General features: G+C 63.5%; 95 protein-coding genes, 2 pseudogenes and 1 riboswitch (1 of these 98 cut by a window edge). Of the genes and pseudogenes, 41 read left to right on the top strand and 56 right to left on the bottom strand.

Annotation, left to right across the window (positions count from 1 at the left end; genetic code table 11):
* The 3 genes from AC5PZ0_RS12950 to AC5PZ0_RS12940 form a co-directional block, all read left to right on the top strand.
* Positions 1–121: the 3' end of a citrate-proton symporter gene (locus AC5PZ0_RS12950; protein ID WP_027593447.1), read on the top strand. Its footprint begins 1,190 nt before the window's first position; 121 of the gene's 1,311 nt are visible here — the last part of the coding sequence; the start codon falls outside the window, past its left edge; it ends in the stop codon at positions 119–121.
* Entirely contained in the window at positions 118–1,575 is a 1,458-nt protein-coding gene (locus AC5PZ0_RS12945) for an amidase (RefSeq protein ID WP_493855132.1), read from the top strand. Before AC5PZ0_RS12950 ends, AC5PZ0_RS12945 begins: the two co-directional genes overlap by 4 nt.
* Positions 1,576–1,645: 70 nt before the next feature.
* Positions 1,646–2,419: an IclR family transcriptional regulator gene (locus AC5PZ0_RS12940; protein ID WP_493855131.1), complete on the top strand. Its 774-nt coding sequence runs from the start codon at positions 1,646–1,648 to the stop codon at positions 2,417–2,419.
* Between the two features lie 61 nt (positions 2,420–2,480).
* Here the strand turns inward: AC5PZ0_RS12940 and AC5PZ0_RS12935 are convergent, their stop codons facing one another.
* Complete coding sequence (locus AC5PZ0_RS12935; protein WP_493855130.1) at positions 2,481–3,395, bottom strand: helix-turn-helix domain-containing protein; 915 nt, start codon at positions 3,393–3,395, stop codon at positions 2,481–2,483.
* A gap of 177 nt (positions 3,396–3,572) precedes the next feature.
* Between AC5PZ0_RS12935 and AC5PZ0_RS12930 the strand changes: the two genes are divergently transcribed.
* The 4 genes from AC5PZ0_RS12930 to AC5PZ0_RS12915 all read left to right on the top strand — a co-directional run bounded on the left by AC5PZ0_RS12930 (position 3,573) and on the right by AC5PZ0_RS12915 (position 7,856).
* Complete coding sequence (locus AC5PZ0_RS12930) at positions 3,573–4,400, top strand: SDR family NAD(P)-dependent oxidoreductase (protein WP_238213644.1); 828 nt, start codon at positions 3,573–3,575, stop codon at positions 4,398–4,400.
* Positions 4,397–6,115 carry an FAD-dependent oxidoreductase gene (locus AC5PZ0_RS12925; RefSeq protein ID WP_493855129.1) on the top strand — a complete coding sequence of 573 codons (1,719 nt, stop codon included), beginning with the start codon at positions 4,397–4,399 and terminating at the stop codon, positions 6,113–6,115. Before AC5PZ0_RS12930 ends, AC5PZ0_RS12925 begins: the two co-directional genes overlap by 4 nt.
* Entirely contained in the window at positions 6,115–6,444 is a 330-nt protein-coding gene (locus tag AC5PZ0_RS12920; protein WP_493855128.1) for an NIPSNAP family protein, read from the top strand. Before AC5PZ0_RS12925 ends, AC5PZ0_RS12920 begins: the two co-directional genes overlap by 1 nt.
* 68 nt (positions 6,445–6,512) lie before the next feature.
* A complete protein-coding gene (locus AC5PZ0_RS12915) occupies positions 6,513–7,856 on the top strand; it encodes an MFS transporter (protein ID WP_493855127.1) in 1,344 nt (447 codons plus the stop codon).
* A 35-nt stretch (positions 7,857–7,891) separates the two neighbouring features.
* Here AC5PZ0_RS12915 and AC5PZ0_RS12910 read toward each other — a convergent pair whose 3' ends face one another.
* Together AC5PZ0_RS12910 and AC5PZ0_RS12905 are read right to left on the bottom strand one after the other, a co-directional pair.
* Entirely contained in the window at positions 7,892–8,803 is a 912-nt protein-coding gene (locus AC5PZ0_RS12910; RefSeq protein ID WP_027593440.1) for a LysR family transcriptional regulator, read from the bottom strand.
* 278 nt (positions 8,804–9,081) lie between these two features.
* On the bottom strand, positions 9,082–9,738 hold the full coding sequence (locus tag AC5PZ0_RS12905) for an HAD family hydrolase (RefSeq protein ID WP_274888230.1): 657 nt from the start codon (positions 9,736–9,738) through the stop codon (positions 9,082–9,084).
* A gap of 93 nt (positions 9,739–9,831) precedes the next feature.
* On the opposite strand from AC5PZ0_RS12905, the gene lexA reads away from it, so the two are divergent.
* From lexA to AC5PZ0_RS12885, 4 genes are read left to right on the top strand one after another with little or no spacing between them, the layout of a single operon-like run.
* Complete coding sequence (lexA, locus tag AC5PZ0_RS12900) at positions 9,832–10,449, top strand: transcriptional repressor LexA (RefSeq protein ID WP_085272942.1); 618 nt, start codon at positions 9,832–9,834, stop codon at positions 10,447–10,449.
* Positions 10,449–11,063, top strand: coding sequence for a translesion DNA synthesis-associated protein ImuA (gene imuA / locus AC5PZ0_RS12895; RefSeq protein ID WP_493855126.1), 615 nt, complete (start codon positions 10,449–10,451; stop codon positions 11,061–11,063). The genes lexA and imuA overlap by 1 nt, the downstream gene beginning before the upstream one ends.
* Positions 11,064–11,075: 12 nt before the next feature.
* A complete protein-coding gene (locus AC5PZ0_RS12890; RefSeq protein ID WP_085272941.1) occupies positions 11,076–12,494 on the top strand; it encodes a Y-family DNA polymerase in 1,419 nt (472 codons plus the stop codon).
* Entirely contained in the window at positions 12,491–15,571 is a 3,081-nt protein-coding gene (locus AC5PZ0_RS12885) for an error-prone DNA polymerase (RefSeq protein ID WP_493855125.1), read from the top strand. Before AC5PZ0_RS12890 ends, AC5PZ0_RS12885 begins: the two co-directional genes overlap by 4 nt.
* A gap of 143 nt (positions 15,572–15,714) precedes the next feature.
* On the opposite strand, the gene AC5PZ0_RS12880 is transcribed toward AC5PZ0_RS12885, so the two are convergent.
* Positions 15,715–16,536 carry an aldo/keto reductase gene (locus AC5PZ0_RS12880; RefSeq protein ID WP_493855124.1) on the bottom strand — a complete coding sequence of 274 codons (822 nt, stop codon included), beginning with the start codon at positions 16,534–16,536 and terminating at the stop codon, positions 15,715–15,717.
* Complete coding sequence (locus tag AC5PZ0_RS12875) at positions 16,524–17,429, bottom strand: LysR family transcriptional regulator (protein ID WP_027593433.1); 906 nt, start codon at positions 17,427–17,429, stop codon at positions 16,524–16,526. Before AC5PZ0_RS12875 ends, AC5PZ0_RS12880 begins: the two co-directional genes overlap by 13 nt.
* Positions 17,430–17,568: 139 nt before the next feature.
* Here AC5PZ0_RS12875 and AC5PZ0_RS12870 point away from each other — a divergent pair, with 139 nt between their 5' ends.
* The 5 genes from AC5PZ0_RS12870 to AC5PZ0_RS12850 all read left to right on the top strand — a co-directional run bounded on the left by AC5PZ0_RS12870 (position 17,569) and on the right by AC5PZ0_RS12850 (position 21,977).
* Complete coding sequence (locus tag AC5PZ0_RS12870; RefSeq protein ID WP_027593432.1) at positions 17,569–18,267, top strand: CoA transferase subunit A; 699 nt, start codon at positions 17,569–17,571, stop codon at positions 18,265–18,267.
* 35 nt (positions 18,268–18,302) lie between these two features.
* A complete protein-coding gene (locus tag AC5PZ0_RS12865) occupies positions 18,303–18,959 on the top strand; it encodes a CoA transferase subunit B (RefSeq protein WP_027593431.1) in 657 nt (218 codons plus the stop codon).
* A gap of 140 nt (positions 18,960–19,099) precedes the next feature.
* Positions 19,100–20,551, top strand: coding sequence for a short-chain fatty acid transporter (locus tag AC5PZ0_RS12860; protein ID WP_493855123.1), 1,452 nt, complete (start codon positions 19,100–19,102; stop codon positions 20,549–20,551).
* A 96-nt stretch (positions 20,552–20,647) separates the two neighbouring features.
* Complete coding sequence (locus AC5PZ0_RS12855; protein ID WP_027593429.1) at positions 20,648–21,190, top strand: helix-turn-helix domain-containing protein; 543 nt, start codon at positions 20,648–20,650, stop codon at positions 21,188–21,190.
* A gap of 10 nt (positions 21,191–21,200) precedes the next feature.
* Positions 21,201–21,977, top strand: a complete 777-nt coding sequence (locus AC5PZ0_RS12850) for an AraC family ligand binding domain-containing protein (RefSeq protein WP_493855122.1) — start codon at positions 21,201–21,203, stop codon at positions 21,975–21,977.
* A gap of 151 nt (positions 21,978–22,128) precedes the next feature.
* Here AC5PZ0_RS12850 and AC5PZ0_RS12845 read toward each other — a convergent pair whose 3' ends face one another.
* Positions 22,129–22,710, bottom strand: coding sequence for a LysE family translocator (locus AC5PZ0_RS12845; RefSeq protein WP_493855121.1), 582 nt, complete (start codon positions 22,708–22,710; stop codon positions 22,129–22,131).
* 250 nt (positions 22,711–22,960) lie between these two features.
* On the opposite strand from AC5PZ0_RS12845, the gene AC5PZ0_RS12840 reads away from it, so the two are divergent.
* The gene (locus AC5PZ0_RS12840; RefSeq protein WP_027593426.1) at positions 22,961–24,532 is read left to right on the top strand and encodes a TerC family protein; all 1,572 of its coding nucleotides are present in this window, start codon (positions 22,961–22,963) and stop codon (positions 24,530–24,532) included.
* Here AC5PZ0_RS12840 and rarD read toward each other — a convergent pair.
* Both rarD and AC5PZ0_RS12830 read right to left on the bottom strand, forming a co-directional pair.
* A complete protein-coding gene (rarD, locus tag AC5PZ0_RS12835) occupies positions 24,495–25,382 on the bottom strand; it encodes an EamA family transporter RarD (RefSeq protein WP_027593425.1) in 888 nt (295 codons plus the stop codon). The two genes, AC5PZ0_RS12840 and rarD, sit on opposite strands and share 38 nt — an antisense overlap.
* A 33-nt stretch (positions 25,383–25,415) precedes the next feature.
* Positions 25,416–27,002: an EAL domain-containing protein gene (locus AC5PZ0_RS12830; protein WP_265969432.1), complete on the bottom strand. Its 1,587-nt coding sequence runs from the start codon at positions 27,000–27,002 to the stop codon at positions 25,416–25,418.
* A 301-nt stretch (positions 27,003–27,303) separates the two neighbouring features.
* On the opposite strand from AC5PZ0_RS12830, the gene hppD reads away from it, so the two are divergent.
* Complete coding sequence (hppD, locus tag AC5PZ0_RS12825) at positions 27,304–28,380, top strand: 4-hydroxyphenylpyruvate dioxygenase (protein WP_027593423.1); 1,077 nt, start codon at positions 27,304–27,306, stop codon at positions 28,378–28,380.
* Positions 28,381–28,398: 18 nt separating this feature from the next.
* On the opposite strand, the gene AC5PZ0_RS12820 is transcribed toward hppD, so the two are convergent.
* Positions 28,399–29,205, bottom strand: a complete 807-nt coding sequence (locus tag AC5PZ0_RS12820; RefSeq protein WP_265969431.1) for a CSS-motif domain-containing protein — start codon at positions 29,203–29,205, stop codon at positions 28,399–28,401.
* A gap of 132 nt (positions 29,206–29,337) precedes the next feature.
* On the bottom strand, positions 29,338–30,027 hold the full coding sequence (locus AC5PZ0_RS12815; protein WP_454243842.1) for a type 1 glutamine amidotransferase domain-containing protein: 690 nt from the start codon (positions 30,025–30,027) through the stop codon (positions 29,338–29,340).
* A 151-nt stretch (positions 30,028–30,178) separates the two neighbouring features.
* On the opposite strand from AC5PZ0_RS12815, the gene AC5PZ0_RS12810 reads away from it, so the two are divergent.
* The gene (locus tag AC5PZ0_RS12810; RefSeq protein ID WP_454243841.1) at positions 30,179–32,251 is read left to right on the top strand and encodes a hybrid sensor histidine kinase/response regulator; all 2,073 of its coding nucleotides are present in this window, start codon (positions 30,179–30,181) and stop codon (positions 32,249–32,251) included.
* A gap of 6 nt (positions 32,252–32,257) precedes the next feature.
* Here AC5PZ0_RS12810 and AC5PZ0_RS12805 read toward each other — a convergent pair whose 3' ends face one another.
* The 5 genes from AC5PZ0_RS12805 to mexE all read right to left on the bottom strand — a co-directional run bounded on the left by AC5PZ0_RS12805 (position 32,258) and on the right by mexE (position 41,233).
* Entirely contained in the window at positions 32,258–33,862 is a 1,605-nt protein-coding gene (locus AC5PZ0_RS12805) for a response regulator (protein WP_493855120.1), read from the bottom strand.
* Positions 33,863–33,973: 111 nt separating this feature from the next.
* Positions 33,974–35,029 carry a tetratricopeptide repeat protein gene (locus tag AC5PZ0_RS12800; RefSeq protein WP_099429211.1) on the bottom strand — a complete coding sequence of 352 codons (1,056 nt, stop codon included), beginning with the start codon at positions 35,027–35,029 and terminating at the stop codon, positions 33,974–33,976.
* Between the two features lie 358 nt (positions 35,030–35,387).
* The gene (locus AC5PZ0_RS12795; RefSeq protein ID WP_027593417.1) at positions 35,388–36,803 is read right to left on the bottom strand and encodes an efflux transporter outer membrane subunit; all 1,416 of its coding nucleotides are present in this window, start codon (positions 36,801–36,803) and stop codon (positions 35,388–35,390) included.
* Positions 36,800–39,979: an efflux RND transporter permease subunit gene (locus AC5PZ0_RS12790; RefSeq protein WP_493855119.1), complete on the bottom strand. Its 3,180-nt coding sequence runs from the start codon at positions 39,977–39,979 to the stop codon at positions 36,800–36,802. The genes AC5PZ0_RS12795 and AC5PZ0_RS12790 overlap by 4 nt, the downstream gene beginning before the upstream one ends.
* A 12-nt stretch (positions 39,980–39,991) precedes the next feature.
* The gene (mexE, locus tag AC5PZ0_RS12785; protein ID WP_099454285.1) at positions 39,992–41,233 is read right to left on the bottom strand and encodes a multidrug efflux RND transporter periplasmic adaptor subunit MexE; all 1,242 of its coding nucleotides are present in this window, start codon (positions 41,231–41,233) and stop codon (positions 39,992–39,994) included.
* Between the two features lie 330 nt (positions 41,234–41,563).
* Between mexE and AC5PZ0_RS12780 the strand changes: the two genes are divergently transcribed.
* Positions 41,564–42,685, top strand: a complete 1,122-nt coding sequence (locus tag AC5PZ0_RS12780) for an MFS transporter (protein WP_493855203.1) — start codon at positions 41,564–41,566, stop codon at positions 42,683–42,685.
* Positions 42,686–42,727: 42 nt separating this feature from the next.
* Here AC5PZ0_RS12780 and AC5PZ0_RS12775 read toward each other — a convergent pair whose 3' ends face one another.
* The gene (locus AC5PZ0_RS12775) at positions 42,728–43,972 is read right to left on the bottom strand and encodes a DUF1835 domain-containing protein (protein WP_493855118.1); all 1,245 of its coding nucleotides are present in this window, start codon (positions 43,970–43,972) and stop codon (positions 42,728–42,730) included.
* A 242-nt stretch (positions 43,973–44,214) separates the two neighbouring features.
* On the opposite strand from AC5PZ0_RS12775, the gene AC5PZ0_RS12770 reads away from it, so the two are divergent.
* A complete protein-coding gene (locus AC5PZ0_RS12770; RefSeq protein WP_493855117.1) occupies positions 44,215–44,898 on the top strand; it encodes a tetratricopeptide repeat protein in 684 nt (227 codons plus the stop codon).
* Between the two features lie 15 nt (positions 44,899–44,913).
* On the opposite strand, the gene AC5PZ0_RS12765 is transcribed toward AC5PZ0_RS12770, so the two are convergent.
* Both AC5PZ0_RS12765 and AC5PZ0_RS12760 read right to left on the bottom strand, forming a co-directional pair.
* Entirely contained in the window at positions 44,914–46,500 is a 1,587-nt protein-coding gene (locus tag AC5PZ0_RS12765; protein ID WP_493855116.1) for a rhodanese-related sulfurtransferase, read from the bottom strand.
* Positions 46,497–47,105, bottom strand: coding sequence for a cysteine dioxygenase family protein (locus AC5PZ0_RS12760; RefSeq protein WP_493855115.1), 609 nt, complete (start codon positions 47,103–47,105; stop codon positions 46,497–46,499). The genes AC5PZ0_RS12765 and AC5PZ0_RS12760 overlap by 4 nt, the downstream gene beginning before the upstream one ends.
* 306 nt (positions 47,106–47,411) lie before the next feature.
* On the opposite strand from AC5PZ0_RS12760, the gene AC5PZ0_RS12755 reads away from it, so the two are divergent.
* Together AC5PZ0_RS12755 and AC5PZ0_RS12750 are read left to right on the top strand one after the other, a co-directional pair.
* Positions 47,412–48,353, top strand: coding sequence for an ABC transporter substrate-binding protein (locus AC5PZ0_RS12755; RefSeq protein ID WP_493855114.1), 942 nt, complete (start codon positions 47,412–47,414; stop codon positions 48,351–48,353).
* Positions 48,354–48,481: 128 nt separating this feature from the next.
* Complete coding sequence (locus AC5PZ0_RS12750) at positions 48,482–49,789, top strand: LLM class flavin-dependent oxidoreductase (RefSeq protein ID WP_493855113.1); 1,308 nt, start codon at positions 48,482–48,484, stop codon at positions 49,787–49,789.
* Here AC5PZ0_RS12750 and AC5PZ0_RS12745 read toward each other — a convergent pair.
* Positions 49,783–50,973, bottom strand: coding sequence for a type II secretion system F family protein (locus AC5PZ0_RS12745; protein ID WP_493855112.1), 1,191 nt, complete (start codon positions 50,971–50,973; stop codon positions 49,783–49,785). The genes AC5PZ0_RS12750 and AC5PZ0_RS12745 overlap by 7 nt on opposite strands.
* A gap of 11 nt (positions 50,974–50,984) precedes the next feature.
* The gene (gene gspG / locus AC5PZ0_RS12740) at positions 50,985–51,410 is read right to left on the bottom strand and encodes a type II secretion system major pseudopilin GspG (RefSeq protein WP_027593406.1); all 426 of its coding nucleotides are present in this window, start codon (positions 51,408–51,410) and stop codon (positions 50,985–50,987) included.
* Positions 51,411–51,595: 185 nt separating this feature from the next.
* Here gspG and AC5PZ0_RS12735 point away from each other — a divergent pair, with 185 nt between their 5' ends.
* The 4 genes from AC5PZ0_RS12735 (at position 51,596) to AC5PZ0_RS12720 (ending at position 56,942) form a co-directional block, all read left to right on the top strand.
* On the top strand, positions 51,596–52,189 hold the full coding sequence (locus AC5PZ0_RS12735; RefSeq protein WP_027593405.1) for a transglycosylase SLT domain-containing protein: 594 nt from the start codon (positions 51,596–51,598) through the stop codon (positions 52,187–52,189).
* A 119-nt stretch (positions 52,190–52,308) separates the two neighbouring features.
* On the top strand, positions 52,309–53,769 hold the full coding sequence (locus AC5PZ0_RS12730) for a sensor histidine kinase (RefSeq protein ID WP_493855111.1): 1,461 nt from the start codon (positions 52,309–52,311) through the stop codon (positions 53,767–53,769).
* Between the two features lie 283 nt (positions 53,770–54,052).
* Entirely contained in the window at positions 54,053–55,546 is a 1,494-nt protein-coding gene (locus tag AC5PZ0_RS12725) for a sensor histidine kinase (protein WP_238213730.1), read from the top strand.
* Positions 55,515–56,942: a sigma-54-dependent transcriptional regulator gene (locus AC5PZ0_RS12720; RefSeq protein WP_493855110.1), complete on the top strand. Its 1,428-nt coding sequence runs from the start codon at positions 55,515–55,517 to the stop codon at positions 56,940–56,942. Before AC5PZ0_RS12725 ends, AC5PZ0_RS12720 begins: the two co-directional genes overlap by 32 nt.
* A gap of 140 nt (positions 56,943–57,082) precedes the next feature.
* On the opposite strand, the pseudogene AC5PZ0_RS12715 reads toward AC5PZ0_RS12720, so the two are convergent.
* The 4 genes and pseudogenes from AC5PZ0_RS12715 to AC5PZ0_RS12700 all read right to left on the bottom strand — a co-directional run.
* Positions 57,083–57,277 (bottom strand): annotated as a pseudogene (locus tag AC5PZ0_RS12715) (hypothetical protein); the annotation flags it as partial.
* Between the two features lie 160 nt (positions 57,278–57,437).
* Positions 57,438–57,728 carry a hypothetical protein gene (locus tag AC5PZ0_RS12710; protein WP_099429221.1) on the bottom strand — a complete coding sequence of 97 codons (291 nt, stop codon included), beginning with the start codon at positions 57,726–57,728 and terminating at the stop codon, positions 57,438–57,440.
* Between the two features lie 91 nt (positions 57,729–57,819).
* Positions 57,820–59,172: a GntP family permease gene (locus tag AC5PZ0_RS12705; RefSeq protein WP_493855109.1), complete on the bottom strand. Its 1,353-nt coding sequence runs from the start codon at positions 59,170–59,172 to the stop codon at positions 57,820–57,822.
* Positions 59,173–59,284: 112 nt separating this feature from the next.
* Positions 59,285–59,824: a gluconokinase gene (locus AC5PZ0_RS12700; RefSeq protein WP_265969333.1), complete on the bottom strand. Its 540-nt coding sequence runs from the start codon at positions 59,822–59,824 to the stop codon at positions 59,285–59,287.
* Between the two features lie 207 nt (positions 59,825–60,031).
* On the opposite strand from AC5PZ0_RS12700, the gene gnuR reads away from it, so the two are divergent.
* From gnuR to AC5PZ0_RS12685, 3 genes and pseudogenes are all read left to right on the top strand, one after another.
* The gene (gnuR, locus tag AC5PZ0_RS12695; RefSeq protein ID WP_027593398.1) at positions 60,032–61,051 is read left to right on the top strand and encodes a transcriptional regulator GnuR; all 1,020 of its coding nucleotides are present in this window, start codon (positions 60,032–60,034) and stop codon (positions 61,049–61,051) included.
* 116 nt (positions 61,052–61,167) lie between these two features.
* Positions 61,168–61,950, top strand: a pseudogene (locus AC5PZ0_RS12690) (PAS domain-containing protein); the annotation flags it as partial.
* 42 nt (positions 61,951–61,992) lie between these two features.
* On the top strand, positions 61,993–62,487 hold the full coding sequence (locus AC5PZ0_RS12685) for a methyl-accepting chemotaxis protein (protein WP_371097432.1): 495 nt from the start codon (positions 61,993–61,995) through the stop codon (positions 62,485–62,487).
* Here the strand turns inward: AC5PZ0_RS12685 and AC5PZ0_RS12680 are convergent.
* From AC5PZ0_RS12680 to AC5PZ0_RS12595, 18 genes are all read right to left on the bottom strand, one after another.
* A complete protein-coding gene (locus tag AC5PZ0_RS12680) occupies positions 62,462–65,734 on the bottom strand; it encodes a transporter substrate-binding domain-containing protein (RefSeq protein WP_493855108.1) in 3,273 nt (1,090 codons plus the stop codon). The two genes, AC5PZ0_RS12685 and AC5PZ0_RS12680, sit on opposite strands and share 26 nt — an antisense overlap.
* An 11-nt stretch (positions 65,735–65,745) precedes the next feature.
* Positions 65,746–66,360: a response regulator transcription factor gene (locus AC5PZ0_RS12675; protein WP_099454269.1), complete on the bottom strand. Its 615-nt coding sequence runs from the start codon at positions 66,358–66,360 to the stop codon at positions 65,746–65,748.
* A 221-nt stretch (positions 66,361–66,581) separates the two neighbouring features.
* Entirely contained in the window at positions 66,582–66,824 is a 243-nt protein-coding gene (locus AC5PZ0_RS12670; protein WP_027593394.1) for a DUF1272 domain-containing protein, read from the bottom strand.
* Positions 66,825–66,889: 65 nt separating this feature from the next.
* The gene (gene cobM / locus AC5PZ0_RS12665; RefSeq protein ID WP_493855107.1) at positions 66,890–67,642 is read right to left on the bottom strand and encodes a precorrin-4 C(11)-methyltransferase; all 753 of its coding nucleotides are present in this window, start codon (positions 67,640–67,642) and stop codon (positions 66,890–66,892) included.
* A 32-nt stretch (positions 67,643–67,674) separates the two neighbouring features.
* Positions 67,675–68,067 carry a cobalamin biosynthesis protein gene (locus tag AC5PZ0_RS12660; RefSeq protein ID WP_027593392.1) on the bottom strand — a complete coding sequence of 131 codons (393 nt, stop codon included), beginning with the start codon at positions 68,065–68,067 and terminating at the stop codon, positions 67,675–67,677.
* Between the two features lie 17 nt (positions 68,068–68,084).
* Positions 68,085–68,777, bottom strand: a complete 693-nt coding sequence (locus tag AC5PZ0_RS12655; RefSeq protein WP_027593391.1) for a CbtA family protein — start codon at positions 68,775–68,777, stop codon at positions 68,085–68,087.
* A gap of 9 nt (positions 68,778–68,786) precedes the next feature.
* Positions 68,787–68,972, bottom strand: coding sequence for a CbtB domain-containing protein (locus AC5PZ0_RS12650; RefSeq protein WP_027593390.1), 186 nt, complete (start codon positions 68,970–68,972; stop codon positions 68,787–68,789).
* A 94-nt stretch (positions 68,973–69,066) separates the two neighbouring features.
* A riboswitch (cobalamin riboswitch) is annotated at positions 69,067–69,288 on the bottom strand.
* 278 nt (positions 69,289–69,566) lie between these two features.
* On the bottom strand, positions 69,567–70,667 hold the full coding sequence (locus AC5PZ0_RS12645) for an LLM class flavin-dependent oxidoreductase (protein ID WP_274885244.1): 1,101 nt from the start codon (positions 70,665–70,667) through the stop codon (positions 69,567–69,569).
* 27 nt (positions 70,668–70,694) lie between these two features.
* Positions 70,695–72,029, bottom strand: a complete 1,335-nt coding sequence (locus AC5PZ0_RS12640) for an LLM class flavin-dependent oxidoreductase (RefSeq protein ID WP_085272925.1) — start codon at positions 72,027–72,029, stop codon at positions 70,695–70,697.
* A 281-nt stretch (positions 72,030–72,310) separates the two neighbouring features.
* Positions 72,311–73,927, bottom strand: coding sequence for a dipeptide ABC transporter ATP-binding protein (locus AC5PZ0_RS12635; RefSeq protein ID WP_493855106.1), 1,617 nt, complete (start codon positions 73,925–73,927; stop codon positions 72,311–72,313).
* Positions 73,924–74,814 carry an ABC transporter permease gene (locus AC5PZ0_RS12630; protein ID WP_493855105.1) on the bottom strand — a complete coding sequence of 297 codons (891 nt, stop codon included), beginning with the start codon at positions 74,812–74,814 and terminating at the stop codon, positions 73,924–73,926. The genes AC5PZ0_RS12635 and AC5PZ0_RS12630 overlap by 4 nt, the downstream gene beginning before the upstream one ends.
* A gap of 2 nt (positions 74,815–74,816) precedes the next feature.
* Positions 74,817–75,767 (bottom strand): ABC transporter permease, encoded by a 951-nt coding sequence (locus AC5PZ0_RS12625; RefSeq protein ID WP_027593382.1) that lies wholly within the window; start codon positions 75,765–75,767, stop codon positions 74,817–74,819.
* The gene (locus tag AC5PZ0_RS12620) at positions 75,764–77,389 is read right to left on the bottom strand and encodes an ABC transporter substrate-binding protein (protein WP_493855104.1); all 1,626 of its coding nucleotides are present in this window, start codon (positions 77,387–77,389) and stop codon (positions 75,764–75,766) included. Before AC5PZ0_RS12620 ends, AC5PZ0_RS12625 begins: the two co-directional genes overlap by 4 nt.
* A gap of 145 nt (positions 77,390–77,534) precedes the next feature.
* The gene (locus tag AC5PZ0_RS12615; protein WP_027593380.1) at positions 77,535–78,329 is read right to left on the bottom strand and encodes a class II aldolase/adducin family protein; all 795 of its coding nucleotides are present in this window, start codon (positions 78,327–78,329) and stop codon (positions 77,535–77,537) included.
* A gap of 21 nt (positions 78,330–78,350) precedes the next feature.
* Positions 78,351–79,295 (bottom strand): D-isomer specific 2-hydroxyacid dehydrogenase family protein, encoded by a 945-nt coding sequence (locus AC5PZ0_RS12610; protein WP_099429232.1) that lies wholly within the window; start codon positions 79,293–79,295, stop codon positions 78,351–78,353.
* Positions 79,292–80,428, bottom strand: a complete 1,137-nt coding sequence (locus AC5PZ0_RS12605; protein WP_493855103.1) for an acyl-CoA dehydrogenase family protein — start codon at positions 80,426–80,428, stop codon at positions 79,292–79,294. The genes AC5PZ0_RS12610 and AC5PZ0_RS12605 overlap by 4 nt, the downstream gene beginning before the upstream one ends.
* A gap of 134 nt (positions 80,429–80,562) precedes the next feature.
* Positions 80,563–81,477 carry a LysR family transcriptional regulator gene (locus AC5PZ0_RS12600; RefSeq protein WP_493855102.1) on the bottom strand — a complete coding sequence of 305 codons (915 nt, stop codon included), beginning with the start codon at positions 81,475–81,477 and terminating at the stop codon, positions 80,563–80,565.
* A 97-nt stretch (positions 81,478–81,574) separates the two neighbouring features.
* Complete coding sequence (locus AC5PZ0_RS12595; protein ID WP_265969352.1) at positions 81,575–82,621, bottom strand: LacI family DNA-binding transcriptional regulator; 1,047 nt, start codon at positions 82,619–82,621, stop codon at positions 81,575–81,577.
* Positions 82,622–82,881: 260 nt separating this feature from the next.
* On the opposite strand from AC5PZ0_RS12595, the gene AC5PZ0_RS12590 reads away from it, so the two are divergent.
* The 4 genes from AC5PZ0_RS12590 to AC5PZ0_RS12575 all read left to right on the top strand — a co-directional run bounded on the left by AC5PZ0_RS12590 (position 82,882) and on the right by AC5PZ0_RS12575 (position 88,551).
* Positions 82,882–85,089, top strand: coding sequence for a TonB-dependent receptor (locus AC5PZ0_RS12590; RefSeq protein ID WP_493855101.1), 2,208 nt, complete (start codon positions 82,882–82,884; stop codon positions 85,087–85,089).
* 154 nt (positions 85,090–85,243) lie between these two features.
* Positions 85,244–86,578, top strand: a complete 1,335-nt coding sequence (locus AC5PZ0_RS12585) for an LLM class flavin-dependent oxidoreductase (RefSeq protein WP_493855100.1) — start codon at positions 85,244–85,246, stop codon at positions 86,576–86,578.
* On the top strand, positions 86,575–87,618 hold the full coding sequence (gene mgrA / locus AC5PZ0_RS12580; protein ID WP_493855099.1) for an L-glyceraldehyde 3-phosphate reductase: 1,044 nt from the start codon (positions 86,575–86,577) through the stop codon (positions 87,616–87,618). Before AC5PZ0_RS12585 ends, mgrA begins: the two co-directional genes overlap by 4 nt.
* A 3-nt stretch (positions 87,619–87,621) precedes the next feature.
* Entirely contained in the window at positions 87,622–88,551 is a 930-nt protein-coding gene (locus tag AC5PZ0_RS12575; RefSeq protein ID WP_493855098.1) for an aliphatic sulfonate ABC transporter substrate-binding protein, read from the top strand.
* Positions 88,552–88,701: 150 nt separating this feature from the next.
* Here AC5PZ0_RS12575 and AC5PZ0_RS12570 read toward each other — a convergent pair whose 3' ends face one another.
* Positions 88,702–89,181, bottom strand: coding sequence for a GNAT family N-acetyltransferase (locus tag AC5PZ0_RS12570; RefSeq protein WP_099429240.1), 480 nt, complete (start codon positions 89,179–89,181; stop codon positions 88,702–88,704).
* A gap of 125 nt (positions 89,182–89,306) precedes the next feature.
* On the opposite strand from AC5PZ0_RS12570, the gene AC5PZ0_RS12565 reads away from it, so the two are divergent.
* The 4 genes from AC5PZ0_RS12565 to AC5PZ0_RS12550 all read left to right on the top strand — a co-directional run bounded on the left by AC5PZ0_RS12565 (position 89,307) and on the right by AC5PZ0_RS12550 (position 92,270).
* Entirely contained in the window at positions 89,307–89,936 is a 630-nt protein-coding gene (locus tag AC5PZ0_RS12565; protein WP_493855097.1) for a LysE family translocator, read from the top strand.
* A gap of 21 nt (positions 89,937–89,957) precedes the next feature.
* Positions 89,958–90,830 carry an alpha/beta fold hydrolase gene (locus tag AC5PZ0_RS12560; RefSeq protein ID WP_099429241.1) on the top strand — a complete coding sequence of 291 codons (873 nt, stop codon included), beginning with the start codon at positions 89,958–89,960 and terminating at the stop codon, positions 90,828–90,830.
* 101 nt (positions 90,831–90,931) lie between these two features.
* Positions 90,932–91,807: a pirin family protein gene (locus AC5PZ0_RS12555; RefSeq protein ID WP_099429242.1), complete on the top strand. Its 876-nt coding sequence runs from the start codon at positions 90,932–90,934 to the stop codon at positions 91,805–91,807.
* Between the two features lie 202 nt (positions 91,808–92,009).
* Positions 92,010–92,270, top strand: coding sequence for a DUF1652 domain-containing protein (locus AC5PZ0_RS12550; protein ID WP_493855096.1), 261 nt, complete (start codon positions 92,010–92,012; stop codon positions 92,268–92,270).
* 20 nt (positions 92,271–92,290) lie between these two features.
* Here the strand turns inward: AC5PZ0_RS12550 and AC5PZ0_RS12545 are convergent, their stop codons facing one another.
* From AC5PZ0_RS12545 to pmrG, 13 genes are all read right to left on the bottom strand, one after another.
* A complete protein-coding gene (locus AC5PZ0_RS12545; protein WP_027593366.1) occupies positions 92,291–92,905 on the bottom strand; it encodes a Yip1 family protein in 615 nt (204 codons plus the stop codon).
* Positions 92,906–92,990: 85 nt separating this feature from the next.
* Positions 92,991–93,278, bottom strand: a complete 288-nt coding sequence (locus AC5PZ0_RS12540; protein WP_027593365.1) for a hypothetical protein — start codon at positions 93,276–93,278, stop codon at positions 92,991–92,993.
* 79 nt (positions 93,279–93,357) lie between these two features.
* The gene (alkB, locus tag AC5PZ0_RS12535; protein WP_493855095.1) at positions 93,358–94,002 is read right to left on the bottom strand and encodes a DNA oxidative demethylase AlkB; all 645 of its coding nucleotides are present in this window, start codon (positions 94,000–94,002) and stop codon (positions 93,358–93,360) included.
* Between the two features lie 236 nt (positions 94,003–94,238).
* The gene (locus AC5PZ0_RS12530; protein ID WP_238213878.1) at positions 94,239–95,684 is read right to left on the bottom strand and encodes a curlin; all 1,446 of its coding nucleotides are present in this window, start codon (positions 95,682–95,684) and stop codon (positions 94,239–94,241) included.
* 16 nt (positions 95,685–95,700) lie between these two features.
* Positions 95,701–96,174, bottom strand: coding sequence for a curlin (locus tag AC5PZ0_RS12525; protein ID WP_027593362.1), 474 nt, complete (start codon positions 96,172–96,174; stop codon positions 95,701–95,703).
* Positions 96,175–96,190: 16 nt separating this feature from the next.
* Positions 96,191–98,422: an Ig-like domain-containing protein gene (locus tag AC5PZ0_RS12520; protein ID WP_493855094.1), complete on the bottom strand. Its 2,232-nt coding sequence runs from the start codon at positions 98,420–98,422 to the stop codon at positions 96,191–96,193.
* A gap of 32 nt (positions 98,423–98,454) precedes the next feature.
* Positions 98,455–99,783: a hypothetical protein gene (locus AC5PZ0_RS12515; protein WP_493855093.1), complete on the bottom strand. Its 1,329-nt coding sequence runs from the start codon at positions 99,781–99,783 to the stop codon at positions 98,455–98,457.
* 224 nt (positions 99,784–100,007) lie between these two features.
* A complete protein-coding gene (locus tag AC5PZ0_RS12510; protein WP_493855092.1) occupies positions 100,008–101,144 on the bottom strand; it encodes a DUF6708 domain-containing protein in 1,137 nt (378 codons plus the stop codon).
* A complete protein-coding gene (locus AC5PZ0_RS12505) occupies positions 101,145–103,796 on the bottom strand; it encodes a T6SS effector BTH_I2691 family protein (RefSeq protein ID WP_493855091.1) in 2,652 nt (883 codons plus the stop codon).
* Positions 103,797–103,807: 11 nt separating this feature from the next.
* A complete protein-coding gene (locus AC5PZ0_RS12500; protein ID WP_493855090.1) occupies positions 103,808–104,686 on the bottom strand; it encodes a DUF4123 domain-containing protein in 879 nt (292 codons plus the stop codon).
* The gene (locus AC5PZ0_RS12495; RefSeq protein WP_493855089.1) at positions 104,686–106,845 is read right to left on the bottom strand and encodes a type VI secretion system Vgr family protein; all 2,160 of its coding nucleotides are present in this window, start codon (positions 106,843–106,845) and stop codon (positions 104,686–104,688) included. The genes AC5PZ0_RS12500 and AC5PZ0_RS12495 overlap by 1 nt, the downstream gene beginning before the upstream one ends.
* A 470-nt stretch (positions 106,846–107,315) precedes the next feature.
* The gene (locus AC5PZ0_RS12490; protein ID WP_493855088.1) at positions 107,316–108,194 is read right to left on the bottom strand and encodes a phosphatase PAP2 family protein; all 879 of its coding nucleotides are present in this window, start codon (positions 108,192–108,194) and stop codon (positions 107,316–107,318) included.
* A gap of 2 nt (positions 108,195–108,196) precedes the next feature.
* Positions 108,197–108,886: a lipopolysaccharide core heptose(II)-phosphate phosphatase PmrG gene (gene pmrG, locus AC5PZ0_RS12485; protein WP_493855087.1), complete on the bottom strand. Its 690-nt coding sequence runs from the start codon at positions 108,884–108,886 to the stop codon at positions 108,197–108,199.
* A gap of 314 nt (positions 108,887–109,200) precedes the next feature.
* Between pmrG and AC5PZ0_RS12480 the strand changes: the two genes are divergently transcribed.
* The 3 genes from AC5PZ0_RS12480 to AC5PZ0_RS12470 are packed head-to-tail and all read left to right on the top strand — an operon-like array spanning position 109,201 to position 113,034.
* Positions 109,201–109,941, top strand: a complete 741-nt coding sequence (locus AC5PZ0_RS12480) for a gluconate 2-dehydrogenase subunit 3 family protein (RefSeq protein ID WP_493855086.1) — start codon at positions 109,201–109,203, stop codon at positions 109,939–109,941.
* 3 nt (positions 109,942–109,944) lie between these two features.
* Entirely contained in the window at positions 109,945–111,729 is a 1,785-nt protein-coding gene (locus AC5PZ0_RS12475; protein ID WP_099429256.1) for a GMC family oxidoreductase, read from the top strand.
* 12 nt (positions 111,730–111,741) lie between these two features.
* A complete protein-coding gene (locus tag AC5PZ0_RS12470) occupies positions 111,742–113,034 on the top strand; it encodes a c-type cytochrome (protein ID WP_493855085.1) in 1,293 nt (430 codons plus the stop codon).
* The last annotated feature ends 244 nt before the right edge of the window (positions 113,035–113,278 follow it).

The following is a 113,278-nucleotide window of genomic DNA, read 5'->3' as shown; positions in this document are numbered from 1 at the left end:
GGTGGCGCCGTCGTTCTATGTACTGTTCGCTTGCCTGCTGACGCTGTTGGGCACCTACTGCCTGAAAGAAGCGCCGCGTGCGGGTAAAGCTGTCGCGTTCAACCTTGGAGTGAAACCGTGAAGCCGCTAGCCATCGACCCAATCGTAGCGCTGGATGCCGAGGCGTTGTCCCGCGCAATTCATGCCCGCCAAGTATCGTGCCGTGAGGTGATGCTGGCGTACCTCGCCCATATCGAGCGTTTCAATCCGCAGGTCAATGCGCTGGTGTCGCTGCGTTCGGTCGAGGCGCTGCTGGCCGAAGCCGATGAGCGCGACGGTGAGCTGGCGCGGGGGCAGTCAAGGGGCTGGATGCATGGCATGCCACAGGCAATCAAGGACTTGGCTGCCACGGCCGGGCTGCGCACCACCCTGGGCTCGCCGCTGTTCGCCGAGCAGGTGCCCGAGCACGATGCGGTCAGCGTGGCGCGGGTCAGGGCCAGTGGGGCGATCATCGTCGGCAAGAGCAACGTGCCGGAGTTCGGCCTGGGCTCGCAGAGCTACAACACCTTGTTCGGCACCACCCTCAATGCCTACGACCCAAGCCGGGTGGCCGGTGGCAGCAGTGGCGGGGCCGCCGCGGCCTTGGCCCTGCGATTGCTACCGGTGGCCGATGGCAGCGACATGATGGGCTCGCTGCGCAACCCGGCGGCGTTCAACAATGTGTTCGGCCTGCGCCCGTCCCAGGGCCGGGTGCCGCATGGGCCGGCGCCGGAGGTGTTCCTGCAGCAACTGGCCACTGAAGGGCCGATGGGGCGCAGCGTGGTCGATGTCGCGCGGTTGTTGACGACCCAGGCAGGCTTCGATGCACGGGTGCCGTTGTCGCTGAGTGGCGGCAAGGTTGATTTCGCTGAAGGGTTGCAGCGCGACTTCAAGGGCGCGCGGCTGGGCTGGCTGGGCGATTATGACGGCTACCTGCCGATGGAGGACGGGGTGCTGAGCTTGTGCGAGTCGGCCCTGGCGGATTTTGCCGAGCTGGGCTGCCAGGTCGAGGCCTGCCAGCCGGCCTTTGACTTGGCGCGCCTCTGGCAATGCTGGCTGACCCACCGTCACTTCCTGGTGCACGGCACCCTCGGCGCGGCCTATGCCGACCCCGGCAAACGTGCCCTGCTCAAGCCTGAAGCACAGTGGGAAGTCGAGGGCGGTTTGCACCTGAGCGCGGCGCAGGTGTACCAGGCTTCGATAGACCGCAGTGCGTGGTACCAGGCCCTCGGCAGGTTGTTCGAGCGTTACGATTTCCTGCTGTTGCCTTCGGCCCAAGTGTTCCCTTTCGATGCACAGCAGGCGTGGCCGAAGGCAGTCGCAGGGCGAACGATGGACACGTATCACCGCTGGATGGAGGTGGTAATCGGGCCGACCTTGGCAGGGCTGCCGAGCATCAGTGTACCGGTGGGCTTCAGTGCCATGGGGTTGCCGATGGGCCTGCAAATCATTGGCCCAGCCCAGGCGGACCACGCGGTGTTGCAACTGGCCCATGCCCATGAGCAACTGACCCGCTGGGTCGAACGACGGCCGCCGCCGTGCTTGCAACTTCCGTAAAGGCTCTGGGCAGGCGCGGTTCTTGCTGTGCATGATGACCAACCCGCCAAGTGACAGGGAGGTCAGACACATGGGCAACATGACAGACAGTGGCGGCGTACGCTCGGTGGAGCGGGCGCTGGCCATCGTCGACTTGCTGGGCGAACACCAGGCATTGGGGCTTGAAGAACTGCACTACCTGACATCGCTGCCCAAGGCCACGGTCTCGCGTATGCTCGCCACCTTGCAGGAGCAGGGGTGGGTCTACCGGGGCTTGAGCGACCGGCGCTATCGACTGTGTGCTCGGCGCCTGTTCGGCGACCGCCAACTGCGCTTCAAGCGGCGCCTGGTGGAGCAGGCGGCGCCTTGGCTGCTTGAGCTGAGTGAACGCACCGGGCTGGTGGCAGACCTGTCGTGCTTCGATGGCGAGCGGCTGGAGGTGATGGAAAGCGCCATCCCTCAGGTGTTGCGCAAGCGCTACCCGAACAACTGCCAGATCGTCGGCCACCATGCCAGCCTGTTCCATTCGGCGATGGGGCGCGCGTGCCTGGGGGAGCTGGACGGCGACGAAGTGCAGCGCTTGGCCAGCCATCAACGGTTGGGTGATGACAGCCTGTTGCGCGATATCGAGGAGGATGCGCACAAGGGCTTTGGCCAGCGTACCGAGGGGCATTGGGAATACCCGGTGCGGTTGCCATTTCTGATCCGGGCGATCGCCTTGCCGGTGCGGGTCGAGGGGCAACTGGCGGGCAGCATCGCCTTGCATTGGCCGGTGGACCAGGCGCCGGTGGAGCGAGTGTTGAGCCTGCACCTGGACCGATTGGCGGCGACAGTGGGCCAGGTGCAGCATGCGCTAGAGGCTTGAAGAAACCTGTACTGGCCTCTTCGCGGGCAAGCCCGCTCCCACAGGGTGGAGACTCGCTGAATTAGCAGGGAGCCTGTGGGAGCGGGCTTGCCCGCGAAGGGGCCAACGCGGCCTCGCGAAACTCGCTCGGGCTCACCCCCGAGTGCTTGCGAAAAAACCGGCTGAAATACCCCACATCGACAAACCCCAGGTCATGGGCAATCTCTTTCACGCTGAGGCTTGAATGCCCCAGCGCCCGTTTGGCCTCCAGCACCAACCGGGCATTGATGACATTCATCGGGGTCATGCCCAGGTGTTCCTGGCACAGCCGCCCCAGCGTGGCCAACGTCAGCCCGAGTTCAGCGGCATAAGCCCCCAACGACCAATGCTCGCGAAAGTGCATGTCCACCAGTTCGCGGAACCCGGTCAGTTGCTGGCTGCGCCTGGACGGTGGGCGACGCCCGTTACCACTGGCCTGTGGTTCGTGGCGCAGCACCTGGATCAGCAGCGTCAGCAACAGTGACATGCTGCTGGCCACATGCTCGCGAGCGCGGTTGTGGTATTCCTCGTGCAGGGCGCGGCACAACGGCAGCAGGGGGTCTTCGTCGGCTTCCCAGCGGGGCAGGGCGATCACCTGGGGTTTGCGGACCGTTGCCAGCAGGTTCGGCGCCAGTACCTGGGTGATGCTTTCCAGCGGGTGCTGCGCCGCCGTGATCACCTGGCCCTCGACCGCACCGGCCCAGTGGAAGCCATGCACCACCTGCGCCGGCACGTACACCACGCAGGGCGCCTGGGCCTGCACGCGGTCACTGTCGAACAGCACTTCACCGCCGCCGCGTTGCAGGTACAGCAACTGCAGTAAACCTTCGTGACGGTGCGCAGCGATCTCCCAGTTGTGGGCACCGGAGCGTTTGGAAATCGACTCCACATGCAGCGACTCGTGCCACACCGGCTGTGCAGTCTCACCGTACAGGGCGTAATTGGGGATCTTGTTCATGGTGTTGTAATTGTTTTGATCGGTACCCGGCTACTGTGCCACAGCCGCTGAAAAGGTTCAGGGGCGGTGCAGCAAATTGTCGGGAATGTGGGGCTGGTTGCAGGTTTTGTCCATTCTGCCCGGGTGCCTGTCAGCCCTAGGCTGTTCGCCAGATGAAGCGACACTCTGGAGAGCAGCATGCATAACAACAAGATTAGCGCTCACTGGCTGGGCCTGGATTCAGCCGTTTGTGTAGTGACCGGCGCGGCCGGCGGCATTGGCGCGGCACTGGCTGCCGCGTTGGTCGAACAGCAAGCCCATGTGGTGTTGCTGGACCGCGACCTGGGCAAGTGCCGTGAGCTGGCGGCCAGCTTGGGCGAGCACAGTGTCGGCGAGGTCAGCGCGCTGGGGTGCGACATCGCCGACCCCGACAGCGTAAGCCAGGCCGCCGCACAGGTGCAGGCGCTGCACGGCCGCTGCGATGTACTGATCAACAACGCCAGTGTGCTGCGCCCGGGTTCGCTCGACGTGCTGACCCTGGAGCAATGGAACCAGGTGTTGGCGGTCAACCTCAGCGGCTACCTGCTGTGTTCGCAGGCCTTCGGCAGCTTGATGCTTGCCCGAGGCCAGGGGCGCATCGTGCATGTAGCGTCGATCGCGGCCCATTACCCTCAACCCAACAGTGGTGCCTACAGCGCGGCCAAGGCCGGGGTCAGCATGCTGTCCCGGCAGATTGCCGTGGAATGGGGGCCGCGCGGGGTACGCAGCAACGCGGTGTGCCCGGGGTTGATCCGCACGCCGCTGTCGGCAGCGTTTTACGCGGACCCGCACATCGAACGCCAGCGCAGCGCCATGACCGCCAACCAGCGCATCGGCGAGCCGCAGGACATCGCCGAGGCGGTGCTGTTTCTTGCCAGCCCGCGTGCCGACTACATCAACGGCGCCGAGCTGACGGTCGATGGTGGGCTGGAGAGCATGCCCATGGCGTTGATCCCGCGCCCCGGTTTCGAGGGCGTACGCGCATGAACACACGCACCTGCGATGTACTGGTGGTGGGGGCGGGGGCCGGCGGCCTGGCGACTGCGATCACTGCGAAAAAACACGGCCTGGATGTGGTCGTCATCGAAAAGGACGACTGCTTCGGCGGCACCACGGCGTTCTCCGGTGGGGTGCTGTGGGTGCCGGGCAACCGGCATGGGATGAACGACAGCGATGAGGCGGCGCTGACCTACCTGCGCAACGAAACCGGCGACTGTTTCGACGAAGTGGCGGTCAAGGCGTTTCTGCGTCACGGGCCAGACATGGTCGAGTTCTTCGAGCGCGAGACCGCCGTCAAATTCGTCCCCACGCTGTACCCCGACTATCACCCAAACGTGGAAGGTGGCGTCGATGTCGGGCGCTCGATACTGGCAGCGCCCTACGACATTCGCGGCCTTGGGCCCGACATGGCACGCCTGCGGCCACCGCTCAAGACCATCACCTTCATCGGCATGATGTTCAATTCGTCGAATGCCGACCTCAAGCACTTCTTCAATGCCACCCGCTCGCTGACGTCGTTCGTGTATGTGGCCAAGCGCTTGCTGACCCACCTCAAGGAGTTGGCGCTGTACCGGCGCGGCACCCAGGTGACCAGCGGCAATGCCCTGGCGGCGCGGCTGGTGAAGTCTGCGCTGGACCTGGGCATTCCGATTTTGACCGGGACCCCGGCCAGGCACCTGTTGCGTGAAGGCAATCGGGTCACTGGCGTGTTGGCGAAACAAGGTGACAGCGAACTGCGCATCGAGGCGCGGCGCGGCGTGGTGCTGGCCTGTGGTGGGTTTTCCCATGACGTGCAACGGTTGAAGCAGGCCTACCCGCATGTGCGTCGGGGTGGCGAGCACTTTTCGCCGGTGCCAGCAGGCAACACGGGTGATGGTGCGCGCATGGCTGAAACGATGGGCGCCAAGGTCGATATCCGCCTGCAAGCGGCGGCGGCGTGGATGCCGGTGTCCAAGGTGCCGATGGGGGCAGGGCGATTCGTCGCGTTCCCCCATTTGCTCGACCGTTACAAGCCCGGTGTGATCGGCGTGCTGCGCTCGGGCAGGCGCTTTACCAACGAATCCAATTCCTACCACGACGTGGGTGCGGCCTTGATCGAGGCGTGTGCAGAGCAACCGGAAACCGCCATGTGGCTGGTCTGTGACCGACGCACCCTGGCCAAGTACGGGCTGGGTTTCGCCAAGCCATCGCCGATGCCGCTGGGGCCGCTGTTGCGTAACGGCTACTTGCTCAAGGGCGGCAGCCTCGCCGAGCTGGCGCGCAAGGCCGGGATCGATGCCGCCGGGCTGGAGCAGGCCGTACGTGAGTACAACCTGGGCGCCGTTCAGGGTGAGGACCGCCAGTTTGGGCGAGGTACCACGCGTTTCAATCGCTACCTGGCCGACCCGCAGCACACGCCCAACCCGTGCGTGGCGCCAGTGGCCGAGGGGCCTTACTTTGCCGTGAAGGTGATCATGGGTGACCTGGGCACCTTCGACGGCATCCGCACCAGCGTGGTCGGCGAAGTGCTGGGCGCCGATCAGCAGGCCATCGACGGCCTGTACGCCGTCGGCAACGACCGCGCCAGCATCATGGGCGGCAATTACCCCGGTGCGGGCATCACCCTGGGGCCAATCATGACCTTTGGCTACATCACCGGGCGCCACCTGGCGGGCATCGAACAAGGCCTGGCGACAGCGGGCAACGCGCGGGAGGTTGCATGATGGACAAGCCTGTCGTCGATCACAGGGTCTACACCATCCGCCCACGTGGTATGGCGGCCTTTCTCGAAGCCTTCGACCAGCTGGCGATGCCGATTCTGCTGCGCCATCTCGGTTCGCCGCTGGCGTTCTACACCAGCAGCATCGGCCCGCTCAACCAGGTGGTGCACTTGTGGGGCTATGACAGCCTCGATGACTTCGAAAAACGCAGCGCCGCGCGGGACGCTGACCCGGACTTCGCAACCTACCTGCAGGCCACCCGCGATCTGGTCGTGGCCCAAGAGACCCGGATCATCCGGCCTGTGCGGCTGCCCTGCCTCGTTCACCGGTAATGCTGCCTGGGTCGCATGGCGGCCCACTGCCGATGCACCTTCATAAAAACAACAACAGGTGATACCCCATGAACAACGCCATTGATGTGCGCCAACTGATCGACCAGCAACCCATCGGCCGCTACCAGAAATGGGTAGTCTTCCTGGGCTTTCTGATCATCGCCCTGGATGGGCTGGACGTCGCCCTCATCGGTTTCATCGCACCGCAATTGAAAAGCGATTGGGGCCTGGGCGCACAAAGCCTGGGCCCCGTGTTGAGCGCGGCCCTTATCGGCCTGGCGCTCGGGGCATTGATCGCCGGCCCCTTGGCCGACCGCTATGGGCGCAAGGCGGTCTTGCTGGGCAGTGTCCTGCTGTTTGGTGTGTGGACCTTGGCCTCGGCATTCTCGCCCGACCTCGAGACCCTTGTTGCCCTGCGTTTTCTGACCGGCCTGGGCCTGGGCGCTGCCATGCCCAATGCCAGCACCCTGGTCAGTGAATACGCGCCGGCGCGCAGCCGCTCGCTGCTGATCACCCTGGCCTTCTGTGGTTTCTCACTGGGTGCGGCGGCAGGCGGCTTTGTCAGTGCCTGGATGATCCCCAACCTGGGCTGGCGCAGCGTGCTGGTGCTGGGCGGCGTGCTGCCGCTGCTGACAGTGCCGTTGCTGTGCTGGCGGTTGCCCGAGTCGGTCACCTTCCTGGTCAGCAAGGGTGCTGACAAACGTCGCATCCACGCCATCGTCAGCCGTCTGGCACCGGAGCGTGTCAACGCCGACAGCACCTTCATCGTACCGGCCAGCGCGCCCAGCAGTGGTGGGGCGATTGCGACCATTCTCTCGCCGCGCTACCGCTTTGGCACCTTGATGCTTTGGGCTGGCTACGTGCTGGCGCTGTTTCTGGTTTACCTGTTCAGCGGTTGGTTGCCCACCTTGGTCAAGGAGGGGGGCGGCTTCTCGGTAGCCGAAGCGGCCATCGTCACCGCCTGTTTCCAGATCGGCGGGCCGCTGGGGGCGATCTCGGTGGGCTGGGCCATGGACCGCTGCAACCCGCAACGGGTACTGATGCTGACCTTCTTGTTCAGTGGTGCGGTGATCTTCGCCACTGGCCAGGTGGCTGGGGATTTTGCCTGGCTGTGCGCGATTGCCTGGGCCGTGGGCTTTGGCCTCAATGGCGCAAGTGTGGGCATGAATGCTTTGGCGGCGGCATTCTACCCCACCGAAGCGCGGGCGACCGGTGCCAGCTGGATGAGCGGCATCGGCCGCTTCGGTGCGATTCTCAGTGCGTTTGCCGGCGCCCAGATGCTAGCCATGGGCTGGAGCTTTGCACAGGTGTTCGCGTCGTTGCTGATCCCGGCGGTATTGGCTGCGCTGGCGGTGTTGTTGCAAGGGCGCCATGCCGGTTCAGGCCGGCGCGCCGCCCGGCAAGCGGTGTAAATCTCGCTGGAACATAAACACCTGCAGGCCTTCGTTCAGTTTTCGCGGCTGTACATTCTGCATTCAGCCAGCAACGCCAGCAGGTTCGGCTCTCGTTCCCGCGCCTTCAAAAACACCACGCCAATGTGCTGTTGCAGGCGATAGCGTGGTTGCAGGGCAATCAACTTCACCCGGTTCTCGTAGACCGCAGCGATTCGCCCTGGCAGCAGGGCAAAGCCAACGCCGGAGCTGACCATGCTCAGCAGGGTGAAGATATCGTTCACCTGCATGGCCACCTTCGGCTCGAACCCTGCCTGCTCGAATACCCGCGCACCATCACGGTGGGTGGCAAAGCCTTGGGTCAGGGTGATGAAGGTGGAGTCGGCGAGGTCGGCCAGGTCCACCTCGGCGTGTTCGGCAAAGGGCGAGTCGGTGGGGACGGCAAGGAAGATGTCGTCGGAGAACAGCGGCAATTGCTCGCAGGCGGGGTCGCTGACGCTTTCGTCCAGCGACACCAGGATGGCCTCCAGTTCGTGGTTTTTCAGGCGTTGCAGCAGGTCGACGTTCGAGCCCAGGGTCAGGTCGATGTTGAGCGCGCTGCGGCGCAGTTTCAGGCCCATGACCAGCTTTGGCACGGTCTTTACCGTTAGCGAGTACAGGGCGCCCAAGCGGAAACGTTCGGCATAGAACCCCGCAGCCTCACGGGTCTGGCGGACCATCTGCTCGGCGTCCTGGATCAGCTGGCGGGCTTTTTTCTCCAGCACGTAGGCGCTTTCCAGCGGGATCAGTTGCCGGCCTTCGTGCTTGAACAGGGGGCAACGCAAGGCGCTTTCCAGCGAGTGGATGGCGCGGTGCACGCTGACGGCACTGGTGGACAGCTCGGCGGCGGCGCGGCCGAGGTTGCCACTGCGCATGAAGGCGAGGAAGGTTTCCAGCTTTTTGAGGGTCAGTTCTTCGTCGATGAGCATGGGCGGCCTGATGGGTGGGGCAGCGGTTAAAGGTTAGAGCATCGAGGTGTAGGGGTTGAGTGTTGTGACGCCTGTGAGATCGAGCGCCGCCCGCGCGGCGCTTCGCAGCACAAGGCTGCTCCTACAATTTTTCGGGCCAATTATTCCTGAGGCGGTCGTGCGCAAATATCACAGGCCTCACTGGCCCGAAACAGATGTAGGAGCAGCCTTGTGCTGCGAAGCGCCGCGCGGGCGGCGCTCGATCTCACAGGCGCCATTGATCTCAAGGCATGCACACCTCACCCCATCGATTCAATCAACGCCCACAACCGCGCATCATCAAAGTCCTCGATCACCAGCCCAGCCCCCGCGTCCATCAGGCGTTCGGCAGTCTGTGTAGTCGCAACCCCAACCGTAAAGATCCCCGCACCACTGGCAGCCTTGACCCCGGGCAACGAGTCCTCGAAGGCCAGCGCGTGCCCGGCCTCGGCCCCGAGCCGCTGTAGCCCGGTGAGGTAGGGCAGCGGGTCCGGCTTGGCTCGCTCAAGCTCCTCGGCCACCAACACATGCTCGAAGCGGGCCTCCAGCCCCATGGCCTGCAACATGTGCTCGGCATTGAGCCGGGGGGCGTTGGTCACCACGCACATCCCCAGGCCACAGGCCTGGCCGTGCTCCAGCAAGCGCAACAGGCCGGGCATGGGCGCGAGCGACGGCGCCAGCGAGCGGAACAACGCCTCTTTGCGATCCGCCAGGGCCAGGCATTGCTGCGGGCTGGCATCGGCAAACAACTCGGCGAACAGTTCGCCGTTGGCCCGGCCACTGACCTGTGCATCAAACTGGGCCTGGCTCAGTTCACGGCCGTCATGCTCGCGCAGCAACTGGCGGAAAGCCTGCAGGTGCAGGGTATCGGTGTCGGTGAGGGTTCCGTCGAGGTCGAACAGCAGGGCAGTCAGCATCAGGTATCCAGGTATGAAAAAACACAAGCCCGACGATCATAACCAAAGCGGACGACGAGGGGGGCTGTTCAGTGTGTTGCGAAAAGAGTACAAATGTACTCCATGGACAATCTGACCCCCAAACGCCGCGCCATTCTCGAATTTATTCGTGAGCGCATTGCTGACCACGGCCAGCCACCGAGCCTTGCCGACATCGCCACGCGCTTCGGCTTCGCCTCGCGCAGCGTCGCGCGCAAACACATCACCGCCCTGTGCCAGGCGGGCCATATCGACGTCACGCCGAACCAGGCGCGAGGTATTCGCCTGGCTCAACCGCTGCGCCGCCCGGAAATCCTCGAAGTGCCGGTGCTGGGCCAGGTCGCGGCAGGTGCCCCGATCGGCCCGGACCTCGACATCCACGAGCAGTTGCTGCTCGACCCCAGCCTGTTCCGGCGCACACCCGATTACCTGTTGAAAGTGCGCGGCGACTCGATGGTCGATGACGGCATCTTCGACGGTGACCTGGTCGGCATTCGGCAACAGGGCGAGGCCCGTGACGGGCAGGTCGTGGTCGCCCGCCTGGACGGCGAGGTGACCATCAAACGCTTGCAGCGTCAGCCTGGCGGTTACCGGCTGTTGCCGCGCAACCCGGCCTATGCGCCGATCGATGTGGGCCCTGAGCAGGAATTCTTCATTGAAGGCGTGTTCTGTGGCCTGCTGAGGCGCGACTGATGGGCGCGGTGGTCGATCTCGACAGGCTGCTCGACCAGCGTCAGGTCTGGCGCGGGCGGCAGGTTCAGGCCCGGCCCCTGGGGTTGCAGCCGACAGGGCATGCCGCGCTCGACCAACGCCTGCCCGAGGGCGGCTGGCCGGCCGCGGCGCTCAGCGAACTGTTGCTGGCCAGCCCGGGGTGCGGTGAGCTGCAACTGCTGTGGCCCTCACTGGCGCGCCTGACTGCAGAAGGTGGCCGCGTGGTGCTGGTCGCGCCGCCGTTCATTCCCTATGCCCCGGCCTGGCAGGCAGCCGGGGTGGATCTACGTTGGCTGGCCCAGGTTAGCGCCACGCCTGCCGACGCACTGTGGGCGGCTGAGCAATGCCTGCGCTCAGGCAGTTGCGCCGCCGTGTTGTGCTGGCCAGAGCGCGCCGATGACCGGGCACTGCGGCGCCTGCAGGTGGCCGCCGAGACCGGCCAGGCGCTGGCGTTCGCCTGTCGCCCCCAGCAGGCGGCACACAACCCGTCGCCGGCCGCTCTGCGTATTGCCATCGACACTCGGCCGGCACAGTGGCGTGTGCTCAAGAGCCGGGGCGGCATGCCGCCAGCGCTGCCCATCGCGTTCCCCGGCTGAGGCTGATGCATCATGCTCTGGGCCTGCATTCTGCTGCCACAGCTGGCGCTGGACACCGTTCTGCGCGAGCGTGACGACCCTGAAACGCCCCTGGTAGTGATTGGCGGCCCGACGCAGCGCCGTGTGCTACAGGCGGTCAACCCCGCTGCCGCAGCCCTCGGCCTGCGTGCCGGGCAAACCCTGACCACGGCGCGTGCCTTGGCCGATGGCTTCACCTGCGTAGAGGCCGATGACAAACGCATCGAGCAGTTGCAACAGCTGCTGGCAGCCTGGGCCTATCGCTTCAGCGCCCAGGTGAGCCTGCATTACCCAAGGGCTTTGTTGTTGGAGGTCGGCTCCAGCCTGCAGCTGTTTGGCCCCTGGCCGTTGTTCGAGGCACGCCTGCGCCAGGAGCTCAGCGCGTTGGGCTTGCGGCAGCGCATCGTGCTGGCCAGCAACCCGGTGGCGGCCCGCATGCTCGCCAACGGCCACGATGGCCTGGCGGTAACCTGTGCCGACGCCACCCGCGCCGTGCTGGCACAGATGCCCATCGACCGTGTCGGCTTGCCGCTGGAGGCCGCCGAGGCCTTTGCCCGCATGGGGTTGCGCCAGTTGGGCCAGGTGCTGGCCTTGCCGCGCGACGCCCTGGCCAAGCGCTTTTCTGCGCAGGTCCAGTTGCACCTGGACCAACTGCTCGGCCTGCGCACCCTGGGGCTGGGCTTCTACCAGCCGCCGGACCGCTTCGAGTCGCGCCTGGAGCTGAATTTCGACGTGGAGTCGCACCAGGCGTTGCTGTTCCCGCTGCGCAGAATGCTCAACGACCTCGGCGCGTTCCTGGCTGGGCGCGATTGTGGCGTGCAGCGTTTTTGCCTGCACCTGGAGCATGCCGAAGGGCCGGACACGTTGCTCAAGGTTGGCCTGCTGGCGGCCGAACGTGACCCAGCCATGCTCTTCGAACTGGCAAAAGGGCGCCTGGAGCCGCTGCAAATCCCCGCCCCGGTACGCAACTTGCGCTTGGTCGCCGATGACCTGCCACCCTTCGTGCCCCAGCACCAGGCGCTGTTCGACCCCCGCGCCCAGCAGGCGCAGCCCTGGGAGCAGTTGCGTGAACGCTTGCGCGCACGGTTGGGCGACGAGGCCGTCAAGGGGCTGAGCGCCGAGGCCGATCACCGCCCCGAATGTGCCTGGCAAGCGGCGGAGCAGGGCGCACAAGGGAGCCTGCCGGTGTTGCCGGGTAGCCGCCCCGGCTGGCTGTTGCCGGCGCCCGTGGCGCTGGAGGCAGCCGGCCACCGTGTGCTGGGGCATGCCGAGCGCATCGAGTCGGGCTGGTGGGACGGGGGCGACGTGCGCCGTGACTACTACCGCATCGAAACCCGCGACGGCCTGCGCGGCTGGGCCTACCGCGACCTCAGCCAGCCAGGCCCTTTGTGGTTGCAAGGCTGGTTTGCATGAGCCGGTTCGGGTATGCCGAATTGCACTGCCTGTCGAACTTCAGCTTCCAGCGGGGTGCGTCGAGTGCCGATGAGTTGTTCAAGCGTGCGCGCGAGCAGGGTTATGACGCCCTGGCGATCACCGATGAGTGCACCTTGGCCGGTATCGTCCGCGCCTGGCAGGCCGCCAAGGCGCACCAGCTGCGGCTGATTATCGGCAGCGAAGTCCGCCTGCAGGATGGCCCGAAACTGGTGCTGCTGGCGGAAAACCTCACCGGCTACCAGAGCCTGTGCGCGCTGATTACCCGTGCGCGACGGCGGGCGGAAAAGGGCGCCTATCAACTGTTCAGCGAGGACCTGCGCGAGCATCATCAAGGCTTGCTGGCGCTGTGGGTTGCCGAGGATGCCGACGACCCTGAACCCGGTGAGGGTTTGCGCACGCTGTTCGCCGAGCGGCTGTGGCTGGCCGTGCACCTGCACCGTGGCAGTGATGACGAGGTGCGGCTTGGCAAACTGCGCCAGTTGGCGGGGAAGGTCGGTATCCGCGCAGTGGCCTGCGGTGACGTGCACATGCATGCACGCGGTCGCCGTGCCCTGCAGGATTGCATGACCGCCATCCGCCAGCATTGCCAGGTGGCCGAAGCGGGTCGCTACCTGTACGCCAATGGCGAGCGTCACCTGCGCAGCCCTGAGCAGTTGCAGGAACTGTACCCGGCCGACCTACTGGCCGAGACCCTGGTCATCGCCGAGCGCTGCCGTTTCGACTTGAGCGAGCTGAAGTACCAGTACCCGCGTGAATTGGTGCCAGACAGCCACACCCCGGCGAGCTGGCTGCGCGAGCTGTGCGAGCGCGGCTTGCCGATGCGCTGGCCGGGGGGGCCGAGCGACAAGGTGCGCGAGGTGCTGGCAAAGGAGCTGGCGCTGATCGAGGAACTGGCCTACGAAAGCTATTTTTTGACCGTGCACGATATCGTCGCCTTTGCCCGCAGCCAGCATATCCTCTGCCAGGGCCGAGGCTCGGCCGCCAACTCGGTGGTGTGTTTCGTGCTGGGGATCACCGAACTCGACCCCATGGAGCACCGTTTGCTGTTCGAGCGCTTTCTGTCACGCGAACGCAATGAGCCGCCGGACATCGACGTGGACTTCGAGCACGACCGCCGCGAAGAGGTGATCCAGTATGTGTTCCGGCGCTATGGCCGGCACCGGGCCGCACTCACCGCCGTGGTCAACACCTACCATGCTGCCGGTGCGGTGCGTGATGTGGCGCGGGTACTGGGGCTGCCGGCCGACCAGGTGGATGCGCTGGCCAAGTGCTGTGGCCGCTGGAGTGATCGCATCCCCGATGCGCAACGCCTGGCCGAGGCCGGTTTCGAGGCCAGCAGCCCGTCGCTGCGGCGGGTGCTGGTTCTGGCCGGTGAGCTGATCGGTTTTCCCCGGCACCTGTCGCAACACCCAGGCGGGTTCGTCATCTCGCAGCAGCCGCTGGATCAACTGGTGCCAGTGGAAAACGCCGCCATGCAAGACCGCACCGTGATCCAGTGGGACAAGGACGACCTGGACATGGTCGGTTTGCTCAAGGTCGATGTGCTGGCGCTGGGCATGCTCAGTGCCTTGCGCCGTTGCTTCGACCTGCTGCAGCGCCACCGGGGCCGGCAATTGACGCTGGCAAGCATCCCGGGGGAGGACCCGGCCACCTATGCGATGATCAGCCGAGCCGAAACCATGGGCGTGTTCCAGATCGAATCTCGGGCGCAGATGGCCATGTTGCCACGGCTCAAGCCCGTCACGTTCTACGATCTGGTCATCGAGGTGGCCATCGTGCGCCCCGGGCCGATTCAGGGTGACATGGTCCACCCGTATTTGCGCCGGCGCCTGAAGCAGGAGCCCGTGACATACCCCTCGCCTAAATTGCAGGAAGTGTTCGAGCGCACCCTGGGTGTGCCGTTGTTTCAGGAACAGGTGATGGAGCTGGCGATGGTGGCTGCCGACTACAGCCCGGGCGAGGCCGACCAGCTACGCCGCAGCATGGCGGCCTGGAAGCGCCATGGCGGGCTGGAGCCGCACCGCGAACGGCTGATTCAAGGCATGTTGCGCAATGGTTACGAACGGTCGTTTGCCGAGCGCATCTTCGAGCAGATCAAGGGGTTTGGCAGCTATGGCTTCCCCGAGTCCCACGCGGCCAGTTTCGCCTTGCTGTGTTACGCGAGCAGTTGGCTCAAATGCCATGAGCCGGCCATTTTCACCTGCGCGCTGGTCAACAGTTGGCCGATGGGCTTTTACAGCCCCGACCAGCTGCTGCAGGACGCCCGTCGCCAAGGCGTCGAGGTGCGGCCGGTGGATGTGTTTCACAGCGAATGGGATTGCACGCTTGAACCGGTGGGTGAACAGGCGCTGGCCATACGCTTAGGGCTGCGGCAGGTCCGTGGTTTTGCCGAAGCTGACGCCCGGCGTCTGGAGCAGGCGAGGGCGCAACGGCCTTGGCGCGATGTTGAAGACTTGTGCCTGCGTGCAGGGCTCGACCACCGCGCCCGTGCCCGCCTGGCTGACGCCGGGGCCCTGAGGGCTTTGGCACGTGACCGTCATCAGGCGCGTTGGCAGGTAGCGGCGGTGCAGCCACAGTTGCCCTTGTTCGCCGAGGTCGAAGCGTTGCCTGAGGCCGTGGTAGCGCTGCCTGCACCGACTGTCGGCGAGGACCTGGTTGCCGACTACCAGACCCTGGGCACCACGCTTGGGCCCCACCCCTTGCGGCTACTACGCCCTCGTTTGCGAGCGTTGGGTTGCCGCAGTTCGCACGAGCTGTCAGCTGTCGAGCATGGCGACAACATTGCCGTGGCCGGGCTGGTGGTAGGCAGGCAACGCCCACAGACGGCCAGTGGGGTGACGTTCGTGACGCTGGAGGATGAGTACGGCATGGTCAACGTGGTGGTCTGGCGTGACTTGGCCGAGCGGCAGAGGCGGGCGTTGGTGGGGGCGCAATTGCTCAAGGTGAGCGGGCGGCTGGAGCAGGAGAACGGGGTGCGTCACCTGATTGCGCGGCGGCTGGAGGATATCAGCCCCTTGCTGCAGGGGCTGGATGTGCGCAGCCGCGATTTTCATTAGCCTGCCAGCGTTGCCTGTTGCGTTGACTGTTGTAGGAGCAGCCTTGCGCTGCGAAGAGGCCGGTGACAACTCAGCAGATCTTCTCTGGTATCGCCGGCCTCTTCGCAGCGCAAGGCTGCTCCTACAAGGGTCAGGCAAAGGCTTCAGACCATCGCCAAGCGTTGCTTGCGGGTCGGTGCTGGGAATGCCCGGTCAATCGCTCGCAGGTCTTCGCTGCTCAGGGTCAGCAAGCCGGCCGCCGCATTCAGTTGCACATGCTCTGGGTCTACCGCCTTGGGAATGGCAATCACCCCCTCATCACGGGTCACCCAGGCCAGGCTGACCTGGGCCGGTGTCGCACCGTGGCGCTCGGCGATCTCGGCCAGCACAGGGTGCTGCAACAACTGCCCGGCCTGGGCCAATGGGCAATACGCCATGGTCGGCAAGGCGCGCTTCTGGCTCCACGGCAGCAGGTCGAATTCGATGCCGCGTTGCACCGGGTTGTACAGCACTTGGTTAGTGGCGCAATCGGGGTTGTGCAGTTCGCGCAAGTCATCGACATCGAAATTGGACACCCCCCAACGCTTGATCTTGCCTTGTTCGCGCAAACGCTCGAACGCTTCGACGGTTTCCTCCAAGGGATGCTGGCCACGCCAGTGCAGCAGGTACAGGTCGATGCAGTCAGTGCCCAGGCGTTTGAGGCTACGCTCGCAGGCGGCAGGCACGCCGCGCTGGCTGGCATTGTGCGGGTAGACCTTGCTGACCAGAAACACCTGGTCGCGGCGCCCGGCGATGGCGTGGCCAACTACCTGCTCTGCGCCGCCCTCGGCATACATTTCAGCCGTATCGATCAGGCTCAGGCCCAGCTCGATACCTTGTTGCAGGGCCGACACCTCAGCGGCCCGGCGGCCAGGGTCTTCACCCATGTACCACGTGCCCTGGCCAATGGCCGGCACCTTCGAACCTGCCAGTTTCACGTATCGCATGTCACCTCCGGGATCTGGGTATGGGAAAGCAATACCTCGAGCAGCGCTTGCGCTGCGGTGGACAGTTTGTGCTCACTGAGCGCGATGACCCCCATGCGCCGCTCCACGGCGGGCTCGACCAGCGGCACGCAGCGGGCACCGAGCTCCTGCATCTGGTTGATGCACAGCGCCGGCACCGCGCTGACGCCCAGGCCGCTGGCAACCATGCGGCCAACGGTCGACAGTTGATGGCTCTCGAATGCCACCGCCAGCTTGCCATGGCTGGCCGCGACGTTCTGTTCCATCAACAGGCGGACCGCCGACGGGCGCTGCAAGGCGATGAAGTCTTCGGCCAGCAGTTGCGTCCAACTGACCTGGGGCAGCCCGGCCAGGGGCGAGTCGGCGGGCACCACGGCGACGAAACGGTCCATGTACAGGGGGTAGAAGTCCAGGCCATCGGTGTTGTCCGGTTCGAAGCCGATGCCCAATTCGACGCGACGGTGGCGCACCAGTTCCTGTACCTGCTCGTTGATCACGTCATGCACGGTGACGTTGACTTTCGGGTAGCGCTGGCGAAACACCTTGAGCGCGTGCGGCAGCAGGTTACCGGCGAAGGCCGGTATGGCCGCCACCGAAACCCGCCCCAGTTGCAGGGTGAAACGCTGGCGCAGCATTTCTTCGGTGTCGTCCCAGTCGGCCAGCAGGCGCCGGGCCAGCGGCAGCAGCACCTCACCTTCGGCAGTCAGGCTGACACTGCGGGTGGTCCGGCTGAGCAGGGCGCCGCCGAGGTTTTCCTCAAGCGCCTTGATGGTCAGGCTCAACGCCGGTTGCGATACATGCAGGTGTTCACCGGCCTGGGCGAAGCTCTGGTACTTGGCCACGGCGACGAAGGCGCGGAGTTGCTTGACGTTCATGACGGCCCTGATCGTTGTTTTGAAAAAGTTATCAATCGATGATGAAAACAAAATTAACAAATCAGTCGACTAAGGTGAAGATGGGGCACACGCTCACCGACAGCCTCGTCGGTTCAACAACTACAAAAGGCGGATCAACATGGCCGGACTGGACAAGCGCGTAGCAACGTATGAAGAGGCCCTCGACGGCCTGACCGACAACATGACGGTATTGGCCGGTGGTTTTGGCCTGTGTGGCATCCCGGAAAACCTTATCAACGAGATCAAGCGCCGTGGCGTCAAGGGCCTGACCGTGGTGTCGAACAACTGCGGTGTCGACGGTTTCGGCCTCGGCGTATTGCTGCAAGACCGGCAGATCCGCAAGATGATCGCCTCCTATGTCGGCGAAAACGCCGAATTCGAACGCCAACTGCTCAGTGGTGAGCTGGAAGTCGAACTGACCCCGCAAGGCACCCTCGCCGAGAAAATGCGCGCCGGTGGCGCTGGCATCCCGGCGTTCTACACCGCCACTGGCTACGGCACCCCGGTCGCCGATGGCAAAGAGGTGCGTGAATTCAAGGGCCGCCACTACATTCTCGAAGAGTCCATCACCGGCGACTTCGCCATCGTCAAGGGCTGGAAGGCCGACCACTACGGCAACGTGGTGTACCGCAACACCGCGCAAAACTTCAACCCGCTGGCGGCCACGGCCGGCAAGATCACCGTGGTCGAAGTGGAAGAGATCGTCGAACCAGGCGTGCTGCTGCCCAGCGAGATCCACACCCCGGGTATTTTCGTTGACCGCGTGATTGTCGGCACCTTCGAAAAGCGTATCGAAAAGCGCACCGTCAAGGCCTGAGCGCCATCCTTCAGAACAACAAAGAGATCCTGACCATGGCACTGACCCGCGAACAGATGGCGCAACGCGTCGCCCGTGAACTGAAGGACGGCTACTACGTCAACCTCGGCATCGGTATCCCGACCTTGGTGGCCAACTACGTACCCGCTGATATGGATGTGATGTTGCAGTCGGAAAACGGCTTGCTCGGCATGGGCGAATTCCCTACCGAGAGCACGATCGATGCCGACATGATCAACGCCGGCAAGCAGACCGTCACCGCCCGCCGTGGCGCGTCGATCTTCGATTCGGCGCAATCGTTCGCCATGATCCGCGGTGGCCACGTCGACCTCACCGTGCTCGGCGCCTTCGAAGTGGATGTGCAAGGCAACATCGCGTCGTGGATGATCCCCGGCAAGCTGGTCAAGGGCATGGGCGGCGCCATGGACCTGGTGGCCGGTGCCGACAACATCATCGTGACCATGACCCACGCGTCCAAGGACGGCGAGTCCAAGCTGCTGCCGCGCTGCAGCCTGCCGCTGACCGGTGCCGGTTGCATCCGCAAGGTGCTGACCGACCTGGCCTACCTGGAAATCGACAATGGCGCCTTCATCCTGCGCGAGACAGCGCCGGGGGTGAGCGTTGAAGAAATCATCGAGAAGACCGCCGGCAAGCTAATCGTGCCGGATGATGTGAAAGAAATGACCTTCTAACCCGCAAACGGGTCATTCAACCTGTAGGAGCAGCCTTGTGCTGCGAAGAGGCCAGTGACAACACAGTGATTCTTCGCTGCTGCCACTGGCCTCTTCGCAGCACAAGGCTGCGCCTACAGGTTTTTTGCGTTGCTGTAGAAATGTCCGATAAAACCAATAAAAGGAAGTTGATCGTGGCCGCTGAAATCCAAGACAGCCGCTCCGCCCGCTTTGCCCTGCGCTGCTCCAACTGGGCCGAACGCTGGTTCCCTGATTCCTGGGTATTCGCTGCCCTGGCCGTCGTACTGGTGTGCGTGGGGGCCCTGGCCATGGGCGCCAAACCGACCGACACCGCCAAGGCCTTTGGTGATGGCTTCTGGAGCCTGATCCCGTTCACCATGCAGATGGCATTCGTGGTCATCGGCGGCTACGTGGTGGCCAGTTCACCGCCTGCCGCGCGGCTGATCAACCGTTTGGCACGCATTCCCAAGAACGGCCGCTCGGCCGTGTGCTGGGTGGCGCTGATCTCGATGCTGGCCTCGTTGCTCAACTGGGGCCTGTCGCTGGTGTTCGGTGGCTTGCTGGTGCGCGCCCTGGCTCGGCGCAGCGACCTGAACATGGACTACCGTGCAGCCGGTGCTGCGGCATACCTGGGCCTTGGCGCGGTATGGGCATTGGGCCTGTCGTCTTCGGCGGCGCAATTGCAGGCCAACCCGGCCAGTTTGCCACCGTCGATTCTGTCGATCACCGGGGTGATTCCGTTCACCGAGACCATCTTCCTCTGGCAGTCCGGCGTCCTGCTGGCGGCGTTGGTGATCGTGTCGCTGGTGGTGGCCTATGCCACCGCGCCAGGCCCTAACAGTGCCCGTACCGCGCAACAATGCGGTGTCGACCCAAGCTTCACCGCGCCGCCACCGGCCCAGCGCAGCCGGCCCGGTGAGTGGCTGGAGTACAGCCCCATCCTGACCTTGCTGCTGGTGGCCCTGGCCGGTGGCTGGCTGTATCAGGAGTTCGCCACCAAGCCCGCCATCACGGCCATCTCTGGGCTGAACACCTACAACTTCCTGTTCATCATGCTGGGTGCCTTGTTGCACTGGCGCCCGCGCAGCTTTCTCGATGCTGTGGCCCGCGCGGTGCCGACCACCACCGGGGTGCTGATCCAGTTCCCGCTGTATGGCTCGATTGCGGCGGTCCTTACCCAGGTCAAAGGGGTGGACGAACAGACGCTGGCCCATCACATCTCCACCTTCTTCGTGCAGATCGCCTCCCACGACACCTACGCGGTGCTGATGGGGGTGTACTCGGCTGTGCTCGGCTTCTTCATCCCTTCGGGCGGTGGCAAGTGGATCATCGAGGCGCCCTACGTGATGCTGGTGGCCAATGACCTGCAATACCACCTGGGCTGGGCGGTGCAGATCTACAACGCCGCCGAGGCGCTGCCGAACCTGATCAACCCGTTTTACATGCTGCCGTTGTTGGGGGTACTGGGCCTCAAGGCGCGCGACCTGATCGGCTTCTCGTTCGTGCAGTTGCTGGTGCATGCGCCCCTGGTGCTGGTGCTGCTGTGGGCACTGGGCACAACCTTGCAGTACGTGCCGCCCGTGATGCCGTGAGAATTTGCCCGGTCAAGGCCAGCATTTCGCGCGCACTCCACGTATCATCGGTGTGCGCGAGCCTTGCATCTGCCTTCGCCTGGGAAACTGCTTCACATGTCGATCCGATTGAAACTGCTGAGAAAGAAACTGGGTATCACCCTGGAAGTGCTGGCCGACAAGACCGGCATGACCAAAAGCTACCTGTCCAAGGTCGAGCGCGGCTTGAACACGCCGTCGATCGCTGCCGCGCTGAAACTGGCGCGGGCGCTGAACGTCAATGTCGAAGAGCTGTTCGCTGAAGAACACACCGCGCAGAGCCGTTACAGCCTGGTGCGCCACGCTGAACGCCAGGCGCTGGTGGGCGACGGCGAAGGGCCGGGCTATGCGGCGCTGACCAGCCAGGTAGGGCAGCGCAGCCTGCTGCCGTTTCTGATTCAGCCGCCCACCGAGTTCAGTGACCCGACGTTCAAGGAGCACCAGGGCGAGGAGTTTCTGTTCGTCCATGCCGGGCAGGTTGAGGTCGATTTCGTGAATGAACGGGTGCTGCTGGAGCAGGGCGACGCCTTGCATTTCAACGCCCAGACACCTCACCGCTTGCGTTCAGTCGGGCCGCGCCCAGCGCAGTTGCTGGTGGTGGTACACGACAACGGCGAATGAGGGCAGGGCGATGATCGAGGTGTCGCGGTTTTGGCGCGATCCAGCATTGCCCTTCGTCGAGGCTCGGCGGGTCGGGGACGGGCGCCAAGTGTGTTATGCCGCCCATTCCCATGAGAGCTTTTCCATCGGGGCCATCACCGGTGGGCGCAGCACCTACCTGAGCGGTAGCACCCGGATCGAAGTCAGCGCGGGCACCACGGTGTTGATGAACCCAGGGGTGGTGCACACCTGTAACCCCATCGAGGGCGAGGCCTGGTCCTACCTGATGCTGTTCGTTGACGTAGCGTGGTTGCAGAGGCTTAGGTTCCAGTTGCCGGCGCAGGTTGTCAGTACCTCGCCGGCCCTCTACAGCGCCTTGCTGCAGGTGTTTGCCGACCTGTTCGACGAAAACCTGGGTGATCGCGAAGCGCGGCTTGCGGCGTTCTTCCAGAGGCTGTCGAGCGTGCTGGGTGGCGAGCCTGGGGCACCCAAGCCGGATCATCCTCGGCTGGAAGCCGCCGCGGCCTTCATCCGCGCACACCGTACCGACCCGCTAGACCTTGAAGACATCTGCCAAGCCTGCGGCTTGTCCCGCGCCTACCTGATCCGCGCATTTCGCCAGCGTTTTGGGCTAACGCCCCACGATTACCTGCTTGACCAGCGTGTGCAGTGCGCGCGCGCGCAACTGCGCCAGGGCAGCTCGATTGCCGACGCAGCCCTGGCAGCGGGCTTCGCCGACCAGGCGCACCTGCAGCGTGCCTTCAAGCGCCATTTGGCTGCGACGCCGGGGCATTATCGCAAGCGATAACTTAGGGCTGCTGGGCAGCCCATCGCCGGCAAGCCAGCTCCCACAGGTGTGAGTGAATCTCAAGAAATGCGCTACCTCTGTAGGAGCTGGCTTGCCGGCGATGGGTCGCGCAGCGGCCCCTTTGGCCCTGACTGACAGGCTTGAACCCGCATCACCTGACCAGGTAAACCGCGCTTCCCACCAGCAATAAGGCCAGCCCCCGGTTCAACAAACGCATGCGCCCCGGGTTGCCCAGGCATTGGCGAATCACACTGCCAGCCCATGCCCAACTGGCCACCGAGGCGAAACAGATCGGCCCATAGATCCAGGTGAACACCCACAACAGTTGCTGGTCGCCCCCGGTGTAGGCGCCGACACCTGCCACCGCCGCCAACCATGCCTTGGGGTTGAGCCACTGCATGGCCGCGCCCTGCCAGGCAGACGGGGCGCGCTGTGCATGATCGCTGCCCAAGCGGCCATCGTCGCGGGCCAGCTTCCACGCCATGTACAGCAAAAACGCGACACCTCCCCAGTGCAGCAGCAAACCCAAAAGCGGCCAGCGCAACAGCAGTTCATGCAGGCCCAGCCCAACCAGTACCAGCAACAGGCAGAACCCCAGCGTGGCCCCGGCCACGTGGGCCAGGCTTGCGCGCAAGCCATGCCGGGCACCGCTGCCCAGCGCGACAATGTTGACTGGGCCAGGAGAAATCGAGGCGGCCAGCGCAAAGGCGGCCATGGACAAAGACAGGCTCATGGGGGTAATCCAAGTGGTGGAAGTTGAGGCTATTCTTCAGGCGCAGGGCGTCAGGTGTATTGAATGAAAATCCCCTGTTACAGGTTTTGTAATAGTTTCTCACTGTCAGAAAAACTGGCTGTGATTGTAGGATCTCTTACCCAATTTCTATTCAGGTACCTATGAGCACCTTCGCGGAACCCCCCTGTCCTTGGCCTTCTCGGCCGCCTTTCACCTGTCCTTGTGACGCTTCCCTCGTGAGTACCCGCTAATGGAATGGCTAGCCGACCCCACGGCCTGGCTAGGCCTTTTGACGCTTATCGTCCTCGAGCTGGTGCTGGGTATCGACAACCTCGTGTTCATCGCCATCCTGGCCGACAAACTGCCGCCGCATCAGCGTGACCGTGCGCGGATCATCGGTTTGAGCCTGGCGCTGATCATGCGCCTGGGCCTGTTGGCGAGTATCTCGTGGATGGTGACGCTGACCGCGCCGCTGTTCGAGGTATTCGGCAAGAGCTTCTCGGGCCGTGACCTGATCATGCTATTCGGCGGTGTGTTCCTGCTGTTCAAGGCCACCATGGAGCTGCACGAACGGCTTGAAGGGCATGTCACCCAGGCCAGCGGTGCGGTACGCCACGCGGCGTTCTGGCCGATCGTCGCGCAGATCGTGGTGCTCGATGCGGTGTTCTCGCTGGACGCTGTGATCACGGCCGTGGGCATGGTCGAGCAGTTGTCGATCATGATGATCGCGGTGATCTTCTCGATCGGCATCATGATTGTCGCCAGCAAGCCGCTGACCCGCTTCGTCAACGCCCACCCGACGGTGATCATGCTGTGCCTGGGCTTCCTGATGATGATCGGTTTCAGCCTGACCGCCGAAGGCCTGGGCTTCCATATCCCGAAAGGCTACCTGTATGCGGCCATCGGCTTCTCTATCCTTATCGAGGTGTTCAACCAGCTGGCCCGTGCGCGCCGCAAGCGTAGCCTGCAGCAGCACAAGCCACTGCGTGAGCGCACGGCCCATGCGGTACTGCGTCTGCTGGGCGGCCGTCGGGTCGAGGCTGACGAGGTAGGGGAAGAAATCGCCGACCTGGTCGAGGGCGGTGGCGAAGAGGTGCTGTTCGACCGCCGTGAGCGGGTGATGATCAGCGGTGTGCTGAACCTTGCCGAGCGGCCGATCCGCACGGTGATGACCGCGCGCACCGAGGTCGATGTGATTGACCTGGCGCTGCCGGCCGCAGCCATTACCGAAGCCTTGGCCAATTCGCCGTACTCGCGCCTGCCGCTGATCCGCGACGGCCGCATTGATGAACCACTGGGCTTCGTGCACAAGAAGGAGCTGCTCAAGGAACTGCTGTCAGGCAGCCAGCCAGACCTGGAGCGCATGGCCCGGGCGCCGTTGAACCTGCTGGAAAGCTTCAGCATCCTCAACGCCCTTGAGCAGATGCGCGGTCAATCGACCCATATTGCCTTCGTGGTCAACGAATTCGGTGACTTCACCGGCCTGTTGACCATGACCGATATCCTCGAGTCTATCGCCGGTGAACTGCCGGATGCGAGTGAGGTAGAAGGGCCGGGTATCGTCGAAGAAGGGGATGGCTTTGTCGTCAGCGGCGCCCTCAACCTCAGCCAGGTGCAGGCGCGTACCGGTTTCAGCGCGCGTGCCACCGAGGACTACCAGACCCTCGCGGGCCTGGTTATGAGCTTGCTGGACCGCCTGCCGATGGTGGGGGATCGCCTGGCCTGGAATGGCTGGACGCTGACCGTGGAGGCGGTTGAGGAGCGGCGCGTGCGCCAGGTGCGGCTTATACCGAGCGGCGACGCTGACGCAGCAGGTGCTTGAAGCCTTCGAGCACCAGCACCAGCACTGCGGCCCAGATCGGCAGGTAGGTTAGCCACTGATCTGGGCCGATGCTCTCACCCAGCAGCAGGGCCACGCCCACCAGCAATACCGGCTCGACGTAGCTGAGCAGGCCAAACAGGCTGAACGGCAACAGGCGGCTGGCCAACACGTAGGCGATCAGGGCCGAGGCGCTGATCGCCCCCAGCACCGGGATCAAGGCGTAAAGGCCGGGGTGCGCCTGCAGGTCCGCAGGTGACAACGGCCCCTGGATCACGAAGTACAGGGCCCACGGCAACAGCAGGCACATGTCGCACCACAAACCGCCCAGGTGGTCGGTGCGGCAGCGTCGGCGCAGCACGAAGTAGATCGGGTAACCGATCATCACCACCAGGGTTTCCCAGGCGAAGCTGCCATGTTGGTACAGCTCGTGCCCGACACCCAGCGCAGCGCAGCACACGGCGATTTTCTGCAAGTGCGACAGGCGCTCGCCGTAGACCAGGCGCCCGGTCAAGACCATGGTCAGTGGCAGCAGGAAGTAGCCCATCGACACCTCCAGGCTACGCCCGTGCAACGGCGCCCAGAGGAACAGCCACAGTTGCACCCCCATCAGCCAGGACGTACCGACCATCCCCAGCAGCAGCACCGGGGTACGCCGTACCCGCCCCAGCAGCTCACCAACACGCTGCCAGTCCTTGGAAACCAGCATGAACAGCGTCAGGCAAGGCAGCGTCAGCAGCGTACGCCAGCCAAAGATTTCCTCACCATCGAGCGGCGTGAGCAGGGAGGTATAGAAGTACATCACGGCGAACAAGCACGACGCCATGACTGATGAAAGGATGCCTTTTGACACGAATGCCTCGAATGGGAGAGTTGGGCGGCTGGATCAGCCGCGCATGATCTCAGGGGGCGCGTCCTGCGGCAACCGCGAGACGCCTTGGCGAGCGGCCAGCGCTTCGAGGAACGCCTCAGCCGGCATGGGCTTGGCGAACAGGTAGCCTTGCTGGAAGTCGACGTTATGCCGGGCCAGGTAGTCGCGCTGGGTCTCGGTTTCGACGCCTTCGGCGACGATGCCCAGGCCCAGCTTGCCCGACAGCTCGATAATGGTGTCGAGGATGTGCAACGACAATGCGTCACCCCCGACCATGGCAACGAAGCTTTGGTCGATTTTCAGGTAATCGACCTTGAACTGGCGCAGGTAATTGAGGCTGGACTGGCCCGTGCCGAAATCGTCCAACGCAATCATCACGCCCATTTCATGCAGCTTCTCGAACAGGTCCAGGGTCACCGGCGTGGCTTCGATCAGCTTGCGCTCGGTCAGTTCCAGGGTCAGCGCCACACGGCCTGGCGGGAAGTGCTGAAGAAAGGTCCGGCAATCGTCGAGCAGGCTCAGGTCGCGGCAATGGTCAGCGGTGATGTTGATGCCAATGTGGAAGCCATCCTCCAGCAGCGCGGCATACGGTGCCAGGCTCTGCGCAGTGTGCAGCATCAATGCGCGGGTCATGGCGACGATCTGGCCGCTGTGCTCGGCGTAGGGGATGAACAGGTCGGGGCGCACCAGGCCTTCGCGGGGGTGGTTCCAGCGCATCAGCACTTCGGCACCGGCCCACTGGTAATCACCCTTGCGTACCACCGGCTGGAAGTACGGCAGAAACTCGTCGGCCTCCAGGGCGCGCTGCAGTTCGGCACGCGGCGAAGTGGCGCGGCGGACCTGCCAGTGGCACACCGCCCCGGCCACCGCACCGAGTATCAGCAGCAGGCTGAGCAAGGCGGGGTAGTGGCTGAGCAGCAGTTGGCCTTGCTTGTCGGCGCCATAGCCGCCGTACACGCTGAACGGGTAGCGGGTCGAGCTCAACGTCACCGCGGCAGTCGCTGCCGTGGGCGGTGAGCCTTCGTGAACAGCACCGTCCTTGCCCATCCAATCGTTACCGACGCGGATCTGCAGCGTTTCGTCCGGGCCGATCAGGCGCAGTGCCGTGAGCAAGTGGTCGCCATCGACGGTAGTGATCGCGCCGCGGTCGCCGTCGCTGGCCCGATACACCAGCAGCGCGTGGCCCGGCGTTACTGAGTTGCCATTCATCAACCACAGCGTGCCGTTGGCGTAGTCGCCAGCGTCGACGGCCTCATCAAACTCACCGAACAGCGAGGAGCAATACAGCGTGTTGTGCTGGAACAGGTTGGTGGAGCGCACAAAGGCGTTACGCGTGACCTGGCCGCGCAGGGCCAGTTGCACCTGCGCGCACGGGTCGCCTGCCAACGGCAGCAGCGCTTGTGCCGTACTGGACGCCGTGTCGAGAATACGCTCGACATGGTCAATCACCTGAGCGGCAGTAGCATGGCTGTTGGCATGCAGTTCACGGTCGATCTGCCAGTTCATCACCCCCAGGCCGCAGGCCACCGGGAGCACGCCGATCGCCCAAGGCAGCAGGGTGCGCCAACTCCAGCCGGCGCGGCGTTTACGGGTGAGGGGCATACTGGCCTAATCTGTTGAAGAGAACGTGCAGAGGATAGCCGTTTGTCGGGGGCGCGGGCGAACTAAAGCGCGACAAACCGATTTACGCACTGTAGAATCCAGTTACGAATACAACAATAAGGTTCTCCACATTCGGGAGAATCAAGCCCGCCGAGAATGGGTCCATATGACAAACCATGGGTTCAAACTGATCATTGGTGGCTTCCTCGCTCGCAGCGTGCGTGGCATCCCGTGCTCACCGCCTGTTCTGGTCTACATCCCCGGAAATCACTAATTTTTCGCTGTAGATGAGGACAAGAACATGGCTGATATTTTCGAAAATCCAATGGGCCTGATGGGCTTCGAGTTCATCGAGCTGGCATCGCCGACCCCAGGTGTGCTCGAGCCGGTTTTCCAGATACTCGGTTTCACCAAGGTCGCCACCCACCGCTCCAAAGACGTGCACCTGTACCGTCAGGGCGGCATCAACCTTATTCTGAACAACGAACCCAAGAGCATCGCCTCGTACTTCGCCGCCGAGCACGGCCCGTCGGTCTGTGGCATGGCGTTCCGCGTTCGCAATGCTCACGAAGCCTATGCCCGCGCGCTTGAACTTGGCGCTCAGCCTGTCGAAATTGAAACCGGCCCAATGGAGCTGCGCCTGCCCGCGATCAAGGGTATCGGTGGCGCGCCGCTGTACCTGATCGACCGCTTTGAAGAAGGCAGCTCGATCTACGACATCGACTTCAACTTCATCGAAGGCGTAGACCGCAACCCGGTGGGCGCAGGCCTGAAGATCATCGATCACCTGACCCATAACGTTTACCGTGGGCGCATGGCCTACTGGGCCGGGTTCTACGAGAAGCTGTTCAACTTCCGCGAGATCCGCTACTTCGATATCAAGGGCGAGTACACCGGCCTGACCTCGCGTGCCATGACCGCACCCGATGGCATGATCCGCATTCCGCTCAACGAAGAATCGTCCAAAGGCGCCGGGCAGATCGAAGAATTCCTGATGCAGTTCAACGGCGAAGGCATTCAGCACGTGGCCTTCCTGACCGACGACCTGCTCAAGACCTGGGATGCCCTGAAGGGCATCGGCATGCGCTTCATGACCCCGCCGCCGCAGACCTACTACGAGATGCTCGAAGAGCGCCTGCCAGGTCACGGTGAACCTGTCGACCAGCTGCAAGCGCGCGGCATCCTGCTCGACGGCGCTGCAGAGCAGGGCGACAAGCGTTTGCTGCTGCAAATCTTCTCGGAGACCTTGCTTGGGCCAGTATTCTTCGAGTTCATCCAGCGCAAGGGTGATGATGGCTTTGGCGAAGGTAACTTCAAGGCCCTGTTCGAATCCATCGAACGGGACCAGGTTCGCCGCGGTGTATTGAGCACCGATTGATAGGTGCTGGTACCGCCGTCATGCCGCTTCGGCGGCGGTACCACGCTTGTTGCGACGCGCCCTGAACAAGCCCCAGTAGACGATCGAGCCGGTCACGATGCCTACCAGTACCAGGGAAGGCAGGACCTGCAACATCGATTGGCGGATTTCTTGCGCCGTATAGCCTCTGGCATAACCGCCCCTCACCGCATACCCATACTTCTCGGAGATTGCCCTTTGGGCATACTCGGGCTGCGAAGGCCGATGCGGGTCGCGGCTGTCTCCATGGCTCCAGATGTATTGGTCGCCGAACTCCAGAAGCAGTGTCAGGCCATCCTGAAAGGCCCGCAGCTCGTTGCGCAGTTCAGTGGCATAGCCTGTCACGATCACGCTCGGGTTGTTGCCCGGTTCCTGAAAGTGGGTCACCAGCGTAGTGGGTAATGCTGGCGAGTCGAGCGCGAGTTCAACCTGTTGCCCGGACTGGGCGAAGGCCGAAAGATGGTCGAGGGAGTCCGAGTGGGTGCTGCAATACGCTTCCTGGTCGCGCACCAAGGTCAACGCGCGTAGCAAGGGGTCACGGGTTACCTGATCCTGCAGGGTGCTGTGGACTTCGGCGCACGCCTTGCCTGCAACAGGCTGGGCGAGGATAACGGTGCTTTGCATGCGGTCCAGCACTTTATCGATGGTGAATACCGCTTCCTGGACGGAGATCTGTGCGTTTTCCTCCAGCTTTTTCTCCAGCTGAAACACCATGACCAGCAACCCGGACACCACCGGCACCAGCCCGATGGCCATGATGAGCAGCAATTCCAGCAAACTGCGCCCGGCATGCATGATTTTCGACATAGCCTATTGTTCTCCAGTCTGATGCTGCCCGTGGTGGGCAGGTAGTCTGGGAGCCTATGTAATCAATTGCGTGTCGGATGTAGTCCGCGTGCGGCCCGCGCTTCGAGAAACGATGTAATCACGCGTAAGCCGTCACTTTGCCTCGAGTCTTGCGAGTACCTTTTCAGCCAACGTTGCAGTGGAATCTGGGTTTTGCCCAGTAATCAGCCGATCGTCGCTCACCACGTAAGGTTTCCACGGGTCATCGTGCTTGCTGTAAATACCGCCCCGAGCAACCAGTTCGTTTTCGGTGAGAAAAGGCACAACCTTGTCCAGTTCCACCAGTTGTTCCTCAATGTTGGAAAAACCGGTGACCTGACGGTCTTTCAGCAGCAGGCTGTTGTCACTGAGCTTGATGTTCAAAAGGCCGACAACGCCGTGGCAAACGGCCGCCACAATGCCTTTATTCTCATAGATTTTGCGCGCGATCTCTTGCAGCGGCTGGTTATTGGCAAAGTCGTACATCACCCCGTGCCCACCGGTGTAATAGATGACGCTGTAGTCGTCAGCCTTGACCAGCCCCGGGCTGAGTGTGGCACCCAGACGTGTCATGAAGTCCTTGTCGTCGTACCACGCCCAGTCCAGATCGGGTGCCATTTGCAGGCTGTGCGGGTCGATCGGCACGTAGCCGCCGCTGGGGCTGACATAATCGACGCTGTAGCCTGCGTTCTGGACCTTTTCGACAAAATGCACAGCCTCGCCCAACCACAGCCCGGTTGCCCGTTTGAGGGTCGGGTACTTGGCCGTATTGGTCAGCACTACCAGCATCTTCTTCTTGCTCATGACCACACTCCCATCGGCAACCTATAGGGACCGCTATTCCATGGCTCAGTGGAAAACCTAATCAGCATAGCTGCCACCTGCCAGTACGCCATAAATGCAGCGCATGCTGTGCTAACGTGAACAACGTCGCCACCCATCAGCCATTGGAGTCATGAGATTGGTCGCAAACGGCACCCCGCGCGAAGTTGAGCCGCAGGTCACCCTGCTGGCGTCCAACCCGGCATCAGCTGATCCCATGGGTGAACGCATTGCCCAATTCGATTGGGGCCGTACGTCGCTAGGGCCGCTGCCACGCTGGCCGGCCTCGCTGCGCATTGCCGTCGACATGATGCAAGTGTCGCCATTCCCGTGTGCGGTGGTGTGGGGGGCGGACCTGAGCGTGGTCCATAACGACGCCTATCGGATGCTCCGGGGCGGTGGCCAGGATGCATTGGGGCAGGCGTTCGACGTGCTCTGGAACGATGCCTGGCAGGGCATGGGGCCTTGGGTGTACAAGGCGCTTGAAGGCCGTTCGAGTTTCGTCGAAGACCCGCCGCTGCGGATCGAGCGTGGCAACGTCACCGACCCCTTGTGGTGTGCCTTCGGCTACTCGCCGATTCGGGACGAGCAGGGTGGCGTTGCAGGTTTTCTGCACACGGTCATCGAAACCAAGGCCAGTGCCGAGGCGCACCATCATTGGCGCGAGCAGGCGACGGCTTTTGAAAAACAGCTCCAACGCTACATGGCCGACCGGGAGCAGATCTGGCAATTGTCCCGCGATGCCATGATGATTGTTACCCGTGAGCTGACGCTGCACTCCGCCAACCCCGCCTGGCATCGCATCCTGGGCTGGAGTGAGGCGTTGGTACCGAACATGTCGATATTGGAGCTGATCCACCCAGCGGACCGCGCTGAAGTGCAGGTGGCGGTCTCGAGCTTTGTGCAGGGTCAGGAGGCTGAACAGATCGATATCCGCCTGCGCCACCAGGACGGCCACTACCGCTGGTTTAGCTGGTCCGCTAAATTCGATGGCAACTTACTGACCGCCGTCGGCCGCGACATCACCGCAGACCGCGAAGAAGCCACACGCCAGTCCGAGGCCTTGTTGCGCAACAGTGAGCGCCTGGAGGTGGTTGGCCAACTGGCAGGCGGCATGGCCCATGAAATGAACAACTTGCTGTCCGGCATCGGTGGCAGCCTCGAGCTGTTGCAACGCCGCTTGCTGCAAGGGCGCCTGGAGCGCATCGAGACCTATGTGGAACTGGCGCGAGACTCTGTGCAACGGGCCATGAACCTTACCCACCGGCTGTTGGCGTTTTCCAGCAACCAGCCGCTGGAGGCCAGGCCACTGAATGTCAACCGACAGCTGTCTCTGATCGAGCCCTTGCTGCAGCAGGCGCTGGGCGCGGAAATGAGCCTGCAGTGGCAGTTGGACGTCACCCCCTGGGCTGTCAGCGTCGATGTCACCCAGTTTGAAAATGCCTTGATCAACCTGTGCGCGAATGCCCGTGAAGCGTGCCTTGAGCGCGGCAGCGTCTCGATCAGAACGGTCAACGAACGCTTGGCGACGCATTTCCCGGATGAGAACGGGCTGCCGCCAGGCGACTATGTGGCCTTGCATGTTGAGGATGACGGCCACGGGATGTCGGCCGCAGAGGTCGCCAAGGCTTTTGAACCGTTCTTCACGACCAAGCCCCTGGGACGGGGATCGGGGCTTGGCCTGCCGATGGTCTATGGCTTTGTCGGGCAGTCGGGTGGCTATGTGTGGATAGAGTCGACCCAAGGCCAAGGGACGAAAGTCTCCATGCTGTTTCCGCGTAGCCTGGCGCTGGTTCCGGAAGAGCCACTGGTATGCCTGCCAAGCGTTAATCGCGCGCAAGGCCAGCGCGTGTTGTTGATCGATGACGAACTCAACTTGCGTGCACTGATGCGCGAATTTCTCACCGAGCGCGGGTTTGCCATCTGTGACGTTCAAGATGCCAATTCAGCGCTGGATCGCTTCCGCCATGACGGGCCTTTTGACCTGGTAATCACGGATATCGGCTTGCCGGGTGGGTTCAGTGGGCGGCAAGTGGCCAAGGCAATCCGCATGATTGTGCCGTCGCAGAAGATTCTGTTCATCACCGGCTACACCGACCAGCCGATCGAAGCCCAGTTGCTCGATCAGCCGGGCACCGCATTGATGCTCAAGCCGTTTGCGCTGGAGCACTTGGCGAACCAGGCCTTGCACATGCTAGACGGTTGAACCGGTTCAGGGCTTGCCAAGAATCTGCGTCACCTGCGCCTGCAATTGCTTGAGCTCGAATGGCTTGCATATGAGGTGCATGCCAGCGCCGAGGAAGCCCTCGCGAGCCATGGCCGTTTCCGCGTATCCGGTAATGAACAGCACCGGCAGGCGTGGCCGCAAGGTACGTGCGATCTCCGCCAGTTGCCGCCCATTCATGCCCGGTAGGCCAACATCGCTGACCAACAGGTCGATCCGTTGCGACGACCGCAGGATCTGCAGGGCTTCATTGGCGTTGGCGGCGGTTTGGCAGGGGAAGCCGTCTTCGCTCAGTGCCTGACACAGTAATTGGCGGACATGAGGGTCGTCTTCGACCACCAGCACATGGTGGCCCGTGCTGTCAGGCGCAGGTGCGAGGGCTGGGCGTTTGGGCATTGCCTCGCCGACGTGCCGCGGCAAGTACAGGTCGACCTGGGTGCCATGGCCGATCTTGCTCTGCAGGGTGACATGCCCATGCGACTGCTTGCTGAAGCCATACACCATAGAAAGGCCAAGGCCGATGCCCTGGCCGACGGGTTTGGTGCTGAAAAACGGCTCGAAAGCGTGTTCCAACGTGCTCTGCGACATACCCTGGCCGTTGTCGATGATGCGCAGACGCAGGTAATCACCGCTGTTCAGGGCGCCGTCGGCGAACTGCTTGGCCTCAATCTGCTGGTTGCTGGCCTCGATACGCAGCAGGCCGCCGGTGGGCATGGCTTCGCAGGCATTGAACAGCAGGTTGTCGAGGGCTTCGCGCAGTTGCCCATCATCGGCCTCCACGGCCCACAGGTCGTTGGGCACGTGCAGTTGCAGGGTCACCGAGTGGGTCAGGCCAGCGTTCAGGCGCTTCGCCTCCAACAGTGCATGCAGGTCGACCCGCTGGCTGTGCAACGATTGCCGGCTGGAAAAGGCCAGCAGCCGATGGGTCAATTTTCCTGCGCGTGACACGGCCTCCTGGCCCATGCGCAAAATGCCTTCCAGGCTGTCGCTTCGGCCTTTGCTCAAGCGTCGCTCGATCAGCTCGAAGCTACCGCCGATACTGGTCAGCAGGTTGTTGAAATCATGGGCAATGCCACCGGCCAATTGGCCGACAGCTTCCATCTTGCGAACTTGTGTGCGGGCAATCTCGTTGCTGTGCTGTTCCTGGCTGCGGGCGTCCATCCGCTGCTGCAGTGCAGACAGTTGATCGCGCGCCCGGTATTGATGGCGGCGGTTGCGCTGGGCGATACGCGCCAGCTGCAGCACTTGCCCGTCATCAAGCGGGCAGAGCAACTGCATCAGGTTGCCCTCAGGCGGCTGAGAAGGCCGGGTGGCAGTGGCGGCTAAGTCCATGATCAACAAGATGGGCAGGTCCGACCAGCTCGGCTGTTGGTCGATAAACCCCTGCAACGGCACGCTGGGGCCATTGCTGAAGTTTTGTTCGGCGATGATGACCAAGGCTGCGCCTTCGATCAGGCAGGCGTGCAGGTTGGCGATGTCGAGGGTGCACAGGCTCTCGATGCCAGCGGACGCCAGTAGACGCGCGGTATCCGCGGCAAGTTGCGGGGGTGCCAGGATCAAGGCACGTTCGTCCAGCGCCAACGAACTGGCCAAAGCGACGCTCCTGTGACAATGGGCAGGGCCAAGGCTTGGCCTGCCACCGGTGGTTCGATACTCACTGGACCACGGGCTGCCGCTTAGGGTTCAACGAATTAGGGGAGGGGCCTACAGGCCCTGTTGCAGCACCGGATCGTCAGGGTTCTGGCGCTCTAGTTCGGCCAGTAGCACCTGGACGTTCTGCAGTTGGCCGGTCTCTTTCCAGTACTGGATCAGCAACAGCCGGGCCCGGCGATTGGCCGGTTGCCGATTGAGCACGGTTTCCAGCTGCTTTTGCGCAGCGTCGACCTGGTCGAGCTCATGCAAGGTCATTGCCAGCGAGTAGCGGTAGTCGGCGTTGTCCGGGTCCAACTCCACCGCACGCGATAAGGCCAGCAGGGCGTACTCACGCTGTTCGTGGCGATTGAGCCAGAGCCCGAGCTCATATTGCAGAAAGGCCGAGTCGGGGCTCAGCAGCAAAGCCTTGGCCAGCACTTGGCGGGAGGCGTCGTGATGGCCCTGGCGCTCCAGCAAGCGTACTTGGGTTGCCAGCGCGTCCAGATTGCCTGGTGCAACCTGCAGGGCGCGTTGCAAGGCCGTAGCAGCCTGGGTGTAGTCGTTTTCGTGCAGGTACAGGCGCGCCAAGTGCACCTGCGCGTCGGCGTCCTCGGGCTGCAGCTCCAGCGCCTGCTGATACTGCTCAAGGGCGGCCTGCAAGGGGCCGAAGTACAGGCCTATGGCGTCCGGGTCGAGGCCCAGCAGGGCGTCCACGGCAGCGAAACGTACACTTTGATCCGCATCATCCAGCAATGGGCCCAGCACCAGGCTGCGTTGCGCGGCGGGGAGCAGGCGGCGGATACCGGCGATGGCGGCTCGGCGTACCAGCGGGTCGGCATGCTCCAGGTCCAGGCGCGCGAGTTTCAGCGCCTGTGGGGAGGGGTAGTTGGGCAGCTCGGCATACAGGGCCGCACGGCGGATGGGGGCCAGGTCGTTACGTTGCAACTGCTGGTACAGCACCCGCGCCGCCCCCGGCAAGCCTTCATGGGCCTGGCGCAAGGCCTTGGCGTAGCTGTGCGCGGGCAGCGTAGGCGGCGCCGGCTGGTCGTCTCGCGGCAGGTAGCTGATCATGGCCGACACCAGAATCAGCAGCAGCAAGGCGATCAGGTAGCGGTTGCGTCTGGGCATCGGACGGTCCGTGGCGGCAGGAAGGGCAGAGCTTGGGGCAGCTAGGGGGCAAATGCAACTGGGGGGATTTTGGGGGCGGGTAAGGCGGGAGACGTTTGTTGCCTTTGAGATCGAGCGCCGCCCGCGCGGCGCATCGCGAGCAACGCTCGCTCCTACGTTTGTTTCGGGCCAGTGAGGCCTGTGCCATTTGCGCGCGACCGCCTTGTGGGTTTGACGCAATATTGCGCCATGCACCATGACGGTCGCGTGCGTTTGTCCCAGGAATAATTGGCCTGAAACAAACGTAGGAGCGAGCGTTGCTCGCGATGCGCCGCGCGGGCGGCGCTCGATCTTATAGGCGCTGCAGATGTACCGCCTATCAGCGCGTGCTGGCCACCGTTTCAGGTTGCCAGCCACCGCCCAAGGCTTTGTAGATCGAGACGATACCCCGGTACAGCTCGACCTCACCCTGGGCCTGGGCATCTTCAGCGCTGAGGCGTTCACGTTCAGCGTCGAGCAACACCAGGTAGTCCACCGTGCCTTCGCGATAACGGATCGACGCCAGCTCCGCAGCCTTGCGGCTGGCGTCACTCTGGCGCATCAGCGACAGCAGGCGTTGCTGCGTCTTGTCGTAATCGCTGAAGGCATTGGCCGACTCTTCCAGGGCCAGCAGCACCTGCTGCTCATAGTTGGCCAGGGCGCCTTCGGCGTCTGCCTTGGCACCGCGCAGGCGGGCCCGTACGCTGCCCAGGTCGAAGGCCGCCCAGGTGATGCTAGGGCCAAGGCCCCAGGCATTGGCTGCCGAAGACCCGATCTGCGAGCCACGTGCGGCGGTAAAGCCGAGGAAGCCACTGAGGCTGACCCGCGGGAACAGGTCAGCGGTGGCGACACCGACGTTGGCCGTGGCGGCCGCCAGCTGGCGTTCGGCACTGCGGATGTCCGGGCGGCGCCGCAGCAACTCGCCAGGGTCGCCCACCGGCAGCGCTTTGGCGATCGCCGGCAGGGCCTTGGGCGACAGGTCGACGCTCAGTGCATCCGGGCGTTGACCAAGCAGGGTGGCGATGCGATGGCGGGCACGCGCCTGTTCGGCCTGCAGTTGCGGCACGGTGGCCTCGACGCCGGCCAGGCGCGCATCGGCCCGGACCACGTCGAGTTCGTTGCCGACCCCGGCATCGCGCAGGGTTTCGGTGATGCTGCGCGATTCTTGCTGGGTCTTGAGGTTGGCCAGGGCGATGTTCTCGCGCAATTGCGCGCCACGCAGTTGGCCATAGGCATCGACCAGTTCGGCGATCAGGCTGACCTGCAACTGCTGCAAGTCGGCTGCGGCAGCGGCTTCCTGGGCTTCGCTGGCCTCAATCTGACGCTGGATACGGCCGAACAGGTCAAGCTCCCAGGCCATGTCCAGGCCCAGGTCGTAGCGTTCGCTGTTAACCCGCTGCTCAGTCTGACCGGGGACCTGGCCTTTGCCGATTTCGCTGCTGGCACGGCTGGTGACCACCGGCAACTGGTCGTTCGAGGCGTCCTCACGGATCGCACGGGCCGACTTCAGCCGGGCAAAGGCCACGCGAAGGTCACGGTTGCCGTCGAGCGAGGCTTGCACCAGTTGGTTCAGCACCGGGTCGTCGAACTGCTTCCACCAGATGCTTTCGAAGCGGCTGCGGTCGTAGGCCTTGGCCTGCATTTCAGTGTCGAAATGGGCAGGCTCGGTGGTCGGCGTCTTGTAATCCGGGCCCACCGCACAGGCCGCCAGGGCCAAGGCCAACAAGCTCGGGGTCAGGGGCTTGAGCATATTCATGCGTGGCTCTCCAGCGATTGAACGCGTTCGGCCTTGCGGGCTTGGCGGCGTTCGACGAAACGGCGGATCAGGAAGAAGAACACAGGCGTCAGGAACAGCCCGAATACAGTGACGCCGATCATCCCTGAGAACACCGCGACACCCATGGCGTGGCGCATTTCCGAGCCGGCACCGGAGGAGAACACCAGCGGTACCACGCCCATGATGAAGGCGATCGAGGTCATCAGGATCGGCCGCAGGCGCAGGCGGCAGGCTTCCAGTACCGCAGCCAGCGGGTCGAGGCCCTTGGCCTGTTCATCCTTGGCGAACTCGACGATCAGGATCGCGTTCTTGCATGCCAGGCCCACCAATACGATCAAGCCGATCTGGGTGAAGATGTTGTTGTCGCCACCCGAGATGATCACCCCGGTAATGGCCGACAGCAGGGTCATCGGCACGATCAGGATCACCGCCAGCGGCAGGCTCCAGCTTTCGTACTGGGCGGCCAGCACCAGGAAGGCCAGCAGCACGCAGAGCGGGAAGACGAACAGCGCGGTGTTGCCCGAGAGGATCTGCTGGTAGGTCAGGTCGGTCCACTCGAAGGTCATGCCGTTGGGCAGCTCTTCCTTGAGCAGTTTTTCAATGGCTGCCTCGGCCTGGCCAGAGCTGTAGCCCGGTGCCGCCGCGCCGTTGATTTCGGCAGTGATGAAGCCGTTGTAGTGCATGACGCGGTCAGGCCCGGAGGTGTCGCTGACCTTGAGGAAGGTCGCCAGCGGGATCATCTCGCCCAGGTTGTTGCGCACCTTCAACTGGCCAATCTGCTCGGCGTCGAGACGGAACTGTTGTTCTGCCTGAACGTTGACCTGGTAGGTACGGCCAAAGCGGTTGAAGTCGTTGGTGTACAGCGAGCCCAGGTAGACCTGCAGGGTGTCGAAGATGTCATTGATCGCCACGCCGTGGGTCTTGGCCTTTTCGCGGTCGATGGCTGCATCGACCTGTGGCACGTTGACCTGGTAGCTGGTGAACAAGCCAGCCAGCTCCGGCACGTTGTGGCTCTTGGCGATGATGTTCTGGGTTTCTTTGTACAGCGCTTCGTAGCCCAGGTTGCCGCGGTCCTCGATCTGCAGGCGGAAGCCGCCGATGGTGCCCAGGCCTTGAACCGGCGGAGGCGGGAAGATCGCGATGTAGGCGTCTTGGATGTCGGCGAACTGGGCATTCAGCGCGGCGGCGATGGCGGCTGCCGACTGGCTCGGGTCTTTACGCTCGTCAAATGGCTTGAGCGGGGTGAACACGATGCCGCTGTTCGGGCTGTTGGTGAAACCGTTGATCGACAGGCCTGGGAAGGCCACCGAGTCGGCAACACCCGGTTGCTTCAGGGCGATTTCGCTCATGCGCTTGATCACCGCCTCGGTGCGGTCGAGGCTGGCGGCGTCCGGCAGTTGGGCGAAGGCAACCAGGTACTGTTTGTCCTGGGCCGGCACGAAACCGGTCGGGGTGGACGAGAAGCCCAGGTAGGTCAGGCCCATCAGGCCGGCGTAGACGAACAGGGCGATGCCGCTGGAGCGGATGACCCGGCGCACGCCGCCTACATAGCTGTGGCTGGCACGGTCGAAGAACCGGTTGAACGGCGCGAACAGCCAGCTGCCCAGCAGCTTTTCCAGCAACCGCGAGAAACGGTCCTTGGGCGCGTGGTGCTCTTTGAGCAGCACAGCCGCCAAAGCTGGCGACAAGGTCAGCGAGTTGAATGCCGAGATCACGGTCGAGATGGCGATGGTCAGGGCAAATTGCTTGTAGAACTGGCCGGTAAGCCCGGAAATGAACGCCGCAGGTACGAACACGGCGCACAGCACCAAGGCGGTGGCGATGATCGGCCCGGTCACTTCGCTCATGGCCTTTTGTGTGGCTTCCAGCGGCTTCAGGCCAAGCCCGATATTACGCTCGACGTTCTCCACCACGACGATGGCGTCGTCCACCACGATACCGATGGCCAATACCAACCCGAACAGCGACAAGGCATTGAGCGAGAAGCCGAACAGGTGCATCACGGCAAAGGTACCGATCAGCGACACCGGCACGGCCAGCAGCGGAATGATCGAGGCGCGCCAGGTCTGCAGGAACAGGATCACGACCAGGACGACCAGGATCAGCGCTTCGAACAGCGTGTGCACTACCGCTTCGATCGAACCACGGACGAACACGGTCGGGTCATAGACGATGCTGTAGTCCATCCCCTCAGGGAAGTCCTTCTTCAGCTCAGCCATTTTCGCCCGCACTTCGTCGGAGATGTCGATGGCGTTGGAGCCTGGGCGCTGGAAGATCGGTATCGCCACCGCCGGCTGGTTGTTCAGCAGCGAGCGCAGGGCGTACTGGCTGGAGCCCAGCTCGACCCGGGCGATGTCTTTCAGGCGGGTGATTTCGCCATCGGCACCGGCACGGATGATGATGTTCTCGAACTCTTCCTCATTGACCAAGCGGCCTTGGGTGTTGATCGACAGCTGGAAGCTGGTGGAGCCAGGGGCGGGCGGGGCGCCCAACTGGCCGGCCGCAACCTGCCGGTTCTGCTCACGGATGGCCGCAACGACGTCGCTGGCAGTCAGGTTGCGCGAAGCGGTCTTGTTCGGGTCGAGCCACACGCGCAGCGAGTAGTCGCCCATGCCGAACAGCTGCACATCACCCACGCCGCCCAGGCGCGCCAACTCGTCCTTGATGTTGAGGATGGCGTAGTTGGACAGGTAGAGCATGTCGTAGCGGTTGTCCGGCGACGTCAGGTGCACGACCATGGTCAGGTCGGGCGAGGCCTTGTCGACGGTGATACCAATGCGCGTCACTTCTTCCGGCAGCTTGGGCTGGGTACGGGTGACACGGTTCTGGACCTGCACCTGCGCGTTGTCCAGGTCAGTGCCCAGGGCGAAGGTGATGGTCAGTGTCAGCTTGCCATCGGCGGTGGACTGGGAAGACATGTACAGCATGTTCTCCACGCCGGTGATGGCCTGCTCCAGCGGCGCGGCGACCGTTTCACCGATCACCTTGGGGTTGGCGCCCGGGAAGTTGGCACGCACCACGACGGTGGGCGGTACTACCTCGGGGTATTCGCTGATCGGCAACTGGAACAGCGAGATCGACCCTGCGATCAGCAGTACCAGCGACAGTACCGCCGCGAAGATCGGCCGGGTGATGAAGAATTTCGAGAAGTTCATCGGTGTGGTCCCTTAACCGCGTGGCGCTTGGGCGCTGGCGACTTTTACAGTGGCGCCCGCTACCTTCGGCGCCGGGTTGCTGGCCTCCAGGGCCTGGCGCTGTTGGGCGAGGGCGGCGAGGGTCTGCTCGCTGGCCATCGGGGTGTCTTCCGGGGTTACCGCGGAGCCTGGGCGCACACGCTGCAGGCCCCTGACCACGATGCGGTCGTCCTTGGCCAGGCCGCTGCGCACGATGCGCAGGCCTTCTAGCTTCGGCCCCAGCTCTACCGCGCGGTAGGCGGCTTTGTTGTCCTTGTCCATCACCAGCACGAACTTCTTGCCAAGGTCGGTGCCGACGGCTTCGTCGTTGATCAGCACGGCGTCGTACTGGGCGCTGCCGACCAGCTTCAGGCGGGCATACAGGCCGGGGGTGAACTGGCCGTCGCGGTTGTCGAACACGGCGCGGCCACGGATGGTGCCGGTGCGCGGGTTGACTTGGTTGTCGACGAAGTTCATCTGGCCCAGGTGCGGGTTGCCGGTTTCGTTGGTCAGGCCGAGGTACACCGGGGTGGCCTGGCCGCGCTGGCCTTCACGCGCCAGCTGGGTGTACTTGAGGTACACGCGCTCGTCGGCGTCGAAATAGGCGTAGACCTTGTCGGTGGAGACCACGCTGGTCAGCGGGGTGACATCGGCGGTGACGATGTTGCCGGCAGTGAACTGGGCACGGCTGACCCGGCCGCTGATGGGCGCGGTCACGCGGGTGAAGCTCAGGTTCAGGCGGGCCAGGTCGAGTTGGGCCTGGATCGCATCGACCCCGGCGCGGGCTTCGGCGGCGGCGCTGCTGCGCGACTCGGCAAGCTCGGCGGAGATCGCGTTGCTGTCACGCAAGCGCTCGCCGCGGCGGGCTTCGTTGGCGCTGCGGATGGCCGTGGCCTTGGCTTGCTGCAGTTGGGCTTCGAGGCGGCGGACCTCTGCCTGGAACGGGCGTGGGTCGATCTGGAACAGCAGGTCGCCTTTCTTGACCTGCGCGCCCTCGGTGAAACCAACCAGGTCGATCTGGCCCGAGACCCGTGGCCGCACTTCGACGGTTTCCGGGGCTTCGAGGCGGCCGGTGAACTCGTCCCATTCGTTGATCGGCTGCTCGATCACCTTGGCCACGCTGACCTTGGGCGCGGCGGGCGCCTGCACGGCGTCGGGGGTTCGACCGCAAGCGCTGAGCACTACGACTGCCAGGGCAGCGAGTGGAAAGCGCAAGGGTTTGAGTGATTGTTCCATGGAGAACTCCGCCAATGTATTAGTAGTGGGCGGAGTGTGAGTGTCTTGCGCGTGAGGCACGAATCGAACGGGGCGAAGGTTATTATCACGCTGAATGATATGTCGGGATATTTCATCGATGGTGGGCATGGTAGGGTGCCTGTGCTGGCCCTTTCGCGGGGCAAGCCCGCTCCCACAGGTCATATGCTGCTCTCAGCGTCGCTGAGATTCCTGTGGGAGCGGGCTTGCCCCGCGAAAGGGCCGGTGCAGACACCCACGCATGTGACTCAAGGCCTCGTAGTGAAAAGCACCCCCCAATTCCCCAGGCCCCTCGGCATCGTCTGCCTGGGCATCCTGCAAATCCTGGTCTGGGGCGGTTCGTTCTTCCTCATGGCCGTGATGGCCGACCCGATCAGCCGTGACACTGGCTGGCCCAGCCAGTGGGTGTACGGCGCGTTGTCGCTGAGCCTGATGGTCTCGGCGCTGTGCGCCCCGTTGTCCAGCCGCCTGGTCGCCCGCTACGGCGGCCGCCCGCAAATGGCGGCCAGTGGTGCGGTGGTTGCAGTGGGCCTGCTGATCATGGCTGCCAGCCACAGCCTGTTGGTGTTCCTGCTGGCTTGGGCGGTGATCGGTGTGGGCATGGCCATGGGGCTGTACGAGGCCTTGTTCTCCACCCTGGGCGGCCTGTATGGCGAGGGCGCTGGCAAAGCGATCACTGGCATCACCCTGATTGCCGGCTTTGCCTCGACCCTTTCGTGGCCGACCGTAGCGTTGGCCATCGAGCACCTGGGCTGGCGCATGACTTGCGTGTGCTATGCGGTCGTGCTGCTACTGGTGGTAGCCCCGTTGTATTGGCGTGTATTGCCGCCGGGCGGGCAGGTCGAGGTGCGCAAGGTACAGCAGAACAGCGCTGCAGTCGGGGTAGATCGCCAGCTCTACCTGCTGTTGACCGGCATGTTCGCCATTGGCGCGATCATCATGACGGCGATTGCCGTGCAGTTGGTCGCCGTGCTCCAGGGCCTTGGGCATTCGCTGCCGGTGGCGATCGGCCTGGCGGCGATGCTCGGCCCCAGCCAGGTGGCCTCGCGGGTGCTGCAGATTCTGGCGGGCAAGCGCCACCCAATCTGGACGGCGCTGGCCTGGGTAAGCCTGGTGCTGGTGGGCTTGCTGCTGGTGACGCTGGTGCCGGCGGCCACGGCCGTGGGCCTGCTGGTATTCGGTTGCGGTAACGGCTTGCGGGCGATCGTGCGCGGGCTGTTGCCGTTGGCAATGATGCCGCCCGCGCAGTATGTGCTGCTGATGGGGCGCATGTCGCGGCCTTCGCTGATCGGCCAGGCCTTGACGCCGCTGGTGGGTGGATATCTGTTTGAGCACTTTGGCTCAATGGGGGTATTGGTGACCTTGTGCCTGCTGGCACTGGTCAATGTGGTGCTGGTGGGCTTGGTGATGCGGCGGGTACGTGCCGGCGCTTGAAAGGGCTGAGTCCCTTTGAGATCAAGCGCCAGCAGCATTTCCCTAACGGCGCTGCCAGACTTGGCCTTGCTCGCTGACTACCCAAGGCGCTTGCTCAGCGTCGATAAGTACACCGCCAACCCAGCGCGGGGGAGGCGCCTGATCCAGCCAATTGGCCTGCCCGTCGAGAACGCTTTCGCCCAGTGCAGTCAGCCTCAAGGGCCGTTGCGCCCAGCCCTCTCCTGAGCCTTCCAGCAACAGCCGGTGCGGTGCATGGATCAGCGGTTGCAGCAACACGTGGAACATCTGGTCGCCCAGGTAAGGCAGCGGTTCATCGTGCATCATCAGCTGTGCAAACACTCGGCCGGCCGGGAGCTCACCCTTTTGCGCGAGGATGCGTAACAGCAAGCGCTCTGTGAGGCTCAGGCCATCCTTTGCCCCTGGCAGTTCCTGCAACTGGCGTGCAAGTGCTGCGCTTAATTGGGGTAAAGACGGGTGCTTCTGAACCGCAAGGGCAGCCCAGGCGCGTGGGTCTGGTGCGGTATAGGCAGCCCAAGCCTGCTTCGCTAACGCTATGGCGTCTGGGCCCAAAGGCCGCCGTTGTGGCCAAAGCCAGGCAAGCAGGTCGGGGGCGAGTTGGCCGATGCCGATGAAGCGCTCGACGCCGGGCACCTCGGTAATTTCGATCAGCTCGAGCCGCCGCGGCAGGCAGGGCAGGCTTGCCAGAATCCGGATCAGAAATAGCTGATCGTAAGCATCCCCTTCGCACCAGAGCACAACTTCACTATCAGCGTTCAACTGTGCCAGTGCTGCGCGCTGCCTAGCCTGGCGCTGCTCGACGTCCTGCGCGCCAAGGTTGAACGCCTGTTGCGTATACGCGGCACGCACGGGCCAGTACTCATCTTCTGGCAGTGCCGGCACCGGCCCCATGACCATCGGGTCGTCGAACATGTGAAACGCGCCGTTAAAGCCCACTGTGCGCAAGCTATGGGCGATGTCATTGCCGCAGCGCCAGTGCTGCATGGTGGCCTCGCCATCGGCGGTAAAGTTTGGGTGGCGCGCTGCAAAGGCGACAGCGTCAGCATGCGCCTTGAGCTTTGGCCAACTGGCAAAACCCGCTTCGCGGGCCAGCAGCCACTGGGTGTCAGCGAGCCTGTAATGCGGGCCAGTCAGGCCGAGTAGGCGCAGTTGGGCGCGCGCGTCCTCGGCCTCGCCGTTGTTTAGCGCTTTCAGCAAGCGTTTAGCGCGTTTGCGCAGGTCGGCCAGATCGAGCAGGCCGTGATGACGGGAAGCATGGATGGCGGGCATGCCAACTCCTTTGGGGCTCGGTCCGCCGACAAGCCGGGAGCTGGAATGAAAATGAGATGAAGCGTGGCTTGGGCACCCCTTCGCGCGGACCGCAGGCGCAGCGAACGCCCTAGGGCGGACTCTAGCGGCTAGTGGGCGGTGAAGCAATGGCCTGGCGGTTGATGGGAACTTCGATGGCATGTTCAGGTCGATAGCGTCTTCTTTCGAACCAGGCCCACCTGGACCCGTCGAGTGCGTTCCTCATGTCAAGCAAGCGTATGCTGTCGGCCTTAACCCTGTTGTTCAGCATCACCGCGTGCGATTCCATCACCGCCGGCGAGCGCACGGCGCCTGCAAGCAGTAACACGGCCTCGACCCTGCTGATCGAAACAGCCTCCAGACAATACGCAGAAGGCAAACTGGACCAGGCTGCCGCCACGCTGGAGCGGGCGCTGCAAATCCAGCCGAACAACCCCGCCACGCTGCACTACCTGGGTGTGCTGCGCCTGCAGCAGGGGCAATACGAACAGGCTGAAGTGTTGGCGGCGCGCTCCAACCTGCGGGTTGGACGCAACGTGGCCTTGCGCAATCGCAATCTGCAATTGATCGAGGCGGCGAACCAAGCCCGGATTTCGGGTACGCCGCCGGGTGCTGTAAAGGCGTCGGCCGTTCAAGTAATACCCGCAGAGGCCAGCCCGGAGCCCGCGCGATCAGTCTCCCTGGCTGCTGCCCAGCAACGCCAGGGCGTTGCCGGTCAGCAGCGCGTGGGCATGCCTGAATACCCCATGGACGAAACTGCCTTCGAGGTACCGCGGGGCCACAGACCGCCGCCAGGCAAATGCCGAATCTGGTACCCCGATCGCCCACCTGGGCACCAACCCCCGCCGGGCAAATGCAAGAAGCTGCAAAAGCATGTTCCAGCGGGTGCCTACCTACTGCGTCACTGATGACCAGGGCGCACGTTAACGGACAACATGAAACCCATGCGTACCGTCGCGTTCCAGTTGGGCGATCAGGCCGAACTCCCAGTCCAGATACCCTTGCATGGCTTCACGCGGGTTGTCGGTGCCTTCATAAGGCCGGCGATAGCGGTCGCTGCGCGCCACTGCCAGGTGCGTTTCGCCACTTTCCAGCGGTAAGCCCGCAGCAATCCAGCGCGCAGTGCCGCCCTCCAGCACATACACCGGGGTGTGTGTCAGGGCCTGCAAGTCGACCGCCGCAAAGCGCGCCAGCAAGCTGCTGCCGCAGGTGAGCACGTAGCGTTCGGCAACCGGCAGTTGCTCCAGCACCTGCGGCAACTGCGCTCGGATCGCCCAATGGGCACCCGGGATGTGGCGTTTGACGTAGTTGGCGCTGGTGGTGAAGTCCAGCAGCACCGTGCCTGGCGCTTGCAGCCAGGTCTGCAACTGGTCGACGTCGATCTCGTTCACCTGGGGCTGTTCCGGCAAGGGCGCCTGCCAATCGCCGGGCTCGCTGAAATCCGCTGCCGACAGGCCGTCCAGCACGGCGACCTGCCAGCCCATCTGGGCCAGCCACGAGGCACTCATGTTGGCCCGCACACCGTCGTCATCCACCAGCACGATACGCGCGCCGCGCACGCTGGCGACATGGTCGGTCTCTTGCACCAGTTGCCCGCCGGGGACCGAGCGGCTGGCCGGTAGATGGCCCTGGGCAAACTCTTCAGGGGTACGCACATCGAACAGGTAGGTGGTGCGGTGGGGCTCTGCCTGCCAGGCCGCCAGGCCTTCGCGAGTCAGCCGCGCGACTGCGGCACGGTCGGCCACGGCGCGGGCACGGTCGGCGGCGCTGGCGCGGGTGGTGTCGCTAACGGGGGCAAAGCTGCGTTGCTGGCCGTGAGCCAGTTGCTGGCCGGCAAGCGTCCAGCCGATGGTGCCATTGCGCAGTGCCGCCACCGGGTTGGGGATGCCGGCGTTGACCAGTGATTGGGTGCCGATGATGCTGCGGGTACGCCCCGCGCAGTTGACGATTACCTGGGTGGCAGGGTCCGGCGCGAGCTCGGCCACGCGCAATACCAGTTCGGCCCCCGGCACACTGATGCCGCCGGGGATGCTCATGGTCTGGTACTCGTCGAAACGACGGGCGTCGAGCACCACCACATCGGCCTTGGCATCGAGCAATGCCTGCACCTGCTCGGCCGCCAGCGACGGCGTGTGCCGCTCGCTTTCGACCAGTTCGCCAAAGGCCTTGCTTGGCACGTTGACGTCACGGAACAACTCGCCGCCAGCCGCGCGCCAGCCAGCCAGGCCGCCCTCGAGCAGTGCCACATCGCTGTAGCCCAACGCCGACAGGCGCGCGGCAGCCAGCGTAGCCAGCCCTTCACCGTCGTCATACAGGGTGATGGCGGTGTCACGTCGCGGTACCCGGGCGAAGACTTCCAGCTCCAGCTTCGACAGCGGGATGTTGGCGGCAAACAGCGGGTGTTCCTGGGCGAACGGGTCTTCCTCGCGAACATCGATCAACGCCAGCTCTTCATGGGCCAGCAAGGCCCGGCGAATGTCATGGAAGGAACGGGTGGCGACAGTACTCATGGGGCTGGATTCTCTTTGGACAGGTCCCAGATGTTGGGCAGGAGGGTATTGGAGTAGCCGGAGATGAAGGGTTTTTCAGTGCCGTCGGCCAGGTACACCGCCCGGCTGACCGCGCCGATATTGGCGCCGTAGACGTGGATGCTGATCGACACCTGGTCATCGAAGGCGTTGCTGACCTGGTGAATGTCGCCGATACGCGGCGAAACCGCTTCGACATGGCCAGGGTCGATCCGCACCGGCGCACCGGCCGGCAGCAACGCACGGTGCTCGCTGCGGGCGAAACCTTGCGAATATTCAGCGCCTCGCAGCATGCCGATCAGCCCCCAGACTCGGTGATCGTGAATCGGCGTCTGCTGCCCTGGCCCCCAGACGAAGCTGACGACAGAGAAGCGTTGGCGCGAGTCGCAATGCAGCAGGTATTGCTGGTAGCGGCTTGGGTCCGGTTGGGCGAGGGCTTCGGGTAACCAGTCATCATGGGCGACCAGGCTGCTCAGCAGGCCTTGGCCTTGGTCGAGGAGGGTGGCTTCGTCGGGGGCTCGGTCGAGCAGCTCCGAAAGCGCACCGATGAAGTGTCGCAGGCGCTCCAGGCGCAGGGGTTGGCTCATGGTTCAGGCTCGGCTGACGGTTTCGGTTAACCCTAGCAAACTCGCTGAATATTCACCAAAGTAAAATTAATCATAAGCTAATATGCAAAATATGCATTTACAGGCTCCCCTATCTGTTTTGAAATAGGTCACCGCCGGAGGCATTAGGTTATGCCTAGAACGAATTTCCCACAGGCTCTATACATCGATAACTTATAAGCAAGGCGCTGGTTAGATTCAAAGCGCATACCACTGTCATTTATCAAAGCGAGACCGCACGGGCGGATCGACTACCTAGTTGCGCCTTTATTGGCGCTGGAGACGAACGTGCGATACCTCAAGCAACTGGCCGCCGGTGTGCTGGCCACCTCACTGAGCCTGGCCGCCGCTGCGCAGACCCTGGTGGTCGGCGACCAAAGCTTCAATGCCCGTGCGGTGATGGAAGCCGCTGGCGTGCTCGATGACGTGCCCTATACCCTGGAATGGAAGCAGTTCACCGCAGGCTCCCCGGTGGCTGAAGCCTTGAATGTCGGCAGCCTCGACATTGGCCTGCTGGGCGATGCGCCGCCGCTGTTTCTCGGTGCCTTGGGGGCACCGATCAAGGTGATTGCGGTGAGCCGGCAGAACCTCGAAGGGGTCGCTATCCTGGCGCGCAAAGATTCGGACATTCACAGCCTTGAAGACCTGCGCGGCAAACGCGCGGCCCTGTGGAAAGGCTCGTGGAGCCAGCAACTGCTGTTCAGCGCCCTGGACAAAGCCGGCGTGCCCCGCGATGCCCTGGAGCTGCGCTACCTCAGCGCGCTGGATGCCTCGCACGCCCTGGATGGCGGTTCGGTGGACGTGATCGCGACCTGGGAGCCCTATGTCACCCAACAGGAGCGCCAAGGCGCCAGGGTGCTGGCCACAGCCGAAGGCTTGATTCCGGCCCAGAGCTTCGTGGTGGCCAACGCCAAGGCCATCGACGCCAAGCGTGCGCAGATCACTGATTTTCTGCAGCGTTTGAAGAAGGCCCGTGATTGGACCTTGAACAATCCGGCCAACACCGAGGCCTATGCCGACGCCTGGGCCAAGCGCACCCGCGCCGACCGTGACATTGCCCGGGCCTGGTTCGCCCGCGCGCGCACCGACGTGGCGCCACTCAACCCCCAGGTGATTGTCGATGCGCAGAAGACGGTGGACTTTTTTGCCGGGCTTGGGCTGATCAAGGCCTACCCGGCAGCGAGTCTGTTCGATACCTCGTTTGCAGCGGCGCTGGCCAACGACCATTGAGTTTGACTGTGCCGGCCTCTTCGCGGGCAAGCCCGCTCCCACAGGGACCGAGTCGACGCTGAATCCTGTGGGAGCGGGCTTGCCCGCGAAGAGGCCGGTACAGCCCCCATCATTTCAGAGGACTCCCCATGACCACCCGCAAAATCAAACTCGGCGCCCTGACCATGGGCTGCGGCGGCCCTGGCCGCCATAACCTCTGGCTCGACCCCGAGCTGCCGGCCGATGCCAGTGTCAACATCGACTGGTACATCGACATCGCCCGCCAGGCCGAGGCTGCGCTATTCGACCTGATATTCATCGTCGACAGCCAATACATCACCCCCAGCTCACCCTCGCATTACCTCAACCGCCTGGAGCCGCTGACCCTGCTCTCGGCCCTGGCCGTCACCACCCGGCATATCGGGCTGGTCGGTACCCTGACCACCTCCTACAACGAGCCCTATAACGTCGCCCGTCGCCTTGCTTCGCTGGACCTGATCAGCAAAGGCCGCGCCGGCTGGAACGTGGTGACCAGCGGCGATGCCGGCACCGCGGGTAACTATGGCCGTGACGAGCACTATGACTACGACACCCGCTACGCCCGCGCCGAGGAACACGTGCAGGTGGTGCAGGGCTTGTGGCATTCCTATGAGAACGGCGCCTTCCCGCGCGATCGCGCCACGGGCCAGTTCCTCGACCCCTCGAAGCTGCATGCGCTCAACCACAAGGGCGAACACTTCTCGGTGGTGGGGCCCTTGAACATCCAGCGTTCGCCCCAGGGCCAACCGGTAATCTTCCAAGCTGGCGACTCGCAGCAGGGCCGCGACCTGGGGGCCGCCACCGCCGATGTGATCTTCACGCACGCGGCCAGCATCGAGCAGGGCCAGGCCTTCTATCGTGACGTCAAGGAGCGTGCCGCACGCCTGGGGCGAGACCCGGAGCAACTGCTGGTACTGCCAGGTGCAGAAATCTATGTGGGCGACACCGATGCTCACGCCCGTGAGATCGAGCGCCATTACCACCAGCAGGACCACAGCTTCGAACTGGCACTCAAGGAGTTCGGGCGCAATTTCGGGTGGCACGATTTCACCCAGTACGACCTCGATGCGCCGTTCCCTCAAGAGAGCCTGGAGCATGCCCGCAGCAGCTTCTTCACCAATGCCAAGCGCATTGCCGACCAGGCGCGGGCGCAGGGCTTCAGCTTACGCCAGGCGGTGGAGTTCGGCCGCCAGCTACGCCCGGGGGCATTCGTCGGCTCCGCCGAAACGGTGGCGGCAAAAATGACCGAGTGGTTCGAGGCGCGGGCGCTGGATGGCTTCAATATCTACATTGGCCATCCAGGCCAGTTCCGCCGTTTCACCGAAGAAGTGGTGCCATTGCTGCAGGCACGTGGCGTCTACCGCACCGCGTATGAAGGCACGACATTGCGCGAAAGCCTCGGCCTGAGCCTTCAGTGAATGCTCGAGGCCAGTTCGAAGATCGGCATGTACATCAGGATCACGATAAAGCCGATCAACAGGCCAATGAACGTCATCAGCAGCGGCTCGAACAGCTTCACGAACCATTCCACCCAGCGGCCAATCTCCTGGTCGTGAAAGTCGGCGCAACGCTCAAGCATTTCGCCAAGGTTGCCCGACTGCTCACCGGCGCGCAGCAGCCGCAGCGACACCGGCGTCACCAGTTGCCCAACCTCCAGCGCGTCGGACAGCGGCAACCCCTCGGCCACGCGCTGGCTGGCCTGTTCAAGGCCCTGCGCGGCGGCGCTACCCAGCAGCCCGCGGGCCATGCCCATGGCCGTGAGGATAGGAATACCGCCTTGCAGGAGGATGCCCAGCGAGCGGTAGAAGCGCGCCAGTTCGTACATCATCAGCCGCTGGTGCAGCGCTGGCATGCGCCTGAGCTGGCGCGCTGCCCAGCGCCGTACCCGCGGGTGGCGGCGCAGCAGCACCAGGGCGGTGATGCCCGCCACGCTGCCCAGCGCCAGCGGCAGTTGCTGGGCATGCAAGAACAACCCGATCTGCATCAGCAGGCGTGACAGCCACGGCAGCTCGGTACCCATGCCTTCGAACACCTGGCTGAAGCGCGGCACCACGTAGCCGAGCAAAAACAGCACCACGCCACCACCGACCAGCAACAACAGCAGTGGGTAAACCGACGCCCCCACCAGTTTCTGCCGCACCAGGTCCAAGCGTTGCCGGTAGGCGATATAGCGGCCGAGGGCGTCGCCGAGGGCGCCGGTGCGCTCGCTGGACTGCACCAGCGCCACGTACAGGGCCGGGAATATCCTGGGCTGGCGGCTCAGCGCCTGAGACAGCGAGTGCCCCTCGTACAGCTGGCGTACCAGTTCGCCGAGCACCTTGCGCGAGGCCGCAGCGGGGGCTTTTTCCGCCAGGCTTTCCAGGGCATCGATCAATGGCAAGCCAGCGTTGAGCAGGGTCGACAGCTCCTGGCTGAACAACACCAGGTCAAAGCTCGCCTCGCGGCGCCAGGCCATGCCGCGCAAGGCACTGCCCTGGCCCTTCACGCTGACCACCCGCAAGCCTTGGTCCTCGACTTGGCGGCGCGCCTGGTCGGCATCTTCGGCGTCGATCTGCAATTGCACCACGCCCTGTCTGCCCAGGGCCTTGAGGCTGTAGCGCATGGCCGAGCTCCTTATTGCCAGCTGGTGATTTCGGCGTTCTCACCGTCGCCACCGGGCTGGCCGTCCTTGCCCATCGACAGCAGATCGTACTCGCCGCCGTTCTCACCGGGTTGCCGGTAGATGTAGGCGCGGCCCCACGGGTCCTGCGGCACGGCCTTCTGCAGGTACGGGCCGGTCCAGCGGGCCTCGCCGCTAGGGGCGATGACCAGTGCCTGCAAGCCTTGTTCACTGTTGGGGTAATGCCCAACTTCCAGGCGATAGAGGTCCAGGGCTTTGCTCAAACCCTCGATCTGCGCCCGCGCCACCTTGACCTCCGAGCGGCCAAGCTGGCTGAAGTACTTGGGCGCGACGATGCCGGCCAGCAGGCCGAGCACAACCAGCACCACGAGGAGTTCGAGTAGGGTGAAGCCACGTTGGGGGTTGGATCTGCGCTGCATGGTGATGCCCTCCGCTGCGTAGGAACATGCTGTGGCAGGCACCATGCAACAGCCGTGCACGTCTGCCTCGGGGCCTTGCGCCATGCGGTGCAGGAAGCGGCACAGTGCTTGCGTCGTGGTCTGCAACCTCGGGTTTTCCGGGGCATTTCCCCCACATCGGGGGCCACGACGAAGAGGCGACCGACATGCGTGGACTTATCCTGGGTTTGATCTGGCTGGCGGCGGGTGCCGCCCAGGCCGATGTGTACATCTCCATCGATGCCAAGGGCGGCTACGTACTGACCAACGTCCATCGGCCCGGGCGCCAGTACCAGCGGGTGATCAGCGAACCGCTGGCCCAGGCGGGCGCTGCCGGTGCGCAAATGATCACCGGGCGGCCCTATGCCGAGCTGGTGGCCGCTGCAGCGTTGGCCCACAACGTGCCACAAGCACTGCTGCATGCGCTTATCAAGGCAGAATCCGGCTACAACCCCAAGGCCCGCTCGCCGGCGGGCGCAGTGGGGCTGATGCAGCTGATGCCTGATACCGCGCGGGAGATGGGCGTGGAGAACGCCCTGGACCCTGAGGACAATGTGCAGGGTGGGGCCCGCTACCTGAAACGCATGCTGACCTTGTTTGACAATGACATCACCCTGGCCGTGGCCGCCTATAACGCCGGCCCCGACGCGGTGCTGCGCCGGGGTGCAGTGCCACCGTACGCCGAAACCCGCCGCTACGTGCCCAACGTGCTGCGCGATTACCGCAAGCTGCAAGGGCTGGCGGACGACTCGCCGCTGTAGGCGCGCGACGTGGCCGAGCAGCGCGGCGGCCACCCTTCGGCGGATGACATCAATTTAGAACCATGGTTCCCCCAACTCTGGGCTATAACCTTCAAAGGTGCCCAGCTGTGGAGTCCGCCATGGACATCGCCCCTCGTTCCGACGCCCTTGGAGTGCCTGCCGGTACCGAGGCGACAGCCCCACGCAAGCCGTTCAACCTGCTGCGCTGGTATGCCTGGGTCAGCCTGGCCATCATTCTCTCGGTGGCGGTCGGGCTGGGGCTGATCTCCAGCCGTTTCATCATCGATGAAAGCGTCGAGCGCGATGCGCTGTTGTCCGCTCAGTTCATCACCTCTATTGCTGATGCTGAAGTGCGCCATGTATCGATCCCCAATGTGCGCACCATGGGCGAATTGCTGGACCCGCGTACCGATCGCACGGCGCTGCCGGATGTCGACCCCGATGCCCGGCGCAAGGCTAGGGGCGAGTTTCTCGACCATATCGCCCACCTGCCGGACATGCTGCTGGCCAATATCTATGCGCCGGACCGCACGGTGATCTGGTCGACCAACCCGGCGCTGATCGGCAAGTTGATCGAAGGCGACGACGACCTGGACCGCGCCTTCGAGTACAAGATGCGGGTCTCGGCCAGCTACCACGACTTCGAGCGGGCACGCGAAGAGCAAAAGTTCGTGACCCCGCCTGAGCAGCTGTTCATCGAAAACTACATTCCGTTGTTCGACGCCGATGGCGAGCACGTCACGGCCATGGTGGAGATCTACAAGGAACCGCATGACCTGATCGTGCGCATCGAGCATGGCCTGATCCTCATCTGGCTGGCGATCACCGTCGGCGCCGGGCTGGTCTATATCGGCCTGTACGGCATCATGCGCCGGGCGGCCAAGCTGCTGGCGGTGCAACAGAAACGGCTGATCAACAATGAAACCTACGTAGCCCTGGGCGAGGTGTCTTCGGCGGTGGCACACAGCTTGCGCAACCCGCTGGCGAGCATCCGCTCCAGTGCCGAGCTTGCGCAGGCGTTCGACGAGGGCCCGGCGCAAAGGAACATCAACGACATCATCAGCCAAGTCGACCGCATGTCGCAGTGGATCCGCCAGCTGTTGCAGTCACTGCGCCCGCTCAATGACGAGGCGGTGGCGGTGGACCTGCCGCAGGCGCTGCAGGAAAGCCTGCAGACCTTTGCCGTGCCGCTGGCGCGCAGTGGCGTCACCCTCGACCTGCAACCGTTACCGGCGGTTCAGGTGTTGGGGCACCCGGCGTTACTGCGGCAGATTTTCAGCAGTTTGATTGCCAACGCATTGGAGTCGATGGAGCAGGGCGGGAAGTTGCGTGTCGAGGTGGTGCGCCACGACCGGCGCGGCCTGACGCTGCGCCTGTCCGATAGCGGCAAGGGCATGACCGAGCAACAGCAGCGCATGGCCTTCAGGCCGTTCTTCACCACCAAACAGGGCGGGCTGGGCGTTGGCCTGGTTTTGGTCAAACGCATCATGGAGCGCTTTGGTGGCGCGGTGAGGTTGAGTAGCAGCCTAGGGCATGGCACCCGCGTTTCGCTGAATTTCAGGTTGGCGAAGTGTTCCTAGTGGGCTTTAGGTTAGGCTCGTAAATGCATGATTTATAACAAATAGATTTTTTTGGGTAATTGTTACCCAAAAGTGGGGACTGAGGCTTGATCTGGGTTTAATAAGTTCTTTCAAGTGCTTGAAAAATATGAATATGCCTTTTCTTTCGTCGACTGGCTGATTTTTTGCAACGTGAGCATGGCAACAACGGGTCGCCTTGGTGACCTAGGTGAAGTGCCATTAAATTGCTACTAATCGTGGCAGGGTGCGCTTCAGAACGGACGCCCAGCGCGGGAACCCCTCAATGCAGATGCTGGAAAACGAAGTGCCCGACAAAGCGTCTGCGGCCACCAGTGGTTTTGCGGCGCCGTTGCGCGAGTTCAACCTTTTGCGTTGGTTTTCGATCATCAGCCTGTTGATCATCGCCTCGGTGGCCGGTGGCTTGGGCTATGTGTCGACGCGCTTCGTGGTCCGCGACAGCGTGGAGCGCGATGCCATGCTCACCGCCCAATTCATCCAGGCCATGGCCCAGGCCGAGGTCCGCCATTCGCAACTGCCGCCGGGCACCACCATGGGCGAACTGCTCGATCCGCGCCTGGACCTGCAGCACCTGCAGTTCACCCCGGCGTTGGCCGAATCGACCCGTGTCGAATTCCTCGACCACGTCGAACACCTGCCCGATACCCTGTTGGCCAACGTCTACGCCCGCGACCGGACCATTGTCTGGTCCACCAACCCTCAGTTGATTGGCGAGCGGATCGAGGAGGATGGCGACCTGGAGCGCGCGTTCCGTTCGCGCAAAGCGGTGTCTGCCAGCTACCACCAGGCCGAGGACGACCGTGAAGAACAGAAGTTTCTGCGCGAACCCAAGTACCTGTTCATCGAGAACTACATCCCGCTGTTCGACAGCCAGGGCGAGCAGGTGCTGTCGATGGTGGAAATCTACAAGGAGCCGCAGGACCTGATCCGGCGTATCCAGCGCGGTTATGTACTGATCTGGGCCTCGACCCTGGTGGGTGGCGCGCTGATTTACTTTGGCCTGTTCTGGATCGTGCGCCGGGCAGCGCTGATGCTCAACCAGCAGCAAGACCGCCTGGTAGCCAGTGAAACCTACGTGGCACTGGGCGAAATGTCCTCTGCGGTGGCCCACAGCCTGCGCAACCCGTTGGCCAACATCCGCTCCAGCGCCGAACTGGCCCAGGAGATCGCCAACCCCACCGCACAAAAGAACATCACCGACATCATCAGCCAGGTCGACCGCATGTCACGTTGGGTGCGCGACTTGCTGGTGTCGTTGCGCCCGACCAGTGACGAGCCCGAGGCCGTGGACCTGGTCGCGTCCATCGAGGACACCCACCTGGCCTTCGCCCAGCAGATGGCGCGCAACGGCGTGCAGTTCTGCTACGAGGGCCCTGACGTACAGTGTGTGGCCAGCCAACCGCTGCAGCTGACGCAAATCCTCAACAGCTTGTTTTCCAATGCCCTTGAAGCCATGCCGGCAGGCGGTGTGCTGCGCGCAGAAGTGAGCGTGCAGGACGGCCAACGCGCCGTGCTGCTGCTCAGCGATACCGGCAAGGGCATGAGCCAACAGCAGGAACGGATGGTGTTCAAGCCGTTCTTCACCACCAAGCAGGGCGGCCTCGGTGTTGGTCTGGCCCTGGTGCAACGCATCATGGAGCGTTTTGGCGGCTCGGTCAGCCTGAGCAGCCGCGAAGAGGAAGGAACCCGCGTAAGCCTTACTTTCAATATCGCAGCGGGAGGGGACCATGGAACACAGCATCCTGGTAGTCGAGGATGATGAAATCCTTGCTGACAACATACGCACCTACCTGAGCCTCAAGGGTTACGAGGTGACGGTCTGCCACAGCGCGGAGCTTGCGCTGGAGCAGATCAAGCAGGCCCAGCCCGATGCGGTGCTGACCGACAACTCGTTGCCAGGCATGAGTGGGCATGACCTGTTGCGCGTGCTGGTGGCGCAGGCGCCGGCGCTCAAGGTCATCATGATGACGGGCTATGGCAATGTCGAAGACGCGGTACAGGCGATGAAGGAGGGCGCCTTTCATTACCTGACCAAGCCGGTGGTGCTGGCCGAGCTTAAACTGACCCTGGACAAGGCCCTGGCGGCTGAACGGATGGAGCGCACCTTGTCGTTCTACCAGGAGCGCGAGGCGCAGAAGTCCGGGCTGCAGGCACTGATTGGCGAGTCGCCGGTGATGCACAGCCTCAAGCACACCCTGCGCCAGGTGCTGGATGCCGAGCGGCGCATGGCCAGCGACGATCTACCGCCGGTGTTGGTTGAGGGCGAGACCGGTACTGGCAAGGAACTGGTGGCCCGGGCCCTGCATTTTGATGGCTCGCGCAGCAAGGGCCCATTCATCGAATTCAACTGCGCATCGATCCCGGCCAACTTGCTGGAGGCGGAGTTGTTTGGCCATGAAAAAGGCGCGTTCACCGATGCCAAGGAACGTCGCGTAGGCCTGGTCGAGGCCGCAGATGGCGGCACGCTGTTCCTTGATGAAATCGGCGAGATGGACCTTGTGTTGCAGGCCAAGCTGCTCAAACTGCTGGAGGATCGCAGCATCCGCCGCATTGGCGCGGTGAAGGAGCGCAAGGTCGACTTGCGGGTGATCAGCGCTACCAACTGCAACCTCGAACAGATGGTGCAGCAAGGCAAGTTCCGCCGCGACCTGTTCTTCCGGCTACGCATCATCGCCTTGAAGGTACCGCGGCTGTATACCCGGGGGCAGGATATTCTGCTGTTGGCCAGGCATTTTTTAGCGCACCACGGGCGGCGCTATGGCAAGCCGAACCTGCGTTTTTCCGCCGAGGCAGAGGCCCTGATGCTGGGCTACAGCTGGCCTGGCAACGTGCGCGAACTGCGCAACATGCTGGAGCAGACGGTGTTGCTGGCACCCAATGAGGTGGTGCAATCGCATCAGTTGAACCTGTGCATGACGCTGATCGACGAGCCGTTGATACAGCAACAGGCGCCCGCCGTATTCGAGATGCCACGGCATGAGCCAGAACCGGGTACCAGCCTGCCGGACATGGAGCGGGATTTAGTGTGCAAGACCCTGGACCGGACTGACTGGAATGTGACCAAGTCGGCGCGGATGCTGGGGCTGTCGCGGGATATGCTGCGTTACCGGATCGAGAAGCTGGGGTTGACCAGGCCAGACAAACGGCAGTGGTGACCTCACGGCTTCGGCCATGCGCGATCTGGGTACGATCTGTGTAGGAGCAGCCTTGTGCTGCGAAGAGGCCGGTACTAGCAGCGAAGATTCACTGTGTAATTGCCGGCCTCTTCGCAGCACAAGGCTGCTCCTACAGGGGCTCAAGGGTTGCCCGTACTCGTGCCTTGGCGCCCAGTACCTTCCGAGCCACTGCCATCCATCCCTGGCAAATCCCGCCCATCATTCTGGGTGGCTGGCGGGCTCTCGGGGTCATTGCCCTCGATCCGCGGGTCGGTGTCACGTGGCATCGGCTTTTCAATCGTGTTGAGCGTGCTGTCTACACCCGGTGTCGGCGCCTGACAAGCGGCAGTGGTAACCTCACGGCTTCGGCCATGCGCGATCTGGGTACGATCTGTGTAGGAGCAGCCTTGTGCTGCGAAGAGGCCGGTACTAGCAGCGAAGATTCACTGTGTAATTGCCGGCCTCTTCGCAGCACAAGGCTGCTCCTACAGGGGCTCAAGGGTTGCCCGTGCTCGTGCCTTGGCGCCCAGTACCTTCCGAGCCACTGCCATCCATCCCTGGCAAATCCCGCCCATCATTCTGGGTGGCTGGCGGGCTCTCGGGGTCATTGCCCTCGATCCGCGGGTCGGTGTCGCGTGGCATCGGCTTTTCAATGGGGTTGAGCGTGCTGTCTACACCCGGCGTCGGCGCTGGGTTGTGCGGGTCGTCGGGGTAGGTGGGCCCAGTGCCGACCGCCAGGGCCAGCGGTGAAACCAGTACGGCTGCAAGCAGGAAAGGGCGGATCATGGGGCAGGCTCCTTTGCATCGGGATGGGGGCAAGGCTTCTATTCGATTGGGCCATCAAGCCCGCACCTGGTGCCCCCACCCCGATCAACGGTCACACCACCATCGACAGCAACATGATGAAGATGATGCCGACCACCGAAAGGATGGTCTCCATCATGCTCCAGGTCTTGAAGGTCTCGGCCACGGTCATGTTGAAGTACTGTTTCACCAGCCAGAACCCGGCATCGTTGACGTGTGACAGGATCAGCGAGCCGGCGCCAGTGGCCAGCACCAGCAGCTCACGGTTGACCCCAGGCACCAGGTCGATCACCGGTGCCACGATGCCCGCGCCCGTGATGGTCGCGACCGTCGCCGAACCCGTGGCAATGCGGATCACCGCCGCCACCAGCCAGGCCAGCATGATCGGCGAGATTTCGGCCTGCACGGCCATCTGCCCGATCACGTTGCCGACACCGGTATCCACCAGCATCTGCTTGAAGCCGCCACCGGCACCGACGATCAGCACGATGGCGGCGGTGGGCGCCAGGCTCTGGTCGAGCATCTTCATGATCTGCTGGCGGTTGAAGCCACGCGCCGCGCCGAAGGTGTAGAAGCCCAGCAGCAACGCAGCGAGCAGGGCGGTGATGGGGTGGCCGATCAGGTCCATCCATTGGCGCACGATGTGCTCGGCCGGCAGGACGACGTCGGCGAAGGTCTTGAGCAGCATCAACGCCACTGGCAGCAGTACCGTGACCAACGTGATGGTGAAGCTCGGCAGGTTGCCCTGGTCGGACTCCTTGGCGATCTGGTCCATCAGCTCCTGGGACGGGTTGCCCGGGATATAGCGTGAAATGAAGTTACCGAACAGCGGGCCGGCAATGATCGCGGTGGGCAGCGCGACGATCAGGCCGTAGAAGATGGTCTTGCCGATGTCGGCATGGAAGATGCCGATCGCCAGCAACGGCCCCGGGTGCGGCGGCACCAGGCCGTGAACCACGGACAGGCCGGCCAGCAGCGGTATGCCGATTTTTACCAGCGAAACGCCGGAGCGCCGGGCGACGATGAACACCAACGGGATCAGCAACACGAAGCCGATCTCGAAGAACAGCGGAATACCAACCAGGAAGGCGGCGAACATCATGGCCCAGTGCACGTTCTTCTTGCCGAAGGCGCGGATCAGGGTCTGGGCGATCTGGTCGGCGCCGCCGGAGTCGGCCATCAGCTTGCCGAGCATGGTGCCCAGCGCGAGGACGATACCGACGAAGCCCAGCACGCCGCCGAAACCGTCCTGGAACGATTTCATTACCTTGGCCACCGGCATGCCGGAGGTGAGGCCGAGGAAGCCAGCCGCGAGGGTGAGGGCGACGAAGGGGTGCACTTTGAAATGGGTGATCAGCAGGATCAGCCCGACGATGGTGACCAGTGCGTCGAGCAGCAGGAAGGTATCAGTAGCCAGTCCGAACATGGTTTTAATGCCTCGGTCTTATCGTTGTTTTGGGCGTAACGTTATGGAACTTTCAGGCGCTTTCATTGGTCGAGACAGCGCTGTCTTGGGTGAGCCGGATAAACCGCCAGGTTCAGGCGGTTTGCGCCAGGTCCCGCTCACCGCAAGGCTTTAGCCAGGTGTCTACCGTATTAGCCAAGGCATCGATGGCCTGGGTGGCGTCCAGTGACAAGGTCCGTGGCTCGCCATTCGGCGATTCGAGGGCCGCAAACTGGCTGTCGATGAGGCTCGCCGGCATGAAATGCCCAGGGCGCGCCAAGACCCGCTTTTCGGCTTCGGCAGGGGTCAGCTCAAGGAACACGAACGCCAGGCCCGGCATGGACGCGCGCAACGTTTCGCGGTAACGGCGCTTGAGTGCCGAGCAGGTCAGGATCGGGCGTTCACCCGACTGCACTGTGGCTTGCAGCTCCTGGCCCAGGCGCACCAGCCAGCCGGCTCGGTCGTTATCGTCCAGGGGGATGCCAGCGCTCATCTTGCGGATGTTTTCGGCAGGGTGGAAAGCGTCGCCTTCGATCAGGCGGCCGCCGCTTCTGGCAGCGATGGCAGCGCCGACGCAGCTTTTGCCGCAGCCAGCCACGCCCATCACCACAATGGCGGACAGGGGAGAATTCATCAGTACCTCCTGCGGGGTGAGATAGCGCTGTCTCGTCGTTGACGAACAGCCACCTCCCCGGTGTTATTGGTCTTGTCCTTACGCAGTATGGACGCTTGGCACAGTGCACGTGGAACCGCTACCAAAGATTACATTGCCTGCGTCCTGAGACAGCGCTACCTTAGTGGCCGTTCCCCTCCCTTGGCAAGTAGTAAAATTACAACATCCATGTCCCGCACAGGCTCTCGCACCACCGGTCGTCCTACCCTGGCAGAAGTCGCCAGGCTTTCCGGGGTTTCCCCGATCACCGCATCCCGCGCCTTGCGCGGCGTCAGCACGGTTGCCCCGGCGCTGGTGGAAAAGGTTGCCGCTGCTGCGGCCAGCCTGGGCTATGTCGCCAACCCGGCAGCCCGCGCACTGGCTTCGGCGCGCAGCCAGTCGGTGGTGGTACTGATCCCGTCGTTGTCCAACCAGTTGTTCATCGACACCCTCGAAGCCATTCACGAGGTGATGCGCCCGCGAGGGCTTGAGGTGTTGATCGGTAACTATCACTACGACATTGCCGAAGAAGAAAACCTGATCCGTAACTACTTGGCCTACCAGCCTTGCGGCATGCTGCTGACTGGTTTCGAGCGCAGTGACGCCGCGCGGCAGATGCTGGCGGCCAGTGGCGTGCCCTGCGTGCACATGATGGAGCTGGGCGGCGAGGCGGGCGCGTTGTCGGTGGGCTTCTCGCAGCAACAGGCCGGGCGGGCTGCGGCCAGGCACTTGATCGAGCGTGGGCGGCGCCGGCTAGCGTTCATTGCCGCGCAGCTCGACCCACGGGTGATGCAGCGTGCCGAAGGCTTCCGCCAGGCCCTCGCCGAGGCAGGGCTGCAGTCGACGGAGCTGGAAATCCTTGCACCGGAGCCTTCCTCGATCGCGCTGGGCAGTGCGTTGTTCAGCCAGCTGATGCAACAGGCGCCGGATGTCGACGGTATCTTCTTCTGCAACGACGACCTGGCCCAGGGTGCGGTCCTGCAGGCACTGCGCCAGGGCGTGGAAGTACCCCGCGAGGTGGCGATGGTCGGCTTCAACGACTTGCCCGCTTCTGCGCACATGGTCCCGCGGCTGACCTCTATTCGCACGCCGCGGGCTGCCGTTGGTCGGGGCGCCGCGCAGGCCCTGCTGGCGTTGCTTGACGGCAAGCGGGTGGCCACCGAGCAGCAAGACCTTGGTTTCGAGTTGATGGTGCGCGAAAGCTCGTGACACGCGGTGCCTGAGTAGCGCTTGGGGTGTTAATTACAAAGTGATATCAATGTGCTTGCACGGCGCAGTTGCCCATCTATGCTCAGGACACCCCGCGCATAAAGGAGCCCGGCGTCATGTTCGATTTCCATCGCAAGTCCGACTTGGTCGAGATTCAGCGTAGTCACCAGGCACTGGCCAGCGCGCAAGCGAAACTGGCGGCAATCAGCCGTTCGATGGCGATGATCGAGTTCGCGCCCGACGGCACCATTCTCGACGCCAACGAGCGTTTCTGCCAGGCCATGGGTTACAGCGTCGAAGAGCTACGCGGCAAGCACCATCGGTTGTTTTGCGACCCGGCCTACGTCAAGACGGCCGAGTATCAGCAGCTTTGGCGTGAATTGGGGCAGGGCAAGGCCATCAGCGGGACCTTCGAGCGCGTCGACAAGGCAGGGCGGGAGGTTTGGCTCGAAGCCAGCTACATGCCGGTGCTGGATGAGCAGCGCCAGGTCACCAGCGTGATCAAGGTGGCGTCGGACATCAGCCAGCGCGTTATGCAAGAGCACGAGAGCGAGAGCCTGCTCAAGGCCATCGGCCGCTCCATGGCGGTGATCGAGTTCACCCCTGCCGGGCGGGTGATCAAGGCCAACCAGAACTTTCTCACCACCATGGGCTACCGCCTGGAAGAGGTGGTCGGGCGCCACCACGGGCTGTTCTGCCTGCCCCAGGAGCGGGAGTCGTCGGCGTACCGTGAGTTCTGGGCCTCGCTCAACCGCGGGGAATACCATTCGCACCGCTTCGAGCGCATCAACAAGCAAGGCCAGACGGTCTTTCTCGAAGCCTCCTACAACCCGATCTTCGACAGCAAGGGCCGGCTGTACAAGGTGGTGAAGTTCGCCAGCGACATCACCAGCCAGGTCTGCACCCAGCAAAGTGCCGCCGATGCCGCCCACGCCAGCTCCATGCAAACCGATGCCTGCGCCCGCAAGGGCACCGAGGTGGTACAGCAGGCGGTGCAGGTGATCGAACAGATTTCCCAGGAGCTCAATGACGCCGCACGCAGTATCGATGCAGTCAGCAAGCAGTCGGACGTGATCGGGCAGATCGTGTTGACCATTCGCGGCATCGCCGACCAGACCAACCTGCTGGCATTGAACGCGGCCATTGAGGCCGCGCGCGCTGGCGAACATGGGCGCGGTTTTGCCGTGGTCGCCGATGAAGTGCGCAACCTGGCGGCGCGTACCAGCAAAGCCACCTTGGAGATCGTCGATGTGGTGCGGCAAAACCATGACCTGTCGCTGTTGGCGGTGGCGAGCATGCAGTCGAGCCTGACGCGTACCGGCCATGGCGTGGCCCTGGCCAACGAGGCCGGCACGGTGATCATGGAAATCCAGCAAGGGTCACGCCACGTGGTCGATGCGATCAGCCAGATCAACTCGACGTTGCAATTGCACTGAGGGCGGCACTGAGTTCGTGCAACAGGGCCTGCATGCTGGCTTGCAGTTGCTGGCGCAGTTCAGCCGTTGGCAGCCCTTGGGCCTGCGCCTGTTCGATGGCTTCGCAGTGCTTGACCAGCGTGCGCATCTTGAGCATTTTTGCCCCACCCTTGATGCGGTGGGCCAAGGCGCGCACGGCATCGCTATCCGCCTCTGGCCCGAGCGCACACAGAGCGGCCAAATCTTCACTGGCGCTTTGTGACAGCTGTTCGAGCAGGTGCCGGGTGAGCTGTTCATCGTCCTGAGTCAGGTGGCGCAACTCGCTCAGGTTGAAACCGCTGCCTTGGGCCTGCACAGGCGGTGTGTGCGTGCTGGCCTGGGGCAGGTGGTTTTTCAGGGTTTGCAGGCCAATCGGCTTGAACAGGCATTCGTCCATGCCACTGGCCAGGCAGCGGGCACGTTCCTCGGCCTGCGCGTTGGCGGTGACGCCGAGGATCCTGCAGGCCATCAAATCGCCCTCGTGTTCCAGCTTGCGTATGCGGCGGGTCAGTTCGTGGCCGTCCATGATCGGCATGCTGCAGTCGGTAATCACCAAGTCGAAGCGCGCAGCCTGCCACCGGGCCAGCGCGATTTCGCCGTTTTCAGCCAGGGTAACGCGATGCCCTAATGTGTGCAGTTGCCGCTCCAGTAACAGCAGGTTGGCGGGGTAGTCGTCGACCACCAGAATGTTCAGCGGCCCGCTGCTGGCTTCCAGCACTGGGGCGCGCTGTTCGGCAGGCGCGGGGGCTTGGCTGGCGGGCAACTGCAGGCAGACTTGCACCTTGCTGCCCACGCCTTCGACGCTGTGCAGGCTCAGCGTGCCGCCCATCAATTCGGCCAGGGTGCGGCTGATCACCAGACCCAGCCCGGCGCCCTGGCGTGCCCGCGGGCCATCGGCCTGGGCGAAGGCATTGAACAACCGGGCCTGGTCTTTCGGGCTGATCCCAATGCCGGTGTCGCGTACACAGAGTTCGACCTGCAGGTCGCTCTTTGCGTCGGCAGGCGACAGGGTAAGGCTGACGTGCACTTCGCCGCGCTCGGTGAACTTGATGGCGTTGCTGATCAGGTTGGACAGTACCTGCTTGAGCCGCAAAGGGTCTGCCATCACCCAGCCAGGTGAGGTAGGCAGCGCGCTGTGCAGGTGCAGGCCTTTGATCCGCGCATTGCCTTCGAATACCCGCAGCGTGTTGCGCACCAGTTCGACCAGGTTGATCGGCACCGGCTGCAGGGTCATGTGCCCGGACTCGATGCGCGAGATGTCGAGGATGTCGCCGATCAACTCCAGCAGGCCAATGGCCGAGTCGTGGGCGGTCTGCAGGGTCTGGGTATCACAGCGGCCGGCGCGGCTGTCTTCCAGGGCCAATTCGAGCAGGCCGATCACCGCATTCATCGGTGTGCGGATTTCATGGCTCATGGTGGCCAGGAAGGTGCTTTTGGTCTGGCTGGCCTGTTCGGCATCGTCCTTGGCCTGGCGCAGCTGTTCGAGCAGGCCGCGGCTCAAGGCTAGCTGGGCTTGCAGGGCGTGCTGGGCGTCGGTGCGTTGGTGGATCAATTTGCGCAGGTAGGTATTCCAGAACACCACCCCGGCCAACAGCAGGGCGGACAGCACCAGCACTTGTAGCGCCAGCGTGCGGTAGTCGCGCCATGGGCTGTCACTGACCAGCGTGCTGGTGCGCCAGCGGTTGATCAGTTGGTCCAGTTCTTCGGGGGGGATGCTCAGCAGCGCCTTGTCGAGTATGGCCTGCAGCTGAGGTTGGTCCGGGGCCACGGCAAATGCCGCGATGGCTGGGCTGTCGTCCAGCACGCTGGCAATGCGCAATTGGTCCTTGAACACATGGTTGATGTAGTAGGTGGCGTTGATGTAGTTGCTCAGGGCCACGTCGGCGGCGCCACTGGCCACCGTCTCCATCAGGCCGAGGGGGTTGTCCACTTCGACCACCTTGGCGCGTGGAAAGCGGCGCTGCAGTTCTGCGCGCTGTGGCGAACCACGTACCAGGGCGACACGCTGGCCATCGAGGGCTTTGGCCTGCGCCGATGAGGTGGCGTCGTTGCGGGTCACCAATACCCTGGGGCTGACCAGGTAAGGGCGGGTGAAGCGCAGCTGTTTGGCACGCTCGGTGCCGTAGCCCAGCGCACCGATCATCTGCGCGTCGCCGCGCGCCAGGCGCTCGATCATCGCCTGCGCCGACTGGCTCTCGATCGGTTTGAAGTGCAGGCCCGTGCGCAGGGAAATCTGCTTGAGCAGCTCCAAGGTGATGCCGTTGGTACGGTGCTGCGCATCGTTGAACGTCAGCGGTGCCAGTGAGGTGTTGACCAGTACCTTGACGGTCGGGTTGTGGGCGATCCAGGCTGCCTCTTCGGCGGTCAAGGCGGTCAGGTGGCGCTCCAGCAGCAGGCTGGTGTTACCGCTGGTCCAGCGGCGCAGAATGGTCAGGCGCTCGCTCTCGGTGATTCTGGCCAAGGCCTTGTCGACCAACCCGCGCAAACGGGGGTTGTCGTCAGCCATGGCAAACGCAAAGGCACCCGGCGCCACCTGGCAGAAATGGTCGATCTTCAAGGTGCCCTGGTAACTCTTGCCAATAAAGAAGTCGGTGCTGATGGCATCGCCCAGGTAGGCGTCGGCCTCACCCAGATCGACCGCGGCAAGGCCAGCCAGGGTCGAGCGGTACAGGCTTAATTGCGCTTTGGGGTACAGCGAGCGCACGGCGCTGGCGGGCAGGTAGTGGTCGACCATGGCCAGGCGCAGGCCGTCGAGGTCGAGGGCGTTTTTCAGGGTGCGGCCTTCGCGGGTGACGATGACCGGCAGGTCGTCGGCGTAAGGCGAACTGAGGCCTAATTTGGCATCCGCCGCCTCGAAGGCGTTGGAGCTGCCGAGCAGGTCGATGCGCCCCTCGCGCAGCGCGGCGATGGCTGCGTGGCGGTTGTCGAAGCGTCGCACCTCGACCGGGATCCCCAACTGCTCGGCGATGATGCCTGCATAGTCGGCGCTCAGGCCTTCGTAATCACGTTCGCTGATGTTGATTTCGAACGGCGGATAGTCAGGCCGTGAGCTGCCCAGTACCAGCTGGCCGCGCTGCTGCAGCCATTCGCGGTCCTGGTCGCTCAGTTGCAAGGGCGGCGCGGCGCTGATCGAGCGCGCCAGCAGTTGCCTTGGCTCGCTGTCGGCGAACAGCCCGGGCGAACTGGCCACGCCGATGGCCAATAGGGTGATCGCCAGCAGGCGCTTCATGGCGACTGGGCTCAGTTGACGCTATTGCGTTTGGCCAGATCGACCATTTCTACCAAAGACTCGGTCTTGAGCTTGTCCATGATGCGGCCTCGGTAGGTGCTGATGGTTTTGGCGCTGAGGTTCATGCAGGTGCCTATATTCTTGTTGTTTTCACCGCGTGCCAGGCGCCGTAGCACTTCCATTTCGCGGTTGGACAAGCTGCCCAGGCGTATCGACTCACTCTCCAGCGAATTGCTGTTGACCGACATCTGCGGGAAGGTCGAATAGCCTTTTACCAAGGCCTTGAGCGCGAACAGCAGGGCCTCGTGGTCTTCGTCCTTGGTGACGAAGGCACCGATGCCGGCATCCAGGCAACGCCTCACGTACAGGTCGGTGGCCTGCCCGGTCAGCACCATGATCTTGGGCACTGGCTCCAGGCACTGAAGCCGTTTGATGACCTCCATGCCGTCCAGGCCGGGCAAACCGATGTCCAGCAGCACCACGTCCGGCCGCAATTCGCGTGCTGCCTGAGCCACTTCGCTGCCATTGGCAACTTCACCCACGACGTGAAAGCGCTCCCGCTCGAGCAGCAGGCGCAGGGAGAGCCGGACAATAGGGTGGTCGTCGACGATCAGGACGGTAGTCATGAAGAAAACTCCTGTAGGGCTGTGGTCCGCTTCCTGGAACACTCAGGAATACGTCTGCAAGGGGGTTTATCGGAAGCGCTGCAAGATACGGCCATTCCCTACGTTTGGTAATGCCGAGTATAGAGTTGTTGAATAACCCTGTAGGTGTTGTTGAAAATTCCTACAAAAACAGGGATAGGCACCGCCCGCGTGGCGTGGCGATGCCTATTTGCACAAGGCCGTTAGGCGCAAGCGGTGTGAGGTTTGCGCACGCGCTGGGTCGAGGCGGGGTTGTTGGCCAGTGCTTGGCCGACCCGTGGCGGGCGTGCCAGCAACTGGCCGGAGCAGTTGGGGCAGCGGCCGTGCAGGCGGGTGTCGGCGCAGGCACGGCAGAAGGTGCATTCGAAGGAGCAGATCAAGGCGTCTGGGCTATCACCCGGCAGGTCAGCGTCGCAGCACTCGCAATTGGGTCGTAATTCCAGCATTGGCGTAGCTCCAGGTGGCAGGGGGAACCTTGAGTCTGCTACGCCTGCGCTAACGCTGGCAATGCTCAGTCGCCAGGGCGATAGAGGTGCGCGTGCCCGGCACGGTACAAGGCCGATTCGGCGAAAGGCGTGTCACCCAGCACATGGCCGACAAGAATCAGGGCCGTGCGGCGAAAATCCTTAAGCGCCACGCGCTCGACGATGTCGTCAAGGGTGCCCCGCACCCAGTCCTGGTCCGGCCAGGTGGCGCGATGGACCACGGCAACTGGGCATTGCGGGCCGTAGTGCGGCAACAGTTCGCTGACAATACGCGGCAAGTTTTTTACGCCCAGGTGGATGGCCAAGGTGCTGCCATGGCGCGCCAGGTCGGCCAGTTGCTCGCCGGGCGGCATCGGCGAAGTGTCGCCAAAGCGCGTGAGAATCACCGTTTGCGACACCTGTGGCAGGGTCAGCTCGCAGCCCAGTAGGGCCGCACTGGCGGCAGTGGCGGTCACGCCTGGGATGATCTGGTAATCGATGCCCAGCTCACGCAGGTGGCGGATCTGCTCGCCGATTGCGCCATACAGGCTCGGGTCACCGCTGTGCACGCGGGCCACGTCCTGGCCGTTCGCGTGTGCCGTGCGCATGGCACTGATGATCTGTTCCAAGTGCAGTTCGGCGCTGTTGATCACGGTCACGGCCTGGTGGCCTTCGAGCACAGCCGCGGGTACCAGCGAGCCGGCATAGATGATCACTGGGCACTGGCGGATCAGGCGCTGGCCCTTGACCGTGATCAGTTCCGGGTCGCCGGGGCCGGCGCCGATGAAGTAGACCGTCATGGAAAGTCCTTGCGATGAAAGGGATGCTGCAATTATCGCCCGCAGGCCAGGGCGAGGGTAGCCGGCCCGAGCACTTGGCGTGTGACCCGCAGCCGGGCCGTGCCGAGGTGCTGGCTGGCCATGGCCAGCGCCGCGCTTTCTGCGACGCCCCAACAACCGCTGTGCGCATGGGCGATGGCCGAGCGATAGCTTAGCAGGGGTTCGTAGGGCTGAAGTTGCCCGGCATCGTACAGCAGCAAGGGCAGGCCAAGGCGTTTGGCCAGTTGCTGCAGGCCAGGTTCGTCGGCCTTGAGGGCGATGCTGGCGATACCGCGCAGTCCTGACAGCGCCAAGCCATGGTCAGCCAAGGCTTGGCGCAGCAGGTTTTCGAGGGTGTCCGCCGGGCAACCCCGGCGGCAGCCAAAGCCGGCGTACAGCGCCGGCAGGGTCGCGTCTAAAACCATCAGGCCTGGCTGGAGCGGCGGTACAGCCACGCGCTGAGCAGGCCCAGGGCCAGCCAGAAGGCGGCGTTGGTCAGCCAGCTGGCGACCTTGAACTGGGCTTCCAGGGCTTCAGGCGCGAGGCTTTGATGCACCTCAGGTTGCGGTGCACCGATGACATGCGGCAGTACCAGCAGCACGGCGCCTAGCGCTTTAACCAGCCAGTGGCGGGCAAATACCAACAGGGCCAGGCCCAGTGCGGTAGCGCTTGCGGTGCCGATCCACCAGGCCTGGCGTTGCCCCAGGTCAGCGGCAGCGGTGCCTGGCAGCTCTGGCGGCAGGCCCAGGGTAGGGGCCAGGCAGAACACGGCGAACCCCGCCAGGCCCCACAGGGCGCCGGTGCCCGCGCGCTTCGGTTCACGCAGGCTGTACAGGGCGACCAGTATCAGCGCGAAGCCTACCGCTACCACCAGGTTGCCCCCGGTGGTGGACAGCACGCGTTGCCAGCCGTCTTCAGGCGACCAGGCTTCGGCGCTGTGTTCATGGGCCGCGGCCCCTTCGGCGCCGTGTTCGTGATGCTCGGCAACAGGGGCTGCGGATTCGTAGGTTTCTGCTTCAAGGATCAACGGGGCAACCCAGAAGCTTTGCAGCAGGGTCAGCAGCAAGGCCGCGAGCAGCCCGCTGAAGCCCGCGGTACGGGCAATGCGCATGATCATGGGGCGTACTCAGTGGCAGGGGAAGGCGGCGCTGTGGCGGGTATCGTGCGCCGCGTTGTGCACGGCTTCGATGTGCGAGAAGCCGGCAAAGTACACCAGGCACAGGCCCAGCAGGCTGGCGCCGACGGCGATGACGACACGCTGACTGAGGGTGACGGGGGTGGCAATGCTGTGTTTGGCGCTGGTGACGGGCATGACGCGTTCCTCTGCTTTTTGTGGGCAACGGGCAAGCGCGGCAGCCCCGAACGTGATCCGCCCAGGGGAATGCGACAGCGCCCGCCCACCGCGGGGTGTTCATGAACGTCAGGCCGGTCTCCGGGCTCACGAGGAGGAGCAGGGCTCCTGAAAAGCGCCCCTTCCCATGCCAGATGACGCGGCACAGTGGTCTAGACGCTTCGCTCGCTTACCGTTGCGGGGGCAGCACCGGCTTGGTCGGGCCCTGGTCGAGGGCTTGCGACGCACCGGTTTCCCGTTTCACCCCCTGAGGGGCACCTGAACGCGAGGCATTAGGAGACCACGAGGCAGGTTTTCCGTCAATTGCACAGCGGTGTGCGCGTGAAAAGTATTTCAGAAGTTGTAGGCCAGCAATTTTCGGGTTTTGCAGTGCCTGGGAGGTCGTGCGCCGCCTGCGCGGCGCTTCGCAGCACAAGGCTGCTCCACATCGAAGCGGGCGCCAAGACATGTCACAGGAATAATTGGCCCGAAACAGATGTGGGAGCAGCCTTGTGCTGCGAAGCGCCGCGCGGGCGGCGCTCGGTCTCATAGGCGCCAAAAAAATCCAGCCATGCACTAAGCCGTCCGCGCGCTACGCCCAGCCTCCCGCTGCGCCACCAACCCACGAATCCGCGGAATCAGTTCCTGCCCATACTCCACCGCATCGCGCAACTGATCGAACCCGCGGAACAGGAAGGTGCTAACCCCCAGGTCGTAGTACGCCAGCGCCGCCTCAGCCACTTGGTCCGCCGTCCCTACCAGCGACGTCGAGTTGCCCGCACCGCCGCCCAACGCGGCAATCTCGGTCCACAGCCGGGTGTCATGCACCTTGCGCTGGCTGGCCAACTGCACCAGGCGCTCTGAGCCGGCGTTGCTCTTGCCGAAGTTCTTCTCGCGGCGGTTGCCCTGGCGGATGCCGATGCGCGTCTGGGCATCGGCCAGAATGCGCTCGGCACGGGCCCAGGCTTGCTCCTCGGTAGCCCCCAGGATCGGCCGCAGCGACAGGCTGAAGCGGATGTGCTTTTCACGCCCATAACGGGCTGCAGCCTTGCGCACCTTGGCAATACGCTCGCGCACCTGCTCCAGCGGTTCGCCCCACATCATGTACACATCGGCATGCTTGGCGGCCACTTCGACGGCTGCATCCGAAGCACCGGAGAAGTAGATGGGCAGCTGCTGCACGGGCTTGACCAGGGTCAGGTTGTCTTCCACCCGGTAGTGCGTGCCGTTATGGTCGAACGGTTCGGTGCGGGTCCAGGTGTCGCGCAGCACCTGCAGGTACTCGTCGGTACGGGCATAGCGGGCGTCCTTGTCGAGGAAGTCGCCGTCGCGCTGCAGGTCGCCGCTGTCGCCGCCGGTGATGACGTTGATCGAGGCCCGACCACGGCTCAATTGGTCAAGGGTGGCGAACTGGCGAGCGGCGAAGGTCGGGGCTTGAAAGCCCGGGCGGTGTGCGACCAGCAGGCCGATGCGCTCGGTCAGTGCGGCGACGTAGCTGGCCAGGATCAGCGAGTCGGGTGCGCTGGTGTTGACCGCCAGCAGCGCCTTGTCGAAGCCGCCGTACTCCTGGGCTTGGGAAAATGCCTTGATGAAGTCAAGGTCGACCAGCGGGCCGCGTGGTGCCTGTGATTCGCTACCTTCCTGGGGGCCGATGAGGCCAATGAATTCGAGGCTCATGGAACAGAACTCCTTGTTGGGGTGGGCTCAGGCAACGGCCGGCTGGGTGCGGCGCTGGGTGTTGCGGTTTTCCGGCACGCTGAGGCCGAAGTTGTCACGCAGGGTGGTGCCGGTGTACGCGCTGCGCACCAGGCCACGGGCCTGCAGCAGCGGCACCACCTGCTCGGTGAAGGACTGTAGGCCGTCGGGGAGCAGCGCGTTGATGATGAAACCGTCGGCGGCGCCCTGTTCGAACCAGTGCTGCAGGGCATCGGCCACCTGTGCCGGGGTGCCGACGAAGTCGCGGCGGGGGCGCGAGAAGCGCAGCGCCAATTCGCGAAGGGTCAGGCCTTCGTCGCGGGCCAGTTGTTTGAGCTGGTCCGAGGTGCCCTTGTGGCTGTCGTTGCCTAAAGTGCCGAGGTCGGGGAAGGGCGCGTCCAGGTCATGCTGGCTGAAGTCGTAGTCGTTGAACGGGCGGCCAAGTGCAACCAGTGCGTCCTCGATGCTCACCAGGTCCACGGCCTGCTGGTAGCGCTGCTCGACTTCCTCGGCGTCACGGCCAACGATAGGGCGGATGCCGGGCAGGATGAACAGCGCGTCGGGGTTGCGACCATGGCGTGAGGCGCGTTGCTTGAGGTCTTGGTAATAGGCATGGGCGTCGTCGAACGACTCGGGGCTGACGAAGAGGGCGTCGGCGTTCTGTGCCGCGAAATTGCGACCTTCTTCTGACACGCCAGCCTGGAAGATCAGCGGTTGCCCCTGCGGTGAACGTTGGATGTTCAGTGGGCCCTTGACCTTGAAGAACTCGCCCTGGTGGCCCAAGGTGTGCAGCTTGGCCGGGTCGAAGAACTGCCCGCTTTGTTTGTCACGGGTGAAGGCGTCGTCTTCCCACGAGTCCCACAGCCCCTTGACCACATCCACGTGCTCGCGAGCGATTCTGTAGCGCACAGCATGGGGCGGGTGTTCGGCCTTGCCGAAATTGTCGGCTGTACCGGAAAGCCACGAAGTGACCACGTTCCAGCCGGCGCGCCCGCCGCTGATCAGGTCCAGCGAGGCGAACTGGCGCGCCACCTGGAACGGCTCGGTGTAGCTGACGGTGACCGTGGCCACCAGGCCGATGTGCTCGGTTACTGCAGCCAATGCCGAGAGGATGGTCAGCGGCTCGAAACGGTTGAGGTAGTGAGGGCTGGAGCGGGCGTGGATGTGCAGGCTGTCGGCGATGAAGGCGAAGTCGAACTTCGCCGCCTCGGCCAACTTCGCCTGCTGTTTGTAGAAACCAAAATTGACGCTCGCATCGGCAAGCGCCTGAGGGTGGCGCCATTCGCCCCAGCCGTGGCCGACGCCATGGATCATGGCGCCCAGGCGGATCTGTCGTTTGCTCATGGGAATACCTGTGGGTTGTGCTGCAAATGGAAGCGATACCGCCATGCGTCACCGCGCGCGGGGGCGCCGGTGAAGCAAGGTGGGTGATAGGGAAGGGTCATGCGTGCAAGGCTCCTGGCGTGGTCGTGGTGGACGGCCTCCGCCAGGAATGGGGTCGGTCTGGAGTGACCTTAGCGGGTATGGGGTGAGGTTGTGAAAGGCTTTGTGGTTCTATGCTAATTATGTTTTTAGGGTATTTACTTGTCTTATTTAAATGCAAATAAATAATATTGTGTCATGACTTATGCGGCGGCTTTGTGCCCAGGGATGGCCGCGATCAGTTCACGGGTATAGTCACTCGTTGGCCGATCGAACACCGCGTCTACCGTACCTTGCTCCACCACCTGCCCTTGGCGCAGCACCAGTACGTGGTCCGCCATGCTCGCCACCACTGCCAGGTCATGGGACACCAGCACATAGGCGATCCCCAGTTCGCGTTGCAATTCATCCAGCAGCGCCAGGATCTGCGCCTGCACCGAGACATCCAGTGCACTGACCGGCTCGTCGAGCAACAGCAACTCGGGTTGCAGGGCCAATGCCCGGGCAATGGCCACGCGCTGGCACTGGCCACCGGACAGCTCGCGGGGCAGGCGGTCCAGGTAGCTGACGGGCAGGTGCACGCGTTCGATCAGCTCACGGGCCGCCTGTTCCAGCGCGGGGCCTTTGAGCAGGCCGAACGACACCAGGGGCTCGACGATGCTGTCGAACACCGTGAAACGGGGGTCAAGGGCCGCGAACGGGTTTTGCTGGACCAACTGCATGCGCCGGCGCAAGGGCCGAAACGCCCGCCAGCCAAGGCCGGTAACGTCTACCTGGTCGAACAGAATGCGGCCTTGGCTGGGCGCCTCCAGGCCGAGCGCGATGCGCAGGGCGGTGCTCTTGCCAGAGCCGGACTCGCCGACGATGGCCAAGGTCTGGCCTGGGTGCACCTGCAGGCTGAGGCCCTGCAGGGCGACGAAGCGGTTGTGCTGGCCCTTTGTCTTCGGCAACTCGAATGTCTTGCCGATACCCTCCAGGCTCAGGATCGGTTGCGTACCTGGCGTCAATGGCCCTGGTCGCCGGCGATGGCTAAAGGCGGGCGCTGCCGCAAGCAAGTCACGCGTATAGGAGTGCTGTGGTGCCTGAACGACGAGGCGAGGCGGGCCTTGCTCGACCAGTTCACCCTGTTTCATCACCAGCAAGCGGTCGGCGCGGTCGGTGGCCACGCCCAGGTCATGGGTGATGATCAGCAGCGAGATGCCCCGTTCGGCCACCAACCGTTGCAGGTGATCGAGGATCTTGCGTTGCACCGTCACGTCCAGCGCGCTGGTGGGTTCGTCAGCGATGATCAGGCGCGGGTTGCCGGCCAGGGCAATGGCGATCAGTACCCGTTGGCGCATGCCGCCCGACAGTTCGTGCGGGTATTGGCGGGCGCGCAGGGCCGGCTGGTCCAGGCCGACCTGGCCCAGCAGCGCCAGCACATCGGCGTCGAGGCTGCGGTAGCGGCGGCCGTGGGCCAGGGCCAGTGCTTCGCCGATCTGCTGGCCAACGCGCAGTGTCGGGTTGAGGCTGACCATCGGGTCCTGGGGCACCAGGCCGAGGGTACGGCCGCGCAGGTGGCGCTTCTGCCTTTCGCTGGCGTGCGCCACGTCGATGCCATCGACCCACAACTGGCCGCCATCGACTCGGGCAGTGCCCGGCAGCAAGCCAAGCAGCGCGTTGGCCAGGGTCGACTTGCCCGAACCGGACTCGCCGACGATGGCCACGGTCTCGCCCTGGGCCATGGAGAACGACAGGTGTTTGACTGCCTGGGTGGTATGGCCGCCAGCGTTGTAGCTGACGCTGAGGTCGCGCACGGCGATCAGGGGGTGTTGGCTCATCGATGGTGCTCCTCGAGGGTACGGGCGAGATGGTTGAGGCTGAACACCACGGCGACCACGAACAGGCCCGGTAGCAGCGACACCCACGGGGCAGTGATCAGAAAGTGGCGGCCGTTGGCGATCAGCGTGCCCCATTCTGCTGCCGGGGGAGCCGCGCCAAAGCCGAGGAAGCTCAGGCCGGCAGTGGCCAGGATCGCGGCGCCGAAGTCCAACGTGGCAAGCACCGCGACCGGCCCCCAGGCGTTGGGCAGGATGTGCCGCAGCAAGGTGCGGCACCAACTGGCGCCCCCCAGGCGCGCGGCTTCGACATAGGGCAAGGTCTTGACCCGCAGCACCTCGGCGCGGGTGGTGCGGGCAAAGCCCGGAATGATGCCCACGCCGACGGCGATTGCCACAGGCACCGTACCGAAGCCGATGGCAGTGACGATCGCCAGGGCCAGCAGCAGGCCAGGCAGGGCCAGCAGCACATCGATCACACGCATGAGCGCCGCGTCGACTCGCCCTCCGGCAAACCCCGCCAACACCCCCAAACCAAGGCCACCGGCCAGGGCGATGCCCACCGCCAGCAGTGCCGCTTGCACCGACAGGCTGGCGCCGTACACCACGCGTGTATACAAGTCGCGGCCCAGTTCGTCGGTACCGAACCAGTGCGCGGCACCGGGCGCGGTCAGCTTGGCCGCAGGCGAGGTGGCATAGGGGTCGAAATGGGCCAGCCACTGCGGCACCACGGCGGCGGCCAGCGCAAACAGCACCACCAGCAGCGCCAGGGCGAAACCAGGGCGCGATAACAAAGGTGCCACTGCCTGGCCCAAGCGCTGCACGCGGGTGCGGCGCTTCCAGGGCGTGGCGGGTGCGGCGGCACGGAACGGGCGGGTATCGGTGGTCATGGTCAGGTCACCTTCGTGGCATGCGTGATGCGGGGGTCAAGGTAGGGGTAGAGCAGGTCGACGATCAGGTTGACCAGCACGAAGGCCGCTGCCGATACCGCGACGATCGCCAGCACCACCGGGATGTCCTGGCGCAACACCGCTTCCTGGGCCAGCCGACCGACACCGTTGCGCGAGAAGATGGTCTCGACCAGCACGGCGCCGGACACGGTATTGCCCACTTGCAGGCCCACCAGGGTAAGAATCGGCAGCGCCGCGTTGCGCAACGCGTGCCGGGCCTGCACCTGGGCACGGCTCAGCCCCTTGGCGAACGCCGTGGCGATGTAGGGCTCGTGCCACACGCCTTGGAAACCGCGTTGCAGCACCTGGGCATAGACTGCGGCACTGGGGATGGCCAGGGTCACGGCCGGCAGCACCAGGCTGGCGAAGCCTTGGCTGCCGGTGGCCGGGAACCAGCCCAGGCCGAAGGCGAAGACCTGGATCAGCAGCAGCCCCATCCAGAACACCGGCACCGAGAACCCCAGTGAAGGCACGCGCGACAGCGCCACCTTCAGCGGCCGCCATTGCAGGTACGCGGTAAGGTAGGCCAGGCCAATACCCGCCAGCAACGACAGCACGATGGCCAGGCCGGCCAGTGACAAGGTCTGCGGCAGGCGCTCGGCAAGTAGCTCAGTCACCGGCCTGTTCAGCGACAGCGAACGCCCCAAGTCGCCTTGCAGCGCGCGCCACAGCAAGTCGAAGTACTGCTCGAAAATCCCCTGGTCCAGCCCGTAGTAGGCGCGCGCCTTGGCCAGGTCTTCAGGTGACAGGCCGTCGGCCTCCATGCCCGAGGCGCTGAGCATGATCGCCAAGGTGTCCCCTGGCAGCAGGTAGAGGATGAAGTAGGTAATGGTGTAGGCCCCCCACAGCACCAGCAGCGCCTGGCCGATGCGCCCGATCAGGTAGCGGTTCATGGCTGGGCGACCTGGATATCGCTGAGGAACGCAAAGCCCTCGGCGGTCCAGCGGAAGTCCTTGACCCTGGGCGCGGTAGCGGCCTGCCAGACACGCTCGTACAACGGGAACGCCGAGGCCTGGTCGATGAGCAGGTCCTGCAGTTGGCCGTAGGCCTGGGCACGCTGAGCGTCGTGGGTGGCGGTAATGCCATCGTCGAACAGCGCCTGGGCCTGGGTCAGGGTCTGGGGCTCGTAGGTATTGGTGGCGAGGGTGGCACTGTTGGCGGCGCGCGGGTCGAGGATGGTCTGGAGGATGATCGGGTCGGCGCGGGTCATGTAGGTGGAGGTGAGGTCGTAGTTACCCGAGGCATTGCCTGCGACCCATTCGGCGCGGGTCAGTACATTGAGCTTGAGGTCGATGCCCACCTTGCGCAGTTGGTCCTGGATCAGCACGTCGCCAGCGCTTTCGGCCGGCGTTAGGTTGTAGCGCAAGGTCAGGCGCTTGCCATTCTTGTGCCGATAGCCATCATCGCCCTTGCTCCAGCCGGCGGCGTCGAGCAAGCGCTCTGCGCCTTGTGGGTCGTAGGCGAGCTTGTCGGCCTGGGCCTTGAAATACGGGGTGGTGATGTCATAAACCCCGGTCACCACCGGGAACTCGGCGTTGTAGACGGTGTGGGCGTAGCTGGTGCGGTCGATGGCTTTCTGCAAGGCCAGGCGTACCTGGCGATCACCCAGCAGCCGGTCGTTGCGGGTGTTGGGGTAAAGGTTCAGCGCCGGGCCTGGCAGCGAGCGGCTCTGAATGGTCGCGCCTTTGGCCTGGAACAGCTTCAGGTCGACTTCGGAGAACGGGTTGCGCGGCCAGAGGATGTCGGCCTTGCCCTGCAGGAACAGGCCGTTGCGCACGCTTTCTTCGGGGATGTAGCTGATGTCCACGGCATCCAGGTGGGCCGCGCCGGGGTTTTTCACGTTGGCCGAGGCCCAGGCGTAGTCAGGGCGTTTCACCAGGCGTGCGCCGACTTCCGGGGTGTAATGCTCGAGCACGAACGGGCCAGTGCCGATGATCTTGCCCAGCGAACGCTCTTGGGCGCTGAGCGCGTAGGACGCGGGCGCCAGGATGGCCAGGTTGGTGGTCGAGGTGGCCTGCAGGAAACCGGCATTGGGGCGGGCAAGCACCAGGCGCACGGTGAAGTCGTCGACCACGTCGGCGTGGTCGTAGCCCGCGAGGTAGGTCGCGCCGAAGGTGGCGGGCAAATGCGTGGCGAAGGCTTTGTTGGTGTCGAAGGCCGTTTTCACGGCGTGGGCGTCGAAGCGCTCGCCGTTGCTGAAGCTGACGTCCTGGCGCAGGTGGAAGGTGTAGGTGAGGGCGTCATCGCTGACTTCCCAGCTTTTCGCCAGCCACGGGATGATGCGGCCGCTGTCCGGGTCCTGGTCGGTGAGGGACTCGGCGACATTGCGCAGCAGCACACGGTGTTCGAGCCAGTAGACCTGGAAGGGGTCGACGCTGACCAGGGTGGTGTTGTCGCCCCAGAAAGCGATGTTGAGGGTTTTGCTGGTGTCCTCGGTGGCGGGGGAGCAGCCGGCGAGGGCCAGCACCAGTGCGCAGGCGCTAAGCAAATGGCGGGCACGGGGGAGTGGCGGCATGGGGCGTTCCTTCTGATGTAATTGGGTTGCCGGGGCTGGCCTCTTCGCGGGCAAGCCCGCTCCTACAGGTACCGCGGTGTACCTGATGGATGTGGGAGCGGGCTTGCCCGCGAAGAGGCCAGCCCAAGCAGCAGCGGTCTGCCAGTCAGTCCTGGTAGTCACGCCCCTCACGGTCCAATTGGCGGATCAGCGCATCCCAATGCCGCTGAATCCCTTCGCCAAGCCCGTCGGAAAACCGTTTGGACTGCTCGTGCACCTTGGCAATCGCCGCCGGTGCCGCATGCAGCAGCTGGTCATTGCCGCCGGCCTGCGCCGCCACCTGGATGTTGCACGCCCGCTCCAGCCCATGCAGCTCGCGGAACGCATGCTCGACACTGACCCCGCCGGTCAGCAGGCCGTGGTTGCGCAGGATCAGGATGTTGCTGTCACCCAGGTTGGCAACCAGGCGCTGTTGCTCGTCCAGGTCCAGGGCGACGCCTTCGTAGTCGTGGTAAACCACCCGGCTGTAGTAGGCCAGCGCGTGCTGGGAGATCGGTAGCAGGCCATCCCGCTGGGCCGACACGGCGGCGCCGTCGCGGGTGTGGGTGTGCAGCACCGCCTTGAGGTCGTGCCGCGCGCGGTGGATGGCGCTGTGGATGACGTAACCGGCCTGGTTGATCCCTAGCCCAAGTGGGTCGTCGATGATCGTGCCGTCGACATCCACCTTGACCAGGTTGGAGGCGGTGATTTCATCGAACAGCAAGCCAAAGGCGTTGATCAGGAAGTGCTCGTCTGGCCCGGGCACCCGCGCCGAAAAGTGCGTGTAGATGTGGTCGGTCCAGCGGAACAATGCCGCCAGGCGATAGGCGGCCGCCAGTTTTACCCGCACCTCCCATTCCTCGGCACTGACCCGCTGGCGAACGGTGTTTGTTTGTGGGGATACGACAGACAATGAACTCATGGTGTGCTCCAGAAGAGAGGGTCAGTAGCCACGCTGGATATCGACCAGGTTGCGCAGCGGCGCCTGCTCGCGATAGCGGGCGAAGTTGTCGAGGAAGGCGTCGAGCAGCGCGGGGTAGCCGTCCTCGGAAATCGCCGACGTGTGCGGCGACAGGAATACGCGGGGGTGGTGGTACAGCGGGTGGCCCGCCGGCAACGGTTCCGGGTCGGTAACATCGAGGCTGGCGCGGCCGATCAGCCCGCTGTCCAGTGCTTCGAGCAAGGCCTGCTGGTCCAGTAGGGCGCCGCGGGCGATGTTGATCAGGTGCAGGCCGGGCTTGGCCTGGGCCAGCACCTGGCGGTCGATCAGGCCCCGTGTGGCTGGGGTCAGCGGTGCGGCGATGACCAGGTGATCGCTGCCTGCGAACAGGTGCTGCAGGCGCTCGACGCGCTCGACACCGGGCACTTCGGCAATCGGCTGCCCAGGGCGGTTCAGTGCCAGCACGCGCATGCCGAGCGCGGTGGCCTTGCGCGCCAGGCTCTGGCCAATGCTGCCGAAGCCGAAGATGCCCAACGTGCGGCCGCGCAACGGCGCCAAGGGCGTCAGGCGCCAGTCGGTGTCCTTCACCCACAGCCCCGGCAGTTGCTTGGCGGCGGCAAACACCAGGGCCAGGGCAAACTCTGCGACCTGCTCGGCGTTGGCGCCCTTGCCGCTGGTCACCGGCGGCCCCTGGAATACCCAGTCGGGGTAGAAGTCGATGCCCGACGACACCACCTGCACCCAGCGCAGCGACCAGGGCCAGCCTGGCGGCGGGGTATCTACGCGGTTACCGCGAATATTGATCGGGCGCACGATGAACACATCGGCAGGCACATCCACGTGCAACTGGCCGGGGGCGAGGTCGATGACTTCGTGGTCGGGCAGGTGCTCGCGCAGGTATTGGTTGGCCTGGGGGTCAAGCTGGCTGGCAATGATCGAGTGGCTCATGCTGCCACCTCCGCCAGTGCGCTGCGCCCGACCTGGGCCAGCACCACATCGTCCTGGGGCGTGTGGATGCGGCTACACAGCACGTCACGGTAGTGCCGCTCCAGCGGGTTGCGGCGGGACAGGCCAGGGTTGCCGGCAGCCTCGATGGCCAGCTCGACCGCCTGGATGGCGTTGCGGCTGACCAGGTGTTTGATCTGCCCGGCATGGCGCGGGTCAATGTGCCCGGCGACCGCCGAGTCCAGCAGGCTGCGGTTGGCGAACAGCAGGGTATCGATGCGCCCGACCACGTCCTGGAAGCGCGGCAGGTTCGCCAGCGGTGCACCCAGGTTGGAGGGTGCGCGGTTGTTGAGAAACTGCACCAGCCAGTCACGCGCAGCCTGGGCGACGCCGTCGTAGAGTGCCGGTAGCAGCACCGACATCCACAGCAGGCCGGTGCCATCGAGTTCGGCCCGCGGCGCGCTGGCAGGGCTGACACTGACGGCGTGGTCCAGCGGGATCAGCACGTCGTCAAAGCGCACCTCGTGGCTGCAGGTGGCGCGCATGCCCAGGTGGTCCCAGTCTTCGACGATGCTGATGCCGGGCGTGTCCTTGTGCACCAGAAAACCACCGACCAGCGGGTCTTTATCGTCGCTGCGCGCCCACACAAGGTACCAGGTCAGGCCGTAGCTGCCGGTGGAGTAGATTTTGCGCCCAGACAGCCGCCAGCCTGCAGCGGTGCGCCGTGCCACGGTGGCCGGCAGGCCGCCACGGGCCGGCGTGCCCAGTTCGGGTTCGACACGAAAGGCATTGATCAGCGCACCGTTGGCCACTGCGTCACGGGCGACCTGCAAGCGCAAGTGCTCGGGCCAGCGGGCTTCGTCCTGCAGGCGAAAGTGCTGCAGGTATTGCATGACCAGGATCAGCGCCGTGGAGGGGTCGCCCTTGCCAACGGCGGCAACCACCTGGCGCGCAGTGGCCAGGTCGGCCCCGCCGCCACCCAGGGCGCGGGGCACGGTCAAGCTCAGCAGGGCGTGGCGGTGAAGCAGGCTGAAGTTGTCGGCGGGGAACTGACCGCTGCGGTCATAGCGCTCGGCGTTGGCAGCAAGGGCCTGGGTCAGCTCGGCAAGAGCAGCGGTGGATGGGGGGTGACTCATGGAGTATTCATCCCTGGAACACGGTGGGTTTCTAAGACCGTATTCGTCTGGATGAGCGCTGTAAAAGTCTTTTTGGTTCTATGCTAATTATTTGTTTGTAGAATTTAAAAAATACCTACTATGCAAATGTTTTATTATGTGTGGGCTCCTGCTGTGGGCGCGGCCTGCAGCCTGTTCCCGGCAATCTCACCAAACAGCTCCACCGGCTCCTGCAGGTTACCCAGATACCGTGGATGGAACAGCCACAAGTCCACCTGCGGTTTGAAATCCGTCACGTTGACCACATCCAGTGCATCCCGATGGCGGCTGCTCTGCAGCAGCGGCTCGGGCACCAACCCCAGCCCTTGCCCGTTGGCGACCAGGCCCAGTTGCAGGTCGGTGCCAAAGGTTTCCAGGTTGATCGACAGGCTTAGCCCTTGTTCGCTCAAGGCCCGCTGCAGCCCCGCACGAAAACCGCAGCCGTCGGGGTTGAGCACCCAACCGCGGGTGTAACAATCCTTTAGCTTGTAACTGCGCTTGCTGGCGCTGCCCTTGGCGGCCACCACGCGCAGTGGCATACGCGCGATGGAGCGGCTGGTGATGCCCTCAGGGAAGATTTTGCCAGGTGGGAACAGTGCGGCAGCGGCGTCGAGTTCGCCGTTTTCCATGCGTGCGATCAGGCTGCTGCCCCAACCACTGGTGACTTGGGTGCGCAACACCGGGTAGGTGTCGCGAATCTGCGCCAGGGCGTCGAGCAGCACCACGTCCCCCAGGGTTTGCGGCACGCCCAGGCGCAACGTGCCTGACGGGGCGCCGTCATTGGCGACCAATTCACGCAGTGAGTCGATCTCCCGCAGGATCGCCTTGCACTGCTCATACACCCGCAGGCCCATTGGCGTTGGTTTCAGCGGTTTGGTGTTGCGGTCGAGCAGGGTGGCGCCGAGGTCTTCCTCGAAGTTCTGCACGCGACGGGTAATGGCCGGCTGGGTCAGTTGCAGGGCCTCGGCGGCGAGGTTGGTCGACTGGCAACGGATGACCGCCACGAAGGCGTCCATGTCATCGATTTTCATATTCGGCGCTCACATATTGGGGCTGTGGGACATACCTTGGAAGAATAATCCTCATTGTGCGGATTGTCACAGCGCCCGATGCATCAGTGCCTTGCCGTCAGGCGCTTTCGCGGGCGACCAGTTCGCAGGCGAGCAGGTTCAGCCGTTGCACCTCACCCTCATGCGCGATGGCGCCCAGGTGTTGCAGGACGCGCAAGGCCGCCACCTCGCCAATCTCCCGCGAGGGCGGCCGCAACGTGGTCAGGCTGGGCAGCAGCATGTCGGCGAAGGGGTAGTCGCCAAAGCCGACGATCGCCACGTCATCCGGTAGCCGCAGCCCCGCACGTTGGCCAGCCAACACGGCGCCGGCAGCCAGGTTGTCATTGGCAAAGATGATCGCCTCGGGGCGTGGCGTGCGGCGGATCAGCGCCTCCATTGCCTGTTTGCCTGCCTCGAACGGCGCGCAATCGGCGGAGGGCACGAACACCCAGGGTTCAAGACCGGCCTCGGCCAAGGCCTCGATGTACCCGTCACGCCGCTCCAACGCGCTCAAGTCGCCGGCTGCGCTGTTCTGCACGAAGGCGATGCGTCGATGCCCTTTTGCCAGCAAGTAGCGGCACGCCTGCACGCCGACCTGGTGATGCAGAAAACCGACCTGCAACGGCGCCCGCTCGGGGCGGTAATCCCAGATCTCGACCACGGGCACGTCAGCTTCGGCCAGCATCTTTTCAGTCGCCGGGCTGTGGAAATGGCTGGTGACCACCAACGCCGCCGGCGACCAGCCGAGGAACGCACGCACCGCACTCTCTTCCTGTTCTTCGCTGAAATAGCTGGACGCCAGCAGCAACTGATAGCCATGGCGGCTGAGGGTGTCGCTGAAGGCCTGGATGGTCTGGGCAAAGATCGGCCCTGAGATGTTCGGGATCACCATGCCGACAATACGCCCGCGCGCCGAGGCGAGGCCCCCGGCGACCAGGTTGGGAACGTAGCCCAGCGCCTGCACAGCGGCCTCTATGCGCTCGCGCAGAGGCGGTGAAACCTGCTCAGGCTGGTTGAAGAAACGCGACACACTGATCGCCGATACGTCTGCCGCGCGCGCCACGTCGGCCAGGGTGGCGCGGCCTGCACCACGGCGCTTTCGGGGGGAATCCTTGGCTTGGCTCACAGGGTCGCCTCATCGGGAAATGGCGCGATGGTAGCGCTAACGCAATGGCGCCTGGCAAATAGCTTTATTGCATATCAATCTGACTTTTAAGTATTTGACGTGCTAAGCAGCGCCCTCTGATACTTGCTCATGTTAGCGCTAACAAGCGCTGCTGTTGGCAAGCGCCTGCCACTCGCACGAGCGAGACCAGACAACCACAGCACCCTCCGTGTAGGCCCGTGAACGTGGGCCTGGTCTGGTCCCATAAGGCAGTGAGCAGCATGCAGACAACTCCGTTTCCTACTACACAACGCCGGCCGCTGGCAGCGGCCATTTTGTTGGCCGCGTTCGGCCAGGGCGCCCAAGCCACCGAACCTGCCGAGAGCGCGCCGCAAGCGACGGCCCTCGGCGCGGTGACGGTCACGGCCACTCGCCGTGAAGCCAGCCTACAGGAAGTCCCGGTGGCGGTTTCGGTGATCGATGGCGAGCAGCTCGAACGTGACAACCGCAACAACGTGGCCAGCATTGTCCAGCAGGTACCGACACTCAATTACCGGGCAGGCGCCTCGAACAAGGACACCTCGCTGTTCATCCGGGGCGTAGGCACCATTTCGACCTCCCCAGGCGTCGAGCCCACCGTGGCCACCGTGGTCGATGGCGTGGTGTTCGGGCGGCCGGGCCAATCTACCCTCGACCTGCTCGACCTGGAGCGCATCGAAGTGCTGCGTGGCCCGCAGGGCACGCTGTTCGGCAAGAACGCGTCGGCCGGCGTGCTGAACGTGGTCAGCAAGGCCATCCCCGAGCAAACCCGCGGCTACGTGGATTACTCGCACTTTGGCGGTGGCGATGAAAACCGCCTGCGCTTCGGCATTGGCGGGCGGCTCAGCGAACAGTTCAAGGGCTCGCTGAGCACCTTGTGGGGCGATTACGACGGCAATGTCGAAAACGTTGCCAATGGCCACGACGTCAATGGTTACCAGCGCAAAGGTGCCCGCGGCAAGCTGGAATTCGAACCCAACGAAGACCTGCGCCTGACCTTGATCGCTGACTACATGAAAGGTGAAGACACACTCCCCAGCGGTGTGATCACAAGCGCCAGTACAGCGTTTGCCAACCAACTGCGCCCGGTCACCCCTAGCGCGCACAACCGCGATATCAACAGTGACTTCAAGACCCACGTCGAAGACGAGAACCAAGGCTTGTCGGCCCAGCTCGACTGGCAACTGGGTGACTACACCCTGACCTCGATCAGCGCCTGGCGCGGCTGGGACAACACCCAGTACCAGGACGGCGACCGCCGTGCGTTGCTCCCCGTGACCGCGTCCCATGACAAGGGCACGGTGGACTACGACCAGTACAGCCAGGAGTTTCGCCTGACCTCGCCCAAAGGGCAGTTCAACGAGTACGTGCTCGGCGCCTTCTACATGCACGGCACTTCCAACGAAACCTACCAGCGCCTGTCGGTCAACGGCGGCGTGGCCAACACGGGGCGGGCAGATTACTCAACGACCAACGACAGCGTCGCGCTGTTCGGTGAGAACACCTTCAACTTCACCGACGACTTGCGCGCCATCTTCGGCCTGCGCTGGACCCACGACGACCTGGAGTACGACCACCGCCGGGTCTCCAGCTCGGCCACCGCGGTCACCGGCATCCAGCCTTCGACCGCCAGTTCCGGCTCGGTGGACGAGGACGGTTGGAGCGGGCGCACCGGCCTGCAATACGACTTCAACGACAACCTCACCGGCTACGTCACCTATTCGCGTGGCTACAAAGGCCCGGCCTACAACGTGTTCTTCAACATGCAGCCGCGCGACACCGGCGCCCTCAAACCGGAAACCTCCGACGCTTATGAGGTCGGCCTGAAGAGCACGGCGCTGGACAACCGGCTGACCGCCAACCTGGCGGTGTTCCACACCGACTACGACGACTACCAGGCCAACTTCTTCGACACGGTGGCCAATCAGGTGGTAACGCGTTTGGTCAACGCCGGCAAGGTCAAGACCCAGGGCGTGGAACTGGATGCCAGTTTCCAGGCGACGTCGCAGCTGAAGTTGACCACCGCCGTGGCCTACACCAAGGCCCGTGTCGACCACTTCAACTGCCCGGCAGGGGCCGCGGCCAACTGCAACATCGACGGTGGCCACCTGCCGTTTACCCCGGACTGGAAGACCTACGTACGTGCCGACTACGTGATCCCGCTGGACAACGGCCTGGATGTCGAGCTTTCCAGCGACTACAGCTGGCAGGATTCGGTGCAGTTCAGCCTGGACCAGAACCCAGACACCGTGCAGGGCGCCTACGGCATCTGGAACGCCAGCATTGCCCTGGCCGACTACAACGACGGCTGGCGTGTGGCACTGCTGGGCAAAAACCTGGGTGACAAGTCGTATGCGCAGATGCTGGCCAGCGGTGGCGATTACATCTACCGCTCCGTACCACGCGACGACGGGCGCTACTTCGGCGTGCAGTTGCGCAAGGATTTTTGAGTCACTCGAATCCTGCGCATGACCTGTGTAGGAGCAGCCTTGTGCTGCGAAGAGGCCGGTACGGCTTATACAGAGGCTGTGGCGTTACAGGCCTCTTCGCAGCACAAGGCTGCTCCTACAAAAGCGCAGCGACAACCCCATCAAGGAGATCGACATGAGCCGTCAACTGAGCCTGGGCGCCTTCCTCATGGCCACCGGGCACCACGTGGCCGCCTGGCGCCACCCGGACGTACCGGCCGACCCCATGGACTTCAGCAGCTACCGCCGCGCCGCGCAGGTCGCCGAAGCGGCCTGTTTCGACGCGTTGTTCGTCGCCGACAGCGTTGCCGCGCCTACCGACGCCCTGGCCAGCCACAGCGCACGCTCCACCTATTTCGAACCGCTTACCCTGCTGTCGGCGTTAAGTGCCGTTACCGAGCGCATCGGCCTGATCGCCACCGCCACCACCAGCTACAACGAGCCGTACCACGTAGCACGCAAGTTCGCCTCGCTCGATCACCTGTCCGGCGGCCGCGCTGGCTGGAACCTGGTCACCTCGGACGCGGCCGCCGAAGCGGGCAACTTCGGCCGCCAGGCGCATATCCCGCATGCCGAGCGTTACGCTCGAGCCCGGGAGTTTCAGCAGGTGGTACAGGGCCTGTGGGACAGCTGGGCTGACGACGCCTTCGTGCACGACAAGGCCGGTGGGCTGTTCCACCGTCCTGATGGGGTGCGTGCCCTGGATCACGCAGGCGAGCACTTTCGCGTGAAAGGCCCGCTGAACGTCGCCCGCTCGCCCCAGGGGCGGCCGGTGCTGGTTCAGGCGGGCTCCTCGGAAACCGGCCGCGAGCTGGCCGCGTTCAGTGCCGAGGTGGTGTTTACCGCGCAACCGAGCCTGGCCCGCGCCCAGGCGTTCTACGCCGACCTCAAGGGCCGGCTGGCCGCTTACGGGCGGGGCGAGGATTCGCTGAAGATCATGCCTGGCGTGTTTGTGGTGGTTGGGCATAGCCAGGCTGAAGCCGAAGAGAAGTACCAGCAGTTTCAGGAACTGGTCGACCCGCGCGTCGGGGTTGGTTTGCTCGGGCGCATGCTCGGCAATTTCGACCTTTCCGGTTACCCGCTCGACGGCCCGCTGCCCGAACTGCCGCCCACCGAAGATGGCCAGCGCAGCCGCCAGCAACTGCTCACCGAACTTGCCGGCAACGAGCAACTGACACTCGCCCAGCTTGGCCGGCGCATCGCCGGCGGGCGAGGGCACTACAGCCTGATCGGCACCCCGGCCCACATCGCCGATGAACTGCAGGCCTGGTTCGAGGGCCGTGCCGCCGATGGCTTCAATGTGCTGGTGCCGCACCTGCCCCTGGGGCTGGAGGATTTCGCCAACCTGGTCGTGCCCGAGCTGCAGCGCCGCGGGTTGTTCCGCCGCCAGTACCAAGGCCGCACCCTGCGTGAACACTTGGGGCTGCAGCGCCCTGCCAATCCCTTCTTTACCGAACGAGGTCAACCATGAGCTACGCCGCCCACCCCGAGCGCTACGCGCGCATGCCTTATCGCCGTGTCGGCCGCAGCGGCCTGGTGTTGCCGGCCCTGTCCCTGGGCCTGTGGCACAACTTTGGTGATGCGACGCCTATCGATACCCAACGCGCGTTGCTGCGCACCGCATTCGATGCGGGCATCAACCACTTCGACCTGGCCAACAACTACGGCCCGCCCTACGGCAGCGCCGAAACCAACTTCGGCCGGCTGCTGCGTGAAGACCTGCGCAGCTACCGCGACGAACTGATCATCTCGAGCAAGGCGGGCTGGGACATGTGGCCAGGGCCGTACGGGCAGGGCGGCAGTTCGCGCAAGTACCTGATCAGCAGCCTCGACCAGAGCCTGCAGCGCCTGGGCCTGGACTACGTCGACATCTTCTATTCGCACCGTTTCGATGCCGACACGCCGTTGGAAGAAACCGCCATTGCCCTGGCCGACATCGTTCGTCAGGGCAAGGCGCTGTATGTCGGCATTTCGTCCTATTCGGCGGGCAAGACGGCTGAGATTGCGGCGCTGCTGGCCGAGCTGAAAGTGCCGCTGCTGATCCACCAGCCTTCGTACAACCTGTTCAACCGTTGGATCGAGCGTGACCTGCTGGCCACCACTGATGCGCTCGGGGCCGGGGTGATCGTGTTCACGGCGCTGGCCCAAGGCCTGCTCAGCGATAAGTACCTGAACGGCATTCCCACCGATGCCCGCGTCAACCGCGCCGGCGGTGGCTCGTTGCTGCCCCAGCACCTGTCGCCAGACAACATTGCCCGCGCCCGCGCCCTCAATGAAATCGCCCGGGGGCGAGGCCAGAGCCTGGCGCAACTGGCCCTGGCCTGGACCCTGCGCGACCCGCGCGTGAGTTCGGCACTGATTGGTGCAAGCCGGCCCGAGCAAATCATCGAGAACGTGGCCGCACTCGATAACCTGGTGTTCAGCCCCGAGGAGTTGGCGGCCATCGACCAATACGCCGTCGAAGGCGGAATCAACCTCTGGGAAAAACCCTCGACCGACTGGAAGGAGTGACCCATGCGTGTGCTACGCCTTGCCGTCCTGTTATTGCTGAGCTTGGCCGGTGCTGCCCAGGCGGCAGACCCTGCGACGTTGCGCATTGGCTATCAGAAGGGCTCGATCAGCCTGGTCCTGGCCAAGCAGCATCGCCTTCTGGAGCAGCGCTTTGCCCATACCCAAGTTGAGTGGATCGAGTTTCCGGCCGGCCCGCAAATGCTAGAAGCCTTGAACATTGGTAGCCTCGACATCGGTTCGACCGGTGATATTCCGCCGATCTTCGCCCAAGCAGCTGGTGCCGACCTGCTGTACATCGGTGCCGAACCGCCCAAGCCGCAGGCTGAGGTGATTCTGGTACCGAAAGACAGCCCGGTGGCCAGCGTTGGCGACCTCAAGGGCAAACGGATTGCCCTGCAGAAAGGCTCGAGTGCGCACAACCTGTTGATGCGTAGCCTGGCCAAGGCTGGGTTGAGCATCCGCGATGTGCAGCCGGTGTACCTGGCGCCTGCCGATGCGCGTGCGGCGTTCGAGCGCGGCAGCGTGGACGCCTGGGCGATCTGGGACCCGTTCTATTCGGCCATCGACCTGGAGGGCAAGGCGCGGCTGTTGGCCGATGGCCAAGGGCTGGGCTTGATCGGGCCTTTCATGCTGGGGGCGCGTGAGTACGTCGAGGCCAACGGGGCGTTTGTCGGTCAGCTGCTGGATGCGATTAGCCAGGCCGAGGCGCTCACACGCAGTGACGAAGCCGGGAGCATCCAGTTGCTTGCACAGTTCATGGGCTTGCCGGAGGCTGTGGTGCGGCGCAGCTTCAGCCATCGGCCGGCGTCGCCGGTGATACCGGTGAGCGATGAGATCGTGGCAGCGCAGCAGCGCACGGCGGAGCTGTTTTTCCAGAACAAGGTGCTGCCCAAGCGGGTGGATATTGGCGGGGCGGTGTGGCGACGGAACTGAGCCAAACGCAACGTTCGGCTTTCATTGCCCGGGTAGGAGCAGCCTTGTGCTGCGAAGAGGCCGGTGTTGCCACACTATTTCTATGAGCCTTACCGGCCTCTTCGCAGCACAAGGCTGCTCCTACAGGGGGGATTTCGGCGGTATTTGGGGTCAACCCTGGGCAAACGCCAACAGCTTCTTGCCATCCAGTCGATATTTAACCCACTCAGCCTGCGCTTCGGCCCCCAGCGACTGGTAGAACCCGATCGCAGGTTCGTTCCAGTCCAGCACACTCCATTCCAGGCGCCCGCAGCCGTTCTCCACAGCCTCGCGGGCAATGTGCCGCAGCAATGTGCGCCCGGCACCATCGCCGCGCTGCTCGGGCGTGACGTACAAGTCTTCCAGATAAATCCCGTTACGCCCCAGCCACGTCGAATAACTGTAGAAATACACGGCAAAACCGATCGCCTGACCATCCCGCTCGCAGATCAGGCTGTGCACTGTACTGCCCTCGTCGAACAGGCTGCGCTCGATATCGGCGACCGAGGCGATCACCTCGTGGCGCGCACGTTCGTAGTCGGCAAGCTCGGTGATGAAGGCAAGAATCTGCGCGGCGTCGGTACGCACCGCGGGGCGGATAGTGAGGCTCATGGGGCGGGCTTCCTAGAACGAGATGAAATCAGTACAGTATTTGTATCTATTTAATTTAGCAAAACTGTACCGGTCGCAAGGCAGGGCGACTCCGTTAGTGTGACAGCACCAATAATGATTGTGGAATGCCTGCCATGCTTGCCTCTGCCGACCTGCTTACAGCGTTCGTGCTGTTTGCCTTCGTATCCTCCATCACCCCGGGGCCGAACAACACCATGCTGCTGGCCTCGGGTGTGAACTTCGGCGTGCGTCGCTCGATCCCGCACGCCATGGGCATCAGCCTTGGCTTCATGGTCATGGTGCTGGCCGTCGGTTTGGGCCTGGGCGAGGTGTTCAAGGCCTGGCCGCCGTTGTACACCGTGCTGCGTTACACCGGCGCGGCCTACTTGCTGTATCTGGCGTGGAAAATCGCGACCTCGGGGCCAATCGGCACGGATTCGGACAAGGCCCGCAAGCCGCTGGGGTTCTGGGGCGCCGCCGCGTTCCAGTGGGTCAACCCCAAGGCCTGGGTGATGGCGGTGGGGGCCATCACTACCTATACACCGGCCCAGGGCTACGTGATGAACGTGGTTGTCATCGCCGCGCTGTTTGCCCTGGTCAACCTGCCCAGCGTCGGGGTCTGGGTCATGTTTGGCAGCGCTTTGCGCAACCTGTTGCAGAACCCGCGCTGGCTGATGCTGTTCAATGTCCTGATGGCCTTGCTGCTGGTGATTTCACTCTACCCGCTGCTGTTTGTAGAATCGGCGTTTTCATAGACCGATGAGTACAGCAAGCCGATGCAGTTGATCCCCTGGTCACACCTATGCCCCGAAGGCTTCACCTTGCGCGGGTGGCGCACACCCGCCAGTGGCAAGCCTTTGCTGCATTTTCTGCACGGCAACGGCTTCTGCTGCCTGGCGTACCAGCCGTTGCTGATGCGCCTGGGCGAGCATTTCGACCTGTGGCTGTGCGATGTGCAAGGCCACGGCGACAGCGACCATGGCGGCGTGTTTCGCGGGTGGAACCGCACCGCTGAATTGGCGGTGGAGGCGTTCGAAAGCGGGCGTGGCGAGTATGGCGAGGTACCGCGCTTTGCCCTCGGGCACAGCTTTGGTGGCGTGCTCACGGGGCTGATCCTGGCCAGCGCACCCACGCTGTTCGAGCGCGCCGTATTGCTTGACCCGGTGCTGTTCAGCCGCCGTATGATCGGTGTGATGGGCGCGGCTGCGCTGGTCGGCCTGCATCAGCGCCATGCCTTGGCGCGCAAGGCGGCCAACCGCCGCAGCCATTGGCCTGATCGTGAGGCGGCACTGGCCTCGCTGCAGGGGCGCGGCATTTTCAAAGGCTGGACCGATGCGGCAATGTTGGCCTATGTGGAGCATGCCATTGGCGATTGTGGCGAGGCGGTAGTGCTCAAGTGCCGGCCCAGCCGCGAGGTGGAAATTTTCAGTTCGTTCCCCAAGCGCATGTGGGCAAACCTGGCCGCGATCCACACACCGACGCGGGTGCTGTATGGCGAACAGACCTATCCCTTCGTGCCGCATTCGGTCAAACGCCTGGCGGCGCTGAACCCCAACGTGAGCGCGCGGCAGGTCGCCGGTGGGCACTGCTTCATGCAGGAGGACCCGGCCATGGCCGCCGAGCAGGTGTTGGCCTTCCTGCAACCGTGACGTTGTCGTTCCATAGGTGAGACGATGCATGCCATTTAAGCTGTCTACCGGCTTATTGGCATCATTGGTAAGGTGATCCCAGCCAAGAGAGGAGACTTCTCATGAAAAAGATTCTGGGTATTCACCGCAGCCCTCACGCCCACTGGGTAGGCGATGGCTTCCCGGTGCGCAGCCTGTTCACCTACGACGACCTGGCCCGCCAGATCAGCCCGTTCTTGCTGCTGGACTACGCCGGCCCGCACGACTTCACCCCTACACGTGACCGACGCGGCGTCGGCCAGCACCCGCACCGTGGTTTCGAAACGGTGACCATCGTCTACCAAGGCGAGCTCGAACACCGCGATTCCACGGGGGCCGGTGGCTTGATCGGCCCCGGCGACGTGCAATGGATGACGGCGGCCAATGGCATTATCCATGAAGAATTCCATTCGCCGGCATTCGCCCGCACGGGTGGCACACTCGAAATGGTCCAGCTGTGGGTCAACCTGCCTGCGCGTGACAAGCGCGCCGCGGCGGGTTACCAGACGTTGCTTGCCACGGATATCCCGGTGGTGGCGCTGGATGACCAGCGTGGCAGCCTGCGGGTGATCGCGGGTGAATTCCAAGGCCACCAAGGCCCTGCGCGGACCTTCACCGCGATGGATGTCTGGGATTTGCGCCTGAATGCACAAGCGACCTTGCAACTGCCCGTAGCCGCAGGGCGCAACGCTGCCTTGGTGGTGCTGCGCGGGACTGTGCGGGTCAACGGTGAACGGGAAGCCGGGCCAGCCAGCCTGGTACTGCTCGAGCGTGGTGGTGAGGACATTGTGCTCGAGGCGCTGGAAGGCGCCAGTGTGCTGCTGCTCAGCGGTGAGCCGATCGATGAGCCGATCGTTGGCTATGGCCCATTCGTGATGAACAGCCAGGCAGAAATCGCTGAGTCGTTCGACGACTTCCATGCCGGCCGGTTCGGGCAGATGCAGGCCGAGGGCAGCTGAGACCGCTCGTCGTCAACTCTGTGCAGCCGATCGAACAGCCCTGGCTGGCCTGCGATCTTCCACTAAGGTGCTAGATGATCCCGCGCACCATCATTGCTCCGGCGCATGGACGGCCGCCTGAGCATGCGCAATATCAATTGGCACCATGCCTGGCAAAGGCGTACCTAAACAACAGGCCATCCAGTACAGAGAGGGTCGTACAATGTCGTTGATAGGCGTTTCAATGCTAGAGATGCGGCAAATGATCGAGCAAGCCTGCCTGCCTGATCGCTGCGAGGTCAGTTGCGCGGATGGCGCCCACCTGACCATTCGCCTGGGCCAGGGGCAGCGCCTCGATGCGGGCGTTACCCTGACAGGCGTTGCGCTGCAGGACCTCAACAGTTGCCGCGACGTGGTGAACCTGGTTTCGCAGCTGCATGCGCTGCGTGACAAGCCGACCACGCCAATAAGGGCGATTGCCTGAGCCTGCACCTTGTGTCCCGGTCAGCCGAGGCTGGCCGGGCGCACATATTCCGGCATCAGGCCGTTGAACCAGAACAGGATCATCGACACCAGGATGGTCACCAGCACTAACAGCCCAACCCCCCACACACAGGCGGCGAACAGCATGGCCTGCTCCTTGCGTAACCGCAGAAACGTCTGCAGCCCGCCAAACAGCAGCACGCTGGCATAAGCCGAAGCAGCCAATAGCGCGGTCAGCGCCAGCCAGCGAATCGGCAGCAACCCAACCACCCCCGCGAAAAACCACGGCGTGGCGCAGTAAGCGGCAAAGCCGATGCATTGCTGCAGGCTGGGTTGCGCATCGAAGCCGCGTGACATCCAGCGGATCATCACGCCCATAATCATGACCCCGACCACTGTGGCTGCGTACAGCAGGCCTGCCAACTGCGCCGCGCTGCCAATGCTCAGGCGCACGCGTTCTTCGGCGGCCAGGCTCCAGCCGAACGTGGTGGTGCCGACAAACAGGCAAATGGCGGGGATCAGCGCCAGGGCTAGCAGCCGAGGCAGGTATTGCTGCGGATGGTCCTCTTCGGCGCGGCGTATCTCCATCCAGGCATCGGACGGGCGGGTAAAGAGCTTGAGCAGTGGACTGTTCATGACGGTCTCCAGGAGGCATGGGCTCTTTTCTATGGAGACGCGCAGTTGCGGGCAGGTTCAGCGCATTTGATCGCCGTTGATCACCTTATTGCAGCTCAAGCAGGAGGTTCAGCCCGCCATCGCCACATTTGCCCTGGTCACGCACCACCCCGCGGTAGGTGCGGCCATCCCAGACGAACGCCACGCTGTGGGCGCGATCGACCTTGTCGGGCAGCGGCGGGCAGATGTGCAAGCGCAGGGCAGGGCGGCCCTGCAGGTTGAGGGCAGCAAGTTGGCATTGGCATTCCACGCTCTGGGCGACCGGGCCGAACAACGTATCGCGTACGTAATCCAGCTGCACAAAGGTATTGGGTGCGCGGCCGGGCATTTTCATGGGCATGGGCTCCTTGTGAACGCTGACGCGGCTCCTCTTTAGAAGCCTTTCAGGCCCGGATGTTCAAGTTTTTACCTGATCAGCCTGCTTTGCGCAGGGTCAGGTTGATCCGCCGCTCGCCCATGCGCGGATGCACGCCGGGTTTGATGGGCAGCACGCCATGAAAGCGCAAGCGATCCTCACCGCCCCACACCAGCACATCGCCATGGCTCAACGGCACACGCTGGGTCTTGTCCGAACGCTGCAGCCCGCCCAGCAGGAACACTGCGGGCAAGCCCAGTGAAATCGACACGATCGGTTGGCTGAAGTCCTGCTCGTTACGGTCCTGGTGCAAGCTCAAACGGGTGCCTGGCAAGTAGTGGTTGACCAGGCAGGCGTCGGGCACGAAGTCGTCGAAACCGGCGACGGCCGCAGCGCGGTTTGCCAAGCTGAGCAGCACCGGCGGTAGCGCAGGCCAGGGTTGGCCACTCTGCGGGTCGGTCAGGGTGTAGCGGTAGCCGTGCTCGTCACTGACCCAACCCAGTGCCCCGCAATTGGTCAGTGCGACAGCCATGTGCAGGCCACCGGGCGTGTGCATGTGCCGGAACGGCGCGGCGCGCAGCACCGTGCGCAAAGCGTCTAGCAAGGCCTCGAGCTCGGCCAGGGCGAAGCCGGGCAGCAGCACGGTATGGCTGGCCAGGCGTTGCGGCTGGGGGCCGAACAGGTCGAGGTCGGACTGGATCATGGAAGCAGCACCAGGCTTACGGTGTTCCATTCTACCCCGGCTCATGCGCTCCCCGTGTAGGAGCAGCCTTGTGCTGCGAAGAGGCCGGTGATAGCAGCGCAAATTTACTGTGTTTTCACCGGCCTCTTCGCAGCACAAGGCTGCTCCTACAAAGGGCGGTGAGGTAGCAGGGAAACAATAAAAAAGGAACCGCGGCACCAGGGAGAGTGAGCACCGCGGTTCAAGGGGGGAGCAGGTTATTTTTGGGTCACAGTGGCCATGTTCGCGCTGCCCAGCTGGCTGATGGTGGCGGTTTGCGCCATGCCGCTCTGGTCGACGAACGCCTTGTTGCCCTGGCCACCCTGGGTCACGTAGGCGACGTTGATGCTGTCGGCCTGCTTGATGGTGGCCTCGTTGCCACTGCCGTAGAGCTGGTTGGTGTAGCTCTGGTTGCTATAGCCGGACTGGTCCAGGTTGATGACGTTGCCGGTGCCCTCGCTGCTGCCGAAGGCATAGTTGTCGGTACCGCGCTGGTCGGCGACCAGGATGTTGTCGGTGCCGTTCTGCTCGAAGAACAGTTCGTTGTTGCTGTCGGCCTGCTTGGTCTGCATCGCGTTGTTGTTGCCGGTCTGGTTCAGCGTGGCCAGGTGGTTGTCGCCGTTCTGCGTCAGGTTGACGCCGTTGCCGTTACCGTACTGGTTGATCACGGCCGTCTGGTTGACGCCGAACTGGCCGCCCATCTTGTCGCCTTTCCAGTTGCTGGCGGTGATCTTGTTGCCGTTGCCTTGGGTGGTCACGGTCAAGTTCAGGTTTTCGCCGTTCTGGTAGGTGTAGTGCAGGTTGTTGTTACCGGTCTGCGAAATGGTGGTGGTCGAGTTGTTGCTCTCGAACTGGTCCGACCAGCTGGCGTTGGCCTTGCCTTTTTGCGTGAGGGTGGCCTTGTTGGCGTCGCCGAAGCTTTGGTCGATGTAGCCTTCGTTGAGCTGGCCGGTCTGGGTGACGTTGGCCTGGCTGCCGACTTGCGTGTCTTGCCAGACCTCCACCGAGTTGCCGGTACCGGTCTGGCTGAGGCCGATGGTGCCACCCTCGCCGTCGCGCTGGTCGCCGTAAGCCCAGTTTTCCTTGCCGTCCTGGTAGATCTGGATGTTGCCGTCGTTATGCGTCAGGTGCTCGGCGGCGGCGTAGTTGTCGGCGCCTGCCTGGATGATCATGCTCTGGTTATTGCTGCCGCCGAAGGTCTGCTCGACGAAGGCTTCGTTGCGCTGGCCGGACTGCTGGGTGGTGGCCTGGCTGCCCAGCTGGCTGTCCTGCCACACGGTCGAGCGGTTTTCAGTGCCTTGCTGGGTCTGCAGCGACTGGTTGTTCTCGCCCAGCGACTGGCTGGCGAAGGCATCGTTATAGCTGCCGCCGGCCTGCTGGGTGATCTGGCTGCCATTTTCGAACAACTGCTCGGCGTAGCCTGCGTTGTACGAGCCGGTGGCGCTTTGTTGGATATCGCTGGTGCTGTTGGCCTGCACCGCCAGGTGATTGTGGCCCTTGCCGGTCTGCGACTGGGTGGCCGAGGCGAACGGCGCGAGGGTCTGGGTCACTTCGGCAATGTTTTCCTTGCCGTCTTGAGTTTGGGTCGAGGTGCTGTCGGCAGCCATGACCTGGCCTGCAAGGGCGAGGACGATAGCGGCACTGAGGGGAGCGAGCTTGAACATGGTGGTGCCTCCAGGTCTATCGGTATTGGGTGATCTGAACATGCTGGCCATTGCCGGCTTGGGTCACGGAGCTGTTGAGGCCCGTGCCGGACTGCACGATGTTGGCGCTGTTGTTGTTGCCGATCTGGTCGATGGCAGCGCTGTTGCTGCTGCCGCTCTGGCGGATCGACGCGCTGTTGCCATATCCCTGCTGGCTGATGCTGGCCATCAGGTCACTACCTTCTTGCAGGATGTACGCCTCTTGCGCGCCCCCGGCCTGGACGATGCGGCCCAGCAGGGCCTGGCCGTTCTGGTCGAGGGCGGCGCGGTTGCCCGTGCCTTGCTGCTCGATCACCGCTGCCTGGCCGGCGCCGACCGGTAACAGGCGGATGATCACCGGGTCACCGAGGTCATTGCCGGCCGCAAGGTCGGCGTTGTCCATCAGGTCCTCGGCCCAGCTGGCCTGGCCCGCCAGGGCCAGGCAGAGCAACAGTGGATACAGGCATTTCATGGCGTTCTCCCGCCTTCTACTGCACGACGACGTTGACGGTGCGTGTGGTCCCTGGGCTGGTGGTGATGGTCGCCGTCGGCGCGGCGGTCGGGATCACCGTGGTGCTGTTGCTGACCGCCAGGCGCCAGCGCCCGGTGACCGGTACGGTAGTGGTGCCCAGGGTTTGCACGCCGGTGGTGGTGGTGACACGTACGGTCACAACGTTGCCGGTGGTCACCGACGAGGTGCCGCTGATGTCCCAGTTGTACCGGTTGTTGGAGCGTGCCGTGACCGTGGCTGCGGTGACCGCAAAGGTCTCGGCGGCTGGGCGTGGCGACACGTTGACCGTGACGGTGCCGGCGTTGGACAGCGCCCCCAGCGAGTCACGCACCTGGTAGGTGAAGGTGGTGGTAAAGGCCGCCGTCACCGTGGCCGGTGGGGTGTAGGTCACCGTCGTGCCATCGGTGCTGACGCCTCCTCGGCCGGCAGCGGGTTGCGTGACGGCGGCAACGGTCAACGGCAGGTTGCCTTCCGGATCGGTGTCGTTGGCCAGCACGTTGATGGTCAGCGGCACGCCCAGGGTGGCGACTGTTTCCGGGTTGGCCGTCGGCGCCTGGTTGGGCGCAACGTTGATGGTCACCGTGGCCGGTTCCGACTTCAGGCCTTTGGCATCCACCGCCCGGTAGTTGAAGGTGGCCACCAGCGGTTGCGTGGCACCGGCGGGTGGGGTGTAGGTGACCGAGGTGGTGCCGTTGAGCACGACGCCGCCAAGGCCGGTACCCGGTTGGGTCAGGTCGCTGATGGCCAGCGGTACGTTGCCGTCCGGGTCGCTGTCGTTCAGCAGCAGGTTGAGGGTCAGCGGGATGCCGACACTGGTGCTGCCGACATCGGCCTGGGCCAGCGGCGGTTGGTTGGCCGCCTCGACCGGCGCATTGCCGACCACGATCACCGGTTCCACATCGCTGCCGCCATGGGCCGACTTGACTGTGACAGTGGCCGGCGGCTGTGCCAGGTCATTCACGGTCAGGCTCTGCAACGTGCCCGATTTGGACATCCGGCCATAGCCTTGGGCGAGCATGTCGGGGATGGCCACTTCGTCGCTGGAGCGGGCCTCGATGAACAGGCGCTTGTTGGCCCAGTCGTAGCGTGCGGTGCTGACCTTGACCACGTCAGTCAGCTTGCTCGACAGTGCGGTCGGCTGGGTGCCGGCAGTGCTGTTGCTGGCAGTCACCACCACCACGGCGGGCGGCACGGCCTGGCCGAACTGCTGGCTGAAGAACAGCCCGTTGTTGTCTGTCAGCAGGTTGAACTGGCAAGGCGAAGGCGGCGTGCCGATCAGTGCCAGGCCATTGCGCATGCACAGACTAGCGTCATGCGGCGCCTTGGCGAACACCTCCACACGGGTGCCGGAGCCGTTGCGCGAGTAGGTGGCGCGCTCCAGGGTCACTGGCGTTTGCGCACGCTGGTCGAGCACCTTGCCAGACACCGTGAACAGCGACGTTTCGATGCGCCCGGGCGGGCCGTCGATACGGATGAAGTTGGTGTTGAACGGGCTGCCGACCACGGTCTCGGGCCTGTTCGGGTCACCAATGAAGGTGTCGGTGGCGCCGGTGTCTGGGTTGACCTCCAGGTACGGCCCGCCAGCGCCTCTTAGCCATGGGCCAAGCGCGCCGTTGAGCGCACCGGTGAAGTTACCGGGGGCACCGATGCCGATGTCACGGGTGATGTTGATCGCGCGCCGGCCAGGGGTGGTGACGTTGACCGTCTCGACACCGTAGGGGTGGGTAATGGTGTAGACACCGGCCCGGGGTACCGAGACGCGGATGCGGATGCGGGCAAAGCTCTGCTGGTCGCCATCCACCGGGTTTTCAGCGGCAAAGGCGGCCTCAAGGCCGGCGACATAGGCGTCCAGCTCATAACCGCTGTTGCCCACCGCCGGGATGGTGGCTTCGGCCAGGAACCAGAACATCTCGGGTGGCCAGTTGTCGGGGAACACCAGGGGCAAGGCGTCGTCGTAGATGCCCGGCTCCGGCAACAAGGTACACATGTAGGACGGTGCACCCGGCGCGCCGGCAACCCGCGAACTGGTGGCGCGTGACTGGCACAGCTCAAGCGACAGGTCGTTGCCGTCCTTGTACCACATCGGGTAGCCGCCGGTGGCGAAGGTGTAGGGCCCGGGGTCGACATCGGACAGCGCGGCGAAGGCAGCGCTGGTGACAGTGAGAGAGAAACCGGCGGCGAACAGCGCACGGCGTGGCCAAGTGTTCATGCTGCCTCCTTGAGGGCTGAGCCTTTGTCTGTTCATGGCACCAGCACCACGTCTTCGCTGTCGCTACCGCCATTGGCGCTGGTGACTTGCACCTTGGCCGGTGGGATGGGCGAAAGGGATGTGCTCAATGTCTTCACCGCGCCGTTGCCACTGAGGTTGCCCAGCAACGTGCCGTTGCCGGTGTGGGCGGTGAGGGCGGGCGGGCTGGTTTCGTCACTGGTGCTGGCGACCAGCGTCAGTTGCCCGGTGGACAGGTGGTATTCAGCCTGAGTGATGGTCACCAGGTCGGTCAGTGGCAGGTTGGCCGTGGACAGGCTGCTGGTCGGGATGGCCACGCTGTTGTCGGCGGTCAGTACCAGCGTGGTGGGCACATTCGGGTTGAGTACCGACTGGGCGTACCAGGCACCGGTGCCGTTGGCTTCGGTCAGGTTCAGGTTTGGTGTCTGGCTGGTCAGGATGACGGCGGCCGGTGGCGGCGGGGCCATGACGAAGACATCTTGCTGGGCGTGCAGGTCGCCATTCTCGGTGCGCCGCGAGTAGGTGGTGCGCTGCGGCATCAGCGGCGTGGGCAGGGCAACATCGGAAAGCTTGCCCGAGATCGAGAACAGCTCGGTCCGCAGGTCGATGCCCCCCGGGCCTTCGATGCGCACAAAGTTGGTGTTGAACGGGCTTCCGGTCACACGCTCATCCAGGTTCGGGTCGCCGATGAAGCGCTCGCTGCCTTCGGTGTAGGGGCCATTGACGCTGCGCAGGAACGGCCCGACATCGCCTTTGAGTGCGCCGCTGAAGTCGCCAGCGCCAGCGATGCCAATGTCGCGGGTCATGTTGATCGCCCGGCGCCCACCGGCCGGTACGTCAAAGACTTCGACGCCGTAGGGATGGGTGACCACGTAGGTGCCTGCGGTCGGCACATCGACGCGAATACGCACCCGGGCGAAGCTGACCTGGTCGCCTTCGACCGGCTCTTCGGCGGCAAATGCTGCCTCGATGGCCGTGCCGTAGCTCAGGTCGATGCCTCGTGCAGCGTCGACGATGGCGGCGTCGGCGGTGAACCAGAAGGCTTCGTCAGGGAAATTGGTGGGGAAGGCGATGGGTTGGGTGTCGTCGAACACGCCGGGGGTGGGTAGCAGTGTGCACATGTACGCCGGCGCGCCGGGAGCACCGGCGACCCTTGAACTCACCGCTTTGGTCAAGCACAGGTCGAGGGTGCGACCATGACTGTCCTGGTACCAGCCTGCAAAGTTGCCATTGGCAAGGTTGTAGGGGCCGGGGTCGACAGCGTTCAATGCAGCCTGTGCCGGGATCTGGAGCATGCCGGCGAAAATCGCCACTGCCAGCGGGTGGGGTATCGGTCGGAGCATGAGTCAATTCCTCCTGCAAACGGGCCCATGGACTTGGGGCGTCTAGGAGGAGATCGGCAATAGGCGTGCCAAACCGAAATAAATGACTCGCAGGCGTTGTACAACGGGGGATACGGCCGTTTCGTGGGTTTCTTTTACGCTGCTTGCCAATGGGCCCGGTACCCCCAGCATTGGGGAATTGGGTCGGTGGTTGCGACCCACTCGCGTGCCTGTGCAGCCCGCTTTTATGTCGGTGTTTTTCGCGATTTGGAGGTGCGCGGTTTCCGTGGTTTTTTCTCGGGGCGCTTGCCGGGTTTTAGCTGCCAACGGTCGGCATTGGCGAGTAGGCGTTCCTGGATGTCGGGCGGGTAGTCACCCAAGGTGGTGGGTGGAGGCACTGGTTTGCCGGGCAAGCCGGCCTCGCGAATCACCTTCGGCCAGCGTGGTCGCCAGCACAGGAGCAGGCTGACCCAGTGCGCGGAGCCGACAATGACGAAAGCGGGCCAGACCATGAGCAGGGCGAGTTTGAACAGCCAGCTGCTTTTGCGGAAGAAACGGCCGAGGCCTTCGAATTGGGCGCTGAATGCCTGAATGGGCGAGGGTAACTGGGTACTCAGACGGGGGCGGGGGACGGCGTGTGGGCCTTCTTCCATGTAGCGGCGGATGAACTCCCATTCGTCGCGGAGCTCGCTGCCGCCTTGGCCTTGCTTGCCGACGAAGGCCATTTCCATGTGGGGGAGGCCGGTATGGCTCGGGTGCCAGACCAAGCCGAGTCTCATGCCGAGACTGAGTGAGTCATCCTCAGGAGATACAGCGGTGCTTCCGGTGGTTTTCCATGGAAACGTCGCGATACCCCCGCAGTATGCAGGTCGATGAAGATGAACCTGTTGAGTTTTTCGATTGAAGCGGATAAGCAGGTGTCGACTGGTGAGTATTTCTAGACGTGTAAAGCGGAATCCATATTTAGCATAAATATAGTAAAACCCACAGCCTATGGACAGCATGTATGTGCTGAATAAAATAGAGAACACTGAAAGGAACTCAGCTTGGGTGGCGTTGATGTAAATGGAGCCAAAGGTTATATGCAGCCATGCGTAGGTCATTGGGCCTAGGCCTCCGAGAGTCATCATTGTGATTACTCCACGTTTCTCTTCCGAGCCGCCACAGCGCATATCCATGTAGGTGTCATTGAACGCAAATACGGGGCCGCGCGAATGCGGAGTAGTACTCACCGATTTGAAATGAACACCCTCCCGTAAGTCACCCTCGTACAGATCACAAGCTAGATGCTTATGGGGTGGTACTGTCTCGGCATCAGCTGCCGTGCGCGCAGCTTTTGACTCAGTGCATGTCTTCCAGAATCCCCATTCAATCAGGTACATTTACAGCACCTCTCTGAATGCGGAGTGCAGTTTCGCCAATTCTTCATCAGCATAAGGTTTTGATCGTTTATCGATGCGATAACTACTACGTTTGCACCATTTCTCTAGCGCGTCATCTTCCAGTAAAAATATGATTATCGTTAATGCTAGCCCTATCCAGAAAGTGCCAAGAACTAGGCGAGCCATTAGTATGCGAGCCGCGGGGGTGCCTAATGCTCTTGAAACGGTGCTCATTGAATGGCCGAGCGCTCTGAGAATTGGGTGTCTGCTGCTGTGCGCCAAGCGCTCGAAAAAGGGATGGGCCAGCGCAACGGCAGTCCCAAGCTCTGCTAGAGATAGGACCACAGTCGCTATCGCACGCGTGAAGTAGGCTCCGCTCAATGACCACGATTTTATTGAGGTACTATTTTCGGTAAAGTTCTGTACTCCATCTACAAAGTCCCACCACGCCAGCACCCCCCCGCCGATACTGGCCAAACTACCCCCCCAAAGTTTCAACCTCCCCAAGGTCGCCGCCGCCCCTCTCCCGGTCACGCTATTCGCGCCATACCGCGTCACAACTTGGTCCACATAACTGGCGCCAATCTCGAAGCCCGCCGCAGCCGTAGTCATGGCCGCTGCAAAGAGTTCGGTCTTCACCCGTGCATCACTGTCAGGCAGTTCGCGCGCCTTGAAGGCCATCAGCATGCCTTCGAGCAAACACACCAGGCCTGCAGCACGCACCTTGTAGAAGTCGCTGTTGTTGGCCTGCATCAGGCCTTCGGCCCAGGCCTGGTCCAGATAGCGTGCAACCTGGGCACCACTGCGCTGTGGGTTCAAGGGCTGCCCACTACGAGCCGCTTCGCCCAGGCGTATGTCGACAGCCGTTTCATGCACTGAGGCAAACAATGTCAGGCGCAGGCCTTGGTGCAGCGCGCGGTCCACACTGCTGGGTGCCCCCGTACGCAGTACTTGGCGCCCCAGCGCGACGTACCAGGCATACAAGCCGATGCTGGCGGTACTGTTTCTGCTTTGTAGCTCCTCGTACAGCGTGTTGATGCGCCCGAAGGCATTCGCCGCGATGTGCGCCTGCCGGGCGAGCGACTCACGTAACGTGAAAGAGGTCTCTGAGGCCGGCTCGGCCTTGGCCGCTTCCAGAAGCGCGGCAAGCGCTTCGCGGATGTCATCCTGGTTGTAGCTGATGCCGCGCATTGCCAGATTGCTCCGATGCGCCACATCGCTGCGCCACCAGTGGTCCAGTACTGTCGCGCCCCACTCGCTGAGCTCCATGCCGATTACGCACTGGCCGGTTTGCTCGGCAAAGGCCAAGCCATTGATCAGGTCGGCATTGTCGTAACGGTCCAGGGCCTGCAGCAGGCGTTCGCTGAGGAGCCATCGGGTATGGTCTTTGGCGCGGTCTTCTGCAGCTTGCTGGGCTTGTTGCATCGCTTGCTCGAAGCCTGCGAGCTGATCGTGCATGGCTTGGCGGTCGACCAGATGGCCGTACTTCTGGTCAAACTTCTTGCTGAATTCGCCAGCATCCTGGCGGGCCTGAACCTTGGCCCGGACTTCGCGTTCGTACTGCGCCAGATGAGGTTTCATCCGGGCGTCATGTGCATCGGCCTGCTGGCGAGCGTGGTCGGTGAACCCATAGAAGTCCACAGGCGTCACCGGCTGCTTGCGCACGGCCTCGGCCATGACCTCACGCTTGACGATGCGCTCGGCCATCATCTGCGGGTAGAGCTTCTCGATCTCCAGAAACGACTGCGCAACAAGCAGTTTGCGCTCATTGTCCACGCCGGGTTCCACAACGCGCTGTAGCCAGTGGGTCTTCACCTCGTCGACGGCTGCATTGCGCCAGGCATTGAGCTCTTGGGTAATGCCGAGGGCATCCTCGATCACGATAGCGGCGCCGCGCGGCTTGGTTTGATTCATGGGCGGTGCCAGGGCTTGCCGTGAAGCGTGCGGGGATACGATCTGAGCGTTGTTGAACGGCTGCAGGTCGAGCAGGGCCTGCAGGTCTGCGTCGTCCTGGGCCTTGAAGTCGGCTACCCAGTTCAGTTGGTCGTGCTTGAGCACGTGGGGCTGTGGCGACGCGTCAGAGGGTTGAATGAACCCTGCGATATCGATCGCGGGCAGGCTGCTGCGGTACTCATCTTCGAGCAGGCGGTAGTTGTCGAGCATGCGTGGCGTGAGCGGGGAGGGGCTGAACAACGGGCGCAGCTCCTGGATGTCGTCCAGGTCGTAGAGCGTGATGGTCCAGCCGAAAGCGCGGATGATGTCCTCCAGGTTGCCTGCGCTGGGGGCAGGCTCCCATGGGGCGTCGGCGCTGATGTACAACAGTGAGCCATTCGGCGCCACGCGGTACTGGCTGTGCCATTCGTGCGCCGGTGCGCTGTGGCGTTTGATCAGCAGGTAAAGAAAGCCTTCGCGCAGCGGGCGGATGGCGTAGCTGGAGTGGGTCAGTGCAGCCACCTCCTGAAAGGGGCTGAGGTAGCCCGGCAACTTGGGCAAGCGGGCGCGTTGTGCCGGGTTGCCGCCAACGGCGGCATAGCGCAAGGGCAGCAGTTCGAAGCGGCGGGTGCAGTCCGCGACGGGGCTGTTGCGTAGCGCGGGGCGGTAGCCGGTTGTGATACGTCTGCACAGGTCGAGCGTGTCGGTGAGCGAATCCATGGGCGTGTGTTTTAGTCCTTTGTGCGCAGGCGTCGCTGCACGTTGTCGATAAGGGCGGTGTGCTGTTCGCGGGTGGCGATGATTGCCTCTTGCCAGGCCGGTGAGGTGTTGAGCTGATCACCGTCGCGAGCCATCATCAGTACATAGGTGATGAGGTCCTCCTCACGGGCCAGGCCTTGCTCGCGTGCCTGGTCGAGGTAATGCTGGATCAGGCCGACGCGCGTGCCGTGGCAGGCACCCGTCAAGGCTGGGCAGTGCTGAACGTCCTTCAGTACCTCGGCAAGCTGGTAGCTCAGCGGGTCGCCGGCCAATGCTGCCCAGCAATCTTCGTCCAGTGTGATCGGCGTGACGTGCGCAGCGTGAGGTTGGTCGCCGCCCGCTATTTGCAACCACAGCGTTTTGTGTGGATGTGCTACAGGTGCCCACCAGTGATAGATGGGCGCCAACCATTCGCTCACCCCAGGCAAGTGACGGTGGCTATCGAGCGCTTGCAGTGCAGCAGCGGTGTGGTAACGCAGAAGGTACGAATGGCCATCTGCGCCTGTGACGATGTTGGCCTGGCTCAAATGCAGCGCGAGTTCGGCAGGTGGCAATGCGCTGATTATCCAGCCACATACCGCGCCCTCTGCACCTTGTTCGAGCTGCCATTTAAAGTCGTACTGGGCTGAAACATCGGAGCCGGGACGCGAGCCGAACAGCCAGGGGCCCACTGCCCGCAAATTGCTGAATTGGGCTTGCTGCAACAGTGGCCAGCAGCGCTGCGAGTAATACTCGAGCAGGTTGTCCCGAGCCTTCGGTGAAAGATCGGCCATTTCCACAACCGCGCTCAGGCGGTACCGGTCGGATACTCGCAGGGCCTTGACCAGTGCTCTGACGAATGGGCTGGGCATCAGTGTGCTCCCGCCATACGGATCATGGTGTGGCCGTTTGTGATCGCTTTCAGCAAACAACTGAGGCAAACGGGCTCGCCGGGCTCAGGAATGCCAGCGGTCGAGGTTGTGCGTTGGCTGCCCTTTGCCTGCTGGTGGATCGGCCCTTTGAAGGCCACTGCCACACCGTCCAGCGTGACACCGGCCCCATCGATTCGCAGCAGCCCGCCTGGGCTCCGGATCGTCAGGCTCTCGCTGACCTGTATGTCATAAACCTTGGTGGTGTGCCGGATGGCTTCGCCGGTCTGTAACACGTGATGACCGCCCACCACTTGTTCGAGGTGGCCACCAATTTCTACCGTGTGGTTGGCTTTGGTAATGTCCTGGCGCTGGTTGCCAACCGTCTCGATGCGGTCCTGGCCGGTGACGATCGTGTGCGTCCGGCCAATTGTCAGGCTGTTGTCATTGCCGATGTCGTGAATCCGATTTTGGCCGATGCTGACGGACTCGTCCCGGCCGACGTCTTCCCGGCGGTCCTGGCCAATCGAAACCGTTTCGTCACGCTCGACCCGCTCGGCGCGATCGTTGCCGACCTGCGTCGTTTCGTTATGCTTTACAACGTTGTTCTGGTCCCTTTCTGCATGGATGAACACCTCCTGGCGACCCAGTTCGTCCTCGAAACGCAGTTCGTTGAAGCCATCGCCCTTGTGGGTCTGGCTCTTGATGGTCATGCGCGTCTTGTGCTCGGGCAGGTCGTACGGGGGCAGCTGATTGCCGCAATAGGTGCGGCCGGTGATCATCGGCTGGTCCGGGTCGGCGTTGACGTACTGGATGATCACGTCCTGGCCAATACGCGGGATGGCCATCGAGCCCCAGCTGCCACCGGCCCAGCCTTGCGACACCCGCACCCAGCAGGAGCTGAATTCATTGTTTTCGCTCTCCCTGTCCCAAGGGAAGCTGACCTTGACCCGGCCCCATTGGTCGCAATAAATCTCCTCGCCAATTGGGCCGACGACGGTGGCCATGTGCGGGCCGTCGATGCGTGGCTTGGCCAACGGCGCCGGGCGCCACTCGGTTTTGCCTGGCACCAGCACGGCGTCTTGCGTGTAGCGCGTGCCTTGCCTGGCGCTGGCGGCTTCTTCCTGCAGGCTGGTGAACTGGGTACCTTCGTGGTGCACGTTGACCACACGCCAGTGATCGTTCAAGTCTGGCCGCGGGTGCCCGATCAGGGTGAAGCTCAGCCCCGGTTGCAGGCGCATGTCATCGCCTTGCACTTCGGCAATGCGGGCATCATGGCGCAGCGCGGTGATCCGGGTGGCGGTGAAGGGCACGCCGACCGCATCACGCTTGTAGCGGCCGGGGTAGTCGAAGCGCTCGTACGCGGTGGATTGGTGCGTCAGGCCACTCGCGTCTGCGCGGTGTTCCTGGCGGTATTCCGGGTTGGTGAACGTATAGTCGCGTTGCACCTGTCGTGCAGTGCGCACCTGCTCGCTATAGCGTAGGCGGCGTAGACAAGGCTTTGCCTGAGCGCCGCCGCTATTGGCGTGGTACAGCACTAAGTTGGGGTCGATGTCATCGTCATCACCGGTCTTGTTGCCACCCTGGCTAATCTGACCCAGCGAAAGCAACCGATCAGTAATGACCAGCATGTGGTGTTTGGGTGTGTGCTCGAAGCGGTAGATAAAGCCTTCTTCGGCGGCGAGGCGGGCGATGAAGTCCAGGTCGGTTTCACCGGCCTGCACGCAGAACTCCCGTACCGCATGTTCACCGCAGCTGTGCAGCTCAAAATGAAGGATGCCTTGGCGCTTGAGCATGAGCTCAAGAATCTGCGGGGCGGTTTTGTTCTGGAAGATGCGCCAGTTCGAGCGCAGCCCGGCACGCGCCAGCGTGGGTTCGACCAAGGCGCGGTAGCGCGTCCGGTGAATGCTTGTCTCACCTTGGCTGAAGGTGCTGACCAGGCCGTGTATGTAGCGCAGTGGCTGGTCTCCCCGCCAGAGGGTGAACAGCACCGGTTTGTCGAGCAGCTGGCCAAAATCGACATCGTCTTGGTAACTGACCAGCTCCAGGTTTAACTGGAAGGGTGTGCTGATCGCTTCGTCGAGCTCGAACGAAACCACTTCAAACTCAACCTGGCCAACCAGCGGCTGGAAGGTGAAGCGCAAATCGGATTGGCTAGGCATGCGGATTCCCCCAAAAGTGCCTGAGTACGGTCATGACGAGCACTTGCCCGCTACTGCTGCAAGATGACGTTGAGCGACTCGAGAACTTCGGCGGGGATGACGGAGAGTACCTGCGGGCTCCAGGGTATTGCCGACAGCTTGCGCAGTGGGGGGGCTTTCACGTGATGGACGGCTATGCGACGGCTGCTCCCCACGCGCGTCTTCAAGCAGGATTGGCTGGTTGGTGGGCACTGTTTTACCAGTGCCATCGGGCTCACTGAACATTCCTGGTCCTCGTGTTTGGGCAGGCAGCGTATGCACTGGGCATGGGCCGACCGTGTGGCCAGACACAAGCATTTAGCTGAAGCCTGAACACTAACGAGGAATCAATTCATGGGTGAGTACTGAGCGTCCTATAAACGTGTAGGAAAGTTCGATTTCTATTCTTTTAAGAAACAATTGGTTGCAGGTAAACAAGGCGAAGGGTGTGTTCAAGCATCTCGATTCGGCTCTTGCTCGGCGCAACGCTGGGCTTGCAAGGGTATTGAGCTGATCGAATGAACTGGGGAACAATGCCTTGCAGGGTTGTGATTTGGCGCCTGCAGGGCCAGGCGCCCATAGAACAGCAAGGCAGTGGCCCAGGTGGTGAACCAGACGAACAGCCCTGCCCAGAAGGTGTGGGACATGTAGTGCCAGCCTTGCAGCACGCGGGTGGTGCCGTAGACGAACCCCAGCAACAGGATCGCCACCAGCAGCTTGCGCGCATGCATCCAGCGGTGGCGTAGCGCTACGAAGTACAGGGCCAGCAAGGTGAAACCACTGGACGCATGACCGCCTGGCCAGCATCGGCCATCGCCGGCCTTGTCCAGCCAGGTGAAGTGCTCGAACCACTCGACCCGCGCCTGCTGGCCGCCGTACAGCGTCGTTTCCACCGGGCAGTACACGCTGGTATGGCTTTTCAGGTAGTGGATGACCGTGGTGCACAGCGCGAACGCGACCACCACGAACAACAAGTCGCGACGGTGGTGGGTCGTGAAGCGCAATACCGGCGCGATTCGGGCGGTTTCCAGCCACCGCGTAAGGCCACATTGCGGGTGATTGGCCAGGCGCGGCCAGGCGAACGACAGCAGCGAGCCGATCACGGCCAGTTCACCGGTCCAGTTCGGTAAAACCCGTGGCCACTTGTGGGTGACCTTTTCGAACCATTGATTGTGCAACAGCGGAAACTGGCCGGTGGCCGGGTCGATCAGCAGGTTGCTGATCCAGCGGTCGAGTTCGGTCAGGTCGAAGGCGACGAAGACGATGCCCGCCAGCAGCAGCGGTAGCAGCAGGTTGTTGCGGTAGAAGGCGGCGCGTGAAGGTACAGGCATGGTCAGATTTCCCGGGCATCAGCGAGTTTGCGCCACTGGCTGGCATCCATCTGGCCCAGCACGCGGGCCTTGCCATCTTCGCCCTGGGTGATGAACAGCGCGCTGGCATAGCGGTTGGAATCCGCGTCAGTGTCGACGTTGAGCTGGCGCTCCACCTGCTCCAGGCAGCCACTGTGGCTGACCAGCACCAGGTTGCGGCCGGGTTGCTTATGGGCGAAGGCATTGCTGGCGAAGGTGTGGTCACACTGGTTGAGCCAGTCCTGGGTGGTGATGGCCTTGCCGAACATGAACTGCGCGGTCTGCCGAGTGCGCACTTCCGGGCTGGCCCACACATCGGCGCTGAGCAGGCCAAGGCGTTGCAGGCCTTGGCCGACGTCGGCGGCTACCCGGCTGCCCGCCAAGGTAATACCGGTGGGGTCGTCCAGGCAGGCACCGCGGGAGCGGTCGCAGCGTTCGGCGTGACGAATAACCACAATGACTGAGCCCTTGGACCAGGCGCTGTGCAAGCCGCTGCTGTGCAGCGTATGCGGGTTGCCAAGGTCTGCAAGGGCGGGGCGTGCGGTTGCCCAGGCAGCGAGAGCCACCAGCGCGAGCGATACGCACAGCGCCACCAGCAGCGCTTTGGCGCGGGGCAATCGGTAGGGCCGGGCGAGTTTAAGGGCCGGCGGGGTGTCGATGACGCCATGCAGCATGCTGTCACTCCAGTGAGCACGGGCAACGGATGCGAACCTGAGGCTCGGATCCTTTGAGAGTGCGCGCACTTTAGGCAGGCGGATGTCAGCAGTAAGTGAGGCAGATGTGAAAATTGTCTTGCTGGGTATGCCCATGCCGGCGGCTTAGCGCTTACGGAGCATCAAAAAAGTCAAGAATGAAACCGGTTTCAAAACATTTCTGAACGCGCTAGATTATTCGGCTGTCTTCTACACGCGCCCGCTTGCGCGAGTACCCCATTGAAAAATCAGATGGCGCAAACCAAGGCCGCCCCTACCGCTGATGAGGATTTGAAATGCCTGAGCATGCCCCAGACAATCCGCGCCGGGAATTCCTGCGCAAGACCTTGACCTTGATACCGGTCGCCACCGTGGCCAGCACCGGGCTGGGCCTGGGTGCCAGCCAACTGCTCGCCGAAACTGTGCGTGAGCCTAAGGTGCCTGTCGCTGCGCCTGCGGGCGATTATCAGCCAACCTTTTTCACCGCCGAAGAATGGGCCTTCGTGCAAGCGGCCGTGGCCCGCATCATCCCTGCGGACGAACTGGGCCCAGGTGCGCTCGAAGCGGGTGCCGCCGAGTTCATCGACCGCCAGATGAATACCCCCTATGCCACTGGCGCCCAGTGGTACATGCAGGGGCCGTTCAACGCCGACGCCCCACCAGAATTGGGTTACCAACTGCAACTCAGCCCGCAACAGATCTACCGGCTAGGCATCGCCGCCGTGGACGGCTGGTGCAAAGCCAACTCGGGCCAAGTGTTTGCTGCGCAAGATAGCGCTACCCGAGACCGCATTCTCGCCAAGGTCGAAGCCGGTGAGCTGGTGTTCGACGCGCTGCCGGCCAAGCTGTTTTTCAGCTTGCTGGTACAGAACACTCGCGAGGGGTTCTTCTGCGACCCGATTCACGGTGGCAACAAAGGCATGGTGGGCTGGACCCAGATCGGCTTCCCCGGTGCACGGGCAGACTTCATGGACTGGGTCGAGCGCAACGAGCCTTACCCGTTCCCGGCAGTGTCGATCCGTGGCGAGAGGGCCTGAAGCATGGCGAATGTGTTGAAGAAAGTAGACGCCGTGATCGTGGGCTTCGGCTGGGCCGGCGCGATCATGGCCAAGGAATTGACCGAGGCGGGGCTGCAGGTGGTCGCCCTGGAGCGCGGGCCAATGCAGGACACCTACCCTGAGGGCAGCTACCCGCAGGTGATCGATGAGCTGACCTACAGCGTGCGCAAGAAGCTGTTCGTCGATGTATCGAAAGAGACCGTCACTATCCGTCACAGCGTCAACGACGTTGCGTTGCCCAACCGTCAGTTGGGCGCCTTCTTGCCAGGCAAGGGCGTGGGCGGCGCGGGCTTGCATTGGTCCGGCGTGCATTTTCGGGTAGACCCGATCGAGCTGCGCATGCGCAGCCATTACGAAGAACGCTACGGCAAGGCGTTCATCCCTGAAGGCATGACCATCCAGGACTTCGGCGTCACCTACCAGGAGCTTGAGCCGTACTTCGATTTTGCCGAGAAGGTGTTCGGCACCTCGGGCCAGGCCTGGACCGTGAACGGCGCGGTGGTGGGTGAAGGGAAGGGCGGCAACCCCTATGCGCCTGATCGCTCCAACCCGTTCCCGCTGCCTGCACAAAAAAATGTGGTGTCGGCAAAACTGTTCGAGAAGGCCGCCACCAGCCTCGGCTACAAGCCGTACAACCTGCCTTCGGCCAACACGTCGGGCCCTTACACCAACCCGTACGGCGCGCAGATGGGGCCGTGCAACTTCTGCGGCTTCTGCAGCGGCTATGTGTGCTACATGTACTCCAAAGCCTCGCCCAACGTGAACATCCTGCCCGCGCTGCGCCAGGTGCCGAACTTCGAGCTGCGCGCCAATGCCCATGTGCTGCGCGTGAACCTGGATGACAGCAAGCGCAAAGCCACGGGCGTGACCTACATCGACGCCCAAGGCCGAGAGGTGGAGCAACCGGCGGACCTGGTGATTCTCGCAGCCTTCCAGTTCAACAACGTGCGCCTGATGCTGCTGTCCGGCATCGGCAAGCCTTATGACCCGGTCAAGAACGAAGGCGTTGTCGGGCGCAACTTCGCGTACCAGAACATGGGCACGGTCAAGGCGTTCTTCGACAAGGACACCTACACCAACAACTTCATCGGTGCTGGCGGTAACGGCATTGCGATCGATGATTTCAACGCTGACAACTTCGATCACGGCCCGCACGGTTTTGTCGGTGGTTCACCCATGTGGGTCAACCAGGCGGGCAGCCGCCCGATCGCCGGTATCGCCAACCCGCCCGGCACGCCCACCTGGGGTAGCGCCTGGAAAAAGGCCACGGCCGACTACTACACCCACCAGGTTTCGATGGACGCGCATGGCGCGCACCAGTCGTACCGTGGCAACTACCTGGACCTGGACCCGACCTACCGGGACGCCTTTGGCCAGCCGTTGCTGCGCATGACCTTCGACTGGCAGGAAAACGATATCAAGATGAACCAGTTCATGGTCGACAAGCTCAGCAAGATCGCCCAGGCGATGAACCCGAAGTCCATTGCTGTGTTGGGCAAAAAGGTCAAGGAACACTTCAACACTGCCAGCTACCAGACCACCCACCTCAACGGTGGCGCAATCATGGGCACTGACCCCAAGACCAGTGCGCTTAACCGCTATCTGCAGAGCTGGGACGTCCACAACGTTTTCGTCCCGGGGGCGTCGGCATTCCCGCAGGGGTTGGGTTACAACCCGACCGGTTTGGTCGCGGCATTGACGTACTGGTCTGCACGGGCGATCCGTGAGCAGTACCTGAAAAACCCTGGCCCACTGGTTCAGGCTTGAGGAGCGATGAGCATGAAGACACTGTTGATCGCCACCATCCTGTGCGGTGCAAGCCTTTCAGCCCAGGCGGACAGCGCGCTGGTCAAGCAAGGCGAGTACCTGGCGCGCGCGGGCGACTGCGTGGCCTGCCACACGGCCAAAGGCGGCAAGCCATTCGCCGGCGGGCTGCCCATGGAAACCCCCATCGGCACGGTGTACTCGACCAATATCACCCCTGATGCCAGCGGCATCGGCAACTACAGCTTCGAAGACTTCGACCAGGCCGTGCGCCATGGCGTCGGCAAGGACGGCAGCACGCTGTACCCGGCCATGCCGTATCCCTCGTATGCACGCGTCAGCGATGACGACATGCGCGCGTTGTATGCCTACTTCATGCAGGGCGTCGAGCCGGTGGCGCAGCCGAACAAGGCGACGGACATCCCCTGGCCGTTGAGCATGCGCTGGCCGTTGGCGATCTGGCGGGGGTTGTTCGCGCCGCAGGTGAAGGCCTGGCAGGCCTCGGCTGCCACCGACCCGGTCGTCAACCGCGGTGCTTATCTGGTCGAAGGGCTGGGGCACTGTGGCGCATGCCATACCCCGCGCGCCCTGACCATGCAGGAAAAGGCACTGAGCCCGCAGGATGGCGAGCAGTTTCTGGCAGGCAGCGCCCCGCTTGAAGGCTGGATTGCCAAGAGCCTGCGCGGTGATCACAAGGATGGCCTGGGCAGCTGGAGCGAAGCGCAGCTGGTGCAGTTTCTCAAGACCGGCCGAAGCGACCGCAGTGCGGTGTTCGGTGGCATGAGCGATGTGGTCGAGCACAGCATGCAGTACATGAGCGAGGCTGACCTGACGGCCATTGCCCGGTACCTGAAAACGCTGCCGCCCAGCAACCCCGATGACCAGCCGCATGCGTATGACAAGCAGGTCGCCGAGGCGCTGTGGAACGGCGATGACAGCAAGCGCGGGGCGTCGGTATACATCGACAACTGTGCCGCGTGCCACCGCACCGATGGCCATGGCTACAGCCGGGTGTTCCCGGCATTGGCCGGCAACCCAGTGGTGCAGACCGCCGATGCTACCTCGCTGATCCATGTGGTGCTGGCCGGTGGCACGGTGCCTGCGACGCACACCGCCCCATCGAACTTCACCATGCCGGCGTTTGGCTGGCGCCTGAGCGATCAGGAGGTCGCTGATGTGGTGAGCTTCATTCGCACCAGCTGGGGCAACCAGGGCGGGGCGGTGAAGGCGGGCGATGTCGCCAAGCTGCGCACGGATGACCTGAAACACACCTCTGGGGATGACCTTGGGCAGGTAACGACCCACTAGTACTGCGCAAAATTCAAGGCTTGCACGCCCCCTGTAGGAGCAGCCTTGTGCTGCGAAGAGGCCGGTCCGACCACAGAAATTCGTGGCGGGTACTGGCCTCTTCGCAGCACAAGGCTGCTCCTACCTTCGCGCCAGCTGGGGCAAAGGCGGACGATGTCGTGAAACACACCTCTGGGGATGACCTTGGGCAGGTAACGACCCACTAGTACTGCGCAAAATTCAGCACTTGCACGCCCCCTGGAGC

The organism is Pseudomonas sp. 5.2 (genome assembly GCF_059025405.1).
This window is presented reverse-complemented; position numbering and strand designations above follow the sequence as displayed.

Bases quoted from the DNA above. Each gene is read 5' to 3' on its own strand.
- AC5PZ0_RS12940 (WP_493855131.1), top strand. From the start codon at position 1,646: ATGGGCAACATGACAGACAGTGGCGGCGTACGCTCGGTGGAGCGGGCG.
- AC5PZ0_RS12935 (WP_493855130.1), bottom strand. From the start codon at position 3,395: ATGAACAAGATCCCCAATTACGCCCTGTACGGTGAGACTGCACAGCCG.
- AC5PZ0_RS12930 (WP_238213644.1), top strand. From the start codon at position 3,573: ATGCATAACAACAAGATTAGCGCTCACTGGCTGGGCCTGGATTCAGCC.
- AC5PZ0_RS12925 (WP_493855129.1), top strand. From the start codon at position 4,397: ATGAACACACGCACCTGCGATGTACTGGTGGTGGGGGCGGGGGCCGGC.
- AC5PZ0_RS12920 (WP_493855128.1), top strand. From the start codon at position 6,115: ATGGACAAGCCTGTCGTCGATCACAGGGTCTACACCATCCGCCCACGT.
- AC5PZ0_RS12915 (WP_493855127.1), top strand. From the start codon at position 6,513: ATGAACAACGCCATTGATGTGCGCCAACTGATCGACCAGCAACCCATC.
- AC5PZ0_RS12910 (WP_027593440.1), bottom strand. From the start codon at position 8,803: ATGCTCATCGACGAAGAACTGACCCTCAAAAAGCTGGAAACCTTCCTC.
- AC5PZ0_RS12905 (WP_274888230.1), bottom strand. From the start codon at position 9,738: ATGCTGACTGCCCTGCTGTTCGACCTCGACGGAACCCTCACCGACACC.
- lexA (WP_085272942.1), top strand. From the start codon at position 9,832: ATGTACTCCATGGACAATCTGACCCCCAAACGCCGCGCCATTCTCGAA.
- imuA (WP_493855126.1), top strand. From the start codon at position 10,449: ATGGGCGCGGTGGTCGATCTCGACAGGCTGCTCGACCAGCGTCAGGTC.
- AC5PZ0_RS12890 (WP_085272941.1), top strand. From the start codon at position 11,076: ATGCTCTGGGCCTGCATTCTGCTGCCACAGCTGGCGCTGGACACCGTT.
- AC5PZ0_RS12885 (WP_493855125.1), top strand. From the start codon at position 12,491: ATGAGCCGGTTCGGGTATGCCGAATTGCACTGCCTGTCGAACTTCAGC.
- AC5PZ0_RS12880 (WP_493855124.1), bottom strand. From the start codon at position 16,536: ATGCGATACGTGAAACTGGCAGGTTCGAAGGTGCCGGCCATTGGCCAG.
- AC5PZ0_RS12875 (WP_027593433.1), bottom strand. From the start codon at position 17,429: ATGAACGTCAAGCAACTCCGCGCCTTCGTCGCCGTGGCCAAGTACCAG.
- AC5PZ0_RS12870 (WP_027593432.1), top strand. From the start codon at position 17,569: ATGGCCGGACTGGACAAGCGCGTAGCAACGTATGAAGAGGCCCTCGAC.
- AC5PZ0_RS12865 (WP_027593431.1), top strand. From the start codon at position 18,303: ATGGCACTGACCCGCGAACAGATGGCGCAACGCGTCGCCCGTGAACTG.
- AC5PZ0_RS12860 (WP_493855123.1), top strand. From the start codon at position 19,100: ATGTCCGATAAAACCAATAAAAGGAAGTTGATCGTGGCCGCTGAAATC.
- AC5PZ0_RS12855 (WP_027593429.1), top strand. From the start codon at position 20,648: ATGTCGATCCGATTGAAACTGCTGAGAAAGAAACTGGGTATCACCCTG.
- AC5PZ0_RS12850 (WP_493855122.1), top strand. From the start codon at position 21,201: ATGATCGAGGTGTCGCGGTTTTGGCGCGATCCAGCATTGCCCTTCGTC.
- AC5PZ0_RS12845 (WP_493855121.1), bottom strand. From the start codon at position 22,710: ATGAGCCTGTCTTTGTCCATGGCCGCCTTTGCGCTGGCCGCCTCGATT.
- AC5PZ0_RS12840 (WP_027593426.1), top strand. From the start codon at position 22,961: ATGGAATGGCTAGCCGACCCCACGGCCTGGCTAGGCCTTTTGACGCTT.
- AC5PZ0_RS12830 (WP_265969432.1), bottom strand. From the start codon at position 27,002: ATGCCCCTCACCCGTAAACGCCGCGCCGGCTGGAGTTGGCGCACCCTG.
- hppD (WP_027593423.1), top strand. From the start codon at position 27,304: ATGGCTGATATTTTCGAAAATCCAATGGGCCTGATGGGCTTCGAGTTC.
- AC5PZ0_RS12820 (WP_265969431.1), bottom strand. From the start codon at position 29,205: ATGTCGAAAATCATGCATGCCGGGCGCAGTTTGCTGGAATTGCTGCTC.
- AC5PZ0_RS12815 (WP_454243842.1), bottom strand. From the start codon at position 30,027: ATGAGCAAGAAGAAGATGCTGGTAGTGCTGACCAATACGGCCAAGTAC.
- AC5PZ0_RS12810 (WP_454243841.1), top strand. From the start codon at position 30,179: ATGAGATTGGTCGCAAACGGCACCCCGCGCGAAGTTGAGCCGCAGGTC.
- AC5PZ0_RS12800 (WP_099429211.1), bottom strand. From the start codon at position 35,029: ATGCCCAGACGCAACCGCTACCTGATCGCCTTGCTGCTGCTGATTCTG.
- AC5PZ0_RS12795 (WP_027593417.1), bottom strand. From the start codon at position 36,803: ATGAATATGCTCAAGCCCCTGACCCCGAGCTTGTTGGCCTTGGCCCTG.
- AC5PZ0_RS12790 (WP_493855119.1), bottom strand. From the start codon at position 39,979: ATGAACTTCTCGAAATTCTTCATCACCCGGCCGATCTTCGCGGCGGTA.
- mexE (WP_099454285.1), bottom strand. From the start codon at position 41,233: ATGGAACAATCACTCAAACCCTTGCGCTTTCCACTCGCTGCCCTGGCA.
- AC5PZ0_RS12775 (WP_493855118.1), bottom strand. From the start codon at position 43,972: ATGCCCGCCATCCATGCTTCCCGTCATCACGGCCTGCTCGATCTGGCC.
- AC5PZ0_RS12770 (WP_493855117.1), top strand. From the start codon at position 44,215: ATGTCAAGCAAGCGTATGCTGTCGGCCTTAACCCTGTTGTTCAGCATC.
- AC5PZ0_RS12765 (WP_493855116.1), bottom strand. From the start codon at position 46,500: ATGAGTACTGTCGCCACCCGTTCCTTCCATGACATTCGCCGGGCCTTG.
- AC5PZ0_RS12760 (WP_493855115.1), bottom strand. From the start codon at position 47,105: ATGAGCCAACCCCTGCGCCTGGAGCGCCTGCGACACTTCATCGGTGCG.
- AC5PZ0_RS12750 (WP_493855113.1), top strand. From the start codon at position 48,482: ATGACCACCCGCAAAATCAAACTCGGCGCCCTGACCATGGGCTGCGGC.
- AC5PZ0_RS12745 (WP_493855112.1), bottom strand. From the start codon at position 50,973: ATGCGCTACAGCCTCAAGGCCCTGGGCAGACAGGGCGTGGTGCAATTG.
- gspG (WP_027593406.1), bottom strand. From the start codon at position 51,410: ATGCAGCGCAGATCCAACCCCCAACGTGGCTTCACCCTACTCGAACTC.
- AC5PZ0_RS12735 (WP_027593405.1), top strand. From the start codon at position 51,596: ATGCGTGGACTTATCCTGGGTTTGATCTGGCTGGCGGCGGGTGCCGCC.
- AC5PZ0_RS12730 (WP_493855111.1), top strand. From the start codon at position 52,309: ATGGACATCGCCCCTCGTTCCGACGCCCTTGGAGTGCCTGCCGGTACC.
- AC5PZ0_RS12725 (WP_238213730.1), top strand. From the start codon at position 54,053: ATGCAGATGCTGGAAAACGAAGTGCCCGACAAAGCGTCTGCGGCCACC.
- AC5PZ0_RS12720 (WP_493855110.1), top strand. From the start codon at position 55,515: ATGGAACACAGCATCCTGGTAGTCGAGGATGATGAAATCCTTGCTGAC.
- AC5PZ0_RS12710 (WP_099429221.1), bottom strand. From the start codon at position 57,728: ATGATCCGCCCTTTCCTGCTTGCAGCCGTACTGGTTTCACCGCTGGCC.
- AC5PZ0_RS12705 (WP_493855109.1), bottom strand. From the start codon at position 59,172: ATGTTCGGACTGGCTACTGATACCTTCCTGCTGCTCGACGCACTGGTC.
- AC5PZ0_RS12700 (WP_265969333.1), bottom strand. From the start codon at position 59,824: ATGAATTCTCCCCTGTCCGCCATTGTGGTGATGGGCGTGGCTGGCTGC.
- gnuR (WP_027593398.1), top strand. From the start codon at position 60,032: ATGTCCCGCACAGGCTCTCGCACCACCGGTCGTCCTACCCTGGCAGAA.
- AC5PZ0_RS12685 (WP_371097432.1), top strand. From the start codon at position 61,993: ATGCAAACCGATGCCTGCGCCCGCAAGGGCACCGAGGTGGTACAGCAG.
- AC5PZ0_RS12680 (WP_493855108.1), bottom strand. From the start codon at position 65,734: ATGAAGCGCCTGCTGGCGATCACCCTATTGGCCATCGGCGTGGCCAGT.
- AC5PZ0_RS12675 (WP_099454269.1), bottom strand. From the start codon at position 66,360: ATGACTACCGTCCTGATCGTCGACGACCACCCTATTGTCCGGCTCTCC.
- AC5PZ0_RS12670 (WP_027593394.1), bottom strand. From the start codon at position 66,824: ATGCTGGAATTACGACCCAATTGCGAGTGCTGCGACGCTGACCTGCCG.
- cobM (WP_493855107.1), bottom strand. From the start codon at position 67,642: ATGACGGTCTACTTCATCGGCGCCGGCCCCGGCGACCCGGAACTGATC.
- AC5PZ0_RS12655 (WP_027593391.1), bottom strand. From the start codon at position 68,777: ATGATCATGCGCATTGCCCGTACCGCGGGCTTCAGCGGGCTGCTCGCG.
- AC5PZ0_RS12650 (WP_027593390.1), bottom strand. From the start codon at position 68,972: ATGCCCGTCACCAGCGCCAAACACAGCATTGCCACCCCCGTCACCCTC.
- AC5PZ0_RS12645 (WP_274885244.1), bottom strand. From the start codon at position 70,667: ATGAGCCTCGAATTCATTGGCCTCATCGGCCCCCAGGAAGGTAGCGAA.
- AC5PZ0_RS12640 (WP_085272925.1), bottom strand. From the start codon at position 72,029: ATGAGCAAACGACAGATCCGCCTGGGCGCCATGATCCATGGCGTCGGC.
- AC5PZ0_RS12635 (WP_493855106.1), bottom strand. From the start codon at position 73,927: ATGAGCCAACACCCCCTGATCGCCGTGCGCGACCTCAGCGTCAGCTAC.
- AC5PZ0_RS12630 (WP_493855105.1), bottom strand. From the start codon at position 74,814: ATGACCACCGATACCCGCCCGTTCCGTGCCGCCGCACCCGCCACGCCC.
- AC5PZ0_RS12625 (WP_027593382.1), bottom strand. From the start codon at position 75,767: ATGAACCGCTACCTGATCGGGCGCATCGGCCAGGCGCTGCTGGTGCTG.
- AC5PZ0_RS12620 (WP_493855104.1), bottom strand. From the start codon at position 77,389: ATGCCGCCACTCCCCCGTGCCCGCCATTTGCTTAGCGCCTGCGCACTG.
- AC5PZ0_RS12615 (WP_027593380.1), bottom strand. From the start codon at position 78,329: ATGAGTTCATTGTCTGTCGTATCCCCACAAACAAACACCGTTCGCCAG.
- AC5PZ0_RS12610 (WP_099429232.1), bottom strand. From the start codon at position 79,295: ATGAGCCACTCGATCATTGCCAGCCAGCTTGACCCCCAGGCCAACCAA.
- AC5PZ0_RS12605 (WP_493855103.1), bottom strand. From the start codon at position 80,428: ATGAGTCACCCCCCATCCACCGCTGCTCTTGCCGAGCTGACCCAGGCC.
- AC5PZ0_RS12600 (WP_493855102.1), bottom strand. From the start codon at position 81,477: ATGAAAATCGATGACATGGACGCCTTCGTGGCGGTCATCCGTTGCCAG.
- AC5PZ0_RS12590 (WP_493855101.1), top strand. From the start codon at position 82,882: ATGCAGACAACTCCGTTTCCTACTACACAACGCCGGCCGCTGGCAGCG.
- AC5PZ0_RS12585 (WP_493855100.1), top strand. From the start codon at position 85,244: ATGAGCCGTCAACTGAGCCTGGGCGCCTTCCTCATGGCCACCGGGCAC.
- mgrA (WP_493855099.1), top strand. From the start codon at position 86,575: ATGAGCTACGCCGCCCACCCCGAGCGCTACGCGCGCATGCCTTATCGC.
- AC5PZ0_RS12575 (WP_493855098.1), top strand. From the start codon at position 87,622: ATGCGTGTGCTACGCCTTGCCGTCCTGTTATTGCTGAGCTTGGCCGGT.
- AC5PZ0_RS12570 (WP_099429240.1), bottom strand. From the start codon at position 89,181: ATGAGCCTCACTATCCGCCCCGCGGTGCGTACCGACGCCGCGCAGATT.
- AC5PZ0_RS12565 (WP_493855097.1), top strand. From the start codon at position 89,307: ATGCCTGCCATGCTTGCCTCTGCCGACCTGCTTACAGCGTTCGTGCTG.
- AC5PZ0_RS12560 (WP_099429241.1), top strand. From the start codon at position 89,958: ATGCAGTTGATCCCCTGGTCACACCTATGCCCCGAAGGCTTCACCTTG.
- AC5PZ0_RS12555 (WP_099429242.1), top strand. From the start codon at position 90,932: ATGAAAAAGATTCTGGGTATTCACCGCAGCCCTCACGCCCACTGGGTA.
- AC5PZ0_RS12550 (WP_493855096.1), top strand. From the start codon at position 92,010: ATGTCGTTGATAGGCGTTTCAATGCTAGAGATGCGGCAAATGATCGAG.
- AC5PZ0_RS12545 (WP_027593366.1), bottom strand. From the start codon at position 92,905: ATGAACAGTCCACTGCTCAAGCTCTTTACCCGCCCGTCCGATGCCTGG.
- AC5PZ0_RS12540 (WP_027593365.1), bottom strand. From the start codon at position 93,278: ATGAAAATGCCCGGCCGCGCACCCAATACCTTTGTGCAGCTGGATTAC.
- alkB (WP_493855095.1), bottom strand. From the start codon at position 94,002: ATGATCCAGTCCGACCTCGACCTGTTCGGCCCCCAGCCGCAACGCCTG.
- AC5PZ0_RS12530 (WP_238213878.1), bottom strand. From the start codon at position 95,684: ATGTTCAAGCTCGCTCCCCTCAGTGCCGCTATCGTCCTCGCCCTTGCA.
- AC5PZ0_RS12525 (WP_027593362.1), bottom strand. From the start codon at position 96,174: ATGAAATGCCTGTATCCACTGTTGCTCTGCCTGGCCCTGGCGGGCCAG.
- AC5PZ0_RS12520 (WP_493855094.1), bottom strand. From the start codon at position 98,422: ATGAACACTTGGCCACGCCGTGCGCTGTTCGCCGCCGGTTTCTCTCTC.
- AC5PZ0_RS12515 (WP_493855093.1), bottom strand. From the start codon at position 99,783: ATGCTCCGACCGATACCCCACCCGCTGGCAGTGGCGATTTTCGCCGGC.
- AC5PZ0_RS12510 (WP_493855092.1), bottom strand. From the start codon at position 101,144: ATGTACCTGATTGAATGGGGATTCTGGAAGACATGCACTGAGTCAAAA.
- AC5PZ0_RS12505 (WP_493855091.1), bottom strand. From the start codon at position 103,796: ATGGATTCGCTCACCGACACGCTCGACCTGTGCAGACGTATCACAACC.
- AC5PZ0_RS12500 (WP_493855090.1), bottom strand. From the start codon at position 104,686: ATGCCCAGCCCATTCGTCAGAGCACTGGTCAAGGCCCTGCGAGTATCC.
- AC5PZ0_RS12495 (WP_493855089.1), bottom strand. From the start codon at position 106,845: ATGCCTAGCCAATCCGATTTGCGCTTCACCTTCCAGCCGCTGGTTGGC.
- AC5PZ0_RS12490 (WP_493855088.1), bottom strand. From the start codon at position 108,194: ATGCCTGTACCTTCACGCGCCGCCTTCTACCGCAACAACCTGCTGCTA.
- pmrG (WP_493855087.1), bottom strand. From the start codon at position 108,886: ATGCTGCATGGCGTCATCGACACCCCGCCGGCCCTTAAACTCGCCCGG.
- AC5PZ0_RS12480 (WP_493855086.1), top strand. From the start codon at position 109,201: ATGCCTGAGCATGCCCCAGACAATCCGCGCCGGGAATTCCTGCGCAAG.
- AC5PZ0_RS12475 (WP_099429256.1), top strand. From the start codon at position 109,945: ATGGCGAATGTGTTGAAGAAAGTAGACGCCGTGATCGTGGGCTTCGGC.
- AC5PZ0_RS12470 (WP_493855085.1), top strand. From the start codon at position 111,742: ATGAAGACACTGTTGATCGCCACCATCCTGTGCGGTGCAAGCCTTTCA.